The organism is Veillonella parvula (genome assembly GCF_040094895.1).
Taxonomy (GTDB): Bacteria; Bacillota; Negativicutes; order Veillonellales; family Veillonellaceae; genus Veillonella; species Veillonella parvula_L.
Genome location: NZ_JBBNGV010000003.1, coordinates 57,672 through 173,014 on the forward strand (window position 1 = coordinate 57,672; position 115,343 = coordinate 173,014).

The 115,343-nt window shown below is 40.0% G+C and carries 89 protein-coding genes, 1 other RNA gene and 1 pseudogene (2 of these 91 cut by a window edge); 25 read left to right on the plus strand and 66 right to left on the minus strand.

Annotation, left to right across the window (positions count from 1 at the left end; all coding sequences use genetic code 11):
* Both AAAT26_RS06275 and AAAT26_RS06280 read right to left on the minus strand, forming a co-directional pair.
* Window positions 1-418, minus strand: the 5' portion of a protein-coding gene (locus AAAT26_RS06275) for a hypothetical protein (protein WP_278472608.1). The gene continues 284 nt to the left of window position 1, outside the view; the window shows 418 of its 702 coding nt (coding positions 1-418); the start codon lies at window positions 416-418; its stop codon lies beyond the left edge, outside the window.
* 122 nt (window positions 419-540) lie between these two features.
* Window positions 541-1,347 (minus strand): transglycosylase domain-containing protein, encoded by an 807-nt coding sequence (locus AAAT26_RS06280; protein ID WP_278472606.1) that lies wholly within the window; start codon window positions 1,345-1,347, stop codon window positions 541-543.
* A gap of 330 nt (window positions 1,348-1,677) precedes the next feature.
* On the opposite strand from AAAT26_RS06280, the gene AAAT26_RS06285 reads away from it, so the two are divergent.
* Window positions 1,678-1,956: a metal-sensing transcriptional repressor gene (locus AAAT26_RS06285; RefSeq protein WP_004697521.1), complete on the plus strand. Its 279-nt coding sequence runs from the start codon at window positions 1,678-1,680 to the stop codon at window positions 1,954-1,956.
* A gap of 92 nt (window positions 1,957-2,048) precedes the next feature.
* Here AAAT26_RS06285 and AAAT26_RS06290 read toward each other — a convergent pair whose 3' ends face one another.
* Window positions 2,049-2,309 carry an HPr family phosphocarrier protein gene (locus AAAT26_RS06290; RefSeq protein WP_215675767.1) on the minus strand — a complete coding sequence of 87 codons (261 nt, stop codon included), beginning with the start codon at window positions 2,307-2,309 and terminating at the stop codon, window positions 2,049-2,051.
* A gap of 138 nt (window positions 2,310-2,447) precedes the next feature.
* The gene (ptsP, locus tag AAAT26_RS06295; protein ID WP_155085940.1) at window positions 2,448-4,175 is read right to left on the minus strand and encodes a phosphoenolpyruvate--protein phosphotransferase; all 1,728 of its coding nucleotides are present in this window, start codon (window positions 4,173-4,175) and stop codon (window positions 2,448-2,450) included.
* 318 nt (window positions 4,176-4,493) lie between these two features.
* On the opposite strand from ptsP, the gene dapF reads away from it, so the two are divergent.
* From dapF to AAAT26_RS06320, 5 genes are all read left to right on the plus strand, one after another.
* Window positions 4,494-5,327, plus strand: coding sequence for a diaminopimelate epimerase (gene dapF / locus AAAT26_RS06300; protein ID WP_004695030.1), 834 nt, complete (start codon window positions 4,494-4,496; stop codon window positions 5,325-5,327).
* A gap of 1 nt (window position 5,328) precedes the next feature.
* Window positions 5,329-6,726, plus strand: coding sequence for a Na+/H+ antiporter NhaC family protein (locus AAAT26_RS06305; protein ID WP_270278933.1), 1,398 nt, complete (start codon window positions 5,329-5,331; stop codon window positions 6,724-6,726).
* Window positions 6,727-6,754: 28 nt separating this feature from the next.
* Window positions 6,755-7,669, plus strand: a complete 915-nt coding sequence (gene pfkB, locus AAAT26_RS06310) for a 1-phosphofructokinase (protein WP_101928485.1) — start codon at window positions 6,755-6,757, stop codon at window positions 7,667-7,669.
* A 33-nt stretch (window positions 7,670-7,702) separates the two neighbouring features.
* Window positions 7,703-9,697, plus strand: coding sequence for a PTS fructose transporter subunit IIABC (locus tag AAAT26_RS06315; protein WP_004695026.1), 1,995 nt, complete (start codon window positions 7,703-7,705; stop codon window positions 9,695-9,697).
* Window positions 9,698-10,143: 446 nt separating this feature from the next.
* Entirely contained in the window at window positions 10,144-13,995 is a 3,852-nt protein-coding gene (locus AAAT26_RS06320) for a subtype B tannase (RefSeq protein WP_349208998.1), read from the plus strand.
* A gap of 275 nt (window positions 13,996-14,270) precedes the next feature.
* Here the strand turns inward: AAAT26_RS06320 and cysK are convergent, their stop codons facing one another.
* From cysK to AAAT26_RS06390, 14 genes are all read right to left on the minus strand, one after another.
* Window positions 14,271-15,206: a cysteine synthase A gene (gene cysK / locus AAAT26_RS06325; RefSeq protein WP_012864824.1), complete on the minus strand. Its 936-nt coding sequence runs from the start codon at window positions 15,204-15,206 to the stop codon at window positions 14,271-14,273.
* Window positions 15,207-15,221: 15 nt separating this feature from the next.
* The gene (locus AAAT26_RS06330) at window positions 15,222-15,671 is read right to left on the minus strand and encodes an RrF2 family transcriptional regulator (protein WP_004695020.1); all 450 of its coding nucleotides are present in this window, start codon (window positions 15,669-15,671) and stop codon (window positions 15,222-15,224) included.
* Window positions 15,672-16,153: 482 nt separating this feature from the next.
* Complete coding sequence (gene ahpC, locus AAAT26_RS06335; RefSeq protein ID WP_004698190.1) at window positions 16,154-16,717, minus strand: alkyl hydroperoxide reductase subunit C; 564 nt, start codon at window positions 16,715-16,717, stop codon at window positions 16,154-16,156.
* 221 nt (window positions 16,718-16,938) lie between these two features.
* Complete coding sequence (pyrG, locus tag AAAT26_RS06340; protein WP_004695015.1) at window positions 16,939-18,549, minus strand: CTP synthase; 1,611 nt, start codon at window positions 18,547-18,549, stop codon at window positions 16,939-16,941.
* A 15-nt stretch (window positions 18,550-18,564) separates the two neighbouring features.
* Complete coding sequence (gene argS, locus AAAT26_RS06345; protein WP_004698104.1) at window positions 18,565-20,298, minus strand: arginine--tRNA ligase; 1,734 nt, start codon at window positions 20,296-20,298, stop codon at window positions 18,565-18,567.
* Entirely contained in the window at window positions 20,264-20,722 is a 459-nt protein-coding gene (locus tag AAAT26_RS06350; protein ID WP_349208999.1) for a YwiB family protein, read from the minus strand. The genes argS and AAAT26_RS06350 overlap by 35 nt, the downstream gene beginning before the upstream one ends.
* Before the next feature lie 51 nt (window positions 20,723-20,773).
* The gene (locus tag AAAT26_RS06355; protein ID WP_012864827.1) at window positions 20,774-21,025 is read right to left on the minus strand and encodes a GIY-YIG nuclease family protein; all 252 of its coding nucleotides are present in this window, start codon (window positions 21,023-21,025) and stop codon (window positions 20,774-20,776) included.
* A 124-nt stretch (window positions 21,026-21,149) separates the two neighbouring features.
* Entirely contained in the window at window positions 21,150-21,791 is a 642-nt protein-coding gene (locus AAAT26_RS06360; RefSeq protein WP_008602382.1) for a peptidylprolyl isomerase, read from the minus strand.
* A 212-nt stretch (window positions 21,792-22,003) separates the two neighbouring features.
* Window positions 22,004-22,912 carry a DUF3829 domain-containing protein gene (locus tag AAAT26_RS06365; RefSeq protein ID WP_038125684.1) on the minus strand — a complete coding sequence of 303 codons (909 nt, stop codon included), beginning with the start codon at window positions 22,910-22,912 and terminating at the stop codon, window positions 22,004-22,006.
* Between the two features lie 136 nt (window positions 22,913-23,048).
* Entirely contained in the window at window positions 23,049-23,825 is a 777-nt protein-coding gene (locus AAAT26_RS06370) for an HAD family hydrolase (RefSeq protein ID WP_004695003.1), read from the minus strand.
* Window positions 23,826-23,833: 8 nt separating this feature from the next.
* Window positions 23,834-24,070 carry a DUF1653 domain-containing protein gene (locus tag AAAT26_RS06375; RefSeq protein WP_004698254.1) on the minus strand — a complete coding sequence of 79 codons (237 nt, stop codon included), beginning with the start codon at window positions 24,068-24,070 and terminating at the stop codon, window positions 23,834-23,836.
* 44 nt (window positions 24,071-24,114) lie between these two features.
* A complete protein-coding gene (locus AAAT26_RS06380) occupies window positions 24,115-25,188 on the minus strand; it encodes an iron-containing alcohol dehydrogenase family protein (RefSeq protein WP_008602376.1) in 1,074 nt (357 codons plus the stop codon).
* 149 nt (window positions 25,189-25,337) lie between these two features.
* Window positions 25,338-26,669, minus strand: coding sequence for a branched-chain amino acid transport system II carrier protein (gene brnQ / locus AAAT26_RS06385; RefSeq protein WP_008602374.1), 1,332 nt, complete (start codon window positions 26,667-26,669; stop codon window positions 25,338-25,340).
* A gap of 210 nt (window positions 26,670-26,879) precedes the next feature.
* Window positions 26,880-28,883, minus strand: a complete 2,004-nt coding sequence (locus tag AAAT26_RS06390; RefSeq protein WP_349209000.1) for a molybdopterin-containing oxidoreductase family protein — start codon at window positions 28,881-28,883, stop codon at window positions 26,880-26,882.
* Window positions 28,884-29,463: 580 nt separating this feature from the next.
* Between AAAT26_RS06390 and AAAT26_RS06395 the strand changes: the two genes are divergently transcribed.
* Window positions 29,464-30,603 carry an Ldh family oxidoreductase gene (locus tag AAAT26_RS06395; RefSeq protein ID WP_004698291.1) on the plus strand — a complete coding sequence of 380 codons (1,140 nt, stop codon included), beginning with the start codon at window positions 29,464-29,466 and terminating at the stop codon, window positions 30,601-30,603.
* 295 nt (window positions 30,604-30,898) lie between these two features.
* The gene (locus tag AAAT26_RS06400) at window positions 30,899-32,536 is read left to right on the plus strand and encodes an L-lactate permease (RefSeq protein WP_349209001.1); all 1,638 of its coding nucleotides are present in this window, start codon (window positions 30,899-30,901) and stop codon (window positions 32,534-32,536) included.
* An 87-nt stretch (window positions 32,537-32,623) separates the two neighbouring features.
* Here AAAT26_RS06400 and AAAT26_RS06405 read toward each other — a convergent pair whose 3' ends face one another.
* Window positions 32,624-32,908, minus strand: coding sequence for a PepSY domain-containing protein (locus AAAT26_RS06405; protein WP_316066599.1), 285 nt, complete (start codon window positions 32,906-32,908; stop codon window positions 32,624-32,626).
* A 377-nt stretch (window positions 32,909-33,285) separates the two neighbouring features.
* Here AAAT26_RS06405 and AAAT26_RS06410 point away from each other — a divergent pair, with 377 nt between their 5' ends.
* Window positions 33,286-34,473, plus strand: a complete 1,188-nt coding sequence (locus AAAT26_RS06410) for a multidrug effflux MFS transporter (protein WP_287533220.1) — start codon at window positions 33,286-33,288, stop codon at window positions 34,471-34,473.
* A 714-nt stretch (window positions 34,474-35,187) separates the two neighbouring features.
* Here the strand turns inward: AAAT26_RS06410 and AAAT26_RS06415 are convergent.
* From AAAT26_RS06415 to AAAT26_RS06450, 8 genes and pseudogenes are all read right to left on the minus strand, one after another.
* Window positions 35,188-39,444 carry an acyl-CoA dehydratase activase-related protein gene (locus tag AAAT26_RS06415; RefSeq protein ID WP_349209002.1) on the minus strand — a complete coding sequence of 1,419 codons (4,257 nt, stop codon included), beginning with the start codon at window positions 39,442-39,444 and terminating at the stop codon, window positions 35,188-35,190.
* A gap of 514 nt (window positions 39,445-39,958) precedes the next feature.
* A complete protein-coding gene (locus AAAT26_RS06420) occupies window positions 39,959-40,792 on the minus strand; it encodes a MetQ/NlpA family ABC transporter substrate-binding protein (protein WP_008714880.1) in 834 nt (277 codons plus the stop codon).
* A gap of 371 nt (window positions 40,793-41,163) precedes the next feature.
* Complete coding sequence (locus tag AAAT26_RS06425; protein ID WP_316066588.1) at window positions 41,164-42,477, minus strand: DUF389 domain-containing protein; 1,314 nt, start codon at window positions 42,475-42,477, stop codon at window positions 41,164-41,166.
* Window positions 42,478-42,486: 9 nt separating this feature from the next.
* Window positions 42,487-43,524, minus strand: a complete 1,038-nt coding sequence (locus tag AAAT26_RS06430) for a nicotinate-nucleotide--dimethylbenzimidazole phosphoribosyltransferase (RefSeq protein ID WP_349209003.1) — start codon at window positions 43,522-43,524, stop codon at window positions 42,487-42,489.
* Window positions 43,525-43,809: 285 nt separating this feature from the next.
* Complete coding sequence (locus tag AAAT26_RS06435) at window positions 43,810-45,129, minus strand: dicarboxylate/amino acid:cation symporter (protein ID WP_316066585.1); 1,320 nt, start codon at window positions 45,127-45,129, stop codon at window positions 43,810-43,812.
* A 197-nt stretch (window positions 45,130-45,326) separates the two neighbouring features.
* Window positions 45,327-46,193, minus strand: a complete 867-nt coding sequence (locus tag AAAT26_RS06440) for a hypothetical protein (protein WP_316066584.1) — start codon at window positions 46,191-46,193, stop codon at window positions 45,327-45,329.
* Window positions 46,194-46,234: 41 nt separating this feature from the next.
* Window positions 46,235-47,065: a hypothetical protein gene (locus AAAT26_RS06445; RefSeq protein ID WP_349209004.1), complete on the minus strand. Its 831-nt coding sequence runs from the start codon at window positions 47,063-47,065 to the stop codon at window positions 46,235-46,237.
* A gap of 24 nt (window positions 47,066-47,089) precedes the next feature.
* Window positions 47,090-48,278, minus strand: a pseudogene (locus AAAT26_RS06450) (iron-containing alcohol dehydrogenase).
* 147 nt (window positions 48,279-48,425) lie between these two features.
* On the opposite strand from AAAT26_RS06450, the gene AAAT26_RS06455 reads away from it, so the two are divergent.
* The 3 genes from AAAT26_RS06455 (at window position 48,426) to AAAT26_RS06465 (ending at window position 53,727) form a co-directional block, all read left to right on the plus strand.
* Window positions 48,426-49,985, plus strand: a complete 1,560-nt coding sequence (locus AAAT26_RS06455) for a hypothetical protein (protein WP_316058483.1) — start codon at window positions 48,426-48,428, stop codon at window positions 49,983-49,985.
* A 282-nt stretch (window positions 49,986-50,267) separates the two neighbouring features.
* Window positions 50,268-52,550: a ribonucleoside-diphosphate reductase subunit alpha gene (locus AAAT26_RS06460; protein WP_077707666.1), complete on the plus strand. Its 2,283-nt coding sequence runs from the start codon at window positions 50,268-50,270 to the stop codon at window positions 52,548-52,550.
* A 148-nt stretch (window positions 52,551-52,698) separates the two neighbouring features.
* Window positions 52,699-53,727, plus strand: a complete 1,029-nt coding sequence (locus tag AAAT26_RS06465) for a ribonucleotide-diphosphate reductase subunit beta (RefSeq protein WP_004694963.1) — start codon at window positions 52,699-52,701, stop codon at window positions 53,725-53,727.
* A 382-nt stretch (window positions 53,728-54,109) separates the two neighbouring features.
* Here AAAT26_RS06465 and AAAT26_RS06470 read toward each other — a convergent pair whose 3' ends face one another.
* Window positions 54,110-54,568, minus strand: a complete 459-nt coding sequence (locus AAAT26_RS06470) for a DIP1984 family protein (protein WP_004694959.1) — start codon at window positions 54,566-54,568, stop codon at window positions 54,110-54,112.
* A gap of 101 nt (window positions 54,569-54,669) precedes the next feature.
* Window positions 54,670-55,086 carry a GNAT family N-acetyltransferase gene (locus tag AAAT26_RS06475; RefSeq protein ID WP_004694957.1) on the minus strand — a complete coding sequence of 139 codons (417 nt, stop codon included), beginning with the start codon at window positions 55,084-55,086 and terminating at the stop codon, window positions 54,670-54,672.
* 473 nt (window positions 55,087-55,559) lie between these two features.
* On the opposite strand from AAAT26_RS06475, the gene aroF reads away from it, so the two are divergent.
* The 6 genes from aroF (at window position 55,560) to AAAT26_RS06505 (ending at window position 62,557) form a co-directional block, all read left to right on the plus strand.
* Window positions 55,560-56,573, plus strand: coding sequence for a 3-deoxy-7-phosphoheptulonate synthase (gene aroF, locus AAAT26_RS06480; RefSeq protein ID WP_349209005.1), 1,014 nt, complete (start codon window positions 55,560-55,562; stop codon window positions 56,571-56,573).
* A 74-nt stretch (window positions 56,574-56,647) separates the two neighbouring features.
* Window positions 56,648-57,700, plus strand: coding sequence for a 3-dehydroquinate synthase (gene aroB / locus AAAT26_RS06485; RefSeq protein WP_349209006.1), 1,053 nt, complete (start codon window positions 56,648-56,650; stop codon window positions 57,698-57,700).
* Between the two features lie 18 nt (window positions 57,701-57,718).
* Window positions 57,719-58,987 carry a 3-phosphoshikimate 1-carboxyvinyltransferase gene (aroA, locus tag AAAT26_RS06490; RefSeq protein ID WP_349209007.1) on the plus strand — a complete coding sequence of 423 codons (1,269 nt, stop codon included), beginning with the start codon at window positions 57,719-57,721 and terminating at the stop codon, window positions 58,985-58,987.
* Entirely contained in the window at window positions 58,977-60,071 is a 1,095-nt protein-coding gene (aroC, locus tag AAAT26_RS06495) for a chorismate synthase (RefSeq protein WP_024060218.1), read from the plus strand. The genes aroA and aroC overlap by 11 nt, the downstream gene beginning before the upstream one ends.
* Window positions 60,058-61,197, plus strand: a complete 1,140-nt coding sequence (locus AAAT26_RS06500) for a bifunctional chorismate mutase/prephenate dehydratase (protein ID WP_004698197.1) — start codon at window positions 60,058-60,060, stop codon at window positions 61,195-61,197. Before aroC ends, AAAT26_RS06500 begins: the two co-directional genes overlap by 14 nt.
* Window positions 61,198-61,321: 124 nt before the next feature.
* On the plus strand, window positions 61,322-62,557 hold the full coding sequence (locus tag AAAT26_RS06505; protein WP_278622066.1) for a shikimate kinase: 1,236 nt from the start codon (window positions 61,322-61,324) through the stop codon (window positions 62,555-62,557).
* A gap of 178 nt (window positions 62,558-62,735) precedes the next feature.
* Here the strand turns inward: AAAT26_RS06505 and aroD are convergent, their stop codons facing one another.
* The 3 genes from aroD to AAAT26_RS06520 all read right to left on the minus strand — a co-directional run bounded on the left by aroD (window position 62,736) and on the right by AAAT26_RS06520 (window position 65,629).
* A complete protein-coding gene (gene aroD, locus AAAT26_RS06510; RefSeq protein WP_349209008.1) occupies window positions 62,736-63,530 on the minus strand; it encodes a type I 3-dehydroquinate dehydratase in 795 nt (264 codons plus the stop codon).
* A gap of 159 nt (window positions 63,531-63,689) precedes the next feature.
* Complete coding sequence (locus AAAT26_RS06515) at window positions 63,690-64,946, minus strand: MFS transporter (RefSeq protein WP_128114194.1); 1,257 nt, start codon at window positions 64,944-64,946, stop codon at window positions 63,690-63,692.
* Window positions 64,947-65,209: 263 nt separating this feature from the next.
* Window positions 65,210-65,629 carry an RrF2 family transcriptional regulator gene (locus AAAT26_RS06520; RefSeq protein ID WP_004694942.1) on the minus strand — a complete coding sequence of 140 codons (420 nt, stop codon included), beginning with the start codon at window positions 65,627-65,629 and terminating at the stop codon, window positions 65,210-65,212.
* Window positions 65,630-65,775: 146 nt separating this feature from the next.
* Here AAAT26_RS06520 and AAAT26_RS06525 point away from each other — a divergent pair, with 146 nt between their 5' ends.
* The gene (locus AAAT26_RS06525) at window positions 65,776-67,143 is read left to right on the plus strand and encodes an NCS2 family permease (protein WP_004694940.1); all 1,368 of its coding nucleotides are present in this window, start codon (window positions 65,776-65,778) and stop codon (window positions 67,141-67,143) included.
* A 237-nt stretch (window positions 67,144-67,380) separates the two neighbouring features.
* Here AAAT26_RS06525 and AAAT26_RS06530 read toward each other — a convergent pair whose 3' ends face one another.
* From AAAT26_RS06530 to AAAT26_RS06550, 5 genes are all read right to left on the minus strand, one after another.
* The gene (locus AAAT26_RS06530) at window positions 67,381-68,688 is read right to left on the minus strand and encodes a hypothetical protein (RefSeq protein WP_349209009.1); all 1,308 of its coding nucleotides are present in this window, start codon (window positions 68,686-68,688) and stop codon (window positions 67,381-67,383) included.
* A 136-nt stretch (window positions 68,689-68,824) separates the two neighbouring features.
* A complete protein-coding gene (locus AAAT26_RS06535) occupies window positions 68,825-69,586 on the minus strand; it encodes a hypothetical protein (RefSeq protein ID WP_004694936.1) in 762 nt (253 codons plus the stop codon).
* Between the two features lie 238 nt (window positions 69,587-69,824).
* Window positions 69,825-70,337, minus strand: coding sequence for a pyridoxamine 5'-phosphate oxidase family protein (locus AAAT26_RS06540; RefSeq protein ID WP_004694934.1), 513 nt, complete (start codon window positions 70,335-70,337; stop codon window positions 69,825-69,827).
* A gap of 35 nt (window positions 70,338-70,372) precedes the next feature.
* On the minus strand, window positions 70,373-70,762 hold the full coding sequence (locus tag AAAT26_RS06545) for a MarR family winged helix-turn-helix transcriptional regulator (protein WP_287508095.1): 390 nt from the start codon (window positions 70,760-70,762) through the stop codon (window positions 70,373-70,375).
* A gap of 66 nt (window positions 70,763-70,828) precedes the next feature.
* Window positions 70,829-71,236, minus strand: coding sequence for an SRPBCC family protein (locus AAAT26_RS06550; protein ID WP_349209010.1), 408 nt, complete (start codon window positions 71,234-71,236; stop codon window positions 70,829-70,831).
* A gap of 293 nt (window positions 71,237-71,529) precedes the next feature.
* Between AAAT26_RS06550 and AAAT26_RS06555 the strand changes: the two genes are divergently transcribed.
* Window positions 71,530-72,972 (plus strand): amino acid permease, encoded by a 1,443-nt coding sequence (locus tag AAAT26_RS06555; RefSeq protein ID WP_349209011.1) that lies wholly within the window; start codon window positions 71,530-71,532, stop codon window positions 72,970-72,972.
* Between the two features lie 34 nt (window positions 72,973-73,006).
* Here AAAT26_RS06555 and AAAT26_RS06560 read toward each other — a convergent pair whose 3' ends face one another.
* From AAAT26_RS06560 to AAAT26_RS06625, 14 genes are all read right to left on the minus strand, one after another.
* Window positions 73,007-73,579: an immunity protein YezG family protein gene (locus tag AAAT26_RS06560; protein ID WP_349209012.1), complete on the minus strand. Its 573-nt coding sequence runs from the start codon at window positions 73,577-73,579 to the stop codon at window positions 73,007-73,009.
* A 41-nt stretch (window positions 73,580-73,620) separates the two neighbouring features.
* Window positions 73,621-74,745, minus strand: a complete 1,125-nt coding sequence (locus AAAT26_RS06565; RefSeq protein WP_008714826.1) for a cation diffusion facilitator family transporter — start codon at window positions 74,743-74,745, stop codon at window positions 73,621-73,623.
* A gap of 257 nt (window positions 74,746-75,002) precedes the next feature.
* Window positions 75,003-76,121, minus strand: coding sequence for an RluA family pseudouridine synthase (locus tag AAAT26_RS06570; protein WP_287517377.1), 1,119 nt, complete (start codon window positions 76,119-76,121; stop codon window positions 75,003-75,005).
* Window positions 76,121-78,709, minus strand: a complete 2,589-nt coding sequence (locus AAAT26_RS06575; RefSeq protein ID WP_349209013.1) for a 3'-5' exonuclease — start codon at window positions 78,707-78,709, stop codon at window positions 76,121-76,123. The genes AAAT26_RS06570 and AAAT26_RS06575 overlap by 1 nt, the downstream gene beginning before the upstream one ends.
* A gap of 12 nt (window positions 78,710-78,721) precedes the next feature.
* Window positions 78,722-78,973 carry a hypothetical protein gene (locus tag AAAT26_RS06580; protein ID WP_004694917.1) on the minus strand — a complete coding sequence of 84 codons (252 nt, stop codon included), beginning with the start codon at window positions 78,971-78,973 and terminating at the stop codon, window positions 78,722-78,724.
* A gap of 4 nt (window positions 78,974-78,977) precedes the next feature.
* Window positions 78,978-79,574, minus strand: a complete 597-nt coding sequence (recR, locus tag AAAT26_RS06585) for a recombination mediator RecR (RefSeq protein WP_004694915.1) — start codon at window positions 79,572-79,574, stop codon at window positions 78,978-78,980.
* Entirely contained in the window at window positions 79,575-79,904 is a 330-nt protein-coding gene (locus AAAT26_RS06590) for a YbaB/EbfC family nucleoid-associated protein (RefSeq protein WP_004694913.1), read from the minus strand. It abuts the gene before it with no gap.
* A gap of 141 nt (window positions 79,905-80,045) precedes the next feature.
* Window positions 80,046-82,751: a DNA polymerase III subunit gamma/tau gene (gene dnaX / locus AAAT26_RS06595; RefSeq protein ID WP_349209014.1), complete on the minus strand. Its 2,706-nt coding sequence runs from the start codon at window positions 82,749-82,751 to the stop codon at window positions 80,046-80,048.
* A gap of 256 nt (window positions 82,752-83,007) precedes the next feature.
* An RNA gene (ffs, locus tag AAAT26_RS06600) (signal recognition particle sRNA small type) lies at window positions 83,008-83,107 on the minus strand.
* A gap of 117 nt (window positions 83,108-83,224) precedes the next feature.
* Window positions 83,225-87,805, minus strand: a complete 4,581-nt coding sequence (gene gltB, locus AAAT26_RS06605) for a glutamate synthase large subunit (protein ID WP_349209015.1) — start codon at window positions 87,803-87,805, stop codon at window positions 83,225-83,227.
* Between the two features lie 318 nt (window positions 87,806-88,123).
* A complete protein-coding gene (locus AAAT26_RS06610) occupies window positions 88,124-88,990 on the minus strand; it encodes an RluA family pseudouridine synthase (protein ID WP_101928525.1) in 867 nt (288 codons plus the stop codon).
* Between the two features lies 1 nt (window position 88,991).
* Window positions 88,992-90,185: a GNAT family N-acetyltransferase gene (locus AAAT26_RS06615; RefSeq protein ID WP_278471950.1), complete on the minus strand. Its 1,194-nt coding sequence runs from the start codon at window positions 90,183-90,185 to the stop codon at window positions 88,992-88,994.
* Window positions 90,186-90,437: 252 nt separating this feature from the next.
* Complete coding sequence (locus tag AAAT26_RS06620) at window positions 90,438-91,373, minus strand: DUF2156 domain-containing protein (RefSeq protein WP_331711869.1); 936 nt, start codon at window positions 91,371-91,373, stop codon at window positions 90,438-90,440.
* A 101-nt stretch (window positions 91,374-91,474) separates the two neighbouring features.
* Window positions 91,475-92,590 (minus strand): efflux RND transporter periplasmic adaptor subunit, encoded by a 1,116-nt coding sequence (locus AAAT26_RS06625; protein WP_287501456.1) that lies wholly within the window; start codon window positions 92,588-92,590, stop codon window positions 91,475-91,477.
* Window positions 92,591-92,701: 111 nt separating this feature from the next.
* Between AAAT26_RS06625 and AAAT26_RS06630 the strand changes: the two genes are divergently transcribed.
* On the plus strand, window positions 92,702-93,553 hold the full coding sequence (locus tag AAAT26_RS06630; RefSeq protein WP_123138141.1) for an aldo/keto reductase: 852 nt from the start codon (window positions 92,702-92,704) through the stop codon (window positions 93,551-93,553).
* Window positions 93,554-93,608: 55 nt separating this feature from the next.
* Here the strand turns inward: AAAT26_RS06630 and AAAT26_RS06635 are convergent, their stop codons facing one another.
* From AAAT26_RS06635 to AAAT26_RS06645, 3 genes are all read right to left on the minus strand, one after another.
* Window positions 93,609-93,947 carry a branched-chain amino acid transporter permease gene (locus tag AAAT26_RS06635; RefSeq protein WP_038125671.1) on the minus strand — a complete coding sequence of 113 codons (339 nt, stop codon included), beginning with the start codon at window positions 93,945-93,947 and terminating at the stop codon, window positions 93,609-93,611.
* Window positions 93,940-94,605 (minus strand): AzlC family ABC transporter permease, encoded by a 666-nt coding sequence (locus tag AAAT26_RS06640; protein WP_008714808.1) that lies wholly within the window; start codon window positions 94,603-94,605, stop codon window positions 93,940-93,942. Before AAAT26_RS06640 ends, AAAT26_RS06635 begins: the two co-directional genes overlap by 8 nt.
* A gap of 100 nt (window positions 94,606-94,705) precedes the next feature.
* Window positions 94,706-95,872, minus strand: a complete 1,167-nt coding sequence (locus AAAT26_RS06645) for an iron-containing alcohol dehydrogenase (RefSeq protein WP_004694893.1) — start codon at window positions 95,870-95,872, stop codon at window positions 94,706-94,708.
* Window positions 95,873-96,133: 261 nt separating this feature from the next.
* Between AAAT26_RS06645 and AAAT26_RS06650 the strand changes: the two genes are divergently transcribed.
* Entirely contained in the window at window positions 96,134-96,952 is an 819-nt protein-coding gene (locus tag AAAT26_RS06650) for a MetQ/NlpA family ABC transporter substrate-binding protein (RefSeq protein WP_004694891.1), read from the plus strand.
* 72 nt (window positions 96,953-97,024) lie between these two features.
* Here AAAT26_RS06650 and AAAT26_RS06655 read toward each other — a convergent pair whose 3' ends face one another.
* The 6 genes from AAAT26_RS06655 to AAAT26_RS06680 form a co-directional block, all read right to left on the minus strand.
* Window positions 97,025-97,840 (minus strand): nitroreductase family protein, encoded by an 816-nt coding sequence (locus AAAT26_RS06655; RefSeq protein ID WP_004698259.1) that lies wholly within the window; start codon window positions 97,838-97,840, stop codon window positions 97,025-97,027.
* Between the two features lie 574 nt (window positions 97,841-98,414).
* Window positions 98,415-99,968, minus strand: coding sequence for a nitrite/sulfite reductase (locus AAAT26_RS06660; RefSeq protein WP_349209016.1), 1,554 nt, complete (start codon window positions 99,966-99,968; stop codon window positions 98,415-98,417).
* Window positions 99,969-100,217: 249 nt separating this feature from the next.
* Window positions 100,218-101,609, minus strand: coding sequence for a cation:dicarboxylate symporter family transporter (locus AAAT26_RS06665; protein WP_349209017.1), 1,392 nt, complete (start codon window positions 101,607-101,609; stop codon window positions 100,218-100,220).
* A gap of 176 nt (window positions 101,610-101,785) precedes the next feature.
* Entirely contained in the window at window positions 101,786-102,514 is a 729-nt protein-coding gene (locus AAAT26_RS06670; RefSeq protein WP_349209018.1) for a LutC/YkgG family protein, read from the minus strand.
* A complete protein-coding gene (locus tag AAAT26_RS06675) occupies window positions 102,514-103,959 on the minus strand; it encodes a LutB/LldF family L-lactate oxidation iron-sulfur protein (RefSeq protein ID WP_004694882.1) in 1,446 nt (481 codons plus the stop codon). The genes AAAT26_RS06670 and AAAT26_RS06675 overlap by 1 nt, the downstream gene beginning before the upstream one ends.
* A 12-nt stretch (window positions 103,960-103,971) precedes the next feature.
* The gene (locus AAAT26_RS06680) at window positions 103,972-104,709 is read right to left on the minus strand and encodes a (Fe-S)-binding protein (protein WP_004698263.1); all 738 of its coding nucleotides are present in this window, start codon (window positions 104,707-104,709) and stop codon (window positions 103,972-103,974) included.
* A gap of 523 nt (window positions 104,710-105,232) precedes the next feature.
* On the opposite strand from AAAT26_RS06680, the gene AAAT26_RS06685 reads away from it, so the two are divergent.
* Together AAAT26_RS06685 and AAAT26_RS06690 are read left to right on the plus strand one after the other, a co-directional pair.
* The gene (locus tag AAAT26_RS06685; RefSeq protein WP_349209019.1) at window positions 105,233-106,948 is read left to right on the plus strand and encodes an S-layer homology domain-containing protein; all 1,716 of its coding nucleotides are present in this window, start codon (window positions 105,233-105,235) and stop codon (window positions 106,946-106,948) included.
* A 183-nt stretch (window positions 106,949-107,131) separates the two neighbouring features.
* Window positions 107,132-108,502 (plus strand): S-layer homology domain-containing protein, encoded by a 1,371-nt coding sequence (locus tag AAAT26_RS06690; protein WP_123138145.1) that lies wholly within the window; start codon window positions 107,132-107,134, stop codon window positions 108,500-108,502.
* 93 nt (window positions 108,503-108,595) lie between these two features.
* Here AAAT26_RS06690 and AAAT26_RS06695 read toward each other — a convergent pair whose 3' ends face one another.
* Both AAAT26_RS06695 and AAAT26_RS06700 read right to left on the minus strand, forming a co-directional pair.
* On the minus strand, window positions 108,596-109,441 hold the full coding sequence (locus AAAT26_RS06695) for a polysaccharide deacetylase family protein (protein ID WP_349209020.1): 846 nt from the start codon (window positions 109,439-109,441) through the stop codon (window positions 108,596-108,598).
* An 11-nt stretch (window positions 109,442-109,452) separates the two neighbouring features.
* Window positions 109,453-111,531: an OPT family oligopeptide transporter gene (locus AAAT26_RS06700; protein ID WP_004698162.1), complete on the minus strand. Its 2,079-nt coding sequence runs from the start codon at window positions 111,529-111,531 to the stop codon at window positions 109,453-109,455.
* Between the two features lie 576 nt (window positions 111,532-112,107).
* Here AAAT26_RS06700 and AAAT26_RS06705 point away from each other — a divergent pair.
* Entirely contained in the window at window positions 112,108-113,463 is a 1,356-nt protein-coding gene (locus AAAT26_RS06705; protein WP_004698284.1) for a class II fumarate hydratase, read from the plus strand.
* Between the two features lie 325 nt (window positions 113,464-113,788).
* Here the strand turns inward: AAAT26_RS06705 and AAAT26_RS06710 are convergent, their stop codons facing one another.
* The 4 genes from AAAT26_RS06710 to AAAT26_RS06725 form a co-directional block, all read right to left on the minus strand.
* On the minus strand, window positions 113,789-114,115 hold the full coding sequence (locus AAAT26_RS06710) for a hypothetical protein (RefSeq protein ID WP_316055315.1): 327 nt from the start codon (window positions 114,113-114,115) through the stop codon (window positions 113,789-113,791).
* 288 nt (window positions 114,116-114,403) lie between these two features.
* Window positions 114,404-114,655 (minus strand): hypothetical protein, encoded by a 252-nt coding sequence (locus AAAT26_RS06715; protein ID WP_105087186.1) that lies wholly within the window; start codon window positions 114,653-114,655, stop codon window positions 114,404-114,406.
* Window positions 114,656-114,831: 176 nt separating this feature from the next.
* Window positions 114,832-115,077 carry a hypothetical protein gene (locus AAAT26_RS06720; protein WP_232054987.1) on the minus strand — a complete coding sequence of 82 codons (246 nt, stop codon included), beginning with the start codon at window positions 115,075-115,077 and terminating at the stop codon, window positions 114,832-114,834.
* 221 nt (window positions 115,078-115,298) lie between these two features.
* On the minus strand, window positions 115,299-115,343 hold the final stretch of the coding sequence (locus tag AAAT26_RS06725) for a DUF805 domain-containing protein (protein ID WP_302682651.1). 954 nt of this gene lie beyond the right edge of the window; only the last 45 of its 999 coding nucleotides appear in the window; its start codon lies off the right edge, out of view; the stop codon is at window positions 115,299-115,301.

The window sequence follows — 115,343 nt, forward strand, 5'->3', positions numbered from 1 at the left end:
TATTTTTATCTATTTCATTTACACCTATAACGGTCTCATTTTGAATATGTGGGATTGAATCCACAATGCATTGCTCTCTAACAGCAACTCGCAAAGACTCTTCATTCATTATTTGTTCTCTATCTAACGCTTTGTTCCAAAAGCAATGTCTAATGGCCATACAATTATGTTCATCATCGTAATAAACTATCCAGTTTTCTATTTTATTAGCATCAGCCTGTTCAATATAAAAAATTTCACGAGCATAGGACTCAACATCATGAACCTCAGATTTATAGTCTAATCCTCCGGGTCCCCTCAAATAATAAGATATAAAATTCTCAAGTCTAAGCATGGCAAACTTAATAATAGGTTTTGCTCCTATATAAATAGAGGAAAAATTACCTTGCTCATACTGTTTTAATTCAACATTATCCAATATCTACTCTCCTTATGCTCGAAATTCTCTCTAAAAAACATCTTAATAACACAAATGTATCAAAAAAATCTCTGTTAGCCAATTATTAATTAGCCAACAGAGATTATAAGATATATATTCAATTATTCTTCTATTAGCCCCAACTCTTGTTCATACGCATAGTCTGCCTCGGCTTGTGTAATCATACCTTGGTCTACCATTTGTTCGAGCACCAGCTTTTGTCGAGCTTTAGCCCCTTCATAGTTCGTGTAAGGATCTAAATAGGACGGTGCATTGGGTAATGCAGCGAGCAAAGCGCTTTGCCCCAATGTTAATCGACTGGGACTCGTCCCAAAGTATCCGTGAGCTGCTTCGTAGATACCATAATAATTATGACCATAATATACGGTATTCAAATACATAGTTAAAATTTCTTCCTTAGAATAGTAATGTTCCATCTCGCTAGCGAGGATGGCCTCTTCTACCTTACGACTCATGATGCGCTTTGAGGAAAGGAACAGATTTTTTACAAGTTGTTGTGTAATAGTACTACCGCCTTCCAAGGTTTCACCTGCTATGGTATTTGTGTACAAGGCGCGAATAATACCGAGTACATCAATAGCTCCATGTTTATAATACCGCTTATCTTCAATAGCGATTAATGCATTTTTTGTATACTCAGGAATAACATCCCCTTTCACCCAATGCTCTTTTGAAACACGTTGATTAAGAGCTATCTGTACTTTATCTCTAAATGTAAACAGTCGTATAATTCGATCCGTACGACTGAGCGTGTCTTCACTTTGTTCTATTTGTTTTTCAACAAGTGTATGAGCTTTACTCTCACGATTTGTCCCTTGAAAGCTATGGTATCCGTCATATATAAACATAGCCAAAATCATGACCACCACGAATACAACTAGGTTTCGAAGGTAGCGAAATACTTTCATTTCTTTCACCTATTTCTTAAAGGTCTGTAATATAAACACATGTAAACATAAGTTTATAATCTAGCCATCTATACAATACCTTATATACATATACAAATATAAAGTATATTAAATGTATTGTATCACATCAATCAAGAAGAAGATATGTAAAACACTAGTTTTTACGTCCACTCATACTACAAATATATTTAATATATCTTATAACGGCACGACACTATATATCTATAAATACCGATTAATGCATATTAGTTATACTTATTAAGTTGTATTAAAAACTTTAAATAGAGTATAATATATGAGATGATAAAAACATGCCTATGGAGGAGTAATATGAAACAGTGTATGGATTCAGAAAATCTGCATCGTCGATTGCGTAAAATCTTAGGTCAAGTGCAAGCTATTGATCGAATGATTGAAGAAGACATTCCCTGCGAAGATGTGTTGAGCCAAATTAATGCAGCTAAATCTGCACTACATAAAGTAGGACAAGTAATTCTTGAAGGACATATCAACCACTGCGTACGAGATGGTATCGAACATGGTGACGTAGAAAAAACCATTAGCGACTTTACAAAAGCTGTAGAACGCTTTGCAAATATGGGTAAATAAAAAAGGACTCTACAAATGAATTGCACCCAAAAATTAGACATAATTTTGGGAGGTGCAGTTCAAAATGTAGGGTCCTTTTTATTACCCCAATATTAATCGTGGTTAGTTGTTAAGAATTCGCTCAATGCAGCGAGTACATCATCTTCGTCAGCACCGTCAGCAGTCAATGTAACGGATGTACCTTTTGTAGCACCCAAAGTCAATACAGTTAAGATAGACTTAGCATCCGCTGTTTTGCCATTGGCAGCAATAGTCACTTTAGAAGCAAACTTAGCAGCCAATTGTGTGAAGGCTGTAGCAGGACGAGCATGTAAACCAGATTCGTTAGTAATTTCTACTGTTAATTCTTTCATGATAACCTCTTTCTATCTCGATAGGCAGAGCCTATCTTATACGTTCTAATAGATATATTGTATCAATATCAAGTATTTCAATTCAAGTATATTACATCTTATTTGCTATATAATGATTCTATTTAAGGCAAAACTGGATTATAGTAAACCTTTTTCAGCTAATACAGATTTAGCGTATTCTGTAATTTCTTCTGCTGTGTCCATAGTAAGTGCTTTATTTGCCACCTCTTCACATTCTGCTTTGGAAACAGAACGCAAGATATTTTTAATAAGAGGAATCGAAGAAGCAGTCATGGAGAATTCGTCGAGGCCAAGACCTAATAGAATCATGGTCGCCACAGGATCACTAGCAAGCTCACCACACATGCCTGTAAATTTACCTTGTTCATGACTAGCATCAATGACGTGCTTAATAAGACGTAACACACCTGGATGCAATGGTTGATACAAGCTACCAATTGCTTCGTTCATACGGTCTACTGCCAATGTGTATTGGCAAAGATCATTCGTACCGATACTAAAGAAGTCTACATATTTAGCAAGAATTGGAGATATAACAGCTGCCGCTGGTACTTCGATCATGATGCCAACCTTGATATCCTTGTTGAAATCCTTACCCTCAGCCTCCAGTTCCTCCTTACATTCACTAAGCATAGCATTCGCTTGCTTCACTTCCTCAACGGAAGCAATCATAGGATACATGATGTGAATATCACCAAACGCACTAGCTCGTAATAAGGCACGCAATTGTACCTTAAAGATGTCTGGACGATTTAAGGATATACGAATAGCGCGATATCCTAGGAATGGATTCATTTCACTTGGTAAATCAAGGCATTTCAATTCCTTGTCTCCACCGATGTCCATGGTACGGATAATAACAGGCTGCCCCTTCATATCTTGGGCTACCTTTTTATACTCTTCGAATTGTATTTCTTCTGCAGGCAATTCGTCATTTTCCATGTAAAGGAATTCTGTACGATACAAACCAATACCTTGTGCGCCCATAGTGAGCGCATGTTTAGCATCCTTCGCCTTACCAATGTTGCCGAATAGTTCTACATGATGACCATCAATGGTAGTAGCTTCAAGATTAGCGGATTCGCGTAACCGTTTTAACTCTTCTTGGAACGCCAACGCTTGATTTGTATACTCCGTCCAATCCGCATCAGATGGATTGATTTCCACGATACCATCCGTACCAAGAACGACTGCCTTATCGCCATCTGCAAAGCTTTCAATATCACCAACGCCCATAACTGCAGGAATCTCTAAGGTGCGAGCCATAATAGCCGCATGAGATGTAGGGCCACCTGCTGCCGTAACGATACCTTTTACTACCGCTTTATCAAGGGATGCCGTATCAGATGGTGCCAAATCATGAGCCACCAAGATAACCTCGCCAGAAATATGTGATAAACCGCGAGGGTTCATGCCTAACATATTACGCATCAAACGATCACCGATATCCTTAATATCTGCGCCTCGTTCACGCATATAGGCGTCTTCCATGCCGAGAAAGATATTGGCAAAGGTTTCAATTGTTTGAGCCGTAGCCGCTACCACATTCATATGGCTAGACTCAACAAGGGATTTAATTCCGTCAGATAAGGATGGGTCTTGAGCAATTTGCATATGCGCTTCAAAAATAGCCGCCTCTTCTGGCCCCATTTCATCCAACGCTTTTTTACGAATAGTATCCAATTGTTTTAAGGTAGATGCCATAGCAGTTGCAAACTTGCCAATTTCTTCTTCTACCTTGTCTTCCGTTACATTGTAATCAGGAATGACAATTTCCTCTTGAATATATCTATATACATTGCCTACTGCAACGCCACGAGATCCAGAAATCCCTTGAATTCGCATATGTGTTCCTCTTTCTATTACGATTAACTACATTACTCTTTATTTTATCATTTCTCTGTTAAACAATAAAGTAATCCAAATACCTATACTCCCTTAAATAACCGTCCCATATGGGGCATTTTTTGTTTTACTATAACTCTCAATAAACGTTGTAAGCTTTCCTTATTTTCCCTTTATTTTGCTATAAATTTATACGATTCCATGCCATGCTTAGAACCTATTTATGATATAATATTATAATATAGAATATATAATAATAAACATATGAGACTTTCACGGGCTTCATGGTGAAAGTCTTACTTATTGATAGGAGACTTTATGAAATTAACGAAAATGCATGGTCTCGGCAATGACTTCATCCTCTTTGCCGACCCACAAGGGACGTCTAAAGACTACACAGACCTCGCCATCCGCCTTTGCGATCGTCGCACGGGTATTGGTGCTGATGGTCTTGCTATCCTAGTTCCTTCCGAAACCTGTGATGTGCGCATGCGCATCATCAACTCCGATGGTAGTGAAGCAGAAATGTGCGGTAATGCCATCCGTTGCTTTGCCAAATACGCTTATGAACACGGTGAAACAACGAAGGAGACTTTCACCATTGAAACCTTAGCTGGCGTAATGAAGCCTACATTGACTATCGAAAACGGTATAGTCACACAAGTTACTGTAGACATGGGCAAACCATTTTTTAAGGCCCAAGACATTCCTATGAATGTAAACATGGATAAGGTTATCGACGTAGACCTCAATGTAAACGGTGAAACCGTAACAGTGAGTTCTGTATTGCTCGGTGTGCCTCATACGGAGGTATTCATCGACGACATTACAAAAGCCCCTGTTACAACACAAGGCCCTATCCTTGAAAAGCACGATGCCTTCCCTGCCAACACCAATGTAAACTACATTGAAGTGGTAAACGACAAACACATCAAGGTGCGCACATGGGAACGCGGCGCTGGCGCTACTTTAGCTTGTGGAACAGGATCTTGTGCCTCTGCCGCTATGTCCTTTGAAAAGGGCTTAACAGGCCGCGAAGTAGATGTGGAACTCTATTTAGGAACATTGCATATTTCATACTTGGAGGATGGCACGGTGCTCATGACAGGCCCGGCTGAGGAAGTCTTCGAAACAGAACTTCCTATCGATTAAAATGAAGTGGTTACAACTTATATTAAATGCGTTCCTAAGGTACCAACAGGGTCGCACACTCATACCACGGAATATAGAGCCCCTTTTGGGACTACTTGCATCCATTCTCGTCATCCTCATAGCCGTAGCCAATAGCATCGCTATTGGTTATGCCTTGATTGTCGTATGGAGCATCATGGCCTACGTGTTCTACCGCAAAGGATATGCCCTAAAAGAATTATTAAACCTATCTTGGACAGGTGCGAAAACATCCATCATAGTGATGCAAATCTTCCTTCTCATCGGTTGGCTCATCGCCATGTGGCAAGCAGCAGGCGTTATTCCTATGATTATCGCCACAGGTATCGATTTAATTGATCCATCCATCTTTATCGTCTGTGCCTTTTTAATAACAGCCATAGTGAGTATGCTGTTAGGTACTGCACTGGGCACTGTAGGAACGATAGGCATCGTACTCATCACCATGGCAAGAGCTGGAAGTATTCCAGAAAATATCGTAGTTGGTGCCATTATTGCAGGTGCTTACTTTGGTGATCGAAACGGTCCACTATCCTCTAGTGCATCTCTTGTAGCGGCCTTGACCCATACAAAGGTATCGACGAATATTCCCATTATGTTTAAAGATGGTATTCCAGCACTCATCATCTCTACAGTGTTGTATCTATTACTATCTCAGTGGTACCCACTCAATTACGAAAATAGTTTACTATCCGATACAATTCACTTTATTTTCAATATCGATTGGACATTATGGATTCCAGTCATCATCGTCATTGGTCTATTGCCTTTGAAAGTATCTATCCGTTGGCCTATCGGACTCAGTGCATTAGCGGCGGCCATTCTAGCCTATACCAATCAGGATGCGAGCCTCTCAGAGTTGGGATGGTATACCTTAACAGGCTTTGAACTACCGCACTATAATCCACTAGCTAATATCATTCATGGCGGCGGTCTACAAACGATGTTTATCCCTACCCTTTCAATTTTTATGGCTACTGCCATTTCAGGCATGCTCGAAGGGGTTGGCTTCTGGAACGATATACGACAACTGTTAGAGCGAGCTAAAACACGGAGCGATGTATTTGCTGCCAATGTAGGTCTTGCTTTCTTAACAGGTGCGGTTGGATGCAGCCAAGCTATTGCGGTAGTTATGACGCACTCTATTATGCGTATTACCTACGCACAGCAAGGTATTCAAGACGAAGATGTAATGCTAGACTTTGAAAATAGTGGCATTCTCATCGCTCCATTACAACCATGGAATATCGCTGCCTACGTGCCCATTGTCATGATGGGTACAAGTTCAACAGGTTATGTACCATTTGCCTTCTTCCTATATCTAGTACCACTCATCTATTGGTTACGATTACGGAAGCAAGATCAACCAATCATACGCTAATTAGTATTATCTCAAAAGGGGAAATTGTATGATTTATACCATTACCTTTAATCCAGCTCTCGATTATATCGTGCGCCTTGATCACCTCAAGACGGGTACTATTAATCGCACCATCCAAGAATACGTTCTCGGTGGTGGCAAAGGTATCAACGTATCTATCGTGCTCAACAATCTTGGCATGGATACGACAGCACTCGGCTTCATCGCAGGGTTTACAGGCGAAGAAATCGTAACACAACTCAAGAAATTCGGCGTGAAAGAAGATTTCATCCGGCTTCGCGAAGGATTAACCCGCATCAATGTTAAGGTAAAAGCCTCTGATGAGGAAACAGAGATTAATGGCCGCGGCCCAATCATCGGTACCGACGAATTAGAAGCTCTATACAAACAGCTTGATGCGTTGACCGAAAAGGACACCTTAATCCTTGCTGGCAGCATTCCTTCTAGCCTACCAAGCGATATGTACGAACTCATTATGGAGCGCTTACAACATAAAAATATTCGCATCGTAGTCGATGCTACAAAGGATCTACTCACAAAAGTCTTGCCTTATAAACCATTTTTAATTAAGCCAAATAATCACGAGCTTAGTGAAATCTTTGGGCGCACTTTATCTACAAAAGATCAGCTTGTAGAAGCAGCAAAAACATTGCAAGAGAAAGGCGCACAACACGTGCTCATCTCCATGGCTGGTGATGGTGCTATTTTGGTGTCCGCTGACGGCACTGTATATACCAGTCCTGCCCCTAAAGGAACTCTCGTGAATTCCGTAGGTGCTGGCGACTCCATGGTAGCCGGCTTTATTACGGGCTATGAAAAGACGGGTGACTTACAAGAGGCGCTCTATTGGGGTATCTCCAGTGGCTCTGCCTCCGCTTACTCTGAAAACCTCGCAACCCTTGAAGAAGTAGAAACACTGCTTTCACAAGTACGAGTTAAATAGTTTTATATTTTATGTGCATCAAGGAGTACACATATGAAAATCACTGATCTATTAAAACCTCAATCTATCCTACTGAATGCAGATCCTGTCACAAAAGCTGACGCCATTTACACCTTAGGTGAATTGATGGACAAAGGAGGCTATTTGACAGACAAGGCAGAATATTTAAAAGCTGTCTTCGCTCGTGAAGAGTCTGGTTCTACAGGCCTTGGCGACGGTATTGCCACACCACATGCTAAATCTGCAGGAGTAAAAGAACCAGGCCTCGCCGCTATGGTCGTGCCTAACGGTGTAGATTTTGAAGCGCTTGATGGTCAACCTTCCCGCCTATTCTTCATGATTGCAGCTCCAGAAGGCGCCGCTGACACTCATGTAGAGGTATTAAGCAAACTAGCAACTATGGTGATTGACCCAGACTTCAAAGAAGCCCTAATTCAAGCGGCTACTGTTGATCGATTCTTAGAGCTCATTACAGCTAAAGAAGAAGGAAACTTTGACCCATCCGTAGAAGGATATATCAAACCAGCAGAGGATCAAAAAGCAACCAGCATTACCGATGCTATCGAAGCAAAGGCTACAGAAGCAATTGAAAAGGTAGCACCTAAGATTTCTGTAGATAACCCGCATTATGATGTACTTGCTGTTACTGGCTGCCCTACAGGCATTGCACATACCTATATGGCGGCTGAATCTTTAGAACGCAAAGCTAAAGAAATGGGTGTTTCTTTAAAAGTAGAAAAGAATGGTGCATCTGGTGTTAAAGACGCTCTTACAGCAGAAGAAATCGAGCACGCTAAATGCATTATCGTAGCTTCTGACCGTCAAGTAGAGATGGCACGCTTTGATGGCAAACCTATGATTCAAACTAAGGTTGCGAACGGCATCAATAAAGCGGAAGAGTTATTGCGTGAAGCTATGGCTGGTACAGCACCTGTATACCATGCTTCCCCATCTGACAAAAATGGTGCAGTGGCTGCATTCGATGCGGCAGATAACTTTGGTCGTCAAATCTACAAACATTTGATGAATGGTGTCTCCCACATGTTGCCATTCGTTATCGGTGGCGGTATCTTAATTGCCCTTGCCTTTTTATTCGATGTATTCGACCCAGCAAATCCTAAAAACTTTGGTTCCGGTACACCTCTTGCAGCTTTCTTAATGCAAATCGGTGGCGCTTCCTTTGGCTTCATGTTACCCGTATTAGCGGGTTACATCGCTATGAGTATTGCGGACCGTCCAGGTCTTGTAGCTGGTTTTGTTGGAGGCTTATTAGCTAACCAAGGTGGCTCTGGTTTCCTAGGTGCATTGATTGCCGGTTTCGCAGCAGGTTATTTGGTATTATTAGTTAAGAAATTAGTATCTGGTTTACCTCAAGCCTTAGAAGGTACAAAACCGGTTCTCTTCTACCCTGTGCTTGGCGTATTATTCATTGGTATCGCCATTACCTTTATCATCAATCCTCCTGTATCCGCACTTAACCACTGGTTGATGGACTCCTTGCAATCCATGGGCACAACGAGCCGCGTATTGTTAGGTCTTATCTTTGGTGCTATGATGTCCGTTGACATGGGCGGCCCTGTAAACAAAGCGGCTTATGTTATCGGTACTGGTGCTCTTGCAACTGGCGAATACGGTATTATGGCGGCTGTCATGGCAGGCGGTATGGTTCCTCCATTGGCAATCGCTCTTTGTACTACATTCTTCCCTAGCCGCTTCACAGAGGCTGAACGTAAATCTGGTATCACAAACTACATCATGGGCCTTTCCTTCATCACAGAAGGTGCCATCCCATTTGCAGCAGCCGATCCAGTTCGCGTATTACCAGCTTGTATTATCGGTGCTGGTACAGCCGGTGCGTTATCCATGTTCTTCGAATGCACACTACGCGCTCCACACGGCGGCATTTTTGTAGTACCAACAATTGGTAATCCACTACTATACCTTGCGTCCATCGCAATCGGTTCCGTTGTGGCTTGCTTTATCTTAGCACTTGTAAAGCCAAGCTTAAAAAATAGTATCACAAAATAAATCATTAAAATTAACCATCAATTATAGCTTATATATGATTGATTGATGGCTGATAATTGTTGATTGTTTATGATGAGTTTCGACGATTAGCAGTTAGTAACTAATAGTTAACATTTAGCGACTAATTGATTAATGACTCTTATGATGGTAAAAGCTAGTGTCACACTAGTAGATATAGTAAAAGGACTAGAATATACGTATTCTGAACTGACCTAAAATTGGACATAATTTAGGAGGTATAGTTCAAAAATATACGTGCTCTAGTCCTTTTCTTATATTCAAAAATAATTAATATTATTTTATAATTCATTATCAAAACTACTTTCAAAAGTGGAAGCAAATCCTCAAAACTGTACAATTACATCGATTTATGTTAAACTATATAAATATTAATTAACTTTAAAATTATAAATTATTATTAGAAATCTAGTTCGGAGAACTAATTCATGAAATCATCCAAAAATTGTAAGGTTACTGCTGCATTTCTTGCCGCAGCTGCGCTGGGTGGTGTTGCCCATGCAGAGCCTACACTTAACATGAATGATTTAGTAGGTACGAGTACCAGTGCTGAATCAACGACACAAAGTACTACAAGTGTAGCAACTCCAGTCGTGAAACCAATGGCAACTCAGCCAGTCTTACCAACTACACCACAACCAGCCACCATTGTACAACAACAAGCACCATCGATGGCACAACCTCAACCATCCTACGTGATGCAACCAGCAACGGTTAGCCCTATACAAACTCAACAAGTTACACCATTACAAGCAGTACCGCAACAAGTAGTACCAATGCAATCTCAACAACAGGTTCAAGCTCAACCTCAGTATGTTGTCAATAAAGATACAAAGGCTGTCATGGAACCTACATTAGCAATGCACAGCTTGATAAATGTACAGCGAAAAACTGAACCTGTTACTGTAGAGAAACCAGTAGATGGTAAGCAACAAGTACAAACTACACAAGTACAGCGTACGCCTGTTGTTATTCAACAAGAATCCATAGCGCCATTAACTGTATCTAATACTACAGTAACAAAAGCCGTAGTAGCAAAACAGAGGCTTACGATTCGAGATATTCAACGAGCTGAGCGTGAACGTTTAGCTCAACTAGCCGCGGAAGAAGCAGCTCAACAAGAAAATGTATCACAAGTTGATCAACAACAACTCGCTCAAAAACAAGCTGAAGCTCAACGGCAAGCAGCACTACAAGCACAACAACAAGCAGAAGCACAACGGCAAGAAGCTTTGCGGGCGGAACAAGAACGTGTGGTAGCTCAGCAAACCGAGGCACAACGACAAGCGGCTTTACGTGCTGAACAGGAACGTATTGCGGCTCAACAAGCTGAGCAAGCTCGTATTGCAGAAGAACGCCGTCAAGCGGCTGAGCTAGAACGCATCCGTATCCAAGAGGAACAACGCCGTATTGCTGAGCAACAAGCAAATCAAGAACGTTTAGCGGCTCAACAAGCCGAGGCGCAACGCCAAGCTGCTATTAGAGCTGAGCAAGAACGTATCGCCGCTCAACAAGCCGAGGCGCAACGTCAAGCGACTATTAGAGCAGAGCAAGAACGTATCGTCGCTCAACAAGCCGAGGAGCAACGTCAAGCGGCTATTAGAGCTGAACAGGAACGTATCGCCGCTCAACAAGCTGAGGCGCAACGACAAGAAGCTTTACGCGCTGAACAAGAGCGTATGGCGGCAGCTCAACAAGCTGAAGCTCAACGTCAAGCGGCTATTAGAGCTGAACAGGAACGTATCGCCGCTCAACAAGCCGAGGCGCAACGTCAAGCAGCTATTAGAGCTGAACAGGAACGTATCGCCGCTCAACAAGCCGAGGCTCAACGACAAGCTGCTATTAGAGCGGAACAAGAACGTATCGCCGCTCAACAAGCCGAGGCTCAACGCCAAGCAGCTATTAAAGCAGAACAAGAACGTATCGTTGCTCAACAAGCCGAGGCTCAACGCCAAGCAGCTATTAAAGCAGAACAAGAACGTATCGTTGCTCAACAAGCGGAAGCTCAACGCCAAGCGGCTTTAAAAGCTGAACGTGAGCGTATCCTCGCTCAACAGGCTGAAGAAGAACGCTTAGCGGCTGAAGAAGCAGCTCGCCAACGTGCTGAAGCCGCCGCTAAAGCTGAAGCCGAACGACAAGCAGTTATTAGAGCAGAACAAGAACGTATGGCAGCTCAACAGGCTGAAGCTCAACGCCAAGCAGCTATTAAAGCAGAACAAGAACGTATCGCCGCACAACAGGCTGAATCTCAACGGCAAGCAGCTTTAAAAGCTGAACAAGAGCGTATCGCGGCCGAGAAAGCTAAAGCTGAACGCGAAGCCGCTATAAAAGCGGAGCAAGAACGTATTGCTGCTAAACAAGCGGAACTTGCAAGACAAGCTGTGATCCAAGAAGAACAAGAACGTTTAGCTGCTGAACAACTAGCAAAAGAAGAAGCGGCAGCTGCAGCTAAAGCTCAGGCTGAAGCAGAGGCAAAAGCTAAAGCAGAAGCAGACGCTGCAGCTAAAGCTCGGGCTGAAGCAGAGGCAAAAGCTAAAGCAGAAGCAGACGCTGCTGCTAAAGCGCAAGCTGAAGCAGAGGCAAAAGCTAAAGCAGAAGTAGATGCTGCTGCTAAAGCTCAGGCTGAAGCCGAGGCTAAGGCTAAAGCTCAATCTGAAGCCGAAGCAAAAGCTAAATCTGACGCAGAGACTAAACAGGTTCAAGAAAGTAAATTACCGCAATCTTATGTAAACGCTCGTAATGAAGCTTCCACAAAGGGCTCTACTGTTACAGAAGAGAAAAATATTCTCTCCCAACCAATTGAACCCCCATTGCAAGCTGATGCGTCTGCAAAGATTAGTCTTGCTTTCGACGCGAAAAATTATGAATCCATGTCTACCACAGTAGATAATAAGGAAATTAAATATCGCGCCTTCGAGTATATCCCTTACGTGGCTAATCCAATCGACATAGATCAGCAATACATGAACATTTATGTACCAGAGGAATATTTCAACAACGGTACAATCAATGGTTACAATACCCAAACAGCCCCTATCTTCATGCCAAATGCAGTAGGTGGTTACATGCCGAGCCAAGCTATGACGCCTAAGGTGGAAAATGGAAAACCTAACAGTGTTCTTTACGCATTATCCTGTGGTTATGTAGTAGCTTCCCCATCTACTCGTGGTCGTACCAATAAAGCTTCCGATGGCAACTTCATCGGTAAGGCCCCGGCAGTAATCGTTGACTTACAAGCGGCTACAGCCTACTTACACGCTAACGATTCCGCTATGCCAGGTAATGCAAACCGCATTATCACAAATGGTACAAGTGCAGGCGGTGGTGTATCCTTGTTACAAGGTGCAACTGGTAACAGTTCCGACTTCCAACCATATTTACAAGCATTAGGTGCAGCTACAGCGGCAACTAATGTATACGCAGTATCTGCGTATGCCCCTATCACTAACCTTGATGCGGCTGATATGGCTTACGAATGGAGCTATAATGGTATCACATCCTTTAACAAAGTAACTATGGGCCAAGGCGAATTACCACAAGCTAATGTAGGTGGCAACTCTGCTCCACCACAACGCACGATGCAACGTGTAAACTTGAATGCAGACAATCTATCATACTCTAAAATGCTCAGCGAACACTTCCCTGATTACGTAAATAACTTACAATTACGTGACTCTCTAGGTCGTGTACTAAAACTTGACAAGAACGGTAACGGTACTTTCAAAAATTATGTAAAAGAATTTATTGTTGCTGCCGCTAATAAAGCAGCAGCTAAAGGTACTGATTTATCCAAGCATACATACCTTGTACGAGATAATAAAACAGGAACTATCAAAGACATAAACTGGGAAGCATATAACCACTTTGTAAGTCGCTCAAAAGCGCCTGGTGCCTTTGACTCTCGTGCTAATGATACAGGTGAAAACAATCTATTTGGTACAAGTACTACAGATAATAATCACTTTACCATTACTGCTGCATTACACGATTCAACAGCTAACCAAGATGTATACGTAGAAAATGCTAAGATCGTTACTATGATGAACCCAATGAACTATCTTGGTTCTCCTGCTGCGACAAATGCACGATTCTATCGTATTCGTTATGGCACAGCCGACAGTAATACATCTGTTGCAATTCCTTTAATCGTAGGTACACGTGCTCAAAACCTTGGGTACAGAGTAGATATGGCAACACCATTTAATGTAGATCACTCTGGTGACTACGATTTAGAAGAATTATTCAACTGGATGGATAATATCGTTAAAAACGGTAGATAATCACAATTAAATACATACCAAAATACTAAAGGAGCTACCTAGTAGTTCCTTTTTCATATACAATTATAAATTTTCTTGTGTATTCAATTATAAATGTTATTGTGAAAGTCCCTCTCCGACTATGAATAATCTGCACCATTATTTAATCAGTACATCACCCTATTATAATAATAAAAGAATTCAATCAAAAAAGGATGCCCCCTGTAAAATACAGGGGGCATCTATGTGTTTGAGCCAGGTAAAAGCAATTATTATGCTTTCACCATGATAGGCGATTAAACTTCAGGGAACAATGCTGTAGATAAGTAGCGTTCGCCTGTATCAGGGAGAATTACTACAATATTTTTGCCTTTATTTTCAGGGCGTTTTGCCAATTCTTGAGCCGCCCAAAGCGCAGCACCAGAGGAAATACCTACCAATACGCCTTCTGTGTGACCGAAAGCTTGAGATGTAGCAAAAGCATCCTCGTTAGAAACTTGGATTACTTCATCGTAAATGTTAGTATCCAATGTATCTGGAATGAAGCCAGCACCTAAGCCTTGGATTTTATGAGGGCCTGGTTTACCATTAGACAATACAGGAGAATCTGCTGGTTCTACGGCAACCACATGTACATCAGGGTTTTGTTCTTTCAAGTAGCGACCTGCACCTGTCAACGTACCGCCTGTACCAACACCAGACACGTAGATATCTACAGTACCATCAGTATCTTGCCAGATTTCAGGTCCAGTTGTTCTGTAATGAATTGCTGGATTAGCTTGATTTACGAACTGACCTGCTTCAATAGCACCGGCTGTAGCCGTTACGATTTCCTTAGCTTTTGCAATAGCGCCTTTCATGCCAAGAGAACCGTCAGTCAATACGAGTTGCGCGCCATAACCAAGCATTAATTTACGGCGTTCAATGGACATCGTTTCAGGCATTACGATTACAACTTTATAACCAAGCGCAGCACCTACAGCAGACAAGCCAATACCAGTATTACCAGATGTAGCTTCTACGATTGTGCCGCCTGGTTGTAATTCACCAGATTCAACTGCAGCTTGAATGATTGCTGCTGCGATACGGTCTTTTACGGAACCGCCTGGGTTGAAGTATTCCAATTTTGCGAAAATATTAGCGTTTGCACCATATTTTTTACCAAAACGTGTAGCAGCTAATAATGGTGTTTTACCGATTAATTCAACAAAAGATTTTGCAATTTTAGACATAGTGGTCACTCCTTATTAAATAGAACCATCCCAATTATCATATTTTGTATCAAGTTTAGCATAGGTCCCATCGATTACATCTTGAAGGGTTACGTTTTCTAAATAATCATGAATATAGTTTTGTAATCCTGCCCAGAAACCAACAGTCCGTTCGTTGATCACTGTATCAGTACTCACCCCTTCATCAAGGGTAGAGATGATAGCCATAGATTCCTCTGTAGCAAGCAAAATTTCAATAATTGTATATTCTTTAGGACTTTTAGATAAGCGATAGCCGCCATACTTACCGCGGATACTATCCACTAGTTTTGCAGCGCCTAAACGAGCTACGATACCTTCTAGGTATTTTTCAGATATGCCTTGTCGTTCTGCCACAGATCGCAAGGAGACAGGTTTATCTTGACCTTGCTCTGCCAAATCGATGAGGACCATCAATGCATACCGACCTTTTGTGGAAATCCTCATATATTTTGCCTTTCTTTGTAAACGTTAGTGTTAAACACACCCCATATTATAAAGTACTTATATTATATTTATAAAACCTTTCATATTAATAGGAATTAATTTCATTATAGACCACTCACTATAAAAATGCAAGAACTTATTTCCTACTTTTATAAAGGGATATTTACTCATTCTATATTTATTGAGTTTATCCTATATTTTAACTTAATAACTTGCCTCGTAGAAAGCTCAAGTTATAATACTTTTGTTAATTCGCAACACAACGAAGTAAGGATAATCTTATAACACAAAAGGACCAGCCCGAAGGCCAGTCCTTTTGCGTATAGTTTGTAGTTTGTTATATGAGGTTTACCATGATGAATTGGAGAGGGTTCATCTGGTATTGGGACTTACCGTATCGTCAGGAAAACGATGCGCGCCCGTGTTTATGTCATTTGAGGAGTTGTCTAGATTACTCTAGCATTTAAGTATAAGTTTCTTAATTAGATTTTACCTACAAGATCAAGACCTGGTTTCAAAGTGTCTTTACCTGGCTTCCAACGTGCAGGGCACACTTGATCGCCATGTTTAGCTACGAATTGAGCAGCTTGTACTTTGCGAACTAATTCTTCAGCGGAACGGCCGATACCCATATCATGAATTTCTGCTGTACGCACGAAGCCTTCTGGATCTACTACGAATGTACCACGGTAAGCCATAGCAGATTCTTCTTGGAATACATCGAAGAAGTCAGCCAATTCATGTTTTTTGTCAGCTAACATGTAGTACTCGATTTTATTGATGCTTGGAGAAGCATCAGACCATGCTTTGTGAACGAATTCGGAGTCACAAGATACGGAGTAAACTTCGCAACCCAATTCTTTCAACTCTGCATAAGAGTTTTGTACGTCTTCCAACTCAGTAGGGCATACGAATGTAAAGTCTGCTGGATAGAATACGAATATAGACCATTTACCCAACACGTCTGCAGTGCTAACTTTTACCAATTCAGGTTTTTTGAAAGCATCAAGTGTAAATTCAGGAAGTTGTTTACCAATAATAGACATGTTATGTCCTCCTTATTTGAGTTCCATATGTAACGAATATATTTATATTGGTGTACTTACCACCGCATCTATATCTATCTTTGTCTATATAATAACAAATATCATTCAATATTGCAAGCATTATTTTTAAATTTATCGATATATTTTTCCAACTTTTTTCGATGTAAGCAAAAAAGAGAAGAAAGATGCTCATTTCTGAGCATCTTTCTTCTTTTTACGTACTATTTTTTTAGTTCTAAGATTGCATCTACGAAACCACGGAATAATGGGTGTGCATTATTTGGGCGAGATTTAAGTTCTGGATGTGCTTGTGTACCAATAAAGAATGGATGATTTTTTACTTCAATACTTTCAACGAGACGGCCATCTGGAGATGTACCGGAAATTACAAGGCCTGCATCAGTCAATTGTTGACGGTATTCATTGTTGAACTCATAGCGATGACGATGACGTTCATAAATCAAATCTTCCCCATAAGCTTCGTGAGTTTTCGTACCGGCTTCCACTTTGCATGGATAGATACCTAGGCGCATTGTACCGCCTTTTTTATCTACATCAACTTGATCACTCATCAAGTCAATTACTTTGTACTTAGCATTTTCATCGAATTCGCTAGAGGTTGCTCCTTCCATGCCACATACGTTACGAGCAAATTCCATTACTGCAGATTGCATGCCAAGGCATAGGCCAAGATATGGAATATTGTTTTCACGAGCGTATTGGATTGTGCGAATTTTACCTTCTACACCACGGGAACCAAAGCCACCAGGCACGATGATACCTTCAACACCTTCAAATACCTCTTTAGGATCTACAGAAGTATCATCAAGTTCTTCAGAGTCAATCCAACGAATATTCACTTTAGTACCTGTAGCAATACCAGCATGATCTAGAGCTTCAACTACGGATAAATACGCATCATGCAACGCTACATATTTACCAACGATAGCAACTGTAATATCTTTATTAGGATTCAAGATCTTATGAACCATTTCTTTCCATGCAGTCATATCACATGGACGATCTTCAAGACCTAACTTTTTGATAACAATATCATCAAGACCTTGATCTTGCATCATCAATGGCACTTCATAGATAGAGCTACAAGTTTGATTTTCAATAACTGCTTCAGGTTCTACGTCGCAGAACAAAGCAAGTTTTTCTTTCATATCATCAGAGATATGTTTCTCACTACGACATACCAAAATATCTGGTTGAATACCAATGCTACGCAATTCTTTTACACTATGTTGTGTAGGTTTTGTTTTCAACTCGCCTGCGGCATTGATGTAAGGCACTAACGTAACGTGAATGTAAAGTACATCGTTACGGCCTACTTCTTTTTTCACCTGGCGAATAGCTTCCATAAATGGCAAGCTTTCAATATCACCTACAGTACCGCCGATTTCAGTGATAACTACATCAGCATTATCCTCTTTACCTACACGGTAAACATTTTGTTTAATTTCATTTGTAATATGTGGAATTACTTGTACAGTGCTACCTAGGTAATCACCTTTGCGTTCTTTATTGATTACAGACCAATATACTTTACCAGCTGTAATATTAGAACGTTTGCTAAGGTTAATATCGATAAAGCGTTCATAATGCCCCAAATCAAGGTCCGTTTCGGCGCCGTCATCTGTTACGAATACTTCACCATGTTGGTAAGGGCTCATCGTACCAGGATCGATATTAATGTATGGATCAAATTTTTGAATCGTTACATTGAAACCGCGGTTTTTTAGTAAGCGACCCAAAGATGCTGCTGTAATCCCCTTTCCAAGAGAAGAAACAACGCCGCCAGTTACGAAAATATACTTAGTTGCCATGATGCCTCCCACCTATTACATTTTTTCCGGAGCGGAAATACCTAAAATACCCAAGCCTTGACGAAGAACGAGGGCAATCGCTGTGATTAATCCAAGACGAGCTTGTTGCAACGCTGGATCTACGCCAATGATACGACCTTGACGGTAGAATGAATGGAACATGCTTGCCAAATCGTATAAGTACCGAGCAATACGATGAGGTGCACGATGTTCAGCAGCTTGAACGACCTCTTCCGGATATTCAGCTAATTTCTTAATTAATTCTAATTCCATTTCACTTGTAAGTGTTGTGAAATCAGTTTCACTATAATCGCCAAATGCGATGCCAGCTTCACGCACTTGGTTGTAAATGCTGTGAATACGAGCATGAGCATATTGGATATAATACACCGGGTTGTCATTACTGCGAGATTTTGCCAAGTTAATATCGAAATCAAGTTGGCTGTCTAAGGAACGCATCAAGAAGAAATAGCGAGACGCATCTACGCCAACCTCTTCAATCAATTCATCTAATGTAACGCTATCACCACTACGTTTAGACAATTTAACAAGTTGTCCGTCACGGAACAATGCTACCATTTGTAATAACAATACTGTTAATTTATCAGGGTCATAACCAAATGCCGCCATAGCCGCTTTTACACGACATACATAGCCATGATGGTCAGCGCCCCAAATATCAATCATTTCTTTAAAGCCACGATCAAATTTATTGCGATGATACGCAATATCTGCCGCCAAATATGTAGGAACCCCATTATCACGAATAACTACGCGGTCTTTATCATCACCATAATCAGTAGATTTTAACCATAAAGCACCGTTTTTTTCATAAACTTTGCCAAGGGCCTTTAATGCCTCTACGGAATGATGAATCTCATCCGTTTCATGAACTGTACGTTCAGAGAACCAATTATCAAAAGTAACGCGGAAGTTTCTTAATGTTTCCTCTAAGCGAGCTAATTTTTCTTTTAAGCCCTCTTCCTTAAACAAGGCTACACGATCTGCTTCGTTCATAGCATTTAATTTATCAAAGCCTTCGCGTTCTGCAATCGCTTTCGCTGTTTCAATAATATCTGGGCCACGATAGCCATTTTCAGGGAACACTAAAGCCCCTTCTGGAATATCGAACTCAGGCATAGAACCGTCTTCATTGCGTTTAGGTGGGAATACTAATGTAGCACCTTGTAACTCTTGGAAACGGTACTCAATGGAAATAGCCATGTTGTCGATTTGATTACCTGCATCATTGATATAGTACTCGGATTGTACATTATAACCCGCTGCACGTAACAAGTTTACAAGAGCACTACCGTACGCAGCACCGCGACCATGACCAACATGCAATGGACCTGTTGGGTTTGCACTTACGTACTCTACTTGAATTGTATCGCGCGCACGCAATGGTTGAACACCATACTCAGTACCAGCATTCAAAATGGCTTTTAACGTATCGTACACCATATCAGATTTCAAAAAGAAATTAATAAAACCTGCGCCGGCAACCTCAGCACGTTCAAGCCAATCAAAATTCATATGACTAATCAAAGCTTCAGCAATGGCTCGAGGATTTTGACGAGCTACACGAGCGGATTGCATAGCGATGTTTGTAGAAAAATCACCGAATTCCTTTTGAGGTGGCACTTCGAGAACGATTTCTGGATATTCCCCAGCCGGCAAATCACCGCTGTTAATCGTATCTTGTAATGCCTGTTCAATCCCCGATTTCAGGATTTCCTTCATGTCCATGCTCTATATCCTCCCGCACGTCTATATCTAACTGATTATAAAATTGCCATTCACCTTCAACGGAAATATCATATCCTAAATGAACATGACCTACGCCATCATGAAAGTCTACTGTTAATTCATGAGTATTTACAGCCATATGTAAATCACCATATGGTGTTTCATATACGGCTTCACGTTCTTCACCACGGACGTATTGATGACGCATATTGACAGCCCCTGTTCGGAGCAACACGATAGAATCATCATGAATTTTAATGGTCGTCTTAACCCCATCCAATCCAGTCACAGTAGATTCTTCATAACGCACATATTGAGCATTACCTTTTTCATGTGACGTACCTGGGGAAATCAGTTCCACTACGGTATCCTTGCCATCCATATCTCGTTGTACACTCTTTACGGACACTAGAACCCGCTTCATTTTCAACCTCCGTGGTAGTAATTAATCATCATATTATACCATAATCAAGGACTATTTTGCACCCTTAATGAGTCTCAATTTCTTAGTCTTCGTCATCCGTTTAATAGCATATTCCCTGCGTTGTGCTTCTTGTTTTTGGTGAAAGCTTTCAGCATATACCAAGGTCACAGGACGACGTCCTCGCGTATATTTTGCACCGCCTGGGATATGTCCATTGTGAGCATCTATTCGACGTTTGAGATCTGTAGTCCATCCACAATACAAAGAATCATCAGAGCAACGCACTAAGTAAATATAGTGCATTTCTTTTGATTCATCGCCTTGAACACTAGCGTCGTTCAAGATTGTATCACAATCTACAATTATACCTTGTACCTCTTGTGTAGATGCGCATTCACCAGAAAGAGACTCTTGAGAAGTACTTTTCTTATTTGCCATTTTTCGCATCATCAGTAATCGGCTCCAATGTAATGGTATTGATGATTACTGGTTCTACTGGCTTATCATTGCGACCGGTTTTAACCTTGCCGATTTTTTCAACTACATCCATGCCTTGTACTACAGTACCAAAGATGGTGTGTTTATTATCTAACCAATCCGTAGGTCCCAAGGTAATAAAAAATTGAGATCCTCCTGTATTAGGACCACGGTTAGCCATGGCTAGAACGCCCATTTTATTGAAGTGTAAATCATTGGAGAATTCATCAGGAATTGTATAGCCTGGGCCACCAGCACCTGTGCCATCAGGATCTCCACCTTGAATCATAAAGCCTTCGATAACACGGTGAAATGTCACACCATTATAGAAGCCTTTTTTCACGAGATAATCAAAATTTTTGACCGTAATCGGCGCTTTAGACCCTAACAAACGAACCTTAAATTGACCATAGTTTGTATCAAAAATAGCATATTCATCTGCAATTGGCGCATTCGTAAAATTAGGCATCGCCACAGTTTCTGCTTTCACAGTATTACCTTGTGGTTGCTCCCCAGTTTTGGTACTACATGCTGTTGTACTAAGTACTGTAATCCCCAACATTGCGCATAAAGCCAAGCGTTTCCAGTTCATATGTCCCCCAAAATACTAATATTATATTTAACTAAATGTAGATTTAAAATTTACATAGAAAAACCGCTCAACCCATGAGCGGCTCTTTTTTAGTATATCATATTATGGCGCTATTGAGATTAAAAATATAAAAAAATAATATAACAACAAAAAACAGAGCTTCAAAGGAGCTCTGTTTTTGTAGGCCTCAACTAATCACTTAGTTAATTCGATTATTTAGAGTCAAATTGGTCTGGAGTTGTATTATTATAAGACTCAATATAATTATTGAAATTCTCAATCATGTCGTTAAGATTGTTTTCATTTGCATCAGTAAGTACTTGACGTACAGAACCAACTACAGAGTTATAAGAGTTAACAAGCACTTCTCCACGATCATTATTTATGCTCTTAAGCAATGTTTGAATTTCATTAAGTTCTTTTTCTACAGCTTGTTTGTCTGCATTTTTAGGAGCTTTTTCTACATTTTCTACAAGAGTAGTCAAGCGAAGCGTAGATTCCATTGCTGCTGCATAGCCTTTTTTACCGTCTTTTTTCAATTTTTCGATTTGTTTCTTAGTTTGTTCAGTGTTAGCTTTGTTAAGAGCATCATTGAACTTCGCATAAGCTGCATCAAATTTTTCTACTTGTGCTACGTATTTAGCTGCTAGTTCTTTACCTTTAGCACCACCATCGTTCATGTAAGCTTTAGAATCATCATAAGCTTTCAAATCTTTGAATGTTGGTACTAATTCATTAAGAACATTTAATACATTATCGCGTTCTGTATCAACTTCTTTGAACGTAGAACCTTCTTTTTTAGATTGTTCCAAAGCTTCTTTTAAAGTATCATAGTGAGGTTGACGGCCAATAGCACCTTCTTGGAAACCACCTTTTAATTTAGCCAAACTGTCTGCATAGTTTTGACCCCAAGTAGCATTGTCACCATTGAAGCGATTTGTTGCATCAATAAGGGTATTAAGCTTAGCAGCTGCTTTCTCATCGCTACCGCCATCAACTACGGAGGAGACTACGGAGCCAATGCCACCCGCTTTATCACTGCCGCAACCAGAAACAAATAAACCTGCTGTCAATGCTGCTACACAAAGTAAAGTTGAAAATAATCTGCGTTTATTGTTCATATCTTCTCTTCTCCTTTTAACACATGAATATTGAACTAAGCGCATTATACTAACTATACTACACCAATTCTGTAGCCACAGCTACAAAAATAAATCTTCATATAAGCTTCACCTAACTTAGAGGAATTATCAATAATTAATCGATCCATTTAAAATGCTTACACGCATTATAAATGCCATCTTTATCACAGTCTGTAGTAATATAATCAGCCTTTGCTTTTAATTCAGGGCGCGCATTACCCATAGCAATATTTAACCACTCAGGTCTAAACATAGACAAATCATTATACCCATCACCAAATACAACAGCTTGATTTGGCTTCATTCCAAAGTGTTCAAGCATATTACGAATACCCAACGCCTTTTCCATAGGCTCATATAGAACACAGCCATCACCATAACGAATGAGCTTATGTGTCATATGCTCGATATCCTTCTCCTCTTCCTCTCCTTCCTTGAAAAACACATAAATCTTATAAAATTCTTCAACACTATGAAAATCAAAATTAGGGTCTACAGTTGTTTTAAACACATCCCAATTGGGATGCCACTCTAAAATTTCCTTATACGGCGTAATACGACCGAGTTTATTGCGGTCAGTTACGGCCCAAGGAATATTATGTGATTCTAAATACTCTAAATATTTAATACATGCATCACGATCCATACCTATCATAGATACCAATTCATTATTAACAGTGATACTGTGACCACCATCTGCTACAAAATCAGTAAGGCCCGCTTGCTCTGCAAAACGCTTAGCATCCACTTGAATACGACCAGTTGCTAAGGCTACACGGTGACCACGACGCTTTAACTCATCTAAACTGTATTGAGCACTTTCAGGGATTTTACCTTCAGGCCATACAGCTAAAGTATTATCAATATCGAAAAAGAAAAACTTCTGCTCCACGGCCCCTCCTAATCACGTCCACTCATTAACTTAAACCGTTCTTTTTGTTTTACATCTGGATATTTTTCATGGTCCACATCACTCAAAAACATATCTAGTGGTCGTACATATAAGTCACGTTGATCATATAATTTTTGATATACCACGAACTGTTCACTCGTTTCCGAATGAGTTGCAACATCTAACACGTAATAGTACATGCCTTTAAAATGACGATATAAGCCACCCTTTACAATTTCTTGCATTTATAACCTCATCACATAACATACACAAATAGTTACAAACCATATTAATCAAGAGATTCCATATATTGAATAGCCTTAGTCAACATATCTGCTGTAATTTTATATGGAGATACATCAATATCATGAACAGATGTAGCCTTTTCAACAATTCGAGGAATATGCGATGCAGTAAGATCTAATTGTGAAAGTTTAGTAGGCCAACCTAATTCGCGATATACTGGCAACCACCGTTGTAACTCATCCATTTGTTGGTCAACGGTTAACAAAATAAGTAAGCCATAAGCTACTATTTCACCATGCAAATGATTTTCTTCTGTTTCTTTATTAGTAACACAGCCATAACATACAGCATGAGCCATGTTGCTATTATATGCCATAGGAACACAACCTGATACAACACCGGTAGTAAAGATAACAGTCATAGCAATGGTATCAAAGGCATCACTACGTTTATTAGCTTGACTATCTTTATAGGCTTGTATACCATGTGCTAAAATTGGTTCACTACACATAGAAGCTAGAGTAAGGCCTAACTGAGTATTATAGTCTTGCTCGCGACTGCGAGCAGAAAGATGAGTTTCATAGTGTTTTGCAATAGTATCTCCCATTCCTGCCCACAAGTAACGGCTTGGTGCTTCTACGAGAATATCAGCATCAATAAAGCAGTGCACAGGAGGATGATTTACAAAAGCTACGTCATCAAAAGTATGATCTGCCGTGTATACAGCTGCCACTTCTGACGTTGCCGCACAAGTAGACGCAATGGTTGGAATTGTAAAGAATGGTTTATCATCTAACTCTATAGCTACTACTTTTACCGTATCCATGGCCTTACCACCACCAACAGCAAACAAAAAGTCCGCATCTTTTACAGATGCCATTTGTGCAATTTCCTTGCCTCGAGCAAAAGTACACTCTCCACCAAAGTGGATAATATCTAGCACCTTAATCCCCGCTTTATCAAGCACTGGACGAATGTGTGGCAAAGCTTTAGAAAGAGCTGTTTCGCCACCGATGATAGCTACAGACTTGCCATATAATTTTGTAAACTTTGGAATAGCGTCAAATACATCATGACCTCCAAAACTATAACTAGGTAAACAATGAGTACTACGCATAAAATTTCCTTCCTTCTTTTATCATTTATATCCTTATTTATCCTTATTATAGAAACTTCTACACACAAAATCAATTTTATATGACAACAATCAAAACATAAAAAGGCTCTATACTCTCACAAAATGAAAGCATAGAGCCTTTATCTTTATTACTTATTATCGGAAGCAAGACCTTTATGGATAAGACCCACAACAAAGCCTAATACCGCAAAGCTTACCCAGCCCATACCAGCACTTTGGAATGGAATATATTGAGCAAAGAGCTGTTCCAAAGCTATAGGTGCAATACCTGCAGTCTCAAGACCAGTCATAAGAGCAGAGATCATTGTGAACGCTACAGTCCATGCATATACGCAACGACGACCACCGAACACATTATGAAGAAGTGCCAACAAAATGATTACGATAGTCAACGGATACAAGAGCATCAACACAGGGATTGCTGCACTGATGATTGTTTTCAAGCCAAACATACTAAGGCCAAAGGCCGCTAGAGAGAAAATTACTACATATAATTTGTAACTAATCTTTGGAGTCAGCTTGTGGAAATACGTACCGCAAGAAGTGATAAGACCAATACTTGTAGACAAGCAAGCTAGCAGCACGATGATAGCCAAGATGATTTGACCGAACTCACCAAACAAATAGTTAGCACTTACGGACAATACAGGAGCCCCTGTCTCGAACAAACCAAAGCGTTCAACACTTGTAGCACCAATATTAGCGATAAATACATACACGATACCAAGAAGGCCTACCGCAATTGCACCTACCTCCATTACTGTTTTTGTAATCACAGCACGAGATGTAGCACCACTGAGGCGTACAAAATCGATTACAAGAATAGCAAATACTACGGAAGCTAAGGCATCCATTGTATTGTAGCCATCTAAGAAGCCTTGTAACACAGCCGTTGGTGCATCACCATATGCCGGTTGTGGTGCCGCATACCCACCAAGTGGAGTAATAAAAGATTTAACAATCAACAACAGAATTACAAGAAGTAAAGCTGGTGTCAAAATATTACCGATACGGTTAACAAGTTTTTGTGGACTAATAGATAACCACAAAGAAATACCAAAGAATAATGCCAAGAAAATTGGTTCCATATTCATGCTTAAACCTTCAGCAAAAGGTTTAATTGCGATTTCATAAGCTACAGTACCAGTACGCGGCGTCGCAAACATTGGTCCAATACTCAAGTAAAGAGAAATAGTATACAACAAGCCATAAATCGGATGAACACGGCTTGCTAGTTCTTCAACATCTTTACAGGAAGAATAGCCCATTGCTGCAACACCTAAGAGTGGAAGTCCTACACCAGTTAACACAAAGCCAAGCAAAGCCCAACCTACATTATCACCAGCTTGTTGACCTAAGGCCGCTGGGAAGATCAAGTTCCCTGCCCCAAAGAATAGGGCAAATAACATCATGCCTATAGCCAGATAAGCACGGGTCGACAGATTGTCGTTACCATTCATAAATGTAACCCCCTTTAGGTTATATAAAAATAATATTACTATTATAATCTAAAGGGGCTAGAGTATACAAGAAAAATATCCTCACTATTCTATATCCGTATAATGTTATTCCCATAAGTAAAAGAATTTAATTTTTAAATATAGCTGTAAAAGCATGTGACATCACACATCTTATACATATTCGTTCATCATATGGTAATAAACTATTATCTATGAAAAGTTTCTTATATGAACTTGCACATCATAGAAGGTACTACCCCACCCTTGATCTGTGGGACGAGCTGCGGTAAGCGCATTAATTGCCACGTGAGGATCACTCGATTGAGATTGCCACCATACACCTAGTGTTACCAATGTCCCTCTCTGTACTTCATCATCGTGGTATGCTTTAATTTTTACACTGCCACGATCGTTATAAATTTCTACCTCAGACCCATCACTTATATTATAAATTTTTGCATCTTCAGGATGAATGCGAAGTTTCATCAACTCAGGATCATCAAACTCTAATTCACAGAAACTGGAGTCCAATATCCGAATATCATTGCCAATTATGAGCCAAAACGGTGCATTGTCACCATAAGGAGGCATATACCGAATTAATGGTTCTACATCCTGCGGATTATATAATTCAATTTTTCCAGACGGTGTTTTGAAATCCATCTTATAACTTTCAGGTACCGTCATCTCCACAGGCTCACCTGTTAGAATCAAATCTTGGTCACTCTTGGATATACGACTCGAAGTGTGCACAATTTGTTCAATAAGCTCTCTTTCACTAAGGTTAAAGAATGCATCCTCCAACCCCATACGTTTTGCTAACTCGGCGATAACTTGCCAATTGGAACGAGACTCCCCAACTGGATCAATCAATTTGTAACCCGTACCAATTGTGTAATGACCATAAGAATTATAAATATCATCATGCTCTACAGATGTTGTGGCCGGCAAAATAATATCCGCATATTTACAGGTATCCGTAAAAAAACGCTCATGCACAATTGTGAATAAGTCATTACGCATCAAACCTTTACGAACCACATTTTGATTAGGTGCTGTAATAGCAGGATTTGAGGAAAACACATATAAGCTATGAACGCCAACTCCTTCGGAATTTGTAAGCATCTCCCCAAGTTTAATCATAGGCATCAATCGTTTAGCTGGCGCATGAACATGAGCCTGTTGCATCACATCTTTGCCAATAAATTTACTACCACTAGCACTCGACAACAATCCACCCCCAGGATATTGCCATGCTCCAACCACAGCAGGCAAGGCATTAATAGCACGGCATGTCATAGCACCATTACCATATCGAGACAAACCACTGCCGAGACGGATAAACGGCGCTTTTGATGTAGCGTAAGCATGAGCGAACTCAGTCATACGATCCACGGAAACACCACAAATATCAGATGCTTTCTCCGGCGTAAAATTAAGCAACACCTCTTTTACCAGCTCATCGTAGCCTTGGACATGTTCCTTAATAAAATCTGTATCCGCCAAACCGTCACGATGAATGATATGGAGCATACCTAATGCTAGCGCTCCATCACTACCTGGTTTAACGTAAATATGCTCATGAGCTTGGCTAAAAGTATAGGTTTTATGAGTATCGATAATCCAAACGCGGGTACCATTCTTTTTTGCTATGTTCACATCGTGTAAAATATGAACATCTGTAGCTGTCGCATTTATCCCCCACAAGACAATACAATCACTATGTTGCGCCTCTTGTGGTTTAATACCTAATGTTTCACCATAAACGGACCGGAACCCCGCTTGTTTAGCAGGAGAGCAAATACCTCGATCTTGGTCTGTAGCACCAATACGGCGAAAAAAATAATCTGCTGTAGGACTCTGAATAACCCCCATTGTTCCTGCATAAGAGTAACGCAAAATACTTTCACTGCCATAAGTATCAATAGTTTCTTTGAAATTATTGACAATTGCATCAAGGGCTTCATCCCAACTAATACGAGTGTACTGAGCTTCACCAATTCCCTTTTTACCGACACGCTTCATAGGGTACTTCAAGCGCAACGGAGAATGGATTACTTTTTCATAATGTGCCATCTTAGGGCATAGTGTACCTCTTGTGAAAGCATGTGCTCTATCCCCTCGAACAGATATTACTTTATTATTATCGACTGATACAATGAGTCCGCATGCATCAGGACAATCGTAAGGGCATACAGATTTATATTCTTTCATGATAAGCACCTCGCTTATAAATTGTATAAACTATAGGATGTATATTTATATTATATTATAGTATGACTCGTATAAGTATAACCTTTTGCACATATTCTGAATTAAAAAGGTTTTAGAATTGATTATTTTATGTATATCAATGCATTCAATTATCACATTACATTTATGACCTCATCATTTATTTTGATATATATAGTTAAACATTTCAAGTTTTATCGATATCTATCCATTATCATTCTTGTCCAATGCCTAAACAGATATACTAATAAGTTCTATAAAAATACCAAAATTCTTCAAAAAAATCATGTAATCATTACTAAAAGTCATAACCATATAGTTTTAGGTATAATCAGACATTTTAATAGTGTCGTATAGATTATGTGACAAAAATCACCGGTACGTATGCGTATTTAGTAATGTCGTTCAGACTGTAAGACTATTCAATCTCACTTGTTTCTGTGCTATACTGACAGTGTCATTTGAGAGGATATAGAACTCACAAGAAATCATTTTGAATTCATGGTTATCTAATGTGAAGTAGCTATATCAGGTACATATTTTCTGAAAAGAGGTTTTAACGATGGCAGACGCAAAAAACACTGTGTTATTCCCTTATGAAACACTAAAAAAATTGAGCATGGACGCTTTCCAAAAATTTGGTTTCTCCGAAAAAGAAGCTGACATCATCCAAGACGTACTTTTGACTTCTGACTTGTTCGGTATTCAAAGCCATGGTATGCAACGTATGGTTCGTTACCATAAAGGTATCACTAATGGCTTGATTAAAATCGACGCTAAACCTGAAATCGTAAAAGAAACTCCAATTTCTGCAGTTATCGACGGTCATGACGGCATGGGTCAATTATTGGGTCATAAAGCTATGGAAATGGCTATCGAAAAAGCTAAAAAATCCGGTGTTGGTATCGTATCTGTACGTAACTCCAACCACTACGGTATCGCTGGTTACTATGCTAAAATGGCATCCGACCAAGGCTTAATCGGTTTCTCTTGTACAAACTCCGAAGCAATCATGGTTCCTACATATGCTCGTAAAGCTATGCTTGGTTCTAACCCTATCGCTTGGACTGTACCAGCTGATCCAGTTGACTTCTTCTTCGATTGCTCCACTACAGTAGTAACTCGTGGTAAACTTGAAATGTACAACAAAATGGGCAAAGCTACTCCAGATGGCTGGGCTGTTAATAAAGACGGCGTTCCTTCCACTGATGCAGCTGAAGTATTGGGCAACATCTCCCGTCATGAAGGTGGCGGTATCCTTCCTTTAGGTGGTGCTACAGAAGTTCTTGGCGGTCACAAAGGTTATGGTAACGGCATGATTGCTGAGTTGTTCTCCTCTATCTTGTCCCAAGGTGGTACTTCCAACAAATGTATGGTTGGTGGTAAATCCAACATCTGTCATGGCTTCATGGCTATCAACCCTGAATTCTTCGGTGACCCTGCGGAAATCAAAAAACACTTCTCCCAATTCTTACAAGAATTACGTGAAGCACCTAAAGCTCAAGGTCAAGATCGTATCTATACTCATGGCGAAAAAGAACATGAATCCGTTGAAAAAGTTAAAGCTGAAGGCATCCCTGTACTTAACGGTACAATGCTTGAAGTTCAAGACCTTTGCAATGAATTAGGTCTAGACTTCAAATCCTACTTCGGCGATTATGTACCAGAAGCTCCTGCTACAATGTTCAAAGGTAACTACTAATACCTAAACTTAGTAATGGCCCTAACAAGGACTTGTAGTTAGTACAGAAGGGGACATAAACACTGTTTATGTCCCCTCTCTTATGTTTTTAACCTCATAGGCTATGAGGTTAAAAAATTTTATGTACTATATCAATTTTTATGATAAGTATATCTGTTATTTTATTGTAAGCTTTTATTTTAACTGAACTTTTACAAATTAACATCATAGCGATTTATTCATCAATTAAATTGATTAAACTACGTCGTCCTGTTGAGCATATATTTTTGTTTTACTTGAAAGGATGATCTTAGAAATGAGTGCTATCACCGTTCTATTAGCGCTATCTCCAATCATTTGGTTGATTGTAGCGTTATCCATCTTGAAATTACCTGCATGGCAAGCAACAAGTGTTGCTGCGATTGGTTCTTTCATTATCGCTATTACAGCATTCCAAGCTGACCCATTTATTATGGTCACTGGTGCCCTTGAAGGTGCCGCATTGGCAATCTGGCCAATCCTATTAGTTATTACAGCTGCTATCTTCGTTTATAACTTGGTAGTACATACGAAAGCAATGGAAACTATTAAAACCATGCTTTCTTCTGTAACATCTGATACTCGTGTACTTGCATTACTACTTGCATGGGGCTTTGGTGCCTTCATGGAAGGTATGGCTGGCTTCGGTACTGCCGTTGCAATTCCTGCAGCTATGATGGTTGCCGTAGGTTTTGACCCACTTAAATCTATCATCGCATGTCTCGTTGCAAACTCCGTACCAACAACATTTGGTTCTATCGGGATTCCAACAACTACATTGGCATCCTTAACAAACCTTGATCCAAGCCATTTAGGTACATTCATTTCCGTACAATTGTTCTTGCTTAACCTTATCGCTCCATTCTTTGTTGTTATGATTATTGGTGGCGGTATTAAAGCGTTAAAAGGCGTATTCCTTGTAACATTGCTTTCTGGTTTAGCATTAGCAGTTCCTGAAACTGTAATCAACGCTGTAATGGGTCCAGAATTATCCGTAATTTCTGCATCCATCGTTATCATGGCAGTTATCATTGGTTGTGCAAAAATCATGCCTCCTAATGATCCTAAATACGCAGTTAAACAAACTGGCGAAGTCCCTAAAGTTTCTGGTGGCGAAGGCCTTGTAGCTGCAATGCCATTCATCTTAATCTTCGTATTATTGTTATTAACTTCTAAATTGTTCCCTGCAATTAATGGTCCTCTTGCGTCTATTAAAACATCTGTACCTATTTATCAAGGTGCTGGTGCAAAACCTTACACATTCGTATGGATTGCAACACCTGGTATTATGATTTTCATTGCTGGTATTGTTGGTGGTTTCATCCAAAAAGCAAAAGCTGGCGAAATCTTCGGTACATTAGGTAGCACAGTTAAAAACTTGAAATTCACATACCTTACAATCATCACAGTTGTTATGACAGCTAAATTGATGACTTACTCTGGTATGACTGCAGACATTGCAAAAGCAATGGTTGCTGGTACAGGTACATTGTATCCTCTATTCGCTCCTATCGTGGGTGCGTTGGGTGCATTCTTAACTGGTTCTAGTACAAACTCCAACGTATTGTTTGGTCCACTTCAAATCGCTGCAGCTCAAGGTTTAGATCCTACAAACTTCGAAGACCTTGGCTTCTGGTTGGCAGCAGTTAACTCCGGTGCAGCTGGTATCGGCAAAATGTTGTCCCCACAATCCATCGCGATTTCTATTGGTGCCGTAGGTCCTGCTTTAAAAGCATACCTAGAAAACCACAAAGAAATCAGTGCTGAAGAAGCTCATAAACTAGAACATGAAATCGAAGCAAGTGTTATCATGAACAGTGCCTTCAAATACTTCATTGTATTCATCGTAATGCACGGTTGTATTTCCTTCTTCGGTCAACATTTCATCCATGAAATTCATCATTTCTTCTTCTAAGAATGAGTGAAACAAAAAGAACAGCTCGTAATGAGCTGTTCTTTTTATTTGTATTAAGATACTATATTTTATTCTTACTAAATATAATTAGAAATACTTGCGTTCAACTTCCCATTTTGTGAAGTTGCCACTAGCTGCATCGATTTCAAAGTCATATTCGTAACCATTGTATCGAATTTCACCTTCGTATTCCAATCTACCATGATCATAGTCATGACCAAATTCAGTTACATTAGCTTGTGTTGCTCCTGGTACGCGTGCCAATGCACGATTTAACGTCTCTTGCTCACCAATGCCTTGAGCAGACGCAAATGTTGTCAATCCAACAGCAGCTACAGTAGCCAATACCAAGGCTTTCATAAACTTTTTCATAATAACCTCCTATATACGATAAATTATATTGATTTTTTTAGATTTACTCTGTATATTTATTTAAATCTATAAATCGAAATACATCAAACTCAAACTTTTGATATACAACCACCTCTCAAACACTATACACTACGTTATTATTTATATACTCACAAAAATATTTTATATATAAATACAAAAATTTAACCTAAGTAAAATAGTATATAAAGGCTAGAGGTATATACAGACCAAAATAGAAAAAGCTTTTACATATAAATCTATAGAATAATCCATACAATTATGTTACAATACATTTTATTATAAGATAAAATTTAATGCAGTCTGCGAAGTGCGATTCGCAGACTTTTATTTTTCTCACTTTAATATAGGAGGGTTTTATGACTCAAGAAAGCTCTGCTAAAGTCTCTTTCATCTTAGTAGTATTCCTCGGTCTGTTGACGGCGATTACACCCTTGGCAACAGATCTTTATTTACCGGCATTACCAATTATGCCTGGGGAGCTGAATACAACAGCTTCTAATATTCAAATGACCATAGGTGTTATGACCTTTGGTGTCGCCTTAGGACAACTATTTGGTGGCCCCATTAGTGATACAATGGGGCGTAAACTCCCCCTTATCGTTGGTAATTTGCTGTGTGTCATCTCTGGTATCATCTGTGCCTACGCACCTAGTATTGAAATACTGTTACTAGGTCGATTTTTACAAGGCTTAACAGGATCTATTGGCGTTGTTATCGCGAAGGCTATCGCTCGAGATTTTGCATCTGGTCAGGAATTAACCAAACTCTTTGCATTACTTATGATGGTTAATGGCCTTGCGCCAGTACTTGCACCATTAGTAGGTGGCCAATTACTACTCTTTACTACATGGCGCGTTATTTTTATTATCCTCGCTGTATTCTCAGCCATTCTATTAGTAGGTTCTCTTCTCTTCCGTGAAAGTTTACCCAAAGAAAAACGTATTGCAGGTGGTATCACTACATCTGTAAAAAATTATCTTACGCTGATGAAAGATAAACCATTCCTTGGGCAAACACTAATCCAATTCTTTGCTTTTGGTGGATTCTTTGCGTATATCTCAGGTTCATCCTTTGTATACCAAAACATCTTCCAACTATCTGCACAAGAATTTAGCTATCTCTTTGGTATCAATAGCTGTGGTATTATCTTAGCTAGTGCCATAAGCGCTAGATTAAGTAATGTAATCACAGTTCGACAATTACTAACATTTGCCCTCTGGCAACTAACAATCGGCTCCTTGCTATTCTTAATAGCTATGCTTTTCGAATGGCCACTTATTCCTGTAACGACCATTCTATTCTTTACCGTATGTACAGTATCCCTATTTGGCTCTGCCTCTTTCTCTATGGCAATGGCTAAATACGGTAAAATGGCTGGAAGTGCCTCTGCAGTACTTGGCTTTGCTAGCATGTTCTCTGCAGGAATCGTATCTCCATTAGTTGGTATTGGTGGGGAATATACGGGGATTCCCATGGGGATTACAATGCTAGTATGTGCAGTGCTTTCCTTATTGTGCCTATATGGTTTGGTAGAAAAAGAATAATCTCTTTTATACATTTGTATGAGCCCCACAATGGGGCCCGACTACAACAGAATAATATTAGTATATAAATAAGATCCCCCTTTCCTTGCTCAGTACTTCGTAAAATCGCTTCGTAAAGGGGAATCTTATTTATATTAATACTACCTGTGAAGGCGTCCCATTGTGGGACTTTACAAGCATATTTCAAAATAGATTAATTCTTTAACTCTACAAACACCTAGGCATAATAACGAAAACCACCTACACAACTGATTGTAGGAGAAAGGAGATGTGCCATAGGCACATCTCCACATTTCTCCCCCCTCCTCTATCCAGTTATATTTTCAATGGGACATCTTCATAGCGAGCGTTTATAGAAAAGAACACAGCCCTCTCTCCTCTTTTTCCGTTAGATGTATTGCGAATTTTTTGTGAATAATGAGATAAAAAAACGATGGAGCTATTAGATATACAGTAGATTGAATCATTTACATTTTATAATGGGACATCTTCATAATTAGCGTATATAGAAAAGAATACAGCCCTCTCTGCAGCGATTTTACGGAACGTAGTGACGTACTGAGCCAAGAGAGGGCTGTATTTTTTCTATACTAGTAATATGCAGTTGTATTCGGGCCCCATTATAAAATGTAAGAGACCTTATCACTTATTTACAGTAGCTCCATCGAGTTACACAACTATTAGTTTAGCAAAAATTCGCAATACACTAACTACTTACTCGAACATTGTCGATAGTAGTAGTTTCAATCGGTTTGCTTGATTAACCGCACTGGATCCTGGATCGTAGTCGATAGCCGCAATTCGCACGTCTGGGTAGGCAGCGGATAGTGTTTTCACCATACCTTTACCTGTTACGTGGTTCGGCAAACAACCAAATGGTTGTAAGCATACAATTTGTTTAGCTCCTTTTTCGATGAGGTCGATCATATCGCCTGTGAGGAACCAGCCTTCACCACATTGGTTACCAAGTCCGATGAATTGAGCTGCTTCTTTTGCTACTTCTGTCATACGTTGTAGCGGGTCAAAGTGTTTTGACGCTGCTACGGCTTTTGCATATGGCAAGCGGTAGAGCTCAAGGGCTTCACGAGCCAATGTACCAAAGAAGCCAGATAGCCATGTACCATCAAGGTGCTTAGCACGGTATGTGCTATCCATTGCACAATACAAGAAGAAATCTAGCAAGCCAGATGTAACGACTTCGCCGCCTTCCTTTTCGATAAGCTCATTAATATGATTGTTAGCACTTGGATGGAATTTAACGTAAATTTCCCCTACGACACCAACACGAGGTTTTTGTACATCTTTATTAATTGGCAAGTTATCAAAATCATGGATGATTTCTTTGATGTACTTATTATATTGTCGAAGACTGGCAGATGTAATATTATCACGTAATTTTTTAATCCAATAATCACATAATGCATCGGTAGAACCAGGATTTGTCTCGTATGGCCGTGTGGCAAGAACACATTGCATGAGCGCATCACCGTATACAACAGCTTGAATCATGCGATGTAAGAAACCTTTTGTCAACTTAAAGCCTGGTTGGCGTTCCATATCACTCGCATTAAGAGATAGAATAGGTACTTGTTTCATACCAGCATCAATCAATGCTTTACGTAAGTAACCGATGTAGTTTGTAGCACGACAACCACCACCAGTTTGAGAGATGATAACAGCCGTCTTATCTACATCATATTTACCGGATAATAGTGCGGACATGAGCTGCCCTACAACGATAATCGCTGGGTAACATGCATCATTATTAATGTATTTTAAACCCACTTCGATATCGTCACGCGTAGGCGCTGGCAACATTTCAAAGTCATATCCTTCATTTTTGAGAACTGGCTCTAAGAGGCTAAAATGCAATGGTGACATTTGTGGTACCAAGATTTTATAAGTCTTACGCATTTCTTCTGTAAAGACAACGCGATTGTAATCGTAAGTTGGTAATTTCTCTACCACTACCTCTTCCGGCGCCTCAGGATTATGATGACGACGCAAACTACGTTCCATTACAGATTGCAAGGATCGCAAACGGATTGTCACGGCTCCAAGGTTTGTACCTTCATCGATTTTGAGCAAGGTATGGATTTTGTGGTTTGCTGAAAGTATATCTTTTACCTGATCTGCTACGATAGAATCCAATCCACAACCAAAGGAGTTAAGCTCTACAATTTGGAATCCTTCAGTTCTACTTACAAATTCAGCGGCACGATATAGGCGACTATGGTAGGACCATTGGTCTACAACGCGTAAATGCTTGATTTCATTGCCTAATGGGGCAACGCCATCTTCTGTAAGAACAGCCATACCAAGAGATGTAATAAGTTCAGGAATACCGTGGTTAATACCGGAGTCTAAATGATATGGACGGCCAGCCAATACGATTGTCGGAATTTGTTCTGCCACGAGGCGAGACACAGTTTTCTTTGTCGTTTCACGGTAAGACGCTTTGCAGTTTTCCTGCTCTTCCCAAGCGAGGTCTACAGCCTTAGCAATATCCTTCTTCTTTACGCCTAAGAAATCCAATGCTTTCACAAGGGCCGGAACAAGGGCTTTTTTATCAGCTAGCGGCAAGAATGGTACGTGGAACGGAGTATCGCCCAAAACCTCTTGCATATTATTTTTGATAAGTTCTGGATAGGAAATAACCATTGGACAATGGTAATTATTGTCGCGGCTAAATTCCTTAGGGCCATGTTGAATACAAGGGTACCAAATAAAGTCTACCTGTGCATTCGCTAAGTCGCGAATGTGACCATGAACAGCTTTTGCTGGATAGCAAGCCGTATCGGATGGAATCGTATCGATAGCCTTATTGTATTGATCCTTAGTCGTATAATCTGAAAGGATTACTTCATAACCCAAGCTATTGAAGAATGTAAACCAGAATGGGAAGTCCTCATACATGTTGAGAACGCGAGGAATACCTACACGCATTTTACCTTCAAACTCTGGAATGTTTTTCTTCAAGTAGTAATCAAAGTAACGACGTAATTTTACATCTACCAAGTTAGGAACTGGTTTACGTTTCTCTTGGATCATATCGCCAGCACCGCGATCACAACGGTTACCCGTTACGTACGTACGACCATCGGAGAAGGCATTAATAGTAAGCATGCAGTTATTTGGGCAAAGGCCACAATTGCGCATTGTCGTAGATACTTGTAAAGAATTAAGGCCTTCACTATCTAGCAATGTACTTTCACCCTTTTGCAACTCTTCCGCCGTTTCCGCGGCAAGAAGAGCCATACCGTATGCACCCATCAAACCAGATACATCAGGGCGAATCACCTCTACGCCCATCAATTTCTCAAAGGCACGCAAAACAGATTCGTTATAGAACGTACCACCTTGTACAACGATATGATCGCCTAATTCTTTAGGGTCTTTCACCTTGAGAACCTTATAAAGGGCATTTTTAATTACAGAATAAGCAAGACCTGCCGCGATATCTTGTACCGTAGCACCTTCTTTTTGAGCCTGCTTAACCTTAGAGTTCATAAATACGGTGCAACGAGAGCCTAAGTCGATTGGCATAGGTGCCAATAACCCTTCTTTTGCGAATTGATCGATTGGAATTCGTAGACCAGATGCAAATGTATCAATGAAAGAGCCGCAACCAGATGAGCAAGCTTCGTTCAACACGATATCTTCGATATACCCATCACGAACCTTACAGCATTTCATATCTTGACCGCCAATATCCAAAATAAAGGATACATCAGGACAGAAGAATCGAGCCGCACGATAATGAGCCATCGTTTCTACTTCGCCTATATCGATGCCGAGGGCGCGTTTAAGAAAGGCCTCACCGTAGCCGGTTACGCCAGAGTGTGCAATATAGGCGCCTTTTGGCAATAATTCATATATTTTCTCGATGATTTCACGAGATTTTTCTAACGGTTTACCATGGTTAGGACCATAGTGAGAGAAGATAATTTCCTTATTACTATTAATGAGTACTACCTTTAGCGTAGTAGAACCAGCATCAATCCCAAGATAACAAGAACCTTGAGCATCCTCAATATTCGCTTTTGGCGTTACCGCCTTAGCGTGACGAGCACGAAATTCTTCTAATTCTTGTTCATTCTTAAATAGCGGATCGACACGGTCTGTAGCTTCCATAGGAATACCGATAAGTGCACCGATTTCCTTTGTCAATTGACCGACAGTGATCTCACGGCACTCATCTTTCATCAATGCCGCCCCTAAAGCAATGAACAACTCACCATTCTCAGGGATAATGCGATGCGCTTCATCCAACTCTAAAGTATCGCAGAAGCATTGGCGCAACTCGGATAAGAATGTCAATGGACCGCCAAGGAATGCTACATTACCTTCGATTTTATGTCCGCATGCAAGGCCAGCAATCGTTTGGTTTACAATTGCTTGGAATACGGATTTTGCAATATTTTCATGAGATGCGCCTTGATTTAACAAAGCTTGTACATCTGTTTTAGCAAATACGCCACAACGTGCCGCAATTGGATAAATCGTATCAGCATTCATGGCTAATTGATTAAGACCAGATGCATCTGTCTGCAATAAGGTCGCCATTTGGTCGATAAAAGCACCCGTACCACCAGCACAGGAACCATTCATACGGTGTTCCGCAGTTTGACCTAAATACGTAACCTTCGCATCTTCACCACCAAGTTCGATGATAACGTCTGTTTCTGGATAGAGGGCTTTTACAGCTCGCGTTTCAGCAATCACCTCTTGTACGAATGGGATGCGCACCTTTTCGGCCATAGCCATCCCACCAGAACCAGTAATACATACATGAACAAGAGCGTCTTCATGACCAACTTGAGCCTCTTGTAGCAAGGTATATACTGTGTCCAATATGTTTGCATAATGGCGTATGTACTTTTTATACAAATAATTATCGTGTTCGTCCAATAATACAACTTTAACCGTTGTAGACCCCACGTCAATCCCCATGCGTAGCATGTGCTGCATAAATACCTCTCTTTTTAACGACCGTATGACCACCTAAGTGACCATACTTATTTTTGTGAAAGTCTCACATGTAATATGTACAACATATATACTGTACTAAGCATCTAAAATAAAAATTAAATTAGATAAGGATATAATACTTTCACCAAAATATCTAAATTTTTAAATATCCTATCTTTATTATACAACAACAGCAGTTAAAATCTAAGTTATTTCTATATCTAAAATGTTATAGAAAATATGTTAAGATTTAAATTACAAAGTCATATATATAATAGGATGTAAAAAATATTATACCATTTTACAATGAAAAATAACGTAACTTTTGCAACATAACAGGACAAATCAAATATATTAACTGCATTAGACAATATGCAATAGATAAAAACTAACCCCCAAAATGGATTCCAATTTGGGGGTTAGTTCATAAGATAGTATATCTTATTCGTATCTATAAAGTTATGTCATGAGAGAGTATTGTATTAAATACATATATGTTATTAACGATCATTGATTAAAACGCTGGAATAATAGCCCCTTTGTAATGATCTTCGATGAACTTCTTAACTTCTGGAGATTGTAATGCTTTAGCTAATTTTTGAATAGCTGGTTTATTTTCATCACCAGGGTTTACGGAAAGAAGATTTGCATATGGAGAATCCGCTTTTTCTACGAATAAGCCATCTTTTGTAGGATTAAGACCTGCTGGCAATGCATAGTTAGCATTGATTACAGCTGCATCTAAGTCTTGAATGGAACGAGGAATTTGAGCTGCTTCCAACTCTGTAATTTGAATGTTTTTAGGGTTGCTAGTCACATCAAACGGTGTGTTAGTCAAACCAGTTGGGTCTTTCAATGTGACAAGACCTGCACTTTGCAACAAGAGAAGTGCACGAGCACTGTTTGTCGGGTCAGATGGAATCGCTACTTTTGCGCCATTAGGCAAATCTTTCAAATCTTTAATTTTTTGAGAGTAAATAGCTAATGGTTCGATGTGAACTGGTGCAAAGCTTACGAAGTTTGTACCATGATCTTTATTGAAGTTATTTTGGTAAGGCACGTTAGCAAAGAAGTTTGCATCTACTTCATGGCTAGATAATGCCATGTTTGGTTGAATGTAGTCTGTAAATTCAATGATTTGAAGATCTACACCTTCCTTAGCCAATAAAGGTTTAATTTGATTTAAGATCTCAGCATGAGGTACGGGGTTTGCTGCCACTTTTAACACCTCTGCTTTAGAACTACCAGCACTGCTGGAACTTGCGTCATTTGTGGAAGAACCACAACCACTAATCAATAAGGACGCGCCTAGTACGGCCGTCGCTGCTAATGCTAACCATTTTTTCATGTAATCCTCCTATCTACGATGAACACCTACATCTATTGACGAGGACTCATGCGTATACAACACACGTAGATATGTTAATAAATCTATATATTCTTACACTGTATCTACATTTAATTATTTAATAATTTCGATGTGGTTAGTATAGCAATTTAAATCCTACTCGTATAATAGTTTTTATATATCCATGGATATAACTTTAAACTATAGCAAGATAAGAGTAATTACATTTAGCTATGCCAAGTACATAAAAACGGTACTAAGATGATTCCCCGTACTACTAGGTAATATACCTAATAGGTACAATCAAACTTAGTACCGTTATAAATATCGCTCTATATAATAAACAATCTAATCAAAATCAAAAGATTCAATTATAAAGTTGACGTTGTTTGCTCCACAGAAATAGTTACAGGTGCTGATAATTTAGCCTCTAACCAAGCTTTTATTCGTTCCGAATCTGCATCAGATACAGTGGACGCGGTATGGATAATCACCATATAGCGATTCGCTTTAGGCTGTTCTAAATTATCTATCAAAGGCATGCCTTCCACTCTGCTTACAAACGGGAATAACGCCTTTGCTTCAGCTTCTGTCGTTTTCATAGTGTTTATAGTTTCACTTACTAGTTGATAAGTCGGCTGGTACAGATTACTCAAGTTTGTATATTTTTCATGATCCTCCGAGGCTTTATTCAAGCTCGTCTTATCCACAGCAGATTTTTTCTCATCTACACTATTAACAAATCGCACTGCATAAGACTGCAAATACTCGTCTTTCTGTAATTTATCATCCAACTGGGATCGTTCCTCTGAAGTCACAGGAGCTCCTACAACTACTATATCTACTAGCTTATTCACTCGGTCCAATGAATAATCAATCACTAGTCGACGCCCATCTTGATTAATATTGGTCTTAATAAACTGCTCTATATGATTTGACTCAGAATACTTGATGGTCATATCATAGCCTGCATAAATGCTTGGTATAGCCATAATAAGACCAATCACAAGAAATATTAGCTGATTACGACGATTAATCTCTTCTGCTTGCTTATGGGATGGCAAACTATATACACCTTTTAAAACAATAAAAGATGCAAAGAAGATGAAAAATGCATTTATAAAGAATAGATACCCAGCCCCAAAGAAATAATGCCAATTTCCATTAGCCAGTCCATATCCTGCCGTACACAGTGGTGGCATAAGTGCAGTCGCAATCGCTACCCCTGGTATGACATTATCTAAGGTCTTACGCGTTTGACCAATAATCCCAGCTAACCCACCAAATATAGCAATGAATACATCAAAAATATTCGGTTCTGTACGCGCTAATAGTTCAGATGTAACTGTCTGAACGGGGGAAATATAAAAATATAAAGCAGATGCCAAAACAGCAATCATAATCTGTAAGGACAATCTTAAAATAGCACTTTTCACAACTGTAAAATTAAGCGTAGCGAAGCCAAAGCCAGTTGCTAGAATCGGTCCCATCAACGGCGATATAAGCATAGCACCAATAATAACGGCTGTACTATTCATATTCAACCCAATAGAGGCAATAAACATGGAGAGGATCAGGATAACCAAAGCAGGTCCCTTAATCTTAGCCCCACCTATCAACCTTTTAGCAATGGTTGCATCATCGGCTCGCTCAAAATGTATATCAAAGTATTTATTTATTTCCATTCTTCTTCCTTATAATTTCATCAGCTCTGCAAAGGTGCCCACATTTACAAACATATGCTGCGTTGTTTTTAGCATTTGAACCATCAAGATGGCCCCCGTGCCTTCTCCCATCGACATTTGTGCTTGAATAGGAACCATGTCTTGAGTGATCCCCACCTCAGCCAAAGCGATTTCCGTACCTTTTTCTTTAGAATAATGCGATGGCAATGCATAGTCCTTAATACGAGCGTTTATGTGCGTTGCACAAGCAGCTGCCACAGATGTTATAAAGCCGTCAATAACAAAAGGCTTTTCAAAATCTACACAAGCTAGCATCGCCCCAAGAATAGCGGCAATATCAAAGCCCCCAACATGAGCTACGATTTTACGAACTCGGTCAGGCTCATGTTCAGAAGCCATATTGTTCTTATGATGCTCTAAAACAGACCGAACAAAATCAATTTTACGCTTCATCAGCTCTGGTTTGTCTGGCCAGGAACCAGGGCCCACGGTTTCCGTTGGCTTAGCTCCAGTTAATGCAGACAAAACACAAGCAGAGGTTGTTGTATTACCCAAGCCCATTTCACCAAAGGAGAACAGATTGATTCCTTGTTCTACATAATGTTGAATCCGTTCATATCCAGCTTGAAAGGCGCTATTAAATTCATCCTCAGCCATGGTAGGATGGTTCAAAATATTCTTTGTACCCTTCGCTACTTTGCGATTCACACCGATGCCATCATCTGAGGCAATGCCTACATCCACGACCTCATAAGGAATATTATTAAAGTTGCAAAATTGTGTGGCTGACGAGCGACCGAGTAACATATTACGGGATTGCTTTTGTGTCACCTCATAGTTATAGCCCACATAGCCTTCTATATTGCAACCATTATCGGCAGAAAATATGATATGCTGTGGTCGAATTTCACCATTAATCTCGCCCCATGCCGTACAAATCTTACGGAAATATATTTCCCATAAACCAAGACCACCTGGGATAAGGCATTTTGGTTGGAGAAATTTATTTAATTGTTTCTCTATCGGTAATACTGACTTATCTTTCATTTTATTCTCTAATCCGCACCTAATATGCCAACTAGCCTTCTATTAATTCGATATTATTCTATCTGAAAGTATAACATAAAATGCATATCTAGTAATGTGACTATTATTAGTTTTTAGAAGTATAATTTAGTTTTGAAATATAGTATTCTAACGGCATTATTTCTAATCGAAATTATCATTACACAATTACAACTACTCTAGTAGATAAAAAAGGTTATCCCCTTACAGGATAACCTTTTTTATCTATATAATGATGTATTTCTTACGCTTCTTTTCCCTCTAGAATTAAGCACCTTGGAATTGAGGCATATCGTCGCCACTAGAGTCGTCCAATTTACCTTGAAGGTCATGGTCAACCATGGCACATACAGATGCATCAGACCATACGTTTTCAGCGGTTTCAATCATATCGATAATCGTATAGATTGGCAAGATGATACCAAGCAAACCAATTGGTGCACCGATGGAACTCATCAAGGATAAGGTTAAGAAATAACAACCCATTGGAACGCCCGCATTACCAATCGCAGCGAGAACAGCAATAAATAACCAGGCCACCATTGTGCCCATAGTCAATTCCATTCCCGCATTTTGCATTACGAATAAAGATGTGACAAGAATGAAAGCTGCGCAACCATTCATATTAATAGTTGTACAAATTGGCAATACGAAACGAGCTACTGCAGGATGAGCTTTCAAATTATCCTCAGCAGATGCTAATGTAACAGGCAATGTTGCAGCAGAAGATTTAGTAAACAACGCAACGGCTACGGCTGGGGACATTTTGCGGAATACATCCACAGGGTTCAAACCGCGGAATAACAAGAACAATGGAATTACGATAAAGAATTGGATCAAGTTACCACCGATAACAACAGCCGTATATTTACCTAAAGCACCAACAATTACGCCCGCTTCGATTTGCGCAGATAATTGACCTGCAAAGGCGAGGATACCGATTGGCAATACATAAAGTAATGCTTTAATCAATGTAAATAGTAATTCTTGTAAACCAAATAAGACTTTCAACACCGCTTCACGATTTTCAGTGCGTGGCATGAACGCAAAGGCTAAACCAACGGAAGCAGAAATAAACATTACAGACAATACATTGGCTTGTAAGTATGGTTGCAAGATATTGTTTGGAATAACAGATAAGAAATGATCGTAATACGTAACATTGCCAAGTTTTTCAGGCACTTGAGCCGCACCGGCACCGATTACATCAATTGGCAAATTACCTGGTGCAATCCACAGGAATAAGCCAAGTCCTACAGCTGCTGCACAAATCGTGGTTAGCAAAGTATACACTACGGCATGACCAAAGATACGACCTGTATCCTTTTTAGCACCTAGCATGGATAATGTAGTAATTACTGCTAAGGATACGGTTGGAATTGCGATAAATTGAAACAAACGGGTAAAGATCGCTGCAATAAAATTAAAGAGCTCATTTAAAGCCGGAATATGTTGCCATCCTAAGATAGCGCCTATGATGAGAGCTCCCATCCATAAAATGAACTGACGCAATTTTCCTTGTCCACGACTTTTCAAGGTAATCTCTTGCGCTAGGGCATCGACATTTTTGTTGTTTTGATCTGCCATGATAACACCTCTCTACAAACTAAACTATATGAGACTATAAAAAGAAACCCCAGCCCTAGGGCTGGGACAGTGAATATCCGAGTCTCTCTTTAATTCACATTATAGAGATATGATTTAAAATTGTCAATTCCAATATTTGAACACATTATAATATATTCAAGTATTATTTCAATTTTTTATAGACATTCTAATAAAAACTAATGATACATATCTATATCTACAGTAATCATTCGCGTTCGCTCTGGATTAAACATAAAGTAAATGACTCTAGGCTGATCATGATCAAAGTTATGGTAAACAACATATACTATATATTTCTCAGCTGATATCCGAGTACTATAATAATAATCTTCCTTAGGATCATCACCGATACTCTGTGTACCATCAATTACCCAGGGAAATAATTTCCAGTTTTGTCGTTGAACGGTAATAATCTCATAATATTCATTCACGTCACTAACTAATAAATTTCTATCCTTTGGATATGTAAATGAATTAAGTGCTTTAAAGGTACTATCATTTTTCCTGCCATTTACAAACGAATACCAAGCATGAGATTTAACAGTTTCCTCATACTGTGAAATAGTAGCTTCATCACCATCTAATACCAAGCAACTATAACTCCCACCCAATCCAATTACCTCAGCAGAAGAAACCACTTTCAAGCTCTCTGGTAAAGACTTAGGTGTTTGTAATGGAGCCGGAATATACCCCGCTTTAGATGAGGGCCATGTAGAGTGCCACTGTTTTGTATCATAATGAGATACCCCTATAGCAGAAAATGCTAAATTAACAGCTAATGTGGGAAGCATACACAGAAAAAAGATTACATAAAAATATGTTAAAAATCTTTTTCGTATAGCTTTCTCACTATCAATTACTCCACATTTTTCAAACAATAACACAATCGTAGCTACTAACAAAATCAGATAGTATAACCCAGAATATGATATCTCATCCGAAAACAAAAATGTTAGTACCCAAATAATTATAAAGAACCATATACTTTTTCTATATGGAGGCTCAGTAAACAAATTCTTTAAATACATTAAACACTGTCGCATATACACTCTCTACAATCGAATTTGTAAAAGTCTTAAGTATTTTAATTCGACTGATAAAACACAGCTCGAGTCCCATCATCATTGATTAACAGTTCTACAAAATGAGGCCTTTTTATATCACCATTATCTACAAATACATATAGTCTATGATTACGAACGGAGCTAGTACTTTGATTAACCACCGTTTTTGTTTCTTTTCTAGGTGCAAAGCGCAACCATTCAACAAAATCTCGCTTAGGTAGATTTATTGGCTCTTCATTTATACTTTCAATAATATTATATTCACTCGGATGAGATATTGACGTTTTTCGTTCTCCCGTATTTAAATCACGTAAAACACCATGCTTATCGATTTGTACTTGATAAGTAGCTTGTGCCTTTGCAATTTTCTCATACTGTGCAATAACTGCAGGGTCCCCTTCTAAAACGGTATATTTCGTAGGATATGCACCCGCCCAAGCTAAGTCATCACCAGATGCTGAGGCTCTAATAATCCCTTCTGGAAGTACACTAGGACGCTTTAATCCTTCTGGTAATTCATCACTATCAGGCCAACCACGTTTCCAATCCATCGTACTAAACTCAAAACCATCAGTTTGATCACGAGTCGTTTGAGTATCATACTTAAGCCAATCAGCTACAAGCCAAGATATACTAAGGGTTATGACAATAAATAAACCGCAAGCTAGTCGGCTATGGGCTTTTTCAGATATGGTTCGTTTCTTAAAGCGACCATATTGCAGTAACACACTCAATACTATGGCTATACCAAAAACCATGTATGTAATAGGTGCTATGTTAAATAGCGCTACCACAACTGCAAACAACACACATAGCATAACCGTTAATAGGCCATAAAATCCTTGAAACAAAACTCTCTCCTTTTATGACAACACTTAAAACATCTTTTTATACAACACTTCTATATCTTCACGGCTAATTTCAGCCATTGTATTAGCAATATTCCCTGTAGCTACGACGTATACGTTATCGACGAGCCAAGGGATGTCTTTTTTCGTAAAACCTAGTTCTGTAAGGTTTGTGGTAAGGTCTAACTCATGTACGATTAAACGCAGTGCTTCACTTAGTTCGGAGCCATCTCCATGGTTGAATATACGAGCTAAGGCACCAAACTTATCAGGGTTTGCACTCCATGTATATTCCACTGCAACAGGTTCAATAACGGCAAGGCCTACACCGTGGGTAATATCCTTAAGCCCACTAGCAGGATGTTCCATGCCATGAGCAAGTGTTACACCGGCGGTATTAATAACCATGCCTCCAATTGTGCTAGCCAATGTAACGGACTCCCAAGCTTTTGTAAGTTGAGTTTCGTTGAGAACAGCTGATTTGCCTTCAGCCATTGCTTTCACATGTTTATATAGAGGCACAAGATATTGTGCTAACAAAGTTACAGCATAATGAGCTAATGCATCGGTAAAAGGTTGTGCCGTTTTAGAAGTATACGCCTCGATATTATGACAGAGTGCATCAAAGCCCACAGATGCCAATACATGGGGCGGCATTGTGCCCATCACTGCGGGATCTACGATGGATACTTTTGGTACGATGGCATTACATCGCAAGGATTTCTTGTCTCCTGTTTCGGGATTAGTAAGTACACCAAATCCATTACCTTCGGAGCCGGTACCACAGGGAGCCGGTACCACAGGTTGTAGGAATTACAATAAGAGGCAACGCCTTATCACTGGTTTTACAATTAAAGATATAATCGTTAATGTCACCTTCGTTAACGGACATAAATGCAATGCCTTTTGCACAGTCCATGATAGAGCCGCCACCGATGGCAATAACCATATCACAGCTTTCAGATTTAGCTAAAGTAGCGCCGTCCAATGCAGTCGTCGTTAAGGGATTGGCATCCACTTGATCAAACAACACATGTTCAATATGTGCCGCATCAAGTTTTGCTGTCACACGGTCATATAGTCCAGATTTTTTGGCACTTGTCCGCCCTGTTACGATTAGCGCTTTATTGCCATAAGGCTTAGCAAAATCAGCAACACTATCGACTTTATCCCAACCAAATTGGATATGTACTGGTAAAAAATAAGAGAACTCCATGTGAACGACCTCTTTTCTATAAATACTAGCTCTTAATGTTATTGTAATGTATATTCAGACGCCTGTAAAACCTCATAGGACTTTCACTAGAAAACATGTATACTACATATAAGAGGGGTCATTTATTTTTATAGAGGGAGAGAATCTATGAAATTTGCAATTACACATTTATGGTCTTCGCTGCGGGACCTATCTACACAGTCACCTATATTACTAGCATTAATTGCCGTATTTTCATGTACACCGTTTTATCTAGAGCAAGATTGGTTTGCCGATATAGACCTTTGGTTCTATGGGCTGTATTTCTTCATCGTCATACTACAATCATATATAACACGAGATCGAAAGTACTCCATAGTATATACATTATTAAGCATAGGCATCAGCGTTGGTCTATATACGATTCATGAAACGTACCATCACATACGAGGCATCGAGCTAGCCACAGAAAACATATCATATCTATGGCTGTACTCTATGATTGCTCTATATTTTACATCGCCTGGAGAATACTACATTGGCGAAATCATCAATCGCCTGAAACGGATTGGTATTACCATTGTTACATCAACACTGTATAATGTCGTCATAATCATGACTCTATGGTTTTTCTTCATCATTCTGAACAAAACATTTACCTTTGATGATCTAATCTTTAAAGTATTAGCCGCTATTAATATATTTATCTGTATGTCCATGCTGTGCACTTACAAAGAGGAGCCTGATGGACCACCAGAACCAAATACATTCTATAATGTTGTTTTTGGAATCATACTACCAAAGGCTTCCATCATTACAGGTATTCTAGCTAATATCTACTTGGTATTGATTCTCTTAGGCCTCCGCGAAGATGCGCGGTTCCTTTATACATATTATCCGTATGTAGCCATTTTCTATCTATTTTACTTGGTTAGTTTCAGATCTAGTGAAAGCAGCAAGACACAAAGGATCCTATGTTTCTTATTTATTACGATTACAATATTGTGCCTAATCCTGATTGGCAAACGCGTAATAAATGAGCCTGTACTCTGGCTCAATACGATTTACGTAGCCGCATTCAATCTAATCTTCTTAGCACATAACGTATATTCCTTTGTAAAGCGTTTGACTCCATCGATCCATACAACGATTATGGCACTCGCCCTAGGTGCAGTCCTTTTAATGCCTTTTATCGGTTACACATCCCATCGAGAGTTTACAAACTATACAAAAATTGACGGTCAATGGCACGTATACTTGCCTATTACAGAAACATTTAACCCTGATTTTACAGACTATGGCAGGACGATTATACAGGGGGATTCTTCAAAACTAGGAGCAACGGAAATATATAAGGAACGAAATATTCAGTTTATCAGCTTTACGGCCGTTGAAGAACCTCATGTTATTTCGCTTGTAGGATATAATAAATTCATTTCTAACATCGAATTAGAAGTACGTGAGCCTGCTGATAATACAGCTGACATACCAACAGCATCCTATGAATCTATCAACTTTAGATTCATCAATGAAGGTCTTGATTTAGAGGTATCCCGCCCCAATGGCGTGACCGAAGTTCATCATATATATGAAAAATTTCTCACTGTTCCAAAAACGGCTTCAGATTCAGTCATTATAGAAGGCACGGGATACAAACTCTTAATCCACTCCTACTACGCATATCAAGACAGTGCACGAAGAATTATTTTTAGCGTATTATATAATTAATTATGAAAGCTAGTAATTTAAGGCATCTTTAACCATATCAACATTTTTTGCGAAACTATATTAAAAATTTTACAAATGTCAATATTGATTATATAGAAATTTTTCGCTATAATCGTAACATAATGTATAAGCTAGATAAGAAAACTACCATATATAGTAGTTTTCTTATTTTTCTGATTAGACTCAACTTAAAGATAATTTATATAATTCATTCTAATCTTATATATGCTTATACGACTATATTAACAGTTTTATGACTTTTTGCTCTCAAGGGGAACAGTAATGGAGATTATGATCAAGAAACGGGATGGCCATTTCGAGCCGTTGTCCGTTGAAAAAACGAAACGAATGATAGCCTTCGCATGTTTGGGGTTAGATTCTTGTGATCCACTAGAATTGGAAATGGATGCGAAGTTGCAATTCGTTGATGGCATGACCACTAAAGAAATTCAAAAAACTTTAGTCCAAACAGCTATCGAAAAAGTTATATCTAAAAAAGACGACGGCTTCGGCAACCAAGTTAATAAAATGAACCAAGATTGGCAGTTCGTAGCAGCCCGCCTATTCTTGTTCGATCTCTATAAAGAAGCCGCTATTACTCGTCGTTACAAAGCATTTGGCTACGGCAACTTTCCAAATCTTGTAAACATGCTTGTAGAAGAGAAAAAATACGCAGACTTCTTCGTTACAGAATACACCGCTGACGAATTACAAGAATTAGGCGATTACATCAAACCTAAGCGCGACTATCTCTTCAACTATGAAGGTCTCAAATTATTGGCTGACCGTTACTTAGTAAAAGGCTTCAACAAAGAAATCTTTGAATTACCGCAAGAACGTTTCATGGCTATCGCAATGCATTTGGCTCTTGTAGAAGGGGAAAATAAAGTAGAATACGCTAAGAAATTCTACGATTTGATGAGTCAATTAAAAATGACGACAGCTACACCTACTTTGGCAAATGCTGGTACACCATTCCACCAATTGTCCTCTTGCTTTATCTCTGGTGTAGATGATAACTTATGGTCCATTTACGACGTAAATAGCAAGTTCTCTCGCGTATCTAAACACGGTGGTGCTCTTGGTATCTACCTTGGTAAAGTTCGTGCATTGAACTCCGATATCCGCGGCTTTAAAAACTCCTCTGGTGGCGTTATTCCTTGGATCCGCTTGTACAATGATACTGCAGTTGCGGTAGACCAATTGGGTAAACGTAAAGGCGGCGCTACAGTAACGCTTGATATTTGGCATAAAGACTTCTACGAATTCGTAGAGCTTCGTACAAATAATGGTGATGATCGTCGCAAAGCGCACGATATCTTCCCTGCTATCTCCGTTCCAAATATCTTCATGGAACGTATGTTAGCTCGTGAAAACTTCACCCTCTTCGACCCTCATGAAATCTTGGCTGTAAAGGGCTATTCCTTAGAGGACTATTACGATACTGATGACAATAAAGAATTCACAAAACGTTACCTCGAATGTGAACAAGATCCTAACTTACACGGCATCGAAGTACCAGCATTAGATATGATGAAAAAAATCATGCGTTCTGCTGTTGAAACTGGTACACCATTCATCTTCTTCCGCGACACTGTAAACGCTGCAAATCCTAACAAACATGCAGGTATGATTTACGCGTCTAACTTGTGCCACGAAATCGCACAAAACGTTGGCTTCACTAACTTAGCTGAAGAAATCATCAATGAAGATGGTACAATTACTACTAAAACAAATACAGGCGACATGGTTACATGTAACTTAAACTCCATCAGCCTTGGCCGCATTACGGACGAAGAATTGGAAGAGAATATTGCCCTTCAAATTCGCATGTTAGACAATGTTATTTCCATCAACCAAGCGCCAGTACCAGAATCTCGCATGACTTCTGATAAATACCGTGCTATCGGTCTTGGTACTTCTGGTTACCACCACTACCTTGTAAACCACGATATCCAATGGGAATCCGATGAACATATCGAAGTTGCGGACAAATTATTTGAAAACATCGCATTCTATGCGATTAAAGCTTCCATGGAGCTTGCTAAAGAAAAAGGTGCGTACCCTGCGTTCAAAGGTTCCGAATGGGAAACTGGTGAATATTTCACTCGTCGTGGCTACACATCTGATCGTTGGAAACAACTCGCTGCAGACGTTGCAAAATACGGTATCCGCAATGGTTACTTAATGGCCGTAGCTCCTACAGGTTCTACATCTAACATTGCAAATACAACAGCTGGTATCGACCCTATCTTCAAAAAATTCTTCATCGAAGAAAAGAAAGGTTCTTTCACACCAAAAACGGCACCAGATTTAAACGACAAAACATTCTGGCTCTACAAAGAGGCGCATACAATCGACCAACAATGGTCCATCAAAGCTTGTGGCGTGCGTCAACGTCATATTGACCAAGCACAATCTTTCAACTTGTATATCACGCCTCAAATGAAAGCGAAAGAAATTCTTGACCTTTACGTAGAAGCCTACAAACAAGGAATCAAAACTATCTACTACATCCGTAACCAATCCCTTGAAATGGATGAGTGCACTAGCTGCTCCTCCTAATATTGAAAATATAATTGCTATATTTTGCAAAACCTATTCACTATAAATAGAGAGTACCGATTTCGAGAAGGATACTTTCACCAGCACTATAAATCTGATGACGACCTATAGCCGTATAGGTCGCATCATTGTATAAAGGAGTCCTACTATGGAGAAAAAACTGATTTTCAACGAACATGGTGAACGTGGCACGCAATCTATGATTGGCGGCAACACAACAAACCTTCGCGAATGGAACCGTATCAAGTACGACTGGGCAAATCAAATGTACCGTACAATGCTCAACAACTTCTGGATTCCAGAAGAGATTTCCTTGAACGAAGATGTTAAACAATTCCCATACTTAACAGATTACGAGCGTCGTGCCTTCGATAAAATCATTGCGTTCTTGAACTTCCTTGATTCCATTCAATCTGAAAACTTGCCTAATTTGAGCCGTTATATTACAGCATCTGAAGTGGCATCCTTATTGAATATCCAAGCATTCCAAGAAGAAATTCACGCTCAAAGTTATTCCTACATTTTGGACACTGTAACAAATCCGATTACACGTGACAAAATCTATGACGAATGGCGTACAGACAAAACATTGCTTGAACGTAACCGCTTCATCGCCGATGCATACCAACGTTTCAGCGATGATCCTAGCGAAGCAAACCTTATTCATACAATCATCGCTAACTATATCTTAGAAGGCATCTACTTCTACTCTGGCTTCAGCTTCTTCTACACATTAGCACGCCAAGGTAAGATGACAGCTACATCCACAATCTTCAAATACATCAACCGCGATGAAGTAACTCACCTCGTATTATTCCAAAACATCATTCGCGAGTTACGTCGTGAACGTCCTGACTTGTTTACACCTGAACTAGAAGCGAAAATTACGGACATGATTCGCCAAGGTGCAGAGAACGAAATCGCTTGGGGTCAGTACATCACTGATGATAAAATCCTCGGCCTTAACAATGTTCTTATCGAACGTTACATCAAATACCTTGCAAACATCCGCTTAGAAGCAATCGGCTTGCCTCATCTATATCCTGAAATCAAGGAAAACCCTATGGAATGGATTGAAAGCTTCTCCAACTTGAATAGTACAAAAACTGACTTCTTCGAAGCAAAAGTTACAAACTATACAAAAGCGGCAGCATTTGACTTTGACGATTTAGAATAATAGACGTTATAAAATACAATATCTAGGGACGTACGGGCCAATAGAAAAGAGCTAATAGCTATAACGCTATCAGCTCTTTTTTCATGATTTTTTAAACCTTAGTTATGAGGAATTGCTGCAAGTTTAAACAGCTCTCTCCTATTTATCTCTAAAAAAACAAAATACTATCATATCAGTGTATATGTTGCTAGAAATATAGTCCCCAAACGCCACCCTCATTTTTACAGTTGACACATGGTTATACATTGTAAATTGTATCAATACATTTGTGCGCAAATAGGCCTACACCGTAGATTTTCATTCGCCCCATGAATGTATTCATAATAAGCTTGGTAAAAGCAAAAGTTTTTGTGTCCACCCTGTTTCAAACTACCAACTATTATTAGCTTTCAATCAATTCAGTTGTCCAGTTAGCAGACTGCAATAGATTGTCTAATAAGCGGACTTGTTTTGCGATATGATCAGCTTCTTTTTGGACGTCTGCCACATTCACGGTCGGCATTAGCTTAATCTCAGACCCTCTCGCACGGAAATTAATACTACCTGCGCTAGATGCCAATGTTCGATAAGCAGTTAGACGCAAAGCAGCGCAATCTTTTTCGGCAATGATTTCAGTAATAGATCGACCTTCTATAATAGTTTTGCAATTTGTTAAATTAATATCTGCAATTAATTTTTGAAGTCTATTTACACATTGTTCTAATGTTTTCAAAAGTTCTTCAGGGTTCTCATTCGGTACTTCCCCTTCTTGCACTAAACTATTTTGAGTTAAGCGAAGCTCTAAATCGCTTATTTTATAATTTAAATCAGATCGTTCTTGTAATGCTTCTGCTAGTTTCATAAACTCTCACCTCTCAAAAAGATATATCAATTTACTTATAAAATACTATGTACAATAATAATATATCCATCAATTCTTATTATACAACACTATTGAACGGCTTATAATACTTTCCGCATCATCACATGCGGACAGCCTTCATCAAGGTATTCGTCCCCTTCAGCACGATATCCAAGGGATTCATAGAATGGTTTGGCCTGTACTTGCGCTGACAAGGAGCACGTCTTAAAGCCGTCACGACGAATAGCATTTTCGGCGGCCATCATGATCTTAGTACCTAAATGTTGTCCACGATACAACTTGCGTACCGCCATACGCCCAATATGTGCATCTCCAGCTGTGTCACTGGGAAAATATCGACACGTACCAGCCGCTTTACCATCAATGGATAAGAGCACAAACTTTGCAGTCTCATCGATTTCATCAAACTCGTCTTCAAACCCTTGTTCTTTTATAAATACATCGACACGAATTTGTTTTATTTCCTCTGTTATATGATCTAAGATTTGAATAATCATAGGTGCCCTTTCTGATTATAAGCATATTTATAAGAATCGATTTAGGCGTATTACGAAATATCCTATAAGCAATAAAAGCTTCTTATTTTTATTATATCAAAAATACGCTTAATACCACAAAACGTCTCAGTTCCTGTTAATTCCCATATCAAAAATATTTTAAAACTTCCATGAAATTCATTTTTAGGTATTGCATAATTTTATCATTTGGGTTTATACTATACCCAACATTTTAGAAAGGAGCAACCAAAGATGACTAACCAAATTAGCCTCACAGCAAAACAATACTTTTATTGGTTCTTTATCCAACGTACGGGTAAGGAACTATTTGTGATGCGCTAATAAAGGATTATTCAACATTAGTTGCTTAGAATAGTAAAAGGGCTACCCGTATTAGATTACGGGTAGCCCTTTTTGTTTGCTATCCGTATGGTCAGCCCAACTATTCACTGTAGTTACAAGGAGGAATTATCATGATTATTACATTGAAACAAAATGCAGCAGCAGAAGAAGTATCTCGTTTACGCAGTGAATTAGAGGCTCAAGGATTTGTTATCCACCCAGTAGAAGGAACGCGATACAATATTCTAGGTCTGATTGGTGATACTGCATCTCTTGATGCGCGTCAAATCGAGTCCCTAGATTTCGTAGATAAAGTAACTCGCATTCAAGAGCCATACAAAAAAGCAAACCGCAAGTTCCATCCCGATGATTCTGTAATCAATGTAGGTGGTGCACTTATCGGTGGTGGTCACTTCGCAGTAATGGCCGGTCCTTGCTCTGTAGAGACACCTGAACAAGTATTAGCCACTGCTAAAGCTTGTAAAGAAGCTGGTGCCACAATCCTTCGGGGTGGCGCTTTCAAACCTCGTACATCCCCATATTCCTTCCAAGGCATGGGCCCAGAAGGCTTAGAATTGTTAGAGCTTGCTAAAAAAGAAACAGGTCTTCCTATCGTTTCCGAAGTTATGGATATCTCCCAATTACAATACTTCGATAATGTAGATATGCTTCAAATCGGCGCTCGTAACATGCAAAACTTCACGCTTTTAAAAGAGGTGGGCAAATTGAATAAACCAGTTCTATTAAAACGGGGTTTATCTGCCACATACGAAGAATGGTTGATGGCTGCTGAGTACATCATGTCCGAAGGCAATGAACAAGTTGTATTATGCGAACGCGGTATCCGCACATTCGAAACTAAGACTCGCAATACCTTAGACGTAACAGCAATTCCTATGATGCATGAATTATCTCACTTGCCAATTATCATGGATCCTAGCCACGCAGCAGGTATGAGCCGCATGGTTCGCCCGCTTTCACTTGCATCCGTAGGCGGCGGTGCAGACGGCCTTATGATCGAAGTTCACAACGATCCATCCAAAGCATTGTGTGACGGCCCTCAAGCATTACGTCCAGACCAATTCACTAGCCTTATGAAAGAAATTAACGCGTTACGCCAAGCATTGGTAGAATGCACTAAATAATCTCAAATATCACACAAATAAGCTAGTATCCGTTATAATAGATACTAGCTTATTCTTTTAAGAAAGGAACCGTTATGACTCGCATCCATATTAACGCATCTACACCGTATGATGTTGTCATCGAGGAAGGCGCTTTACAACGCATCACCGATTATATTAAACCATTAAAACCAAATTGCCGTGTTATCATCGTCAGTGATAGCAACGTGGCGCCTCACTATTTGGACTCTGTGAAAGCTAATATGGAACATGCGGGTTATGCTGTTTGTGATTATGTTTTCCCTGCTGGTGAAAGCTCCAAAAATGCTCATCAACTCATCGATTTAGTAGAATACATGGCCGCCCAATCATTGACTCGCAAAGACTTGCTCATCGCCCTTGGCGGCGGTGTTGTAGGCGATATAGCGGGCTTTGCAGCAGCGACCTATTTACGTGGTATCGACTATGTTCAGGTTCCTACATCTCTATTAGCCGCAGTAGACTCGTCTGTAGGTGGTAAAACAGCGGTCAATCTCGAAGCTGGGAAAAACCTATGGGGCGCTTTCAAACAACCTATCCTTGTTCTCTGTGATCCAGCTACACTCAATACATTGCCTGAAATGGAATGGATTAATGGGTGCGGTGAAATTATCAAATACGGCTTCCTCGACGTACCGGGTTTGCTCACTCAACTCGAGAACAGACCATTAATTAAACATCGCAGTAGTGTAAGTGGCGTTATTGCCCGTTGTGTACAAGCAAAAGCGGATATCGTGGAACAAGACGAACGCGAGTCTGGCGTACGTGCCCTCCTAAACCTCGGTCATACCTTTGGTCACGGCATCGAAAAAGCGAGTCATTTCGAGGTGCATCACGGTTATGCCGTTGTCATTGGCATGGTTCTCATGGCACAAGGTGCTGTCAAACATGGAGAATTAGATGCGGAGGCTTTAGAGAAATTAAAGGCCCTCATCAAAGCACATGATTTGCCAACCACAACAACGATAAGCAAAGAAGAGATTCTAGCTGCCGCTAAACACGACAAAAAAAGCGAAGGAGCAACCATTAAAATCGTAGTACCTACTAGCTATGGTCACAGCGAACTCAAAGTGGTAACACACGATGAACTTGCAACCTATTTAGACTGAGATATAAAGGAGATTTATATGCATTCCGTAACGAACGCCATCCCTACAGGGACTATCGCGTCCATTCCTGCAAAAGCTCATGCGCACCGTGCACTGATTTGCGCAGCTCTCGCAAACTCGCCATCTACCATACTACTGAGCCGCACCTCTAAAGACATCGATGCAACTATGGACTCCTTGCGAGGCTTAGGCGCACACGTTGTGTATGAAAACAAAGTTGTCACTGTTATACCAGGTCCTGTGCCAACAAAGGGCAATGTAGTTCCCCATGAATCCGGTACCACATTGCGCCTCTTATTACCAGTGGCAGCGTCCATTTGTAATGAGGTAGCCGTGGATGCGAAAGGGCGTTTACCAGATCGTCCTTTAGAGCCCATGCTCGGTCAAATGAAAGCTCACGGCGTAACATTCTCCCAAGATAAACCACCATTCACTATGACAGGTCGTCTACAAGGCGGTGAGTTTGGTATGGTTGGAGATGTAAGTAGCCAGTTCTTCTCTGGATTATTATTAGCAGCGCCACAATGTGGAGGTGCTACAATCACATCTACTACACCACTTCAATCTAGCGACTATGTAACATTGACGACTACAACAATGGCAAACTTCGGCGTAACAGTCGACCATACTCCCGCCTCTGACACAGTCCAAGAGTCCTTTGCAGTAGCGGCTAATACTACTTTTAAAAGTCAAAGTAATTACCAAATCGAAGGCGATTGGTCCAATACGGCTATTTGGATGGTAGCAGCGGGCATGACAGGTAAACCAATTACCATTACGGGTATGAACAAAAATTCTGTGCAAGCGGATCGTCGCATCATGCAGATTATGATTGATACCGGTTGTGATGTAGTATGGGATGGCATGAACGTAACCGTTATGGGTCGTGCAGTAAAACCAATCCATGCCGACCTCGAACAAATGCCCGATATGTTGCCAGTTATGGCAGCCCTCGCTTGCTCTATCCATGGTGAAAGCTCCTTTGTTAAGGGTGCACGCCTACGCTTGAAAGAATCCGATCGCCTCGAAGCCGTTGCTAATCTGGTCAGAGATTTAGGCGGTACGGTTCGTGAAGATGGTGATGACCTATATATCATCGGTAGTGGTATACTAAAAGGAGGACAAGGTGATTGTGTTAACGACCATCGCCTTGTTATGGCAGGTACATTGATGGCACTCATCAGTGAAAATCCTGTAACATTAAAAGATAGCGAAGCTATCACAAAATCCTATCCAGACTTCTTTGAGGACTGGAACTTACTAGGAGGTAATGCTAATGGCATCTAATTTCGGTAAAACCATACAAGTATCTACCTTTGGCGCGTCTCATGGGTATGCCATCGGTGGTATCGTGGAAGGCCTCCCTTGTGGACATACCATCGACATCGATGAGCTACAAACCTTCTTAAAGCGCCGTGCGCCAGGTCAAAACCAATTACAGACGCAACGTAAAGAAGCCGATATACCTGAATTCTTAGCAGGTATGGTAGATGGCATGCTCAGTGGATCTCCATTGGCATTTATGATTCGCAATACCTCTCAGCACTCTAGCGATTACAATAATTTGCGCGACATACCTCGTCCATCGCACGCAGACTTTACGGCTCGCATGCGCTACGGTGACAAGGTAGATATGCGAGGTGGCGGCCACTTCTCAGCGCGTCTAACAGCACCTCTTTGCGTGGCTGGTGGCATCGCCCTTCAACTACTACGCAAAAAAGGTATCGAAATTCACGGTCATTTAAAACAAGTTGGTACAATCCAAGATGCCCCTATCGATATGGTTCATCCAGATATGAAAGCACTTTCTGAAATCGCTACAGAACCTATCGCTATGGTCGATGCAGACAAACGTTCTGAAGTAGAAAACTTAGTCATGAAACTCAAAAAGGACGGTGACTCCACAGGCGGTATCGTTGAGGTTGTGGCTACGGGATTACCAATCGGTCTTGGCAATCCAAACTTTGACGGCATCGAGAACCGATTAGCTCGTGTTATCTTTGGCGTACCTGCCATCAAAGGTGTGTCCTTTGGAGGTGGCTTCGACATGTGTTCTCGCCTTGGCTCCGAGGTGAACGATGCTTTCACCATGGACGGCGATACAATCACAACAACTACCAATAATAGCGGTGGCATTCAAGGCGGTATCACCAACGGCTTACCCCTCATTATGCAAGTGGGCATTAAGCCTACTCCATCCATTTATAAGGAACAACATTCTGTGTCGCTTTCACAAAAAGAGGACACATTACTCACCATCAAAGGTCGTCACGACCCATGTGTAGCACTCCGTGCAGTACCTGTTATCGAAGCCGTTACGGCCCTCGTCATTCTTGATTTCTTAGGAGATATTGACCATGAACTTAGATGAAGTACGCGTTAAAATTAACGATATAAACGACCAAATGCTCGCCCTCTTCAAAGAGCGCATGGAACTCTCTAAGGACGTAGCAGCAGCAAAAAAGGAAATGAATAAGGCCATTTACGATGCCAAACGCGAGCGCGACATCCTCGACAAGGTAACAAAAGATGCAGGTCCAGACCTCGATCTATATGCACGTCGCTTTTTTGAAGCATTATTTAGCTTAAGTCGCACCTACCAATCCGAACAACTATTCCAAGACAATGAATTCACTTTGAAAATGAAAAAAGCCATTGAGCAATCCCCTACTTTACCACCTCAACGGGGCAGTGTAGCTTGCGCCGGCGTATTTGGTAGCAATGCTCAAATGGCGTGTGATAAATTATTACCTCTCAGCCAAATCCATTATGTAACAGGTTTCCGTTCCGTATTCGATGCCGTAGAATCCGGTGAATGTCAATTCGGTGTATTGCCTATCGAAAACAGCTCCAATGGTTCTGTAAAAGAAGTATATGACCTATTAGAAGAGCGTAAATGCTATATCGTTCGCGGCACGCGCCTTTGGATATCTCATGACTTGCTCGTGAAAAAAGGCACAAAACTAGAAGATATTCATACCATAATTTCCCACCCTCAAGCGTTGGGGCAATGTAGTCACTTCCTAGATAAGTTAGAAGGCGTAGAATTACGCTCCTATGACAACACGGCTCGAGCTGCACAGCTCGTAGCGGCTAGTGATGATCCTGGAGTAGCAGCTATCGCAGCACCTCAATGTGCAGACCTATATAATTTGTCCCCATTGTTGAGAAATATCCAAAACAGCGATAACAACTATACACGCTTTATCTGCATTAGTAAGGATTTCCACGTATACCCAGGAGCCAATAAAATCTCAGTAGTAACGACTGCAAGTCATGCTCCAGGCGGGCTTGGTACATTGCTCACCAAGTTTGCTAATATCGGTGTGAACCTTACAAAACTCGAGTCCCGTCCGATCGTAGGACATAACTTTGAATTCTTGTTCTACCTCGATTTAGAAGCATCCTTGGCAGATCCAAAAGTACTTTCCGTATTAGCAGAGCTCCACGCATCGCAAGATAAATTCCGCTTGCTCGGCAATTATCCTGAAAATTGATATTTTCTTTTATGGTAGTGCTTATTAATGGCATATATAGTACAATGGATATAGTTTTAAAACTCCAATGGCTAATAGGTGACAGCCTATTAGCCATTTTGTGTATATTGACCTAGGAGGTCCTATGAAATTTGGTTTACTTGGCCGTACGTTGGGCCATAGCTTTTCCCCACGCATCCACAATGCTTTGGGAAATACTAATTATGAATTATTTGAACGAGAACCGAGCCAACTGCAAGAGTTCTTTGCAGACCAAGAATTACAAGGTATTAATATTACCTTCCCTTACAAGGTTAACGCCCTTGAAGCTTGCGATGTAGTAGACCCTCGCGCAGAACGCATTGGCTGTGTAAACACGATGGTCCGTAAAGACGGCAAATGGCACGGTTACAATACAGACTACGATGGATTTGTATTTACTCTAAAACACGCTGGCATCGATGTATCCGGTAAAGAATGTATCATCCTTGGCGATGGTGCCTCCTCTGCTACGGTTCACGTGGCTCTTGAAGATCTAGGTGCTAAGAGCATCACGCATCTATCTCGTAAAACAGCTCCGCTCTATACTGATGCACCTAATTACTACGAAACAGCACAAATTATTATTAACTGCACACCTATTGGTATGTATCCGCATAATCCAGCTAACCTCATAGATATTATGCAATTTTCTAAATTAGAAGGTGTTGTGGATCTCATCTACAATCCGCGCCGTACAGTTTTGCTTTTACAAGCAGAAATGATGAATATTCCGTACTGTGATGGTCTACCTTTCCTCGTAGCACAAGGTGTTGAGGCGGCTAATCATTTTCAAGGTGAAAGCTTTGGTACGAAAGAGATAGAACAAATCTTGCGAGATGTGCGCCGTGAAAAGGAAAATATTATCCTCATCGGTATGCCTGGTGTTGGAAAAACAACAGTAGGCAGAGCAATCGGTAAAGAGATGGGCCGTACTTGGTTTGATGTGGATCACGAGCTGGAAAAAGAAATTGGCAATGTTTCTACCTATATTACAGAACAAGGGGAGGCTGCGTTCCGTGAAAAAGAGGCAGAAATGATTGCAAAACTAGGCACCCAAACAGGACTTGTCATCTCCACTGGTGGCGGCTGTGTAACAGTACCTAAAAACTATGCACATCTGCGCCAAAATGGACGTATTTACCAATTAACACAACCTGTAGAAAAACTATCTACTTCAGGTCGTGTTCTATCTAGTGGCGGTATAGAACGTTTACGTGAACTCGAAGAAACTCGCACTCCAATGTATGAAAGCTTTGCACAATGCATTGTGGAACATAATCGCAATGCACCAGAAACAGTGGCGGCTATTCTCGAAGACTTTGAAGCAAACTTATTGTAAGAGTTTATATAACGGTATTTATAAGATTGTTTCCTCTATATAAGTAAGAGCATTTACATCTGTATTTCTATATAAAGTCATTAATAAAAACATATATATTTTTTATATTCACCCTTCAAAAATGAATATACTACAAGAAATACAAAACATATAAAAAAGTCGGCTTTCGCCGACTTTTTTAATGTACTTTTACGCGTTTATGTTGTTGTTCATCAAATACGCCATCTACGTCGATGGTATCTAGAATTCGTTTTAAAGCATGTACATCGATTTGCCCTGGTGCTGATGTTTTACCAGCAGAAGCAAAGGTCATGGCATTTCCAAATAGAGCACCTGCAGTGCGTGTAACAGCACCTAGTTCTCCCATGGCCATCGTAATAATTGGATCCGAAGGATACAAAGCCTTTACTTCAGCTGTTGCTTCAAGGAGCGTCAATACATCACCAGTTGTGTGAGGCATAACGGCAATCTTTGGCACATCCGCTAAGAACTCTTTCATTTGAATGAGTCGATTTACAATGACTTCACGACTCGGCGTACCATGGAAATCATGGTTACTCATGATAATAGTAATTCCATGAACCTTAGCAAACTCTATCGTTTTAAGCATTCTATCTTGATCAAAGAATAACTCAATATCGATAGCATCCACCAATCCGGTAGGAATCAAACGTTCTAGCATTGTAAAGTAATCTTGTGTGGAAATCGTTCTTTCCCCACCTTCACCTTTTGTACGCCATGTAAAGAGCAACCCACGACCTTTCAGTTGTGGCTTGATGAGCATTAATAATTCAATGATAGCGTCAATGGAGTGGGCCCGCTCATAATAGTCAATGCGTAGCTCCACGACGTGACACGGTGTATTACATGCTACTGCGGTGGCATCTAGAATTTCTTTCATTGTTGTGCCCACAATAGGCACACATATTTTTGTAGACTTTTCGCCGAGTACAGTATGACCGATACGGACCATAATAACTCCTTTCTGTCCCACACGGTGAGACTAATGACTTACCTTAAACTAACTATATACCAATATTTTTGTAAAAGCAATCAATCCACCCATATTGGATTGCTATTCACTAAAAGTGTATGAAAGCCTGTTATTATGCACTAAAACAGTATTCTTAAATTAACGATTAATGTCATTTTTTGTTATATCATGTCGTACGGATAGTTTCCGTGATTGGAATCCCATATAGAGTAATAACAAACCTGTAATACTAAATACATAGGATATCCCAATGTAGGTAGATACAATACTTGCGAACACAGGCCCTACCATAGAACCGAATTGTTGAGCTGTCGTCGTCATACCAAACATGCGACCTCTAAAGCTTGGATCCGTATTGAGAGTTACGGCTGCACTCAAAGATGGATTGATGCCCACAATACAAGAACCAATTAGCACTTGTAGTACACCAAACCACCAAATACCTACTGGTAAGCTTTGAAGTAAAAGAACAACACCACTACCAAGCATACAGTAGGAAATGGTTCTAAAGTAGCCACGGTGCTCACCAAGGCGCACCCATAAGTTAGTCGTTAAAGAACCAGCTAAACCACCGATACTAAGAATTGTACCCGAAATGATAGCAGCCCCTTCCATAGTGCCCTGCATATCACCTACATAAAGCGCCAAAATAGGCTGTAGCATCATGATCACACATTGCATAAAGAAGAAAATCCATAAAAGTCTTACTAATACAGGTTGTTCTTGAACTACTTTAAAATCCTCTCGTAAAGATGTAGATTTCACCGGTTTTGAGGACTGTTCATTAGAAGCTATATTTTCTACATTTAGCTTTGGCTCCTTTACAAGGAACAATACTGCCAAAGTAGCAATGAATACGGCTATACCTGAAATATAAAACACAGGACGCATACCTACAACACTTTCAACGGCACCGCCCAAAAATGGACCGACGACATTACCTAAAATTAGACCTGTTTGGAATATGCCGAGGGCACGGCCTACCTGTTTTTCATCCACACTGAGGGAGACCATGGTCATCGCCGCAGGATAAAAGCCGTTAGCAAAACCTACTAAAGCACGGCCCATCAACAATTGGTACTGATCCGTTACCATACCGATGAGAACATAACAAAAGGCAATTGCAAAACCAGCTCGTAGAGCCATCCGTTTCTTGCCCTTATTATCTGCAATTTTCCCCCAAATTGGCGCCATAATACCAGCGATTAGGAATGTAATACCAAAGACGAGACCAGACCAAAGTGCCACATCATCCTTAGGAACACCGAGTTCCAATAAATATATTGGCAGAAAAGGAATTATCATTGTATAACATATGGCTAGCACCGTCATACTAGCTGTAATAATCCATACATTGCGCATGCCGCCTCGATCATCATATACACTTGTACTCATAGTACCCTCCCTTCCGCATAAAATCGTTTAGATAAACTAATATACACATAAATCACTTTTAATTACAGTTCCATTTAAATTACAGTTCTACTTAGATTTCAATCTAGGTTACTATTCATAAGATGTTATTACATTTTAATTTCATATATAAAGAAGAGCCGCATACGAAACGCGACTCTTTCCATAAAAACTAACTTAAAAGATAGCTATACAATGTAGTAATTCGCAAAAATTGCTCATACAAAAACTTTAAAAGCTATCAATTATTCCGTTGGAAATTTGTGATCCATTACATCTTGCAAGGAAACATGTTCCATAACATGTCGGAACTCATCTTGTAAATACTGCCACAATGGAGCTGTCAAGCAGTCATTAAACATAGGACATGGTTCTACATCATCTTCTAAACAAGACACGAGAGCAATGGAGTCCTCTGCGGCATATAAAATTTCATATACATTGTATTCAGCCGGAGATTTCACCAAACGATATCCTCCATATTTACCACGTCCACTTTTAACAAGGCCCGCAGAGGATAAACGAGATACAATCCCCTCTAAATATTTATCGGAAAATCCTTGGCGTTCTGCAATCTCACGAATCGGTACATTTTTTTCTACCCCGTGTTCTGCAATATCCGCCAATATCCGTAAGGCATAACGCCCCTTTGTAGATATTTTCATAAGTTAACCTCTATATCATTCATAATATATTAATAGTATATCACAAATTCATACAAAAAATGGTGGGAAATATGATACACTATACATATATCGAAATATCTTTATTTAGGTATGATTTTAATTTCATATAGGGAGGATTTTATCTAATGTTAGATAAATTATTTCAACTCAGTGAGCGTGGCACAACCGTTAAAACAGAAATTTTAGCAGGTATCACTACGTTTATCACGATGGCGTACATCCTTTTCTTGGCGCCAAACATTCTTAGTCTTGCAGGCATGGATAAGGATGCGGTCCTCATTGCCACAGCCTTAGGTGGAGGTCTTGTGACGATTGCTATGGGTTTATTCGTAAACTACCCAATTGCTCTCGCTCCAGGGGTTGGCCTCTTGGCATTTTACTCCTTTACCGTAGTTCTCGGTATGGGCGTATCTTGGCAGACAGCATTAGGTGCGGTATTCATTTCTGGTCTCGTTTTCCTCGTATTAACATTGACATCAATACGACAAATGATCGTTGAAGGTATCCCAGCCTCCATGAAAATTGCCATTACCGTTGGTATTGGTCTTTTCATTTCTATCATCGGTTTAAAGTTATCCGGCTTGATGGCTATCTCCATAAGTTTGTCTCCAAACTCCTTGGGTCAAGTCGTACAGACACATGGTAATCTAGTTCCTCCAGCATCTGAGGCACTTTTAACGCTCGGTAATTTGCACAGTGGTGAAACATTGTTGGCACTATTTAGCCTCATCTTTACAGCTTTATTGATGGCTCGCAAAATTCAAGGTTCGCTCTTGATCGGCGTTTTAGTAACAACAATCATCTCCTATGCGACAGGCCTTTCCACAATGCCTGAAAACTTCACCGTATTAGCCGTTCCTGATTTCTCCAAAGCAGCATTCTTGCAATTAGATATTCCTGGTGCTCTTCACATGGGCTTAATTACGATTATCTTCTCCTTCACCTTCGTAGAATTGTTCGACTCGATGGGTACTTTGATTGGTACTGCTACAGAGGCGAAAATTGCAGATCCTAAATCTGGTAAATTCCCGGGTCTTGGTAAAGCCATGACCGTAGATGCTATCGGTGTTAGTGCCGGTGCATTGCTCGGTACTTCTACAATTACGGCTTTCGTTGAAAGTGCGGCAGGTGTAGGGGCTGGTGGCCGTACAGGTTTAACAGCTGTCACAACAGGCGTACTTTTCTTAATTTGCTTATTCTTGGCTCCATTGGTATCCTTGGTTCCAAATGCAGCCACATCTCCTGTTCTTATCATCGTAGGTGCCCTCATGTTAGGTGCCATTCGCAATATTGACTTCGATGATTGGACAGAAGGCTTCCCTGCATTCCTCGTTATCGTATTAATGCCGTTCACATATAGCATCGCTAACGGTATCTCTGCAGGTCTTATTGCATACCCTCTACTCAAAATTATTGCGGGCCGTGCAAAAGAAGTTAACTGGATTATGTACGTATTGGCGGTACTCGTTATCATCCGTTACGTATTCTTCTAATTAACATATACCCATAATGATGCTATTAGTGAAAGCTACTTTATATTCGATAGCTATAAAATCACTAATACCTAAAAGCAAAATATATATAAATTACATACACTAAAAGAACCTATCTCCAAAGATATTACTCTAATATCTAGGAAATAGGTTCTTTTTATTATGTACTCTTTTACTAAATGCTAACGTCGTATGGCATTACCGAATCGTACTATAGAGTCTTATTAGGGTTTAGTATTAACGAATCGTTTTTACACCGATTAAGTCTGTACGACTTGAATCAATATTTTTTAATGGTACTACATGTTCTTTATAAAACTCTGCTTCAGATGCTTTCACAGGCACTTGAAAGAACAAGAAATATGCCATGTTATCCTTGCTCCACGTAATACTGCGAACTAAGCTCTTATCTAAATTACCTGTATACTGCACATCACCTGTTGGCGTAGAGTCAATCCACTGTACGTCATGGTATTCCGTTGGAACATATTCTTTAGGCCATACAGTATCCTTAGAGTAACTCATGCGGAAGGCCATAACATGATTTACCCAACGGCCGCTATGTTCTTTGTACTCTTTATCTTGCTTCCAATATACAGTTTCTAATACATCATTATCATAAAAATGTGTAGCATAGTATGTATAGCCAAGAGGCAAGTAACTTGGTACAGATACGTCATAGGACATCTTACGAGATGCATCAATTACACCGCTAGGTAAGCCGATGGATTTACTCGTAAGTACAGGCCACTCAGAATTCGTATGTGTACGCAGTGGCAAACCAATAGTTTCAAAATGAGGTCTATCTTGTTCTCCATTTTGTTTAACACTTTGCGCATTATTGCCTTTAACATTTTGCTTATCATTTCGGTCACCACGTAATCTAGTATCATCAGAAGCCACATTACTTAACGACCCTACTGAATCTACAATTTTGCTTACATAGTTTTGGTTTCTTGAGGAAGCAAAGTAAAGCATATTAACTTTGTTATCTTTTTCCCAATAAGCAATTTGAACAGAATCGTTGCTAGAGCCTAAAGTATGTACAGAGATTCCATTAGGGGTAGTAAAGCTAACGGCATCATCAGCATTGTATTTTGTCTTTTCCAAAATAGGCTTTACTACGGTATCGATAGCCCACCCCATACGATACACAATATCTGTATTAGAGAAAGTTAATTTCGGACCATATTCTCCATCATGGCCCGTTTCCGTATATACGATTTCTAATACGTCATGATCCCTTGACTTTACATCGCGTACTGCATAGTCTTCAGGCATATAAGATGGAATTTGTAAATCATATCCAAAATAATTTGTACTTGCGTCAACATTAAGCTGTACTATATCACCATTATCAACTTGATCATACCACCGATAACGATTCATTAGCTCTTTATTCTTTTCCACTGTATCGATGGTAACAGTATTTCCATTTTCATCCACTAAAGGGGATAACGCACTAACTGGTTGTACTCCAAAGCTACTTACCACAGCAGCTAGTATTCCCATGGCTAATAATGATTTTGTTATTTTCAATCTCATAATTTCTTCTCTCTAAATTTAGATATTTCATAAGTATATATTACCGAGGTAATCACTTATCTATTACATTTTTAACTCAGATCACTGACTTTTAATAGTGCTACGTAATCTTAATAAAACACGCCAGTCTTTGCTTTCATAGGACTACATGTTCCTGTTTTATTTCTTCAATAGTTTTAGGTTTAATCGGTTTCATCGGATAGTTACCAACTAGTTCATAACGAGAGCTATCAATACTTTTCAACGGTACCACATGGTCCTTATAGAATTCCGCATCAGCCTCTTTCACCTGTTCTAAGAAGAATAGGGAATAAGCCATATTATCCTTCGCCCACGTAATGCTGCGAACCATATGCGTTTCAGGATTACCGGTATAATAAACCTCACTAGAATCACCTGATTTAGACCATTCAAGATCGCCGTATTCAGATGGAACATATGGTGTATCTCTTACAGTATCCAAGGAATATCCCATTCTATAGGCCATAATACTATCTATATATTTTTTCCCATCCCGATAGATAGTCACACCTTTTTTGTAATATACAACCTCTAATACATCATTTCGATCTTGACGCGCTGTATAGAGCTGATAACCATAAGGTATATAGCTAGGCGCCTTGACCTCATACGGCAGTTGCTGTGCAGTTTCTACTATTCCTTTCCAATTACGAGCCCCTTCTTGCGTTTTCATAGGCCACTCTAATAAAGTCTTTCTTGGTAATGCTTTGATTGCTGAATCAGGATGAACTCTAGGCATATCAAATGTAACGGCAGCGGAAACACCAACATTATCGGTAGATATTGAATCATTAACAACATCAGCTGAAACATATCCTGCACACAATAATCCTACAGCCATAGCAGACAAAACGGACTTAAATAGAAGCTTCTTCATGATCTCTCCTTTTATAAAAAATTGATATATACTTTACACATATAATGATATATTTTCTTATTTATATCAAAAACATGCTGCCGATTCTGTTGCCCTAGCTACTTCATAAAACTTTTATCTTTCCTATTGTGAAAGTATAGTTATGAGCCATTAGCTGCTTTAATTCTAACTAGTTATACATAATAAAACATCCTACTAAACGCTATATTACAATAGAGTTCAATAGGATGTTTTGTTATTATTTAGTTAATGGAGGCATAATAATATCTTGTTCAAGCTGTCTTCGTCTCTTTGCGGTATAGTCTACAACTTTAATTTGAACGACGCCCACAGAGTTTACCATGGCATCAGTAAAGGGAAATTCTCGACCAGTCTGATGCTTCATTAATACTTGTAAACCATGATCCTTTTCATCAACACGCTCTAAGTAGGTAGCCTCTCCTCGGCCCATCACACTAGAATAAACTGAGCTATATTTACAAGGAATATCTCCACCTGATACGAGGGCCTCATCATTACCGTCAATTTCGATAAATACATGGGGGTTCACTTTAATCAAATTAAACTTCTTCCCCTCATGATAGCCATGTACATAGATGTAGAGTATATCATCTACAATTTCATAACCGAAATGTAAAGGTACCACGTAAGGATAATCACCATCCATCATACCTAAGTGAATGATGCGAGTGCTACTTAAAATGCCCTTAATTTCATCTATATTTGTAACCATACGATCTTGACGTCTCATAATAGCCTCCACAAGAATCGGAAAATTAATACACCTTACTCTTCATGTAATCTGCCAAGAAGATGTTTAAATTGAGCCTCATCACTATTCAGCTTTCCGAAAAAGATTTCATCAATCTCTTCAACTAATGGGACTGCCTTTTGTAATATTGCACCGCCCTCTTCATTTAAAAGAACAGCTTTCGCACGTGTATCTCTAGAGTGCTCTTTTCGCTCTACAAAACCACGTTTTTCCAATAAGCTCAATATTTGAGATACCGTCATAACATCTATCCCTGAAAGTTTTGAAATCATAACTTGTGTAACTTCGTTATCATGTTGTGATAAATACGCAAGAGATGCTAAAACAACAAATTGAGGATGTGTTAAGTTCAACTCTTTTAACGCTTGTTTTATAGTAAAATGCCATTTATTGTACACCCTCATGAACAATAATCCTGTTGATTTTTCTGAATTGTCTTTATATTTTGATGTAAACAAACAGCAATCACCTTATCTTTCTAAACAATTTTTTAGAATAAATATAGATTGAGGAACATCCGAAAAAACTTGACTTAAAAATTCCAAATGTTGCTTATCTTCACTTTCTAAACTTACAGTATGTTTTACATTTACACTTCCATCATGATTATCAATTATTTGATGTCCGAAAAGTATAGCTCCAAATGGAGTTTCAGTCTTATCCCAAAACTCTTCAAAAGTTTTTACAAGAGTAAGCTGATATTCCATAGGTGGCATGCCTTCAAGCTCCATTGTACCACATGAACCAGTCTCAAATTTACCGTTTAATGTAATATTTTTTAGATCCTCTTCCCAGTCATACCATTTTTCGATATTCGCATAGTACGCCCACACAGCTTCTTTTGGCGCTTTTATGTTCAAACTAAAACTAAATTCCATTTTATATCCTCCTTTTTTATGAGTGCTTTATTATAAGTGTACTTATTATAAATTATTTTATATTATTCGTCAATTAACTTCAAAAAAAGGATATTCTATGAGTTTATCAATATAAGGGTATACTCTCATCAGAAAATCATCAAGCCTTTTGTCTACTGTAAAAATACATTTGACTTTTTAGAATAGATACTGTATTATAAAAAAATAGTTTTATAGATTCTATAGATTGTTAAAGCTGTGGTAATCCATAGCCTTTATATTTATAGATAGTTTGTAGAAAAGAGGTCTTTATTATGTCTGATACGCATCAGTTAAAACGGGGTCTTAAGAACCGGCATGTACAGCTGCTCGCCATCGGCGGTGCTATTGGTACAGGCCTATTCTTAGGCTCCGGTCGCGCCATTCACTTGGCTGGTCCATCCATCATATTCGCCTACCTAATAACAGGTGTTATGTGCTTCTTTATTATGAGAGCACTAGGCGAATTACTGTTATCTAACCTAAACCACCACTCTTTTATCGACTTTGTAGAAGATTACTTAGGGGATCGAGCAGCATTTATCACGGGATGGACATACTGGTTTTGCTGGCTTTCACTAGCCATGGCAGACTTAACGGCCGTAGGCCTCTACATGCAGTACTGGATACCGTGGCTACCCCAATGGATACCCGCCTTACTCGTTTTAATCGTCTTGTTGTTAATGAACTTGACAGCTGTAAAACATTTCGGCGAAATGGAATTCTGGTTTGCCTTGATTAAGGTAATCGCTATTATCTCTCTTATCATCATCGGTATCATCATGATTGTTACAGGTTTTACTACAGATGCTGGCGTCGCCGCCTTTAGTAATATGTGGAATTACGGAGGATGGTTTCCGAATGGAACGATGGGCTTTATCCTATCATTCCAAATGGTTGTATTTGCTTTCACAGGCATAGAACTCGTAGGTTTAACGGCTGGCGAAACAGAAGATCCTGAAAAGGTTATTCCAATGGCCATAAACAATATTCCATTGCGTATTATTTTATTCTATGTAGGCTCTTTAGCCATCATCATGAGTATTTACCCTTGGACTGCCGTTAACCCTGCTGCAAGTCCATTTGTGGCTGTATTTACCGCCGTTGGTATTACAGCCGCTGCAGGTATCGTAAACTTCGTTGTTCTTACCTCTGCAGCCTCTGCTACAAACTCCGGTATCTTCAGTACCGGTCGTATGATTTATGCCTTGGCAAAACGCGGTCATGCCCCAAGTTCGATGCGTCGCTTGACTCACAGCAGTGTGCCGTACCAAGCAACGATTTTCTCGGCAGCCGTATTATTGATTACAGTTGTACTCAACTACGTAATGCCTGAAGCAGTATTCGTTATGATTACATCAATCTCCACATTCTGCTTTATCTTTATTTGGGCCATGATGGTTATTTGTCACCTCAAATATCGCAAGAAAAATCCTGAACTAGCGGCACAGTCTAAATTCAAAATGCCTCTATACCCTGTAATGAATTACATTATCCTAGCTTTCTTTGTTTTCGTTCTTACAATTCTCGCCTTAAATGAAGATACGCGAATTGCCCTCTTGTTCACACCAATTTGGTTCATCATTCTTTGGGCCTTCTACTCCATGCTTAACACGGACGATGAAGATGCGCTTGGAGAAGAACTCATTGAAATGGCTGGTGTAAAAGAAATTTACAAAAAACCTAAAAAAGATGATTCCGACGATTACGTAATCTAATAACAAAACGCCCGTGCATGCACGGGCGTTTCTATTATTTCATAGTTGGGAAGTTTTCTTGTTCATATTGTTGTTGATACGCTGGTAGATTACTTATATTTTCATTGTAATTAAAGATAGTCTTAATGCGATAGCCTTCTTGAGTGATGATGATATCAATAGAAGATGGTACTTCTTGACCATTCTGTTGCAAATGGTTAACTAATTCTTGCAAGGCCTCAGTTTGACGTAAAGAACCAGCCATATATTTACCCTTGGATAGGCCTGTATTTCTAACGACTTGTCCATTATATACTTGCCCTCTATTATCTTTGTAATAGAAGCGCACAGCATCCTTATCTCCCGCAGGAACGGCTTTAATATAAATAATCTTCCAATTCTTCTTAATCATCACTTTTGTAGCTTGTGCTAAATTATTAGACAAACGTCGTGTTTCTTGATTAGTAGATTTAGATACACCATTAACCTGTTGAATTTCATCATTCATAGGCATTTCAATAGGTGTCATTACTGGATCTTGTTCTACCTTTTTTGCATCTACAGGCTGAATCGCAAACACACCAACAACCGCCATTACAGCTAATGCGGTAAGAGCAATTTTTTTCATTCCATCTCTCCTTAGAGAATTTATCAAAACAAATTATAATATTAGTTACTAAAATCCGTATCCACAATAGCGAATTGTGTATAGTCAGGGTAACGTTTTTGCATTTCTGCCTTGATTTTTTCTAATGTACTATGTGGATCTTCTTCGTCAAAGTCAAAGATAATATCGTAGTAGATAACCTTCTTTTCTTCTTGTACGTAGAAGGCATGTACTTGTACTACATGTGTATATAAACTAATAACTTGATCAAGAGCTTTTCTAATTTCAAGTACTTCTACACTTGGTTTGTTTTCAGCATATACACCAACAGTCATATTGATGCCAAACTTTTTATAAAGATGAACCGCAATGCCCTTTGTTAATGGATGAACTTCTGCCATTGTCATAGAATCTGGTACAGAAATATGAACGGAACCAATTGTTTCTCCTGGCCCATAACTATTTAATACCAAGTCATATACACCACCCACATTCGGATGCTGTGCGATAGTTTCTTTAATATTACGGATTAAATTATCATCTGCTCGAACACCGAGCAAATGGTTATACATTTCACGTAAAATATCATACGCTGCTTTTAAAATCAAAACAGAAATAACAGCGCCCACATAACCTTGAATATCAAAGTTAAAGAAAAATACTAAGCCTGCAGATACCAATGTAGCAAAGGTAATCACTGCATCAAAAAGGGCATCTATACCAGATGCTACGAGCGCATCGGATTTATATTTCTCACCTTGTGCCTTGATATAACGACCCATCACTACTTTCACAACGATGGCAACAGCGATGATAACAAGACCTGGAATATCAAATGTAGATACCTCAGGGTGGATAATTTTATCCACAGATTCCTTAAGGGATCCAATACCTGCACCGAGAATGATGAAAGCTATAGCCATGGTAGTCATATATTCTATACGACCGTGTCCAAATGGATGCTCCTTATCAGCCCCTTTGGCGGCTAATTTCGTACCCACAATAGTTAATACAGAGGACAATACATCTGTTAAGTTATTTACCGCATCAAGGATGATGGCGATGGAATTAGACGCAAGGCCCACAATCATTTTAAAAATAACGAGAACGACATTACCTATAATGCCTTTTATACTGGCAAGCGTAATCCCCCGATTACGTGCTGCACTATTATCTTGTAAAATCATACTACACCTCTTACATTCTGATTTATAGTTTTTAAATTGAACTATATCGATTTACTTATAATCCTATTATAGCTTATCGATTATCATTTGTCATTATTATTCTTGAAAAATATTTTTAAACTTATTGATTTTGCTGAGTTATCAATAATTCTCATTTCTCAATTAGATTGTTTTAGGTATTGTGACTTCACAATATATAATACAGACCTATTATCAAACCAGTACTTAGGCTCGCGTAATGATTTAAGGAAATCAGATTATGCCGTAACCGTAATACGCTCGCCTGTGCGCATATGTGTAAATACTACCTTTTGAGCCCGTAATTGGAATGGCTGTCCCGTAGGTTGTGCACCGTATAAGATATCTCCTACAAGAGGGTGCCCTATATGGCTGAAAGCTACTCGAATTTGATGTGTTTTCCCTGTGTACAAACGAACTAAAACCTCTGTATATCCACATTTATTGGACTTATACACAGTTTTGTCCACATTTTGACTACTTTTATCAACATCTCCTAAGTTTATATCCACATTTTTTGCTGTTATATCCACAGAATTTTTAGACTTATTCACAGAGTTATCCACAGTCTCTGAAGAATGTCTACATAGGACGGAAAAATCTGTACGAGTCTCTTTTCCCTTAGGATTCACTTCGTAATGAATCCCATCAGCACTGCGTTCCATAGGGAATACTAAAGAATCCTCATCGGCTTCTACAATGCCTTCCACAGTCGCCATATACCACTTTTCAAAGGTATTATCATCCATTTGCTGTTGATAAATACTTTGTGCTAAACCACTTTTTGCAATGACAATGCAACCTGTCGTATCTCTATCGAGACGATTCAAGAAACGTACTTTTCGCTTGATACCATGTTCTTTAAAATAATGCGCCACACCATTGGCAAGAGATACTTGATCTTTAGAGTTTACCGTCACACCACTTGGCTTATCCACAATAAGGAGATCAGTATCTTCATACAGAATGCGTAAGTCCATTTCGATAGGGTCATGATCTATTTTTTCCTTCGCCATAGCAATCCAAATCTCGTCGCCTTCAGAGATTGTATCCTTTGGTGTAGCCTTATGACCATTAATATGAATTAATTTCTCTTCAAAAAGTTTAACTAAAGATTTTCGAGGATATCTAGTATCTAACACTCCACCAAGTGAAATATCGCGTACTTCTCCAATATGCTCGGAACCACGACTTGATATGTCTTGATTGCTACTCGATATATCTCGATTTTTACTTGATATATCTTGACCATTACCTATTAGCTTTTGTCTTGCATTTTTCTTGCTAAGTACAGCTTCTATATCTACAGCTGTCACGGTCCACAGAATATCATCGGGGCGATGTGTTTTTCGCGCCATTAGTATCTCCTTTCTACGAGTTCAAGATCTCGTGGCATATAGTTGAGTAGCGAACTTGGTTGAACTGCCCTCCCTCGTATGTTCGTCTGTTCAAAGGTAATGGTCAATTCTTGTTTAGGTCGAGTGATGGCCACATAGAATAAACGCTTTTCCTCATCTTCACGACCTTCTGCAATGGCAAAGGGACTCGGGAAAGTTCCTTCGTTTAGCCCAGCCAAGAATACATGGTCAAACTCACTGCCCTTCGCTTGGTGAATGGTAATGATAGGAATACGATCTTCGTTTCTCACCTGTTGTGCTGGTTCACCCGCCGTAAGAGCCGCCATCTGTAAGATTTGATTTAATCGAGCCAAACCTGCAGGTCCTTCATAAGCCGCATCTAGTTTTTCCATAATGCGATACAAATCGCGTATATGCTCTACTTTAGCCGCTTCTCCATGAGATTTATAGTATTCTAGAACCCCCATTTGGTTCATGATATACACCAATAATTTCGTTGGCATCTCCGTATAGGCTTTTCTACGCAAGGTCGCCATTTGAGAGGCGATATCCGTGAAAGCTGCCTTATATTTATTTATAGCTACCATGCGACCCGTTGTGGTCGGTACGATTTTTTCTTTCACCGCATAAATTAAAAGCTGTGCAGTAGCCAAGATATCATCCATTGCATTATGTGTTGGCTCATGATGTATAGGGAACTTAGATGCTAGGAAACCCAATTTATGATTTGGCAAATTAGGATAGAAACGACGGTAGATATCGAGGGTATCGTAAATAGCCTTGAACTCAGGATTGCCTAAGTTATGGCGCGCCAATTCATTCGTAAAGATAGTTACATCATAGTTTACATTATGACCTACGATGATAGCATTCTTGGAGAACTCCTTGAAGGCTTTGAGTACTGTAGCTGGCTCTTCGCCGTGTTCTTGTAAATACGCATCGGAGAAGCCATGTACCTCTTCGGATTGACCAACAGGTACACCAGGATCGATAAAGCGTTCAAAGGCCTCTAAGACCTGTCCATTTTCATCGATGCGAATAGCTGCAATTTGAATGATGCGGTCTTGAGACGTATCTGTGCCGGTGCTCTCCACGTCATAAACAACTACTTCGTGCTGCTCTAAGCCACTGACAAGCTTTGCATAAGGCTCTGCCTCAAAGATAGGCATATCCATGAAGTCCGTCAATTTTAAACCTACTTGGCGCGTCTCTAGGCTTTCAATCGCAGCGATACGAGCATCACCAATACCAGCAACATATCGCTTGATAATGCGCTTCGCACTGACAGAGTCGTTTGGATTCATGAGCAGTTTGAAGTAGGCCATAATGTCCTTTATTTCTTGACGTCTAAAGAATTTAAACTCGTCGATAATCATGAAGTGACGGCGTTCCTCTTCAGGTTGTTCGCCGTTAAGACGTTCAAAAGAATCACTTAACTGCTGTGCCTTTTTATTATCCCTCACGAGAACGCCGATATTAGCATCCTTCGGTAATGCACAGATAGCTTCGTAGATATATCGGCCCTCAAGGTAGCTATTTTTACAACCTTTAATGAGAACAGGCTTACCCTTGCTTTCACTATTGGCACGAGGCAATTCAGTGTAGATAGACCCAACCAGGTCAGGGAACATATTTTGTAAGGTTTTGAAAGCCATCGTAAAGAGCGTCCAATTAGAACGATAGTTTTCGTAGAAGATGATTTTTAAAGGCTTGAAATCCGCATCAAATTGCTTGAGCAAGCGGAACGGATCGGAGCCACGCCATTCGTAAATCGTTTGGAAATAGTCACCACATAGTAGCACGTGATTACCTTCCCACAGCATTTCTAGAACTTTGTACTCTAGTACGCCTGTATCTTGCATTTCATCTACAGAGATATAGCTGTAACGACTGCGCCATCGCTCACGAACTACAGGGTCTTGAAATAGGCGATGAACACCGCAGATGAGATCTGTAAAATCTAGGCCGTGCACGGAAGCTAAGCTTTCATCATACGCAGCAATCCATTCGTGACCATGGTTCAAGAAATCATGGAGTTCACTGTAGAGGACATTACCAAAGCTAGAGAAGAGCTGCTCAATAGCTTCGCGCTGTTCCTTCTGTAAGCGTTCGATTGTCCGCTTGTAGTCACCTACGAGATCATCAGAATAAAAGCCATATAAGGAACGATATTCTTTCACCATAGCGATAACATTAGCAAAGGACATTTCTCGCAATTTACCAGGACGGTACGATTCAGAGAGTTCCTTGCAGTCTTCTTCGTCAAAGATGGTCACATCCGTGTACAAGGTTTCGTTGCGCTTGCCCTCTTGTTGGAGAATGAAAAAGCAAAAGCTGTGGAATGTACTAACCTCCACAGCCTTTGCAGGACTGCCCACGAGCGATTGAATGCGGTCTTTCATCTCGTTTGCGGCCTTGTTCGTAAAGGTCATGCACAAGATATTCTCCGCCTTCGCATAGCCACCCTCGATGAGATGAGCCACCCGATAAGCAAGTGTATTCGTTTTTCCCGTCCCAGCGGACGCTAACAAGAGGATATTCTGTTCCACTTCATCAATAACGCGTTGTTGTTCACGATTGATAAGCATAAAAACCTCCTGTTATTTAATGCCGTAATATATAGCAGCTAAGACCATAGGAATAGGGCCTAAAATTGCTGTTAATGCCCAAATACCCACCCCAATATCCATTGGAATATTAAGTATATGAACGCATACCCAGTAGGTTAACCCACCAATCACAACATTCATAGCCACCCGTTTAATGGTGAAAAATGCTACTTTGAAAGCAATGTAGGCTACAGCAATGGAAATAACCGCCGATATAATCGGTGATGCTAATAAAGCTCCCATACTACTATCCTTTCATTTCTTGACGGTTCACTACGGCACCGCCTAGCGTTAATTCATCGGCATATTCAATATCGCCACCCACAGGAACACCGCGGGCAATGCGCGTTACCTTGATGCCACTTGGACTTAATAATCTCGCCAAATACAGAGCTGTTGCTTCCCCTTCGACATCTGGGTCTGTCGCGAGGATCACCTCTTGTACAACACCATCACGAAGGCGTGCAATCAATTCTTTTACGCGAATATCATCGGCACCGATGCCCTCCATAGGGGATAAAGCGCCTTCCAATACATGATACAAGCCCTTATAATCACCACTGCGCTCGATAGCAATCACATCGCGAGATGTTTCAACAACCATAATCGTCGTTTGGTCCCGATTTGGATTGCTACAGAATTCGCAAGGATCTTGAGCTGATAAGTTAAAGCAAATAGAACAGTGACGCGTAGCCCCCTTCGCTTCTACAATGGTTTCCACTAGGCGGTCTACCTCTTCCTTCGGCATTTCTACCAAATGATAAGCCAAGCGTCTAGCCGACTTGGAGCCGATGCCAGGCAAGCGGCGCAGCTGTTCTACGAGCCGTTCTAAAGCGTTTGTCATTTAGAATAAACCTGTTGGCAAGTTTAGACCACCAGTCACTTTGCCCATTTCTTGAGCCAAGAGGTCGTCTACTTTTTTGCTAGCTTCGTTTACCGCAGCCATTACTAGATCCTCTAACATTTCCACATCTTCAGGATCAACAGCTGTAGGATTCAATTTCAAGGATTCGATGATTTTTTCACCGTTCATCACAACGGTTACAGCACCGCCACCTACGGAAGCTTCTACAGTGCGAGTTTTTAACTCTTCTTGCATTTTCTTCATATCTTCTTGCATCTTTTGAACTTTTTTCATCATGCCCGCCATGTTGCCCATACCTTTACCAAACATTATATTTCCTCCTTTTAAGACATCGTCCTATACTAACATTCTAAGTCCACATCATTAATACTATATGACATAGATTTATAACATATGTGTCACCTAATAGCCCCAAGGCCAAAGGTTATTATCTAACAATTACTTTTTTATCTATTCTTCGATAACCTCGACTATGATGTCATGGTCTTCAGATAATTTTTCTAATGTTTCCGCCAAGAGAGGATTGCTTCGTTCCTCTTCTGTCATATGCTCTGGATCCCAGGCGTATTCTCGAGCCACCGTAACACTATCGATAGCCTCTACTTTAATAGGTGCTGATGAAAGCATAGCTTTGTCATCACTTTGATGCGGGGTTACCTCACGAGGTTTACCCCCATCAGACTTTGGGACAGCTTCAACCTCGATATGCGCGCCGCTATCCATAGGGCGCTCTAACACTTCGCCATCCTCGCTGATAACAGTCACACTATCTAATGGATGTGGCGGCATATCATCTAAGGATGATACATAAGAACCCTCCATATCATCTACAGGCACATCATCAAAGGAATGAACTGGAATATCATCCCCTTCAATAGAACCCGCTAGAGACTCAATAGGAATCTCACCATCGGGGACCTGATTAGATGGACTGCCATCAAAAGTTGTAATCGGCACATCACCACCGAATGCTGGCTCTGTTTCTACATCAGCTCCTACTGCAGTTTCTGATGTATCTATTGTACTTGTATTCGCACTATCATTAACTGCTGTATTTGCAACAGCACCGCCGGTTTTCTTGGCTAAGAATGCCATAGCCGCAGCCTTAGCCGCGTCCACGGCTGCAGAATCAGGCTTACTCTCTTGAGGATCATTGGTTAAATCCATTTGTGTCGGTTGCCCACCAGAGGTCGTCTTTACGTCAACCATCGGTTCTTGTGGTCGTTGGGGTGCTTTTACTTGGCGTTGTGTGGTGCTACCAGCAGCCTTTTTATAGTCTTTATAAACTTGCGTGAGGGCATCCACGATTTCTACGTGTACTGCATAGCCCAGTGTATAGGTGAAAGCATCAACCGCTTCCGCCAAGTTCACTTCATTGGTCATTACATTGAGATGTAATGTATTTTTAAAGGCCATGACCGCCTTGCTTTGGTCTACATACACTAGCTGACCTTGACCGATAACGGTAGAGGTCATATTGCGATTACTATCCTTCAAGTATTTAATGACATTGGATTGTACATTACGATACTCTTGAGCAGATAAGATTTGTTCACTAATGATGGCCTGTGTACTAATGCCTTTTTTACCGCGACCTTTAGCTTGGTTTCTTGTAGGTTTTCGGGAAGCCGTATCCCCACTGTTTGGCGGTGGCGCCATGCCAACGCCACCCATTGGTGGCGGAGCTATACCCACTCCATTCATCGGAGGAGGTGTACTACCTGGTGCTCCCACCGGTGGTGGAGTCATGCCTACACTCGCAGGCGGTGGAGTCATACCCACATTCGCAGGCGGTGGTGTCATACCTACGCTGCTTGGAGGTGGCACAGTACCAACAGCAGTATTTTGAATACTACTCATGGAAGTATTCTGTACAGCAGCATTATCTACAGGAACAAAGCTGTTCGCATAGCCGCTAGGTGGACCAAATGCATTAGCACTATAAGCTGGTGTAGGAGCCGCTGGGCCTCGTTGTTCCAATTGAGCCATGCGGTTCAATAAATCATTTCGTTCAGATCGCTCAGTACTTTCTAGAGCATGTACACGGTCTTCTAAGCTTTCATCAACAGAGCCTAATTTAGCACAAAGCACGAGTAGACCCATTTCAATGATGGTTCTTGGATTATCCACTTGTTTCGCATCATTCATGATGGATTGAGCACTGCGCACATATTGGTTAAGTTCATTGAAATCAACAGTATTGGCCTGAGCTAGGAACTCATCCTTAAAGGCATCGTATACCTTGAGTTCATCCGCATCAGGAGCCACCTTACCAACGAGCAAAGCACGCACATGTTGAATGAGGGCTTCCATAATTTGCGTCGCATCGCGACCTTCTGCCAATGCATCGTGAACGTAGGATAATACTTTCGGGCCATCTCCGTTGCGCAAAGCATCTAAGAAATGAATGATCCATTCCTTACTTACAAGACCGATTAACTCTTCCACCACTTGCGGTGTAATAGAGCCCGTTGCCATACCTGCACATTGGTCTAGAATACTCAAAGCATCACGCAAACCACCGTCTGCATGAACAGCGATGAGCTGAGCCGCCGCAGAATCAAGGTCAAAGCCTTCTTTTTCTGCTACATAAGATAGACGCTGTGCGATGTCATCAGAAGTAATACGTCTAAAAGTATAGCGCTGACAACGAGACACGATAGTAACAGGCAATTTTTCAATTTCTGTAGTAGCAAAGATAAACATGACGTGAGCTGGCGGCTCTTCGATAGTTTTTAAAAGCGCGTTCCACGCCTCTGTAGTGAGCATATGGGCTTCGTCGATGATGAAAACCTTTTTACGCCCCTCAACAGGCATAAATTTGACGCTTTCACGAAGAGCACGAACCTCATCGATACCGCGATTTGATGCGGCGTCGATTTCAAGAACGTCCATGGACTGGCCGCTCAAAATCGATTTACAAGCACTACACTCGTTACAAGGGTGATCCGTTGGCCCCTGCTCGCAATTGATAGCGCGCGCAAAAATCTTCGCCATGCTCGTCTTACCAGTCCCCCGAGGACCGGCAAATAAATAGGCATGAGCTACCTTGTCTTCGCGGATAGCACGCATCAAAGTATCAGACACCTGATGCTGGCCGACTACATCGGTAAATATCTGCGGACGATACTTACGATATAGCGCAATATATGCCATTGGAACACCCCCTTTTTCCGAAACTTACAATACTTTATTATACCATATTCAAGAAAATCTGACTTCTTTAATATAGTTCTCTCCACATTTTCAAAGTGATATGTTTATTTATAAACTTTGTAGATATTTACTAGTCAAAATTCCATCATATGGTTCACAATAAAACATCGTATAGTCCAAAATAAAGTATCATACATTCCTATATTAGACATAAAAAAAGCGGCCTCACAGGCCGCCTTGCAATATTCGATCACGACAGCCCCCGGGTTCCCCGTGGCACATGAAGGTTACCGCTTAGTGCTGCTACCTCTCAGTCCTGACACGATTCACAGGCCCCCATTGCACAGGCCCGAGAACTGCCATGATCCAATATTGCAATACAAATATTATACATGAAAAAGCCTCTATAGTCAAAGCTATAGAGGCTTTTCACTGTATTCTTATATAACAAAAATTAACTAAGAAGAAATATATTATGCATATTTTTCTTTAAATGCAGCTAATTGAGCTTCCTCTAAGGACAAGCCTTGTTCTTTAAAGCGTTCAATAGCAGCTTGCATTTCCTCGTATGCTACAGGTACAACCTTTGTAAATCTGTTTACAAAGTTATTCCAGTTTTCTAAAAGGTGACGGCCTTTAGCGGAGTTAGTATGCAATACATGTTGTTCTACTAGTTCTTTAATGCGTTTAAGGTCATCATTATTGGCAGGACGTAGTTCTACGAGACCTGGATTTACATAGCGTTCATCGCAATCGAGGATGTACGCATAGCCACCGGACATACCTGCTCCGAAGTTACGGCCGATGTTACCGAGTACGAGCACTTCGCCACCGGTCATATATTCACAACCATGGTCGCCGACACCTTCCACAACAGCCGTGATACCACTGTTACGAACGGCAAAACGTTCACCAGCTACACCGTTGATGTAGGATGTACCAGAGGTTGCACCATAGAAGGCGACATTACCAATTAGGATGTTTTCGTCCGCTTCAAAGATAGATTTCTTAGGTGGGTACACCGTTATAGTACCGCCGGACAAGCCTTTACCGAGGTAATCATTTGCATCCCCTTCGAGTTCTAAGGTCATGCCTTTAGGGATGAAAGCACCAAAGGATTGACCCGCAGAGCCTTCAAAGTTCAACTTGATTGTGTTATCTGGCAAACCGCTTTCACCATAACGACGAGTCACCTCAGAACCAACCAAGGTACCTACAACACGATTGATGTTAGTGATAGCCAATTTAGCGCGAATCGGTTTTTGGTCCTCAATAGCAGGACGGCACATACGCAAGAGCTTGGACATATCCAAGGTGCGTTCTAACTCGTGATCTTGGTCAACCATGTGCATATGCCCTACAGAGGCGTCGATGTACGGACGGAACAATATACGTTTAAGGTCAACGCGAGACAACTTGAAGTTATCGTCTTGCGATTTTTGACGTATAAGATCGATACGCCCAACGAGTTCAGCTACGGAGCGAATACCTAGACGAGCCATGATTTCACGCAATTCACGTGCGATGAAAATCATCAAGTTTTCAACATATTCAGGCTTACCTGTGAAACGAGCACGCAATTTTTCATCTTGTGTAGCTACACCATAAGGGCATGTATTAAGATTACATACACGAGCCATTTTACAGCCTACCGCAACGAGTGGCAATGTGCCAAAGCCAAATAACTCAGCACCGAGCATAGCGGCTACAGCCACATCGAAACCAGTCATCAATTTAGAGTCTACTTCTAATTGAACACGGTCACGCAATCTATTGAGCATCAATGTTTGATGAGTTTCAGACAAACCTAATTCCCAAGGCACACCAGCGTGTTTAACAGATGTACGACCTGCCGCACCAGTACCACCATCGTATCCGGAAATCAAGATATTATCCGCTTTCGCTTTCGCAACACCAGCAGCAATCGTGCCAACGCCTGCTTCAGATGTCAATTTAACGGAAATACGCGCATCTTTGTTGACGCATTTCAAATCGTAAATCAACTCAGCCAAGTCTTCGATGGAGTAAATATCGTGATGTGGTGGTGGAGATACGAGCTCAACGCCAGGAGTGGAGTGACGAGCTTTCGCGATTTCAGGATATACCTTTTTGCCTGGTAATTGACCACCTTCACCTGGTTTTGCGCCTTGAGCACATTTAATTTGCAACTCTTTTGCATTGATCAAATAATTCGCTGTTACCCCGAAACGACCAGATGCAATCTGTTTTACTTCGGAGTTCATGCTATCGCCGTTTGGCAATGGTTTAAAACGCTCTACATCTTCGCCGCCTTCACCAGAGTTGGATGTGGAGCCAAGACGATTCATAGCGATAGCAATGGCTTCATGTGCTTCTTTACTGATGGCACCGTAACTCATAGCTCCCGCTTTAAAGCGTTTTACGATAGACTCTTCCGGTTCAACCTCTTCGATAGGAATACCACCGCCTACAGGATAGTTCAATTCCATCAAAGAACGCAATGTAACATGGTAATCGTTGCGAATCGCTTTGGAGTATTCTTTATATTTTGCATAATCCTTTTCGATAAGGGATGCTTGTAACAGGTCGATAGTCTTAGGATTGAATAGATGCTCTTCCCCATCTTTTACTGGACCATACCAACCGCCTGGTTCGAGTACTGTTTCATCGGATTTGAAAGCCCGTTCAAAACGAGCTAATGCTTCATGTGCTACACCACCAAGACCAATGCCGCCAATACGTGTTGGTGTATTTACGAAGAACTTGTTAATAAAGTTAGTATTCAAGCCCAACGCTTCAAAGATTTGTGCACCGTGGTAGGAACGAACTGTAGAAATACCCATTTTGGACATGACCTTCATAATACCACCTACAGCGGCCTTGATGTAGTTCTTTTCTGCCTGTTCTGGCGTAATATCGCCAAGACGTTTACGAGCTTGTAAATCGCGTACAGTTTCAAGCGCCAAGTATGGGTTGATAGCTGTTACACCATAACCGATTAATGTACAGAAGTGATGAACTTCGCGTGGTTCACCAGATTCAAGGATGAGGCCAATTTCTGTACGCAACACTTTGTTAATCAAGTGATTGTGAACAGCAGCTACAGCCAACAACGCTGGAATTGGTGCATGATTTTCATCGACACCGCGGTCGGATAAGATCAACACATTTTGATCTGTACGAGCTGCTTCTTCTGCCTTTTCGCATAAATCATTTAGCGCATCGCGCAAGCCTTCAGCACCCTTAGTAGGATCGAAGAGAATTGGCAAGGTTACGGATTTCATGCGACGACAATCAAGAGCTTTGATGGACGCCAACTCTTGGTTCGTAAGGATTGGTGTGCGCATAGACAGCGCATAGGTTCCTGCTTTGTTAGGCTCTGTTAGATTACCAGAGTTACCAAGCATAACCCGTGTAGATGTAACCATCTCCTCACGGATAGAGTCGATAGGAGGATTTGTTACTTGCGCAAACATTTGCTTGAAGTAGCTATATAGCAATTGTGGTTTATCGGACAAGATAGCTAAAGGTGCATCGGCACCCATAGCACCTACAGGGTCTTTACCATCTTTTGCCATAGGCACGATCATGCGCACAAGGTCTTCTTGGGTATAACCAAAAGCTTGTTGTTCTTTAAATAAATCATCTACTTTTGGAATTGTACTTTCATCGGCTTGCGTAATTTCAGACAAATGAATAACGTGTTCCTTTACCCATTCATTGTATGGTAATTCAGTAGCGACGCGATGTTTGATTTCTTCATCGGAGATGATACGTTGCTCCTCTGTATCGATGAGCAGCATTTTACCTGGTTCTAAACGGCCTTTAGCGCGTATGTTTTCAGCATTTTCGTTTACAACGCCAACCTCGGAAGCCATAATAACGCGGTCATCTGTTGTCACATAGTAACGAGCAGGACGTAAACCGTTGCGGTCAAGGACACCGCCGATAACTGTACCATCCGTAAATCCCATAGCCGCAGGACCATCCCATGGTTCCATCATAAAGCTATTGAACTCATAGAAATCATGTTTTTCTTGGCTCATGAGATTATTGCGTTCCCAAGGTTCAGGAATCATCATCATAATCGCATGAGGCAAGGAACGGCCTGTCATGTGCAAGAATTCCAATGTGTTATCAAACATAGCCGAGTCAGAACCGCTATCATCTACTACGGGGAATACCTTTTTGATATCTGGGAACAATGGAGATTCCGCTTTACCTTCACGAGCGTTGATCCAGTTTACATTACCGCGAATGGTGTTGATTTCACCATTATGAACTAAGAAACGGTTAGGATGTGCCCTAGCCCAGCTTGGAAATGTATTCGTACTGAAACGAGAGTGCACCATTGCCAACGCAGATGTAAAGTCAAGGTCGCTCAAATCAAGGTAGAAGTCTCGCAATTGACCAGGTGTTAACATACCTTTATATACGATTGTTTTAGAAGACAAAGATGCGATATAAAAATCGCTAGATAATTCCTTGCTTAATGGAATGATGCGTTTTTCCGCCAGTTTACGGATGATATATAATTTACGTTCAAATTCCTTATTGTTAGTTACATCGGGACCTTTGCCGATAAGGATTTGAATCATCCAAGGTCGAATCGCAGCTGCCTCTTTACCGACCTTTGTACCATCAACCGGTACTTCACGCCAGCCGAGGACAACTTGCCCCTCTTCGCGTACGACCTCTTCGAGAATTCGTTTTTGCTCGTTACGGAGACTTTCATATTTATGAGCAAAGACCATACCTACGCCATATTCGCCAGCTGCAGGCAGTTGAATACCAAGCACTTCGCACTCACGCTTGAAGAACTCGTGCGGAATTTGTACCAAAATACCGGCACCATCCCCTGTGTCCTTATCGGCACCGGCACCACCACGATGTTCAAGGCGCTCCAAAATGCGCAAACCATCGTCGATAATATCATGAGATTTCTTCCCCTTAATATTAACAACGAAGCCCATGCCACACGCATCCTTTTCAAATTGGCTGCTGTACATGCCATTGGCTTCGAGTCTAGCTTGATCTAGACGTTGTTGCTCTATTGTGCTTTGCTTCATATCCATAACGTGCACTCCTTCATATCACTTGATTATTCCAAGCACTGCGGCATCGTTCCGTTCGGTCTTGGTAAAAGTATAACTAACAAACTATTTCTCTATAAAATTATCAATTTAACATTCTATAGAATTTTATGTCTATACACAGTATACTCCTGTCCACTGTGAATTGAAAATATAAAAAAAACATAGTCTATGCTTTTCATGCATAGACTATGAGTTTTTATCACTATTGTTTTTTGTATACAAGGATACAGGGATAATAAGCATCTCGTCCGATAGATGCGATAGGCATATTATTTAGAACAGAAAAATCAACGGTTATTATTCTCGACCAAAATTATCCCCTACTTCACAAGTAATCGTGATAGCTTCGTCCTTACCATACGGCACGAAGGTTAGCTCCGATGCATGTAAACATTGGCGTGTATAAGGCTTATTGCGCGTACCATACATAGCATCACCTACGATAGGATGACCAATGTGTTCCATGTGTACGCGAATTTGATGAGTTCTACCAGTCAATAACTTAAAACGTAACAGAGTATTGTCTCCCTCATGATTAAGAACAATATATTCTGTTTGAGCAGGCTGCCCAAATTCATCGATAACGCGGCGATTATCAAATACTGGATCGACCCCGATAGGCGCATCTACCATACCATCCGCATCAATACGCCCTTCTACAAGGCCTGTATAAATGCGGTCGATACGACCTGCTTGTAGCTCATCCGTATAGTATTGTTGTGCTTCTTTTGTTTTACCAAAGAGAATGCACCCCGATGTATCTCGGTCGAGGCGGTGCACAGGTCGAACCTTATGAACTACGTTTTTCTTCGCATAATACCCTGCCACATAGTTACTCAATGTACAAGACTTCGTTTGCCCTGCAGGATGAACGAGCATAAAGGGATCCTTATTTACAACTAACGTATGCGCATCTTCATAGAGAACTGTAATCGGTCCCTTTTCTACATCAACCCCATAATCCTTATCTTGTGGTAACTCCAAGGTTAATACATCACCCTTTTTAAGTGCTCGCTGCGAATGAGCCACACGGCTATTAACTTTTACCCGTTTCTTGCGAAATACCATTTGGATATCCCGAGAGGATAGGGAAAATCGTTCCTTTACATATTTAGAAACCGTCAACTCTGTCGGTTCTTTCACCGTATACGTTTTCCAGCTCATATTACCACCATTCGTTAATATATGTTTTTTGTTCAGGATAGAGAATATCGAAATAGTCTAACCATTCTTCACTTACTGAAAGTTTCCCTTCAAAAACAAGGTCTCGAGCCGTAAGAGTGCCCATTAATAACTGGCTTAATGCACCGACCTCAACGGTAATATCCGCTTCACCATCAAATGTATCAGAAATCTTTTTAACGGATGGAGTTAATGCACCGCCATATTCCACTTCATAACGGCCTTCGTTCCAGCTGCAAAGCCCATCTTTTACTGCAAAGGTCATTGTTATAGGCATCATCAATGCCTCTGGATTTACAGGAATCGCTTCAAAAGCAGCTTTTACATCTACAATACGACTCATCATATACGGCATCGTAGCGTGACCAGTTCTACCATCAGGATAAAAGCGATAGTATGTATCATGAAGACCTTCATTCCAACGAATAGAAGTGCCTTGAGAACGGTGATTATAGAAGTAGTTCAATAATGCACGTTGTGCACGGCGTGTCGTGTAAACCAATTCAGAAACAGGAATTTCAGGCTGACCTAAACGATACACTGCATAGCCTTCGATGACGTTATCATCGTTGCGCACTACAGTAATGTTTACGCCTTCTGCAAAGAAGCTGCCTAATAATCGTTTCCATTCCTTTTCACCGCGCTCTGCGTAGCCGGAAAGACGAGCCGTATAGGTTTTATATACTGGATCTAACAAAGTCCATTGATCTACGCTATTTAGCAAGCCAAAGCTCAACGTTTTATCTGTCATAGGGCGCAAGTCGTCTAGCGACATGGTGTTCACCCATTGATGAGCATAAAGTTCCCAACCATATTGTTGATAGAATGCCGCCTTGGATGGCATCAAAATCGTCATAGCTTGGCCGCGTTTACGAAGCTCTTCTAGTGCAGAGGTCAATAATGCACCGCCTACACCACCACGGCGAGCCGCAGGATGTGTTGCTACGCCTACCATATAACTCGTAGGTAATACAGCACCGCGAACGTTAAGATTGTATTGACGCAAATGAACAGTGCTCAACAATTGGCCCTGTTCTAGGCCGACCATTGTATTTTCTGGTTCATAGCAATTTGTAAAATAATATTGGAAGAATGGATCTTCCTTTGGTTCAAAGCAGTACGCCCATAGATTCTCCACATGAGGCGTATCTTGAGCCGTCGCAATTCTAAATTCCATATTTATATCCTCGTTATATCATAAGAGCCATTATCTATCTGTCGTTTCACAGCGTATAATATCTAATCTAAGCACATCGCATCGTCATATCGCCATATCGCCATATCGCCATATCGCCATATCGCCATATCGCCATATCGCCATATCGCCATATCGTCATGATGATACAATAGTTACATTCAAATAGATAGGCTAACAATTCTATTATAACAAAATGAGCTATGGAGCACATCGGCTTCATAGCTCAAATTTTTATTTACCGCCTGTCGCATTATCAGCTTCGTTAGCATATACTGCGTCATATTTTTCAGCAAAATGATCTGGGTTATAAGATTCTTTTGCTTGACGAAGGCCAGGCAAACCCATATCTTCTTCGCGGTTGATAAATTCTACTTCGCTAAATTCATGACGAATGAATTCATTATTGATAGCTTGATACAAACCACGAATATCTGGATTTGCTTTTTCAATGTGAATCAAAGCAATTCTGTCATTGAGAAGCTCACCGATACTAAAGGCTTCGACACGGCCGAATAGTTTAATAGCACCGCCCTTAAGTCCCAACACATCCCAGTTATCAAATAACAAATTGATGGCTATCAATTCATCTTCGATACCTTCTTCATGATGCGTTTCTACCCAAGATGCTGCCGTTTCACGACATAATGGAATAATATCATCTGTAATCGGCACATATTCATAGTTAGAATATTGCATGCGGAATTGGTTTAAATGGTTTTTCTTTTGACGGAATTTCTTACCAGACAAGTTGATAAGATCTTCGGACTTGTAAATGTATTCGTAGTTATCGCGGTCAGGTGTAAATGCATAGCGACCAGGACATAGGTCTTCCATGCGTTCTTTTACATCTTTGCTAACGCCTTTAAATCGGAACGGCAATTTATTTTCTACGAACCATTCTTTAGCACGCAACAAACCATCAAGGAACTTTGCATCTTTACCAGCAAATGGAGGCAAAAGGAATGGCTCACGCTTGCCACCACCTTGGATGTACAATACGCCATTTTCTTCAGCCCAGCGAATACCGTACGGATCTTGCCACATAAACAATGTAGTAAAGCAATTATCGGATGCTTCATAATGATGTTGTTCAAAATATTTGTCGATTAATGGTTTATCTCTCAATTCAAAACGTTTAAATTCTAAAATAATAATCCCTCCTATCAGATTCCTCTTTTGAGGTTACTTTCACAATCTGTGAAAGTTTTGATTCCATCACATTTAAACATAATCCTAACAATCTAGTACTAAAATCTTAGGTCTCATAATTACAATTTTACAGATTCACCTAACACAAAGGTGCCATCCGTCGTAATAACCTTATCACCTTCGTTTAAGCCAGAAATAATGGCTACGTCATCGCCTTCAGTGATGCCTACCTCAACAACACGTACATCAACTGTATTATTCTCAGTCAATACATATACATATTTCCCATCTTGATTTTCCCGAACCGCCTTAGTTGGAACGGTCAGCATCTTGGCTTTCACATTAGATTCAATAACGAGTGTATAGAATTCACCAGCCTTGATTAGGCCTTTCTCATTATTGAAAGTGGCTTTCACAAGAACACTTGGCACATTTTCAGGTTGAGTAATATCTACGTAAGTCAATTCACCTGGTAATTCTTGGTCACCTACCTTGAGAAGTACCTTCATGCCATTCTTCGCTTCAGGTGTACCTAATTTCATAGCCGCATCACGAGGAATGCTGAGGGATGCAACCATCGGCGTAGATTGCTGAATCATCATAAATGGACGGTCTGCAATCGCCATTTGACGGTCTTCGTTATAGATAGATGTTACAGTACCTGCTATAGGAGCCACGATTGTAGATGCCGCCATCTGAGCCGATACTTGTGCGATTTGTGCCTCAATGGCTGCCGTATTGATGCCTCCGCCACCACCGGTTGTAACTGTTGTAGTTTGTGGTTGAGATCGTTCCAAAATACGATCATATTCTTTTTGTGTGATTATGCCCGCTTCACGCATGCGTTGAGCCTGTTCCAGTTGAGTACTGTCTATAGATGCTGCAGTCGTAGTCGTCACAGCTGTGGCATATGATTGTGATTGGGCTTGCGCTAATTGTCCTTGCAAGGATGCTAGCTGTTGTTGTAAAGCCGATGTATCTACAGTTGCCACAGTTTGACCTTGCTGTACTTGATCGCCTACTTTCACGGCATACACGACCTGCCCCGTCAAGGTCGGCGTTATCGTCGCCTTATTAAGGGCCGTTACATTGGCATCATTATGAATCTGCAACGGCATATCCTTGTACGTTACCTCTGCGACGGATACGGTTTTCGTACCACATCCCGCAATAGCGAGTGTCATAATCATAACGCCAAGGATAGCAATTACAGAGCAAAAACGATTTATTTGCATTCTGTCACTTCCTATCATATTGATTTTTATCAATACCTTAGTATATCATAAAATCAGTTAGAATTGTATGAAAGCTAATTCCTTTAATTTATGAATATAACGGAGGTTCTCATGGAAGAACGGATGGACTTTAGGATTTTAAATAATGGTAGCTTTATTCCCTCCATCGGTTATGGTACCTATAAAACAGGTACCGAAGGAGAGACTGAACAAGCTGTTTCCAATGCACTTAGCGTAGGCTATCGTTTACTCGATACGGCCGCCTATTATGGCAATGAAGAAGCCGTGGCTAAAGGAATCAGAGCATCTGGTATTAAACGAACAGATATAATCATCACTACTAAAATTTGGCACACTGATGCGGGCTACGATAATACGATGCGTGCTGTTGAAAGCTCCTTAAAGAAATTAAATACCAACTATATTGACATCATGCTGGTGCATCAACCACTGGGTGATTACTACGGTTCTTGGCGCGCCATGGAAGAATTATACGATCAAAATGTACTTCGTGGGTTAGGCCTATCTAACTTCTACGAGGATCGCCTCATTGACTTGTTGTACCACTGCAATGTAAAGCCGGTGGTCAACCAAATCGAATGCCACCCGTTCAACCAACGTCAATCACTCTTACAATTGATGAGAAAGCATCAAGTTGTAGGCATGGCATGGTCTCCATTTACCCGTGACCGCCAACCGATTTTTGACCATCCAATCATCAAAAGCTTGGCGGAAAAATACGGTGTTTCAAAACATCAAATCATCTTGCGTTGGCACATCCAACAAGGCATCATTCCATTGCCAAAGGCAAATAACGTGAGCCATATGGAAGCTAACTTCGATGTATTCGATTTCAAACTCACCAACATCGATATGGACGTTATGGAACTACTAGACCAACAAGACTTCTTGGAAGACCATCATACTGCGCCAGGTCTTGAAAGACTTTTACAACTAAAATAAAACATAAAACCACGTATATCTAACCTTTCATAGGAATAGATATACGTGGTTTATTTTATCTTGTTACATTAAATATGGCTTGTACAAGAATCATATACGCTACAGTTCCTGCCCCAATAGACATGAACATATTTCGCTTCCACATATGAAGCCCCACTGTAACTAAGAATGCAATTAATTCAGGAAGTCCGTAAGGATATATTAGAACTACAATATCTTTAAAAGTGTACACAACAAGCAGACCCATAATCGCTGCAGGTAGAGCCTTACCTAAGTACAATACAAAGTCTGGCGCCTTTTTACCGGGAGGGAAAATGAGAAAAGCCGCAAATCGTGTGAGCAATGTACCTGCTACTACAATAGCAACAGTAATGACCATTTCTAAACTAGTCAAGGCGTACACCTCCCCACTTATACGCTATATAACATACTACGAGCATACACCCCATAGAAGCAAGCATAAATAAGGATTTTCCCGTTAATAGAAGCATTGCTAGGGCTACAACGGCTCCAACAGCACCTAAGCCTCGAATATTATTACTTTTAGCATTAAATAACATTTCAAGGAATATAACAATAAATAAGCCAGGTAATACAAAACCAATACCTCGCAAATCTACAGATGCTAATAAATCGCCGAACAATCCCCCTACAAGAGTACTCACAACCCAGAAGATATAATTAAGCCACGATACATGGAAGTAGAACCATTTTTCATCTACATCATCGGGTAACTTCGTAGATACATTAATTGCAAAACTTTCATCACACATCCACGCAACTGTAGGAAACCACTTCCATCCCATATGCACATATCGCTGTAGTGCAGATAGACCATAGAAGAAATGACGCCCATTGACAAACAAGGTCAACATAAAAGTATTCACTGGATCAAAGCCTGCCATTAACAGCCCAATAGTTACGAACTCCATGGAGCCTGCAAATATGGTACTAGCTAAAACAGGAGCGGTCCACCAAGGAAACCCTTGACTGGTAGCATACAAACCAAAGCCTACTCCAAGAAAGAGGAAACTAAGCCCCATGGGAATCATAATAGGAAGTGCAAAAGAAAATGCACTTCTATTTTTTATTTTATTTATAGGGAGCGCCTCCTTTCCATATCATACAAGTTTACACTGTTAATCCCCTTAATTATAAGGCACGCATTAAAATCTCGCGAGCTACTTCTGGTGTTACATCACCATTTTCACCAAGTTGTGTCATGCCATGGTCCTCTAATTGTTTCACAATTTTATCAACTGCTTCTTCACCAAGACCATAGTCTTTCAAATGCGTAGATACGCCAAGGGACTCGAAGAATTCACGAGTTTTAGCGATGGCCTTGTCCGCTTTTTCTTCGTTTGTACCTTCTGTAATATGCCATACCCGTGTAGCATATTGTGCCAATTTTTCAAGTTTGTCTGCTTTTTTCACTTCTAACAATGCAGGTAATACGATAGCCAATGTAATACCATGGTCAAGATGGTACGCCGCAGTTAACTCATGGCCAATCAGATGAGTTGCCCAGTCTTGTGGCACGCCGGCACCAATTAAACCATTTAATGCCAATGTAGAGGCCCACACGTGGTTAGCACGAATATCGTAGTTTTCTGGATTTTCTACTGTTTCTTTGCCGATTTCAATCATAGTTTTTAAAATACCTTCGCTGAAACGATCTTGAATACGACCTTCTACAGGGTATGTTAAATACTGCTCTGTGGTATGCACAAAGGTATCGATAACGCCATTCTTAACTTGTCTTTCAGGCAAGGTGAAAGTCAATGTTGGATCAAGCATGGAGAACTTAGGGAATACTAAGCTACTGAATACAGGGTATTTACCGTCACCATAAGTAATAACTGCACCATTGTTCATTTCGGAACCAGTTGCAGGTAGTGTCATAACTGTGCCAAATGGTAATGGATTTGGTACCATGTCTACCGGAACCTCTGGCACACCAACTTTCATTACCTCAATAACGGGACCATCATAGGTAGCACCCATAACGATAAGTTTTGTAGCATCTACTACAGAACCGCCGCCTACAGCGAGAACGAAATCTACGCCATGTTCTTTAATGAAAGCTACCGCACGTTCACAAGTTTCAAGAGATGGGTTTGGCTCAATACCACCAAACTGCTCAACCTTGCGGTTACCAAGAGCTTTCACAATGCGATCAATAAGACCACTGTGCACAGCGGAGCCACCACCATAAGTAATGAGCACCTTTGCATCCTTTGGTACCAATGTATCTAATTCATCTAAACGGTCTTTACCAAATACGATATGTGTAGGGTTATAAAAATCAAAATTATACATACATCCTCCATTAATCCGACATATAGATATATGAATCCATATTAGAATTATACAAAAATATTTAAAATATAAATTTACTACCTAGCGATCACACATTCAATATAACACATTAATCAATATATTATATTGAATTGTATTATAAATGAGCTAGAATTTCACCATAGTTTTAATCTATAGCTAACTGATATGCTTTTATCATATACAAATCCCCTTCATCCATGATAGGATATAACCATTATAAGACTTGAAAGGGATGATTATATGAAATTAAAAACATTGTTAGCACCATTACTTATCGGTGCTCTTGCATTTGCTATCGCTGGTTGTGGTAGTACATCAAATCAATCAACACAAACACAAAAAGAAATCAAAATAGGTGCTACATCTGGTCCTCATGCACAAGTAGCTGAAGCTGTAGCAAAAGAAGCTAAAAAACAAGGAATCGATCTTAAAGTAGTTGAATTCTCAGACTATGTAACACCTGATAAAGCCCTTGCAGATGGCGATATTCAACTGAATGCTTATCAACATGTACCATTTATGGAAAACTTTAACAAACAAAATGGTTCCAACTTAGTAGCAATCGGTAAAACAATTTTGGTGCGTATGGGCTTATATAGTAATAGCGTACACAGCGTACAAGATGTACCTGAAGGCGCTACTGTTTCTATCCCAAATGACCCTACTAATGGTGGTCGTGCATTAGCATTATTAGCTAAAGCTGGATTAATTACGTTAAAAGATGGTGTCGGCTTCAAAGCAACAGTTGCAGATATCACATCTAACCCGAAGAATATAAAGATTCAAGAACTAGAAGCAGCTCAATTACCTCGTAGTCTAGATGATGTAACAATTGCAGTTATTCCAATGAACTATGTGCAAAGTGCTGGTCTTAGTGTAGAAAAACAAGGTTTCTTCTTCGAATCTAAAGATGAACCACTAACAGTTATCGTACTTGCAGTTCGTAGTGAAGACAAAGACAACGAAACATACAAAAAAATTGCAGATATTTACAAATCTGATGCTATTAAACAATACATCGACGAAACATTCAAAGGCACTATTACAACTGCCAACTAATAAAGTTTATATCGTCACTATATAACTAAAAAGAGATGCCCCAATGATTACAATCATTGGGGCATCTCTTTTTTACTCTTCTGTATCAAATGTAACATCTAATGGTTGACGCTCTACAATATTGCGATATCGTACTTTAGGATATCCCATAAGAATGCCACCAGCTACAATTTTATCATCAGGTACACCTAATTCATCTAATAATGGTTGGTATTCAGCTTCTCCAGCATGTTCAAAGAAACCAGCCCAACAAGTACCAAGGCCTAAAGTCGGCGCATATAGCTCAGCATAAGACAAGCAAGAGTGACCGCTATCATGGGTACGATGAATATCTTTTTTAGAGCCAATTGCCACTACGAGAGCCGGTGCATCACGCAAAATATACTCCTTGCCTTTATCTACTTCTGCTTGAGCCGCACGAGCATAAAGGCGCATAATTGGCACTGTTTTTGCCGCTAAATGCATCCACTCTAGAACAAGATCAGCAATACGGCGCAACGTTTGTTTATCTCGGATTACTATATACGAAATACCTTGTGTGTTAGTCGCTGTTGGCGCCATTCTTGCAACATTTAACACTTTACGAATGAGCTCTACAGGGACTGGTTTATTTTGATAGTTACGAATAGAGCGGCGACTACGCATAAATAGTTCAGCTTGCTCAGGCGTTAACTTAGGTTCCTTTGTAATATCGATTTGCTCCTTACGCGGTGTCATATCGCTATCGAGAGCAAGCGTTGGGCATACGGAAATACAATGCCCACAGGAGATACAACCTCCCCTGCCAGTTACAGGTCCAGCATCGGACATCACCAGCAATCCTGTCGGACAGTCAGCAACGCAAAGGCCGCATCGTGTACAGACTTCTGTATTGACGGTAAATAACATCTGAATATCCTCCAAATACTACTATAAAGCCTATTATAACATACAAAATCAAGTCATATCTAGTTTTAAACAATTATTCTAATTGTATTGGAACGCAACTAACATTTGTTCATTTGCTTTTAGGATGGGGCCCCGTCTCGTTAGTACAACTTGGTAAAAAAAGTAAGAATACACTATCATTTTACACATTATAATAAACTTTATAGTAGTGCCGCCATGCCCACCGTGAAGGAAGGACTAGCCTACGGCTAGTCTTAATAGTAATTTAGTCAAAATTACTTGGCCATCTCTCCCCTCCCCCTATTATATAAAAGCAGATTGAGTAAATATCAGATGTAGCTTGTGATGGGGCTACTCTGTATATTAGCAAGGTAAGTCGCTTGCTATGGGACTAATTTACATCAGGTGTTATAAAAATGAAACTGGGTACCTATGCAGCGACTTTACGAAGGACGGAGCAAAGAGGTACCCAGTTTTATTTTTAATTAAGTTGTCGCAATGAAATAGGGCCCCATAGCAATCGACGTAGAAACTACTTATATGCTAGAGCCCCATCACAAGCGGAGAAGTGAATTTACTCAAATGCTTTTATAAGTTCCATGTATTGCGCTTTGTGTGTCATTCTCCAGGTCCCAAAGTCTGGTTCTGGGGATTGGTTTAGAATATTTGCTAAAGATTCCAAAAATTCTGGAATTTTTGTAGCTACAATATTGCCGGCCATTTTACCGAAGTTTTCAGAGCCCATGTGTTCTGAGCCACCGTCTACAAGGATAAATGCTACCATAGGTTTCTTATCTACTAATTTTACAGCACCATGGAAACCAATTTCGCCGATTTGGTGTGTACCACAGGAGTGTGGGCAACCAGATATATGTAAACGAGGTAGTTTTCTTGTATCTACGCCCTTTTCTTCAAGGTGTGCGAAGATATCTTTCAAAAGACCGTTAGAGTCTTGCATTCCAATCTGACATATAGTAGAACCAACGCAAGATACGGAACGGCGGAAATCATTTTTAGCACTGTCATCAGTTAATTCCGCAATTTTGCGTGCTTCATCAGCGGTGAGATTGATGAAGAACAATGCTTGGTCTGGCGCAATACGTGCTTCAACTTGATCAAGTGTCACCGCATAGTCAAGGGCCGCCAGCAAGTGTTCAACGTTCGCATCGCCACCTGCCGGATGGTATTCTACATAGTATAAACCGTCTTGTTTTTGACGGTGAATACGATAGTTTTCCACAGAATCATCACGCTTACCAGTTTTTGTAATTTCATAAGCATAATCAGCCGGATTAATAGTTAGGTGTTCTACTTCTTTTACCATATCTAGGGTTTCTTCATAGATTTTGATGAAAGCTTCCGCCCCACCCATTTCAGCAGGCATGTAACGAGTACGAGCCTTACCGCGGTTTTTGAAGTTACCATGGTTAGCAAAGACCATAAGCATAACTTTCACATGGTACAAAACATCCTCAGGCGCTACATCATGTGCCACCGGAATACCAATGCGAGGATTAGGACCAATACCGCCACAAGCATACACATCAAAGGTATTGTGTTTTGTTAAGTTAAAACCTAGGTCCTTGAACGTAGAATGTGGGGTACTATCGAAACCATTATCTATGCCCATTTTAAATTTGCGAGGAATCTTGATATAGAACATTTGCTCCATAAGAAATTCGCTAATAGCTGTTGCATATGGCGTAATATCTAGAGTTTCACGAGGATCAATGCCGCGTAAAATACTAGCTACCACATTGGGATTATCACCACCAGCACCACGGTTGTAAATACCGTGATCATAACATTCCTTATAGAGCTTTAATATTGTATCACCATCGAGGCCGTGCATTTGTAAGCATTGGCCGGTAGTGAAATGTACATGTTGTAGGTTATATTTACGAATGGAGTCCGCTAAAAACTGCATGTGCTCGCGCGTCATGCGGCCACCATTGAAACGCCAACGGCTCATACCAGTATTTGCACCGCGCTCAGCGTAACTACCATAGGCACCAGACTGCCCTTTATAATCTGCAATAGATAGTTCTTTCTTATAGAACTTATGTGTCATATCCTCAAACTTTGGATAATCTGCAATTAATCGATCTTTCAATTCTTGTGTAATCATACTATTACCCTCTTGGCTTATATTTATTAAGCATAATTCGTAACTTTATAACGCTTAGTATACCATATATGCATAAGTATATTAGTAGCTAAGCTCACAATTTCAATATCGATTCTTAATAATATAGTTTACAATCTGTAATAATTATCACTTTTAAAAAAGCAAAAGAGGCTGTAACCAAATGTGGTTTTACCACATTCAGCTACAGCCTCTTTTTATAATAATTATATGATTAAGTATTGCTAGTTATTATACTCGACCTTCGTTAGGATTATTGTATGCATCCTTATCGATGGTTCCCATAATTTTGTCTACTACCAAAGCATTTGTTAATGACCCAGATACGTTCAAACATGTACGTCCCATGTCAATCAATGGATCGATAGCTAGAATTGGGCTAATGGAGGTGAAGTATGCTCCAAGGCCTGTACCACTAAGGGATACAGATGCCGCCATTGTAGCCGTACCTGGCACGCCTGCGATACCAACAGAACCAATAGCAATAACGATAACACTCATGATATACATAGTCATATCGAATGGAATATTGGCTACATTAGAGATGTACACCACAACAAGTGCTGGGAACACGCCCGCACAACCTTGCATGCCCGCAGTAGTACCGAAGGAAGCTACTGTATTAGCAGTTGTAGCATTTACGCCAAGACGTTTTGTCAAAGTCTCTACAGTTAATGGCAATACCCCCATCGAAGAACGAGAAGTGAACGCCAATAAGAGTGGTGCTTTCGCTTTCTTGAAGTATGTAATCGGATTGTAGCCAAAGCTAGTAATCAAGATTGCTTGTACGACAAACATAATCAAAAGACCAACGTAAAGCAATACTACGAACAAGCCCATATCAAGAATAGCTTGTACACCGCGTGTTGCCAATGTAGAAGCTAACAAAGCAACTACACCATATGGCATAAGACCAATGATGAAATCAGCTACCCAGGAAATCAATTGGTGAAGTTCATCAAATAGTTTTGTGAACACCTCCATAGAGTTTGTCCCTGTTTGTTTTAATAGACGAGCTACGCTACCCAAGATAATTGAAAATACGACAATGCCGATAACATTTGTTTCAGCAGCCGCTTGAATTGGATTGCTTGGGATTAGTGCTCGGAATGTATCAACCATAGGTTTGATTTCACGAATCTTCTTACCAGATTCAACAATATCAAAACCTTGACCTAAACCGAAGGCATTCCCCAAAATTAGGCCGACTATAGCAGCAACAGCTACCATGCCGAGATTTGTAGAAATCATAGCAACTACTAACTTTTTGAGGTTAGCACCTACCTCCATGTGTAAAATAACGTGAACAATAGAGATAAAAACGATAGGAATAACAAGCATGCGGATTAAGTCGATGAAACCGCCCCCTACGAGGGAGAACCACTTTGTACTTTCCTTGATGTAAACCACTTTGGATGGATCATCAGGGAAGCCTGCAATAATTTGGACCGCTATACCAAGTACGGCACCAGCAATAGTACCAATAATAACAAGATTACCGAAGGATGTGCCCTTGCGTTGCAATACATAAATACCAATTAACACGAGCACGAACACCGCGATAATACCAATACTTAGTGGATTGCTTAACATGAGGTAATCTGTAAAGAATGGAATATTCATAATACACCTCTTTAATTCATATCACAATAATAGGTTATGAACTTAGTATAGCATATATCGAAAAAAATACAAGTATAATATTTAATTTTTGGTAACATTTAATGTATTCTGTAATATATACACCAAAAAGGCGATTTTCCAGAAGAAAATCGCCTTTAGTAAATCTAGCTATTATATTATCTGTTAACTAAGATATAGGTTACTTGGATAGGACCATGAGCACCATCTACAGTTACCAATTCGATATCCGCCGTACGGGACGGACCAGAAATCAAGCAGATATTTGTAGGGAACTTAGCTGGATCGTTGTGATACCGTTCAGCCAAATGTTCCATTGTTTGTGTCATGCGAGGATTGATTGTATCAGTATACAACACAGCAATATGTGTTGTAGGCAACAAGCTAATCGCACGGCCAGAGTCCTCACCAGAAGCTTGTACTACAGTAGCAGTCTCCGCAATACCGCAGTATGGGAATGTAATACCAATATCAGCATTAGCAGTATTAGAAATACATTCTTCACGACCTTTAGCTGGATCCCATTGGAAGTATGTACGAGTGCCGCCATTATTAGTTGCATCTTGTTCGAACAATTCTTTTAATTTATATTCTTCTACTTCAGGAGAGCTTGGGAATACAATTTTACCGTTTCCCCAGTCTTCGATAGCTGCCAAAATTGTTTCACCTAGTTTGTCAGGTGTAGTTTCAACGAATTTTGTACCAACACGTTGACATTGTTCCTTAAACATTGTCAAAATTTGATCCCGACTCAAATCTTGGAACATAGTTTCTTGAGGACCATGGCTATAATCAAAGCCTTCTACAAAAGCAGGGCACATTTCTTGATCACGGCCTAATGCACGAGATAAACGTGCAATAAATTGATTACGTTTAGCTACATCCATTATTTTTTCTCCTTCTTCTTGTTCTTTTCATGTTCAGCATATAAATCACGGAATTTCTTGAATTTCAAGGAACCCAACTCTTTAGACTTAGTCCAACCGTTCATAACTGGAATAGCTTGAGTCCATTCAGGCATGTTACCTTCTTTATTACTAATTAAGTTCATACCGATAGCACCAGCTTTTGTGCCAAGATCAAATAATGTTGCATTACCAAACATCTTAGCAGCTGCTGTGAAGATAGCTTCTTCTGCTTTTGGACGAGTCTTTTCAATATCAGCCATGATATGACGGTGCTCCATCAACAATTCATGCAATGGAATAGCTACTGGACAGTTTTCTGTACATGCACCGCATAATGTAGAAGCATATGGAAGATCGCCGGCTACATCGTAACCTTTGAATAATGGAGTCAATACAGCACCCATTGGACCTGGATATACAGAACCATATCCATGACCGGAAACGTGACGGTATACAGGACAGATATTCATACATGCACCACAACGGATACAACGTAGCATTTCTTGGAATGTACCACCCAAGATGCCAGAACGGCCGTTATCAATAATGATGATATGAGTTTCTTCAGGACCATCAGCTTCACCAGGACGCGCAGGACCAGTCATCATGGAGAAGTAGTTAGAAATCTTAGAACCTACTGCAGAACGGTTCAACATTTCCATCATAACATCAAGAGCTTTGAAATCAGGAACAATACGTTCTGTACCTAAGAAAATTAATTGAGTCTTAGGAATAGAACTAGCCATACGACCGTTACCTTCGTTGGAAACGATTGTACATGTACCAGATTCAGCAACTGCAAAGTTACAACCATTAACACCTACATCAGCTTTTAAGAAGCGCTCACGTACATAACCACGTACAAAGTGAGTCATTTCCGTAGGGTTTTCAGTTCCTGTATAACCTAATTTTTCAGCAAAAATTTCGCGGATTTTGTTACGTTCAAAGTGAAGACCTGGTACTACGATGTGAGATGGAGGACTTACTGCAGTTTGCAAAATAAATTCAGCCAAGTCAGTTTCGTTAACTTCAATACCAGCTTCTTCTAATACTTCGTTCAAACCAATTTCTTCAGTTAAGATAGTTTTGGATTTAACGATCATTTTTGCTTCGCGTTGGCGAAGGATATCTAATGCAATTTGAGTCGCTTCTTTGTCATCGAACGCAAAGTGAACTTTAGAACCAGCTTTTTCAGCATTGTCAGCAAATTGACTTACATAGTAATCCAAGTTGTTAAGTACGTGATCGCGAATTTTAGCCGCTTCAGCGCGGAAATCTAACCATTCAGGAACATCCGCAACTACTGTATTACGTTTATCATAAAACACGTCTTGTGCTTTTTTAATAGCTGCAACTTTGAAATCGTCAGCCAAACATTCTTTTATACGTGTTTTATAGGGGCGATTGTCATATATAAGTGCCATGTCGTCTCCTCCTTAACGGCAGTTTAAGATTTCAGCAATATGCATAACTTTGATACGGCGATCAATTTCGCCTTCTTTATGAAGACGATCAAGCATACCAGCGATGTTCATTAAGCACGCTTGGTCAGAACCGGAGATAACGTTGGCACCTGTGCCAGCAATTTCCAATGCTTTTTCGCGTGTCATAACTTCACTGATTTCAGGGTTTTTAACTGAGAAAGTACCGCCGAAACCACAGCAACGATCTGCACGTGGTAATTCAATCAAGTTGATATCTTTAACATTTTTAAGGAGTTTGAAAGGAGGCTCTTTAATGCCCATCAAACGAGTTACGTGGCAAGATGTATGGTATGTAACGGATTCGTTAAAACGAGCCCCTACATCTTCAACACCTAATACGTCAGTAATAAATTGAGTGAATTCGTAAATTTTACCACTCAATCTTTCTGCGCGCGCCAACCACTCTGGTTGATCTTTTAAGAAATGATGATATTCATCGCGGATTGCAAAAGCGCAAGAACCGGACATGCTGACTACATATTCAGCGTTCTCAAAGCATTCGATTGTATTCTTAATTGCGTCCATAGCCGCGTCATTATAACCGGAGTTAGTGAACATTTGTCCACAGCATACTTGTTTCTTAGGTACTACAAGCTCACAACCTAATCTTTCAAGTACTTCTACACCAGCCATACCTACATGAGGGTAGAACATGTCAATCAAACACTGTTGGAAAAGATGAATTTTCATATTATCTTCCTCGTCTTTTCTAGTACTTAACCTAATAAAAAATTTTGATATGTATGTGTTATGGCAATTTTTAGTAGTGAATTTTTCGACTAAATTTCTGCCCTGAACATTACTTATGCTTTCAAATAAATATTCAAAAGCTCATCGCTATAATTATAAATTAATCATGTAGATATTGTCCAAAGAATTGCTATATTCGTATGTACCCTTTTATTTCTTATATTGTTATGACTTTTTGTAATAACAAACATTGAATTTTATCACATCTATTATTTCATTTATCATTTTTTCTTGTAAAAGCCCCATAAAATCTAGATTTTGCGAATGTTTATCATTTTGCATTTTTAACTACTAGAAAATCAACTTTTATCTATATTTCATTCTATATTTATATAATGGTACTCAAATTTTCAAATTCATGTAAGTTTTATCCTTATAGATTACATTTTCTTATAGTAGTGTATAAATTTAAAAAGTGTTATAATTTATTTTATATAAGTATAGTTTGAAAGGAGCCCTTTTCATGAAACTAAATAAATTATCTTTGTCTTTAGCAATTACATTGGCCCTTGGTTCTACATTCAGCATGGCTCACGCTGAAACAACTGCGACTCATATAAAATCTGAAGTATCTAATGTGGCTACTAGAGCTGAGGTATCTGCTAAAGCGGATGAACACCGTGTTGATACATCTGTTAAAAACGATGCTAAACGTATTGATACATCCGTCAAAAATGATGCTAAACATGGTAGCACAGTTGTAAAACGTGATGCAAAACATGCTGATGCATCCGCTAAAAACGCTGCTAAACGCGCTGATACATCCGTAAAAAACGATACTAAACACGTTGATACTTCTGTAAAAAATGACGTTAAACGCATTGATACTTCCGTAAAAAATGATGTAAAAGAAGATGCTGCAAAGGTAGAAGGTAAAAAAGTTGTAAAAACTAAAGAAAACTTACCTACTGGTGTATACCCTGACACAAAAGATAACTGGGCTCGCGATGCTATCCAAGCAATGACACAAGCTGGTTACCTTTCTGGTTATGCTGATAATACATTCAAACCTAGTGCACAAATTACTCGTGAACAAGCAGCTGCTATTTATGGCAAAGTGCTACAACACAACTTAAACGAACAAGAATTAGCAGAGATTGCAACAAAAGAATCCTCTACCTCCTACTCTGACGTGGAAGCAGATCGTTGGTCTAGCTCTGCTATCAAATTAGTTAGTGCTGCAGGCGTAATGGAAGGTACATCTAAAACAGCTTTCACACCTAGCAAAACTATGGACCGCGAACAATTCGTTGCATCTGCTGCTAGTCTAGCTAAAAAATTGAATCTTTCTACACCTGTAAAAGCAGAAAAAGTAACATTCAAGGACGAAGCTAGCATCTCCTCTGCTTACTTGGCAGATATCCAATACATGGCACAACGAGGCATCGTAGCATCTGGGGCAACAGAAAACTTTAACCCTAAACAACCTGTAACAAGAGCACAAGCGGCAACAATCTTAAATCGTATGCTTAATGGTGCTGGCCTTGCAACACCAAAACACACTACAACTGAAGCTAAAGCTGAAGCAGCTGTAAAAGAAGATGCCAAAAAAGCTGATACAGCATTAGAGAAAGATACATCTAAAGTAAGTAAAGACGCTAAAAAGAATGTAGCTAAAGCTGATAAAGCTGTAAAGTCTGATGCAAAAAAAGTTGAAAAAGACCTAAAAGGCAATAAAGATGCTGCAGTAGCTGAAAAAGCTGAACCTACTCGTGCCGTTCGCCCTGTTCGTCGCAGCACACTAAAAGCACTTGATCAAAAACAACAAGCTGCATTAGAAGACAAAGTATTTTCTGAATTAAATAAAACTTATAAAACAGAAGATGCATTCCAAAATTATGGCGTAATGTACTGGCGTGACAATCAATTACACGTAGCTTTGAAAACAGACAGCGATATTTCCACAGTAAAAGCTAACCTTGCAAACCGTGGTGATTCTACTGTAAATAACTATGTTGTAGTTGAATCCTCCCAATACAGCCAAGCTGAATACGATGCAATCGATACAAACTTCCGCAACTACTACAACAAAAATGAAAAAGCAGGTACAATTCTAGCTACATTCCCTGATGTAGAAAATAACCAACTTTACGCAGTTGTATCTACAGCATCTAAAGAAACACAACAAGGAATCTCTAAATTATTCGGTTCCAAAGTAAAAATGACAGTAAAACGCTAATCGGCGTTACACTTAACCAGCCAAGGCAGCGTATACTCGACAGTACTACGCTGCTTTGTTGTATATCACTATGCATGCCAACTAATTGACTATGATGCGACGGATATAACTTTTTATGCTGGTGAAAGTTTATATTCTACGGCTATCAAGCGCTAGCCTTTACCATGATTAGGAAGGATTTTTATGTACAAGAATACCCCTCACGCATTACGTGCCCTCGTACTCGGCACATTATTGACTACAACAGGCCTTGGTTTTGCTTCTGCAAACACAACCACTACAACTCATACTCCTGCAACTACTGTTGAAGCCACTAAAATGGAAACAACTAAAGCACCAATGGCTAAAACAGATGCTACGAAGATGGAGACTACTAAAACAGAAGCTGCTAACGTTAAATCTACTAATACCGCATCACCTGCAATTGTAAACACCTCTATCGGTATACCTCAAGATATTCAAAAAATCCGCGCCCACATCTTTACAGATGTGCCTAGTGATTTTTGGGCAGCTAACTCGATTAGCACTGTAACAAAAGCAAACCTAATGAAGGGGTATTCCGATGGTACATTCCGACCTAACCAACCTATGACACGTGAAGAAGTAGCAGCGCTCTTCAACAATATTACGGATGATGGTACAGCCGCCTTCTTATCAAGTAAATTTAAAGATATTACATCTGACCGTTGGTCTGCTCTTGCTATTGAATCTGTAGCTCGCAAGAATATCATCAGCGGCTATGGTGATGATACTTATAAACCTGAGAAATATATGTCCCGCCAAGAGTTTGCGGTAGTAGCAGATAACTATATCCATTACTTAGGATATACCACTGAAGACCCAACAGTTCTTGATAATATAGCCTATGGAGACCAAAAATTTGTGGCTCCTTGGGCACAAGATGCCGTTCGCGAGCTTGCCTATCTTGGGTTCACAAACTACGCTCCAGGTACATTGTTTAACCCTGAAAAATATGTAACTCGTGCAGAAGCGGCGGAAATTGCGTACCGCATGACACAAACAGAACAAGCACTTGCCTTCCACAATACATTGTTCAAGCAACAAGTAGAAAACAAAACAGCTAATATCATCGACAAAGCATTAGGCTATGGCAATGATTTCACCAAATTCCGCCAAGACGGAGCTCTATTCTGGGAGGCAGGCCAATTACATGCATCTTTAACGGATCAAAAGAAAACTGACCTTGTTTCCAAAGCGATTACAGAGGCTCATGATCCACAGCTAGATAGAACTGTAGTCGTATCAAAAGGTAAATTAAATCAGGCCCAACTAGAGGAGTATCAATCCGATGCCATCGCCCTTTACCAACAAAAAGAACCTCAAGGAAAGATCCTTTCCATCTCCCCAAATACTGATACGAGTGCCCTTCTCATTACCGTTGATTCTATTCAAAAATCGACGTTGAAAGCATTTAAAAAGAAATTCCATGATAATGTATTCTTACAGTTACCACCGGAACCGCTTACAAAGTCAGACGGAAACATTCAATTCCCATTACCACCACGCGTAAACTATTATAACGACAAACAATAATATAGATAAAAAAGAACCGCCCCCTTAGGAGCGGTTCTTTTCACAATTAAACAGCTGTTACTATACACACATAATCGAATTTACACAGTTCGATTATTTTTTTGTTACATCATTTTCGCGGTCACGCAAGATACCAACTGGTACATATACCGTACCTGCGCTATGGATTGAATCCACATCTTGTTGCAAGATCATTACAACGGAATAATCATCTGTTGTGTAGAATTCAGTAGGCATTTTATCGATATTTACATCGCCACCTAATTTATCTTTCACATCTTGATTATTATTAATTGCATTCACCAGTTCTTTTTTATTAAGACCACCAAGATCGTACAAGGACAATTGTCGCCCTGTTGTGGTGTTAAATGTGAAGCCTTTTACATAGTTTACACCATTGGCATCATGATCACGCATAGTATATGTGTGAATCAATACGCTGAAAATACCGTTTTTATCTGTTTTAACATCATAGTACATAACTACATTTATTTTATCAGATTCTTTAGCATTTAACTTTTCTACATCATTTTGTATTTTAGAAACATACTTTTTGATGGTCGTATTGATTGCTTTTTCTACTGCAGGGCTAACAGATTTAACCTCTGGGAATACTAAATCCAAATGATCTGTAGTAGATTCCACAGGTGATACAGCAACCTCTTTACGATCCATATAACGGTCCGCATTTGGAGCTACCACTTCAACTGCATTACGATCTACTTTAGACGCTTTAGAGCGCAACGCACGATTCTGCTCAGGTGTAGCAGTACTAGAAATACGATATGTTAAATCATTACGATTTACACGTTTCGCATTTGTTTGATTTGCTTGTACATTTACAGTATCTTGCGTTACAGGTATTACTTCGCTTGCTGCGAAGGAGGCTACTGGCAATGCAGCAGCCATAATGATGAGTACAGACTGTTTTAATTTCATTGTTTAACCTCTTATTGTTCTTGCTCAGCTTTCATAGCAAGAGCTTCTTCTTTATTGAACTTGTGTGTAACAACACGGCGAACAAGATAGAGACCAGCAAATATGAATGCAAGCAATCCTAACCATTGTGCTGTGCTTTCAAATTCAGGACCTACTAATTCAAGTGGAGCTTCCCCACCACCAGTTGTAACAGACAATACAATAATAACAGCTATGATTACACCAATCAAGCTTTCACCAACGATCAGACCAGAAGCAAAGAGAACACCGCGGCGATTGGATTGCTCTACATCGTAGTCAGCAAGCTCACCGGCACGCATTTTAGCACGAGCTACAAGATAACGACCTACGAAGTAGCTGATGAAAGAACCAATAATAAGCGGTACTTCTAAAGTAGGCGGTAAATAAATACCCATACCAACAGCCAATGGAGGCAATGTTAAGGTAGCAGTTGTGCTCTTGAGAATCAAGTTGACGATAATAGCCACAACACCAACGCCAACACCGATTAAGATATAATCCCAATCCATGCTAGAGTTGAAGATACCTTGTGCAATGGTAGTCATCAAAGTCGCTTGAGGAGCAGATAATGCAGCGTTTGGATCCATTTCAGCACGTGGTAACGCACCTGTGAAACCGTATGCTTGGTAAAGCAAGTTAAGAACTGGAGCAATTGCAATGGCACCGGCTACAGAACCAAGTAACAAGGCAATTTGTTGACGCCAAGGTGTAGCACCAACGAGTTGGCCAGTCTTTAAATCTTGTAAATTATCATTAGAAATAGATGCAATCGCAATAACTACGGATGTCATAAAGATAGCCATAGCAGTAGCGAACTGAACACCTTCTTGTGTAGCAAATAAATTATTTTCCGCTGCGATAAAGTATACAACTAAGGAAGAAATAATAGTCGCTAAAATACCGATACCAGAAATTGGAGAAGCAGATGTACCGATAAGGCCTGCCATATAGCCACATGCTGCAGCCACGAAGAAGCCAATCAATAAAGCTACTACGATACCTACTACAACGAGTGTCCACATTAAACCTGCACTAATAGGTACGACAGATACGAAATCCCAGAATGTAAATACTAAGCCAATAAGAATAAGTATGAATACACCTAAAACGGATTTTGTACTCATATCTGTATCCATACGATGCAATTCACGTTCTGCGGAGCTGCTATTCATGGATTTAACAGAAATTTTCATACCTTCGATGATAGGTTTGATTAAGGTAATCAAAGTCCAAATCGCAGCAATACCAATAGCACCAGCACCGATGAAACGAACTTTAGATTTCCAAATAGCCATTGCAAACTTAGCAGTAGCACCGCCATCTGGAGCAAACATGTTAGTGAAGTAAGGCACGAAGCCAGCCCATGCGATGAGTACACCGACGAGGATAGCGATACCAGAAGCGATACCGATAAGGTAACCAGCACCTAACAACGCTGTAGAGAAGCCCAAAGGAATTTGAGTAATACCTTTGCTACCTACAGGAATCCAGAAGCTCATGCTATCGCCAAGTACTTTGAAACCATTTGCACAAAGGCTAATAAGACCAGCTACAAAGCCACCGGACACGATGTCTGTCATACCGGAGCTAGATTGAGGGCCTTGTTCACCATTGTGAGAGCCAACCTTCAAAATTTCTGCTGCTGCACGACCTTCAGGATATGGTAGATCGCTATTCACTACCATGGCACGACGCAATGGAATGGTGAATAATACACCTAGAGAGCCACCACAGGCACAGAGCAAGAATGTTTGCCAGAATGGAAAGCCATTCCAATACCCAAGCATGAGTAAACCTGGCAAAATAAAGATAATGGCGGACAATGTACCAGCCGCAGAAGCCTGCGTTTGTACCATGTTATTTTCAAGAACATTAGAATCCTTGAAGAACCGTAAAATTGCCATTGAAATAATAGCTGCCGGAATGGATGACGAGAACGTCAAACCTACCTTCAAACCGAGATATACGTTAGACGCTGTAAAAATAACAGTAATCAATGCACCAAGTAGCATCCCACGTAACGTCAGTTCCGGCAGATGAAGGTCATGGCTCGTAAAGTCATGTTTCATAAGTACTTACCTCCTCTGTGAAATCATAAACTTAAAACAATATACTAAGCTACTTCCATTTTATCGTGTTAAAGCGATGATTTCAATATATATGCGACATTTATAATGTATACATATGAAAATTATAAATTTAAGTTTTCCCACAAATATCTTGAAAGGTCTATTCTGTATCCAAAATACTTTATTAAGCGTGGTAGCCCTCCAAAAGCCTCCAAAGCCACCCACCCTGCTTCGCAGGGCCGCTAAGTCGTTTTTGGAGGACCCCCACTCTAATATATACCTAATCGTTTACCCTAAGAATAGACCTTTCATTATTCACCAAATGAAATATTTAATTTATAATTTTTCTACATATAACGCATTATCAATCTTACATATAGATTGAAATCATAAAGTATGGAGAGAAGGAAAGCACAATATACTTCCCCTTTCTTATATGCGCATTATGCATATACACCTATCAATTATATGAAAATAGAAATCATTCTCTTTTATTCTGTACAAATATACAGGATTTTATATAATTAAAGTACCGACAGTAGGGTCGGCATGTCTTTTAAGGAGGTTGTAAACATTATGGAAACAAGAATTGAATATGATTCAATGGGACCAGTCGAAGTCGACGCTAGACGAATTTACGGACCTCAAACGCAACGCTCGTTCAATAATTTTAAAATCGGTGACCACCGCATCCCTATTGAACAAATCAAGGCGCTTGCGCTTGTAAAAAAAGCATGTGCTTTAACCAATGCAAAGTGTGGCGCAGTAACTGAGGAAAAAGCGAAACTCATCGCTCAAGTAGTAGATGAAATCGTGGATGGCAAATGGGATGAAGAATTCCCGTTAACCGTATTCCAAACAGGCTCTGGCACACAAACTAACATGAATGTGAACGAAGTCATCGCTCACCGAGCTAAACAGTTAGATGAATCCAATCCACTTCATCCTAACGACGATGTAAACCGCGGCCAAAGTACAAACGATACATTCCCTACGGCAATGCATATCTGTGCATACTTTGAAATTACAAAACGCGTAATTCCTGCATTGGACGGCCTTATCGGATCCTTTGAAAAATTGCAAAAAAAAGGAAAAGGATTGCAAAAAGTTGGTCGTACCCACCTACAAGATGCTACTTTTATCATGGTAGACCAAGAAATTAGCGCCTTTGTGGACGGCCTAAAAACTGCCAAAACTATGCTCCTTCAAAATGCTGACCACCTCCTCGACGTAGCACTCGGTGGTACTGCGGTCGGTACAGGTGTGAACACACCTAAGGGCTATCTAGACGTTATGGAAACTGTATTGCCAGAGGTAACAGGTGCTCCATTCCGTGTTAAGAATAACAAATTCCAAGGACTTGCTCTCAAAGATGCATTTATGATGGCTCACGGTGCACTTAACACATTAGCGACTACCCTATTCAAAATCGCTAACGATGTGCGCTTCTTAGGCTCTGGCCCTCGCTGTGGCTACGGCGAATGGCATCTTCCTGAAAACGAACCGGGCTCCTCCATCATGCCAGGCAAGGTAAATCCTACTCAATGTGAAGCTTTGACCATGGTATGCGCCCAAGTATTCGGCCACAATACAACTATGACGCTCTGTGCAGGTAGCGGTGCGTTCCAATTGAACGTATACATGCCTATCATGATCTATGACTTTGTTGAAAGCTGTCGCCTCCTCGCAGACGCTATGAACTCTTTCACAACACACTGCATCGACGGCGTAGAATTTGTACCTGAAAAGCTCAACTTCTTCGTAGAACAATCTCTCATGATTGCTACATCCTTAACACCATATATTGGCTACGACAAGAGCGCCAAGGTGGTAAAAGAAGCGTACAAACGCGGTTGCTCTATTAAAGAAATCATCTTGGAAGAAAAACTCATGACCGAAGACGAATTTGCCGAAGCAGTTCGCATGAAATAAAATCTCTCTCATATCTATGACATATCTGTAACATCCTCTCATACCTCAAATGAACGAAATATAAAAGGGACTGTAAACGAAATACTACTTTAAAGCATTCGTTTACAGTCCTTCTTTTAGTTAGGCAATTATTCTAAACGTAGAGTTACAAAATATCTAAATCAAATCTCACCTTTAATAAGTCGTATAAAGCTTATAATAAAATTACATAACTAGGCGTCTTGTCAAATGGAGTTACATATTCTGAAAGACTTGTTAATTCGTCCAAATCATTACGACTTATAACATATAGATGAAGTCCATCATCTTTTTCAAATAGATCAGCTCATTCACCATACCATGGTCTTTTATAGGATAATATCTTGCTTTTTGTATCTCCATTGAGATTAAAAATCTGCAATTGATTCTCTGCAACAGCTAAACCATATCTTTCGGTCATAGATACGTCAAAATACGGAACAGAAATAGGGTTTTGAATCTGAATCTTTTTAAGATCATCTAATATCGTAATATTATTTGTATCCAAACAAACTAATTTTTCATTACGAGGAAAGGATTCTTTTATTTCACTTTCATAAACAAAGTATGCAAATTTTTTATCATATTTGGCTATTTCATCTATAATACGAACAGAATAATCAATCAATGACAAAGATACTATCCCTTTATTGGTACACATTAAAATTATGTCATCACTAAATTCGTATAATTGATAAAAATAGAATTCCTTAATATTATTAAGAATAGGTATTAACTTCTTTCCACGCCAGGTCCATAACAATGAAACCATTAAGTTTATCATTTATAATCATATAATTTACACATCGCAAAGCAAAAATTATAACATTTTCTAAACTTGGACTTTTTATCTGTTTAATAGGTTCTAAGTCTATCATCTATATTCCTTCTATAGTTTTATTAGATTATAATTCAATCATTTTTACATTAAAAGTAGTCCACAATCTTTCGTCTTTATAATATCTTTTAAACTCCTACCATTTATTATTGGATTTTCTAATAACGGTAAAAAATCATTACATTCATCTAAAAGATCCTTATTTTTCCATAGTTGCCATAATGCACCATAAGTAACAATCCCATATGTAGAATCATTATAATATAGTTCTAACTCCCTGTTACATCTCAAGCCTTCAATAACTTCGTCATATAAAGAAACATCTGAACCACTCATTGATGTTTACTCCTTCCTAATTTTTCTAGTCAAACATACTTATCCTTAAGGATCTACCGATCACCTTATAAATACTGATATTAAACGCAACAGACTAATTAGTACGCTTGGCATTTTCAAGTCATTTGCTTAATCGAATATAAACCAATTACACATATAATACTTTCTCTAAAGGTTTAAAAAATGTACAGAGATTTCTCATCATATAACTCATTGGCAAAAATATCGCTAATTGTGTGACCTTCTAAGCAAGGTATCATTAAAAAAGTGTCTAAATCTGGCTCTTTAATAACACATTCATCATTAATCCAAAATTCCCAAACAACATTATTTGGAGTCACAAAGCACTCTAAACCGTTATACCTAAATTCAATCTCTTCATTCATGTCTAGATAACCTCTTATCTCTTCTAGTTTATTCATTTTCTCTCACTAATTTTGATTTTTACTAAAAATCTACAGCACATACAATAATAATCATACTTTAATAAACAATGTACTTTACTCTTCTCAAAGATAAGAGCAACATATATTTCATTTTTATTTTAACATTAGAAATAATGATATTTCTAATTTAAACTCTGGATTTTATAAATAAATACAATAACCCCTGCTAGGATACTATCATAGCAGAGGTTAATTAGTTATAAAGGATAATAAAAAATAGAGTTACTTTCCTGATCATATAA

Excerpts from the sequence above, each read along its gene's own strand:
- AAAT26_RS06285 (WP_004697521.1), top strand. The coding sequence starts at position 1,678 with ATGAAACAGTGTATGGATTCAGAAAATCTGCATCGTCGATTGCGTAAA.
- AAAT26_RS06365 (WP_038125684.1), bottom strand. The coding sequence starts at position 22,912 with ATGAACAATAAACGCAGATTATTTTCAACTTTACTTTGTGTAGCAGCA.
- AAAT26_RS06400 (WP_349209001.1), top strand. The coding sequence starts at position 30,899 with ATGAGTGCTATCACCGTTCTATTAGCGCTATCTCCAATCATTTGGTTG.
- dapF (WP_004695030.1), top strand. The coding sequence starts at position 4,494 with ATGAAATTAACGAAAATGCATGGTCTCGGCAATGACTTCATCCTCTTT.
- AAAT26_RS06430 (WP_349209003.1), bottom strand. The coding sequence starts at position 43,524 with ATGAAAGATAAGTCAGTATTACCGATAGAGAAACAATTAAATAAATTT.
- AAAT26_RS06465 (WP_004694963.1), top strand. The coding sequence starts at position 52,699 with ATGGAGAAAAAACTGATTTTCAACGAACATGGTGAACGTGGCACGCAA.
- AAAT26_RS06690 (WP_123138145.1), top strand. The coding sequence starts at position 107,132 with ATGTACAAGAATACCCCTCACGCATTACGTGCCCTCGTACTCGGCACA.
- AAAT26_RS06530 (WP_349209009.1), bottom strand. The coding sequence starts at position 68,688 with ATGAGATTGAAAATAACAAAATCATTATTAGCCATGGGAATACTAGCT.
- AAAT26_RS06590 (WP_004694913.1), bottom strand. The coding sequence starts at position 79,904 with ATGTTTGGTAAAGGTATGGGCAACATGGCGGGCATGATGAAAAAAGTT.
- AAAT26_RS06405 (WP_316066599.1), bottom strand. The coding sequence starts at position 32,908 with ATGAAAAAGTTTATGAAAGCCTTGGTATTGGCTACTGTAGCTGCTGTT.
- AAAT26_RS06670 (WP_349209018.1), bottom strand. The coding sequence starts at position 102,514 with ATGGATGTAGCTAAACGTAATCAATTTATTGCACGTTTATCTCGTGCA.
- AAAT26_RS06570 (WP_287517377.1), bottom strand. The coding sequence starts at position 76,121 with ATGGCGCGAAAAACACATCGCCCCGATGATATTCTGTGGACCGTGACA.
- recR (WP_004694915.1), bottom strand. The coding sequence starts at position 79,574 with ATGACAAACGCTTTAGAACGGCTCGTAGAACAGCTGCGCCGCTTGCCT.
- AAAT26_RS06410 (WP_287533220.1), top strand. The coding sequence starts at position 33,286 with ATGACTCAAGAAAGCTCTGCTAAAGTCTCTTTCATCTTAGTAGTATTC.
- AAAT26_RS06420 (WP_008714880.1), bottom strand. The coding sequence starts at position 40,792 with ATGAAAAAATGGTTAGCATTAGCAGCGACGGCCGTACTAGGCGCGTCC.
- AAAT26_RS06330 (WP_004695020.1), bottom strand. The coding sequence starts at position 15,671 with ATGAGGATTTCCACAAAAGGTCGGTATGCATTGATGGTCCTCATCGAT.
- AAAT26_RS06610 (WP_101928525.1), bottom strand. The coding sequence starts at position 88,990 with ATGAGCTGGAAAACGTATACGGTGAAAGAACCGACAGAGTTGACGGTT.
- AAAT26_RS06700 (WP_004698162.1), bottom strand. The coding sequence starts at position 111,531 with ATGAAACATGACTTTACGAGCCATGACCTTCATCTGCCGGAACTGACG.
- AAAT26_RS06645 (WP_004694893.1), bottom strand. The coding sequence starts at position 95,872 with ATGTATAATTTTGATTTTTATAACCCTACACATATCGTATTTGGTAAA.
- AAAT26_RS06650 (WP_004694891.1), top strand. The coding sequence starts at position 96,134 with ATGAAATTAAAAACATTGTTAGCACCATTACTTATCGGTGCTCTTGCA.
- AAAT26_RS06535 (WP_004694936.1), bottom strand. The coding sequence starts at position 69,586 with ATGAAGAAGCTTCTATTTAAGTCCGTTTTGTCTGCTATGGCTGTAGGA.
- AAAT26_RS06520 (WP_004694942.1), bottom strand. The coding sequence starts at position 65,629 with ATGAAAATATCTACAAAGGGGCGTTATGCCTTACGGATATTGGCGGAT.
- AAAT26_RS06665 (WP_349209017.1), bottom strand. The coding sequence starts at position 101,609 with ATGAATATTCCATTCTTTACAGATTACCTCATGTTAAGCAATCCACTA.
- AAAT26_RS06715 (WP_105087186.1), bottom strand. The coding sequence starts at position 114,655 with ATGAGTGGTTCAGATGTTTCTTTATATGACGAAGTTATTGAAGGCTTG.
- pyrG (WP_004695015.1), bottom strand. The coding sequence starts at position 18,549 with ATGGCAACTAAGTATATTTTCGTAACTGGCGGCGTTGTTTCTTCTCTT.
- ptsP (WP_155085940.1), bottom strand. The coding sequence starts at position 4,175 with ATGCGAATTCAAGGGATTTCTGGATCTCGTGGCGTTGCAGTAGGCAAT.
- AAAT26_RS06540 (WP_004694934.1), bottom strand. The coding sequence starts at position 70,337 with ATGAGACGTCAAGATCGTATGGTTACAAATATAGATGAAATTAAGGGC.
- AAAT26_RS06660 (WP_349209016.1), bottom strand. The coding sequence starts at position 99,968 with ATGATTACACAAGAATTGAAAGATCGATTAATTGCAGATTATCCAAAG.
- AAAT26_RS06440 (WP_316066584.1), bottom strand. The coding sequence starts at position 46,193 with ATGCGACAGTGTTTAATGTATTTAAAGAATTTGTTTACTGAGCCTCCA.
- AAAT26_RS06355 (WP_012864827.1), bottom strand. The coding sequence starts at position 21,025 with ATGCACTATATTTACTTAGTGCGTTGCTCTGATGATTCTTTGTATTGT.
- AAAT26_RS06455 (WP_316058483.1), top strand. The coding sequence starts at position 48,426 with ATGAAATTTGCAATTACACATTTATGGTCTTCGCTGCGGGACCTATCT.
- AAAT26_RS06525 (WP_004694940.1), top strand. The coding sequence starts at position 65,776 with ATGTTAGATAAATTATTTCAACTCAGTGAGCGTGGCACAACCGTTAAA.
- aroD (WP_349209008.1), bottom strand. The coding sequence starts at position 63,530 with ATGGTCCGTATCGGTCATACTGTACTCGGCGAAAAGTCTACAAAAATA.
- AAAT26_RS06550 (WP_349209010.1), bottom strand. The coding sequence starts at position 71,236 with ATGGAATTTAGTTTTAGTTTGAACATAAAAGCGCCAAAAGAAGCTGTG.
- AAAT26_RS06555 (WP_349209011.1), top strand. The coding sequence starts at position 71,530 with ATGTCTGATACGCATCAGTTAAAACGGGGTCTTAAGAACCGGCATGTA.
- AAAT26_RS06390 (WP_349209000.1), bottom strand. The coding sequence starts at position 28,883 with ATGAAAGAATATAAATCTGTATGCCCTTACGATTGTCCTGATGCATGC.
- AAAT26_RS06625 (WP_287501456.1), bottom strand. The coding sequence starts at position 92,590 with ATGCAAATAAATCGTTTTTGCTCTGTAATTGCTATCCTTGGCGTTATG.
- AAAT26_RS06470 (WP_004694959.1), bottom strand. The coding sequence starts at position 54,568 with ATGAAACTAGCAGAAGCATTACAAGAACGATCTGATTTAAATTATAAA.
- AAAT26_RS06395 (WP_004698291.1), top strand. The coding sequence starts at position 29,464 with ATGGCAGACGCAAAAAACACTGTGTTATTCCCTTATGAAACACTAAAA.
- AAAT26_RS06720 (WP_232054987.1), bottom strand. The coding sequence starts at position 115,077 with ATGAATAAACTAGAAGAGATAAGAGGTTATCTAGACATGAATGAAGAG.
- AAAT26_RS06425 (WP_316066588.1), bottom strand. The coding sequence starts at position 42,477 with ATGGAAATAAATAAATACTTTGATATACATTTTGAGCGAGCCGATGAT.
- AAAT26_RS06280 (WP_278472606.1), bottom strand. The coding sequence starts at position 1,347 with ATGAAAGTATTTCGCTACCTTCGAAACCTAGTTGTATTCGTGGTGGTC.
- AAAT26_RS06560 (WP_349209012.1), bottom strand. The coding sequence starts at position 73,579 with ATGAAAAAAATTGCTCTTACCGCATTAGCTGTAATGGCGGTTGTTGGT.
- AAAT26_RS06380 (WP_008602376.1), bottom strand. The coding sequence starts at position 25,188 with ATGCGTAGTACTCATTGTTTACCTAGTTATAGTTTTGGAGGTCATGAT.
- argS (WP_004698104.1), bottom strand. The coding sequence starts at position 20,298 with ATGGACATGAAGGAAATCCTGAAATCGGGGATTGAACAGGCATTACAA.
- AAAT26_RS06675 (WP_004694882.1), bottom strand. The coding sequence starts at position 103,959 with ATGGCACTTATATATGACAATCGCCCCTATAAAACACGTATAAAAGAA.
- AAAT26_RS06305 (WP_270278933.1), top strand. The coding sequence starts at position 5,329 with ATGAAGTGGTTACAACTTATATTAAATGCGTTCCTAAGGTACCAACAG.
- AAAT26_RS06655 (WP_004698259.1), bottom strand. The coding sequence starts at position 97,840 with ATGTTATTTACCGTCAATACAGAAGTCTGTACACGATGCGGCCTTTGC.
- AAAT26_RS06475 (WP_004694957.1), bottom strand. The coding sequence starts at position 55,086 with ATGATTATTCAAATCTTAGATCATATAACAGAGGAAATAAAACAAATT.
- AAAT26_RS06640 (WP_008714808.1), bottom strand. The coding sequence starts at position 94,605 with ATGATTCCCATGGGGCTTAGTTTCCTCTTTCTTGGAGTAGGCTTTGGT.
- AAAT26_RS06350 (WP_349208999.1), bottom strand. The coding sequence starts at position 20,722 with ATGAAGCGGGTTCTAGTGTCCGTAAAGAGTGTACAACGAGATATGGAT.
- aroB (WP_349209006.1), top strand. The coding sequence starts at position 56,648 with ATGACTCGCATCCATATTAACGCATCTACACCGTATGATGTTGTCATC.
- AAAT26_RS06580 (WP_004694917.1), bottom strand. The coding sequence starts at position 78,973 with ATGGGAGCTTTATTAGCATCACCGATTATATCGGCGGTTATTTCCATT.
- AAAT26_RS06685 (WP_349209019.1), top strand. The coding sequence starts at position 105,233 with ATGAAACTAAATAAATTATCTTTGTCTTTAGCAATTACATTGGCCCTT.
- AAAT26_RS06315 (WP_004695026.1), top strand. The coding sequence starts at position 7,703 with ATGAAAATCACTGATCTATTAAAACCTCAATCTATCCTACTGAATGCA.
- AAAT26_RS06575 (WP_349209013.1), bottom strand. The coding sequence starts at position 78,709 with ATGCTTATCAATCGTGAACAACAACGCGTTATTGATGAAGTGGAACAG.
- AAAT26_RS06435 (WP_316066585.1), bottom strand. The coding sequence starts at position 45,129 with ATGGCAGATCAAAACAACAAAAATGTCGATGCCCTAGCGCAAGAGATT.
- AAAT26_RS06515 (WP_128114194.1), bottom strand. The coding sequence starts at position 64,946 with ATGAGTACAAGTGTATATGATGATCGAGGCGGCATGCGCAATGTATGG.
- aroF (WP_349209005.1), top strand. The coding sequence starts at position 55,560 with ATGATTATTACATTGAAACAAAATGCAGCAGCAGAAGAAGTATCTCGT.
- AAAT26_RS06695 (WP_349209020.1), bottom strand. The coding sequence starts at position 109,441 with ATGAAATTAAAACAGTCTGTACTCATCATTATGGCTGCTGCATTGCCA.
- AAAT26_RS06415 (WP_349209002.1), bottom strand. The coding sequence starts at position 39,444 with ATGCAGCACATGCTACGCATGGGGATTGACGTGGGGTCTACAACGGTT.
- AAAT26_RS06460 (WP_077707666.1), top strand. The coding sequence starts at position 50,268 with ATGGAGATTATGATCAAGAAACGGGATGGCCATTTCGAGCCGTTGTCC.
- AAAT26_RS06705 (WP_004698284.1), top strand. The coding sequence starts at position 112,108 with ATGGAAACAAGAATTGAATATGATTCAATGGGACCAGTCGAAGTCGAC.
- brnQ (WP_008602374.1), bottom strand. The coding sequence starts at position 26,669 with ATGAATGGTAACGACAATCTGTCGACCCGTGCTTATCTGGCTATAGGC.
- AAAT26_RS06545 (WP_287508095.1), bottom strand. The coding sequence starts at position 70,762 with ATGAGGGTGTACAATAAATGGCATTTTACTATAAAACAAGCGTTAAAA.
- aroC (WP_024060218.1), top strand. The coding sequence starts at position 58,977 with ATGGCATCTAATTTCGGTAAAACCATACAAGTATCTACCTTTGGCGCG.
- pfkB (WP_101928485.1), top strand. The coding sequence starts at position 6,755 with ATGATTTATACCATTACCTTTAATCCAGCTCTCGATTATATCGTGCGC.
- cysK (WP_012864824.1), bottom strand. The coding sequence starts at position 15,206 with ATGTCTAAAATTGCAAAATCTTTTGTTGAATTAATCGGTAAAACACCA.
- AAAT26_RS06505 (WP_278622066.1), top strand. The coding sequence starts at position 61,322 with ATGAAATTTGGTTTACTTGGCCGTACGTTGGGCCATAGCTTTTCCCCA.
- ahpC (WP_004698190.1), bottom strand. The coding sequence starts at position 16,717 with ATGTCTATTATTGGTAAACAACTTCCTGAATTTACACTTGATGCTTTC.
- dnaX (WP_349209014.1), bottom strand. The coding sequence starts at position 82,751 with ATGGCATATATTGCGCTATATCGTAAGTATCGTCCGCAGATATTTACC.
- AAAT26_RS06320 (WP_349208998.1), top strand. The coding sequence starts at position 10,144 with ATGAAATCATCCAAAAATTGTAAGGTTACTGCTGCATTTCTTGCCGCA.
- gltB (WP_349209015.1), bottom strand. The coding sequence starts at position 87,805 with ATGGATATGAAGCAAAGCACAATAGAGCAACAACGTCTAGATCAAGCT.
- AAAT26_RS06565 (WP_008714826.1), bottom strand. The coding sequence starts at position 74,745 with ATGATTTTACAAGATAATAGTGCAGCACGTAATCGGGGGATTACGCTT.
- AAAT26_RS06615 (WP_278471950.1), bottom strand. The coding sequence starts at position 90,185 with ATGGAATTTAGAATTGCGACGGCTCAAGATACGCCTCATGTGGAGAAT.
- AAAT26_RS06630 (WP_123138141.1), top strand. The coding sequence starts at position 92,702 with ATGGAAGAACGGATGGACTTTAGGATTTTAAATAATGGTAGCTTTATT.
- AAAT26_RS06680 (WP_004698263.1), bottom strand. The coding sequence starts at position 104,709 with ATGAAAATTCATCTTTTCCAACAGTGTTTGATTGACATGTTCTACCCT.
- AAAT26_RS06290 (WP_215675767.1), bottom strand. The coding sequence starts at position 2,309 with ATGAAAGAATTAACAGTAGAAATTACTAACGAATCTGGTTTACATGCT.
- AAAT26_RS06360 (WP_008602382.1), bottom strand. The coding sequence starts at position 21,791 with ATGAACTGGAAACGCTTGGCTTTATGCGCAATGTTGGGGATTACAGTA.
- AAAT26_RS06375 (WP_004698254.1), bottom strand. The coding sequence starts at position 24,070 with ATGCAAGAAATTGTAAAGGGTGGCTTATATCGTCATTTTAAAGGCATG.
- AAAT26_RS06500 (WP_004698197.1), top strand. The coding sequence starts at position 60,058 with ATGAACTTAGATGAAGTACGCGTTAAAATTAACGATATAAACGACCAA.
- aroA (WP_349209007.1), top strand. The coding sequence starts at position 57,719 with ATGCATTCCGTAACGAACGCCATCCCTACAGGGACTATCGCGTCCATT.